Origin of the sequence: Streptomyces sp. NPDC088725 (assembly GCF_044751305.1) — a bacterium.
In the GTDB taxonomy this organism is placed as follows: domain Bacteria; phylum Actinomycetota; class Actinomycetes; order Streptomycetales; family Streptomycetaceae; genus Streptomyces.
In genome coordinates this window covers 167,195-270,947 of sequence record NZ_JBIVLO010000005.1, presented here as the reverse complement: position 1 = coordinate 270,947, position 103,753 = coordinate 167,195, and the positions used below count along the sequence as shown (strand labels likewise).

97 protein-coding genes and 4 pseudogenes (1 of these 101 only partly in view) are annotated in these 103,753 nt (G+C 71.0%); 49 read left to right on the top strand and 52 right to left on the bottom strand.

Annotation, left to right across the window (positions count from 1 at the left end; genetic code table 11):
* Positions 1–230 precede the first annotated feature (230 nt).
* Positions 231–827 (bottom strand): GNAT family N-acetyltransferase, encoded by a 597-nt coding sequence (locus ACIP6N_RS14610; RefSeq protein ID WP_401815636.1) that lies wholly within the window; start codon positions 825–827, stop codon positions 231–233.
* Positions 828–963: 136 nt separating this feature from the next.
* Here ACIP6N_RS14610 and ACIP6N_RS14605 point away from each other — a divergent pair, with 136 nt between their 5' ends.
* Positions 964–2,118 (top strand): flavin-containing monooxygenase, encoded by a 1,155-nt coding sequence (locus ACIP6N_RS14605; RefSeq protein WP_401815634.1) that lies wholly within the window; start codon positions 964–966, stop codon positions 2,116–2,118.
* An 11-nt stretch (positions 2,119–2,129) separates the two neighbouring features.
* Here ACIP6N_RS14605 and ACIP6N_RS14600 read toward each other — a convergent pair whose 3' ends face one another.
* Both ACIP6N_RS14600 and ACIP6N_RS14595 read right to left on the bottom strand, forming a co-directional pair.
* Entirely contained in the window at positions 2,130–2,651 is a 522-nt protein-coding gene (locus ACIP6N_RS14600) for an SRPBCC family protein (protein ID WP_401815632.1), read from the bottom strand.
* A gap of 22 nt (positions 2,652–2,673) precedes the next feature.
* Positions 2,674–3,996, bottom strand: coding sequence for an MFS transporter (locus ACIP6N_RS14595; RefSeq protein WP_401815630.1), 1,323 nt, complete (start codon positions 3,994–3,996; stop codon positions 2,674–2,676).
* Between the two features lie 187 nt (positions 3,997–4,183).
* On the opposite strand from ACIP6N_RS14595, the gene ACIP6N_RS14590 reads away from it, so the two are divergent.
* Entirely contained in the window at positions 4,184–5,170 is a 987-nt protein-coding gene (locus ACIP6N_RS14590) for a GlxA family transcriptional regulator (protein WP_401815629.1), read from the top strand.
* On the opposite strand, the gene ACIP6N_RS14585 is transcribed toward ACIP6N_RS14590, so the two are convergent.
* From ACIP6N_RS14585 to ACIP6N_RS14575, 3 genes are all read right to left on the bottom strand, one after another.
* Positions 5,134–5,691 carry an ATP-binding protein gene (locus tag ACIP6N_RS14585; RefSeq protein ID WP_401815627.1) on the bottom strand — a complete coding sequence of 186 codons (558 nt, stop codon included), beginning with the start codon at positions 5,689–5,691 and terminating at the stop codon, positions 5,134–5,136. The two genes, ACIP6N_RS14590 and ACIP6N_RS14585, sit on opposite strands and share 37 nt — an antisense overlap.
* Before the next feature lie 527 nt (positions 5,692–6,218).
* Positions 6,219–6,743 carry an EF-hand domain-containing protein gene (locus ACIP6N_RS14580; protein WP_401815625.1) on the bottom strand — a complete coding sequence of 175 codons (525 nt, stop codon included), beginning with the start codon at positions 6,741–6,743 and terminating at the stop codon, positions 6,219–6,221.
* 58 nt (positions 6,744–6,801) lie between these two features.
* Positions 6,802–7,176 carry an STAS domain-containing protein gene (locus tag ACIP6N_RS14575; protein WP_401815623.1) on the bottom strand — a complete coding sequence of 125 codons (375 nt, stop codon included), beginning with the start codon at positions 7,174–7,176 and terminating at the stop codon, positions 6,802–6,804.
* A 255-nt stretch (positions 7,177–7,431) separates the two neighbouring features.
* Here ACIP6N_RS14575 and ACIP6N_RS14570 point away from each other — a divergent pair, with 255 nt between their 5' ends.
* The 3 genes from ACIP6N_RS14570 to ACIP6N_RS14560 all read left to right on the top strand — a co-directional run bounded on the left by ACIP6N_RS14570 (position 7,432) and on the right by ACIP6N_RS14560 (position 10,466).
* The gene (locus tag ACIP6N_RS14570) at positions 7,432–8,022 is read left to right on the top strand and encodes a sigma-70 family RNA polymerase sigma factor (protein ID WP_401815621.1); all 591 of its coding nucleotides are present in this window, start codon (positions 7,432–7,434) and stop codon (positions 8,020–8,022) included.
* Positions 8,019–9,644, top strand: coding sequence for a maleylpyruvate isomerase N-terminal domain-containing protein (locus ACIP6N_RS14565; RefSeq protein WP_401815619.1), 1,626 nt, complete (start codon positions 8,019–8,021; stop codon positions 9,642–9,644). Before ACIP6N_RS14570 ends, ACIP6N_RS14565 begins: the two co-directional genes overlap by 4 nt.
* A 246-nt stretch (positions 9,645–9,890) precedes the next feature.
* Complete coding sequence (locus tag ACIP6N_RS14560; RefSeq protein ID WP_401816207.1) at positions 9,891–10,466, top strand: DinB family protein; 576 nt, start codon at positions 9,891–9,893, stop codon at positions 10,464–10,466.
* A 22-nt stretch (positions 10,467–10,488) separates the two neighbouring features.
* Here ACIP6N_RS14560 and purU read toward each other — a convergent pair whose 3' ends face one another.
* Both purU and ACIP6N_RS14550 read right to left on the bottom strand, forming a co-directional pair.
* On the bottom strand, positions 10,489–11,364 hold the full coding sequence (gene purU, locus ACIP6N_RS14555) for a formyltetrahydrofolate deformylase (protein WP_401815618.1): 876 nt from the start codon (positions 11,362–11,364) through the stop codon (positions 10,489–10,491).
* 25 nt (positions 11,365–11,389) lie between these two features.
* Entirely contained in the window at positions 11,390–11,836 is a 447-nt protein-coding gene (locus ACIP6N_RS14550) for a hypothetical protein (RefSeq protein ID WP_401816205.1), read from the bottom strand.
* A 174-nt stretch (positions 11,837–12,010) separates the two neighbouring features.
* Between ACIP6N_RS14550 and ACIP6N_RS14545 the strand changes: the two genes are divergently transcribed.
* On the top strand, positions 12,011–13,324 hold the full coding sequence (locus ACIP6N_RS14545; protein WP_401815616.1) for an ABC transporter substrate-binding protein: 1,314 nt from the start codon (positions 12,011–12,013) through the stop codon (positions 13,322–13,324).
* Between the two features lie 124 nt (positions 13,325–13,448).
* Here ACIP6N_RS14545 and ACIP6N_RS14540 read toward each other — a convergent pair whose 3' ends face one another.
* Together ACIP6N_RS14540 and ACIP6N_RS14535 are read right to left on the bottom strand one after the other, a co-directional pair.
* On the bottom strand, positions 13,449–15,086 hold the full coding sequence (locus ACIP6N_RS14540; RefSeq protein WP_401815614.1) for a hypothetical protein: 1,638 nt from the start codon (positions 15,084–15,086) through the stop codon (positions 13,449–13,451).
* Positions 15,087–15,347: 261 nt separating this feature from the next.
* Positions 15,348–16,733, bottom strand: a complete 1,386-nt coding sequence (locus ACIP6N_RS14535; protein WP_401815613.1) for a transcriptional regulator — start codon at positions 16,731–16,733, stop codon at positions 15,348–15,350.
* Positions 16,734–17,050: 317 nt separating this feature from the next.
* Here ACIP6N_RS14535 and ACIP6N_RS14530 point away from each other — a divergent pair, with 317 nt between their 5' ends.
* From ACIP6N_RS14530 to ACIP6N_RS14520, 3 genes are all read left to right on the top strand, one after another.
* On the top strand, positions 17,051–17,737 hold the full coding sequence (locus ACIP6N_RS14530; protein WP_401815611.1) for a bifunctional DNA primase/polymerase: 687 nt from the start codon (positions 17,051–17,053) through the stop codon (positions 17,735–17,737).
* Positions 17,738–17,908: 171 nt separating this feature from the next.
* A complete protein-coding gene (locus ACIP6N_RS14525; RefSeq protein WP_401816203.1) occupies positions 17,909–18,724 on the top strand; it encodes an ABC transporter ATP-binding protein in 816 nt (271 codons plus the stop codon).
* Positions 18,721–20,310 carry a transporter gene (locus ACIP6N_RS14520; protein ID WP_401815610.1) on the top strand — a complete coding sequence of 530 codons (1,590 nt, stop codon included), beginning with the start codon at positions 18,721–18,723 and terminating at the stop codon, positions 20,308–20,310. Before ACIP6N_RS14525 ends, ACIP6N_RS14520 begins: the two co-directional genes overlap by 4 nt.
* 701 nt (positions 20,311–21,011) lie before the next feature.
* Here the strand turns inward: ACIP6N_RS14520 and ACIP6N_RS14515 are convergent.
* Positions 21,012–21,866, bottom strand: a complete 855-nt coding sequence (locus ACIP6N_RS14515; protein ID WP_401815608.1) for an alpha/beta fold hydrolase — start codon at positions 21,864–21,866, stop codon at positions 21,012–21,014.
* Positions 21,867–22,281: 415 nt separating this feature from the next.
* On the bottom strand, positions 22,282–22,974 hold the full coding sequence (locus ACIP6N_RS14510) for a metal-dependent transcriptional regulator (RefSeq protein ID WP_401815607.1): 693 nt from the start codon (positions 22,972–22,974) through the stop codon (positions 22,282–22,284).
* Between the two features lie 223 nt (positions 22,975–23,197).
* Here ACIP6N_RS14510 and ACIP6N_RS14505 point away from each other — a divergent pair, with 223 nt between their 5' ends.
* The 3 genes from ACIP6N_RS14505 to ACIP6N_RS14495 all read left to right on the top strand — a co-directional run bounded on the left by ACIP6N_RS14505 (position 23,198) and on the right by ACIP6N_RS14495 (position 26,438).
* Positions 23,198–23,953 (top strand): SIS domain-containing protein, encoded by a 756-nt coding sequence (locus ACIP6N_RS14505; protein WP_401815606.1) that lies wholly within the window; start codon positions 23,198–23,200, stop codon positions 23,951–23,953.
* 282 nt (positions 23,954–24,235) lie between these two features.
* A complete protein-coding gene (locus ACIP6N_RS14500; RefSeq protein ID WP_401815604.1) occupies positions 24,236–24,817 on the top strand; it encodes a carbonic anhydrase in 582 nt (193 codons plus the stop codon).
* Between the two features lie 73 nt (positions 24,818–24,890).
* Positions 24,891–26,438, top strand: a complete 1,548-nt coding sequence (locus tag ACIP6N_RS14495) for a SulP family inorganic anion transporter (RefSeq protein ID WP_401815603.1) — start codon at positions 24,891–24,893, stop codon at positions 26,436–26,438.
* Positions 26,439–26,885: 447 nt separating this feature from the next.
* Here the strand turns inward: ACIP6N_RS14495 and ACIP6N_RS14490 are convergent, their stop codons facing one another.
* Together ACIP6N_RS14490 and pdxH are read right to left on the bottom strand one after the other, a co-directional pair.
* On the bottom strand, positions 26,886–28,442 hold the full coding sequence (locus ACIP6N_RS14490; RefSeq protein ID WP_401815602.1) for a PAS domain-containing protein: 1,557 nt from the start codon (positions 28,440–28,442) through the stop codon (positions 26,886–26,888).
* 470 nt (positions 28,443–28,912) lie between these two features.
* A complete protein-coding gene (gene pdxH, locus ACIP6N_RS14485) occupies positions 28,913–29,575 on the bottom strand; it encodes a pyridoxamine 5'-phosphate oxidase (protein WP_401815601.1) in 663 nt (220 codons plus the stop codon).
* 302 nt (positions 29,576–29,877) lie between these two features.
* Between pdxH and ACIP6N_RS14480 the strand changes: the two genes are divergently transcribed.
* A complete protein-coding gene (locus tag ACIP6N_RS14480) occupies positions 29,878–30,978 on the top strand; it encodes a citrate synthase 2 (RefSeq protein ID WP_401815600.1) in 1,101 nt (366 codons plus the stop codon).
* 75 nt (positions 30,979–31,053) lie between these two features.
* On the opposite strand, the gene ACIP6N_RS14475 is transcribed toward ACIP6N_RS14480, so the two are convergent.
* The 4 genes from ACIP6N_RS14475 to ACIP6N_RS14460 all read right to left on the bottom strand — a co-directional run bounded on the left by ACIP6N_RS14475 (position 31,054) and on the right by ACIP6N_RS14460 (position 37,892).
* Positions 31,054–31,827, bottom strand: coding sequence for an enoyl-CoA hydratase family protein (locus ACIP6N_RS14475; protein WP_401815598.1), 774 nt, complete (start codon positions 31,825–31,827; stop codon positions 31,054–31,056).
* Positions 31,828–31,860: 33 nt separating this feature from the next.
* Complete coding sequence (locus ACIP6N_RS14470; protein ID WP_401815596.1) at positions 31,861–33,438, bottom strand: AMP-binding protein; 1,578 nt, start codon at positions 33,436–33,438, stop codon at positions 31,861–31,863.
* A 272-nt stretch (positions 33,439–33,710) separates the two neighbouring features.
* Positions 33,711–34,712 (bottom strand): EamA family transporter, encoded by a 1,002-nt coding sequence (locus ACIP6N_RS14465; protein ID WP_401815594.1) that lies wholly within the window; start codon positions 34,710–34,712, stop codon positions 33,711–33,713.
* Positions 34,713–34,940: 228 nt separating this feature from the next.
* The gene (locus tag ACIP6N_RS14460; RefSeq protein WP_401815592.1) at positions 34,941–37,892 is read right to left on the bottom strand and encodes an FAD-binding and (Fe-S)-binding domain-containing protein; all 2,952 of its coding nucleotides are present in this window, start codon (positions 37,890–37,892) and stop codon (positions 34,941–34,943) included.
* A gap of 168 nt (positions 37,893–38,060) precedes the next feature.
* On the opposite strand from ACIP6N_RS14460, the gene ACIP6N_RS14455 reads away from it, so the two are divergent.
* The 7 genes from ACIP6N_RS14455 to serC all read left to right on the top strand — a co-directional run bounded on the left by ACIP6N_RS14455 (position 38,061) and on the right by serC (position 44,896).
* Positions 38,061–39,560 carry an ATP-binding protein gene (locus ACIP6N_RS14455; RefSeq protein ID WP_401815591.1) on the top strand — a complete coding sequence of 500 codons (1,500 nt, stop codon included), beginning with the start codon at positions 38,061–38,063 and terminating at the stop codon, positions 39,558–39,560.
* Positions 39,557–39,991, top strand: a complete 435-nt coding sequence (locus ACIP6N_RS14450) for a roadblock/LC7 domain-containing protein (RefSeq protein ID WP_401815589.1) — start codon at positions 39,557–39,559, stop codon at positions 39,989–39,991. The genes ACIP6N_RS14455 and ACIP6N_RS14450 overlap by 4 nt, the downstream gene beginning before the upstream one ends.
* On the top strand, positions 39,988–40,374 hold the full coding sequence (locus ACIP6N_RS14445) for a DUF742 domain-containing protein (RefSeq protein WP_401815588.1): 387 nt from the start codon (positions 39,988–39,990) through the stop codon (positions 40,372–40,374). Before ACIP6N_RS14450 ends, ACIP6N_RS14445 begins: the two co-directional genes overlap by 4 nt.
* Complete coding sequence (locus ACIP6N_RS14440) at positions 40,355–41,074, top strand: GTP-binding protein (RefSeq protein ID WP_401815587.1); 720 nt, start codon at positions 40,355–40,357, stop codon at positions 41,072–41,074. The genes ACIP6N_RS14445 and ACIP6N_RS14440 overlap by 20 nt, the downstream gene beginning before the upstream one ends.
* A 146-nt stretch (positions 41,075–41,220) precedes the next feature.
* A complete protein-coding gene (locus ACIP6N_RS14435) occupies positions 41,221–42,411 on the top strand; it encodes a cytochrome P450 (RefSeq protein ID WP_401816201.1) in 1,191 nt (396 codons plus the stop codon).
* Positions 42,408–43,676 carry a cytochrome P450 gene (locus ACIP6N_RS14430; RefSeq protein ID WP_401815585.1) on the top strand — a complete coding sequence of 423 codons (1,269 nt, stop codon included), beginning with the start codon at positions 42,408–42,410 and terminating at the stop codon, positions 43,674–43,676. Before ACIP6N_RS14435 ends, ACIP6N_RS14430 begins: the two co-directional genes overlap by 4 nt.
* A 101-nt stretch (positions 43,677–43,777) precedes the next feature.
* Positions 43,778–44,896 (top strand): phosphoserine transaminase, encoded by a 1,119-nt coding sequence (gene serC, locus ACIP6N_RS14425; protein WP_401815584.1) that lies wholly within the window; start codon positions 43,778–43,780, stop codon positions 44,894–44,896.
* A gap of 68 nt (positions 44,897–44,964) precedes the next feature.
* Here the strand turns inward: serC and ACIP6N_RS14420 are convergent, their stop codons facing one another.
* A complete protein-coding gene (locus tag ACIP6N_RS14420) occupies positions 44,965–45,594 on the bottom strand; it encodes a tetratricopeptide repeat protein (protein ID WP_401816199.1) in 630 nt (209 codons plus the stop codon).
* Positions 45,488–46,393: an AAA family ATPase gene (locus tag ACIP6N_RS14415; RefSeq protein WP_401815582.1), complete on the bottom strand. Its 906-nt coding sequence runs from the start codon at positions 46,391–46,393 to the stop codon at positions 45,488–45,490. The genes ACIP6N_RS14420 and ACIP6N_RS14415 overlap by 107 nt, the downstream gene beginning before the upstream one ends.
* A gap of 93 nt (positions 46,394–46,486) precedes the next feature.
* On the opposite strand from ACIP6N_RS14415, the gene ACIP6N_RS14410 reads away from it, so the two are divergent.
* Together ACIP6N_RS14410 and ACIP6N_RS14405 are read left to right on the top strand one after the other, a co-directional pair.
* Positions 46,487–47,104, top strand: a complete 618-nt coding sequence (locus tag ACIP6N_RS14410) for a hypothetical protein (RefSeq protein WP_401815580.1) — start codon at positions 46,487–46,489, stop codon at positions 47,102–47,104.
* Between the two features lie 249 nt (positions 47,105–47,353).
* The gene (locus ACIP6N_RS14405) at positions 47,354–48,997 is read left to right on the top strand and encodes a TauD/TfdA family dioxygenase (RefSeq protein WP_401815578.1); all 1,644 of its coding nucleotides are present in this window, start codon (positions 47,354–47,356) and stop codon (positions 48,995–48,997) included.
* 325 nt (positions 48,998–49,322) lie between these two features.
* Here the strand turns inward: ACIP6N_RS14405 and ACIP6N_RS14400 are convergent.
* The 3 genes and pseudogenes from ACIP6N_RS14400 to ACIP6N_RS14390 all read right to left on the bottom strand — a co-directional run.
* A pseudogene (locus tag ACIP6N_RS14400) lies at positions 49,323–49,530 on the bottom strand (RHS repeat-associated core domain-containing protein); the annotation flags it as partial.
* Between the two features lie 236 nt (positions 49,531–49,766).
* Complete coding sequence (locus ACIP6N_RS14395) at positions 49,767–50,552, bottom strand: GntR family transcriptional regulator (RefSeq protein ID WP_401815577.1); 786 nt, start codon at positions 50,550–50,552, stop codon at positions 49,767–49,769.
* Positions 50,553–50,673: 121 nt separating this feature from the next.
* Entirely contained in the window at positions 50,674–50,991 is a 318-nt protein-coding gene (locus tag ACIP6N_RS14390; RefSeq protein WP_401815576.1) for a winged helix-turn-helix transcriptional regulator, read from the bottom strand.
* Between the two features lie 166 nt (positions 50,992–51,157).
* On the opposite strand from ACIP6N_RS14390, the gene ACIP6N_RS14385 reads away from it, so the two are divergent.
* The gene (locus tag ACIP6N_RS14385; RefSeq protein ID WP_401815574.1) at positions 51,158–51,937 is read left to right on the top strand and encodes an SDR family oxidoreductase; all 780 of its coding nucleotides are present in this window, start codon (positions 51,158–51,160) and stop codon (positions 51,935–51,937) included.
* A 15-nt stretch (positions 51,938–51,952) separates the two neighbouring features.
* Here ACIP6N_RS14385 and ACIP6N_RS14380 read toward each other — a convergent pair whose 3' ends face one another.
* The 8 genes from ACIP6N_RS14380 to ACIP6N_RS14345 all read right to left on the bottom strand — a co-directional run bounded on the left by ACIP6N_RS14380 (position 51,953) and on the right by ACIP6N_RS14345 (position 57,426).
* Positions 51,953–52,429: a hypothetical protein gene (locus ACIP6N_RS14380; RefSeq protein ID WP_401815572.1), complete on the bottom strand. Its 477-nt coding sequence runs from the start codon at positions 52,427–52,429 to the stop codon at positions 51,953–51,955.
* Positions 52,430–52,577: 148 nt separating this feature from the next.
* The gene (locus ACIP6N_RS14375; RefSeq protein WP_401815570.1) at positions 52,578–53,054 is read right to left on the bottom strand and encodes a hypothetical protein; all 477 of its coding nucleotides are present in this window, start codon (positions 53,052–53,054) and stop codon (positions 52,578–52,580) included.
* A 169-nt stretch (positions 53,055–53,223) separates the two neighbouring features.
* A complete protein-coding gene (locus ACIP6N_RS14370; protein ID WP_401815568.1) occupies positions 53,224–53,739 on the bottom strand; it encodes a hypothetical protein in 516 nt (171 codons plus the stop codon).
* Between the two features lie 425 nt (positions 53,740–54,164).
* Entirely contained in the window at positions 54,165–55,220 is a 1,056-nt protein-coding gene (locus tag ACIP6N_RS14365) for a threonine/serine dehydratase (RefSeq protein WP_401815566.1), read from the bottom strand.
* Positions 55,221–55,435: 215 nt separating this feature from the next.
* Positions 55,436–55,834 carry a type II toxin-antitoxin system VapC family toxin gene (locus tag ACIP6N_RS14360; protein WP_401815564.1) on the bottom strand — a complete coding sequence of 133 codons (399 nt, stop codon included), beginning with the start codon at positions 55,832–55,834 and terminating at the stop codon, positions 55,436–55,438.
* Positions 55,834–56,112, bottom strand: coding sequence for a hypothetical protein (locus tag ACIP6N_RS14355; protein ID WP_401815563.1), 279 nt, complete (start codon positions 56,110–56,112; stop codon positions 55,834–55,836). The genes ACIP6N_RS14360 and ACIP6N_RS14355 overlap by 1 nt, the downstream gene beginning before the upstream one ends.
* 214 nt (positions 56,113–56,326) lie before the next feature.
* Complete coding sequence (locus ACIP6N_RS14350; RefSeq protein WP_401815561.1) at positions 56,327–56,653, bottom strand: hypothetical protein; 327 nt, start codon at positions 56,651–56,653, stop codon at positions 56,327–56,329.
* Positions 56,641–57,426 carry a hypothetical protein gene (locus tag ACIP6N_RS14345; RefSeq protein ID WP_401815559.1) on the bottom strand — a complete coding sequence of 262 codons (786 nt, stop codon included), beginning with the start codon at positions 57,424–57,426 and terminating at the stop codon, positions 56,641–56,643. The genes ACIP6N_RS14350 and ACIP6N_RS14345 overlap by 13 nt, the downstream gene beginning before the upstream one ends.
* A 471-nt stretch (positions 57,427–57,897) precedes the next feature.
* Here ACIP6N_RS14345 and ACIP6N_RS14340 point away from each other — a divergent pair, with 471 nt between their 5' ends.
* Positions 57,898–58,881: a YihY/virulence factor BrkB family protein gene (locus ACIP6N_RS14340; protein ID WP_401815557.1), complete on the top strand. Its 984-nt coding sequence runs from the start codon at positions 57,898–57,900 to the stop codon at positions 58,879–58,881.
* 351 nt (positions 58,882–59,232) lie between these two features.
* Here the strand turns inward: ACIP6N_RS14340 and ACIP6N_RS14335 are convergent, their stop codons facing one another.
* Entirely contained in the window at positions 59,233–59,481 is a 249-nt protein-coding gene (locus tag ACIP6N_RS14335) for a hypothetical protein (RefSeq protein WP_401815555.1), read from the bottom strand.
* Positions 59,478–59,795 (bottom strand): hypothetical protein, encoded by a 318-nt coding sequence (locus ACIP6N_RS14330; RefSeq protein WP_401815553.1) that lies wholly within the window; start codon positions 59,793–59,795, stop codon positions 59,478–59,480. Before ACIP6N_RS14330 ends, ACIP6N_RS14335 begins: the two co-directional genes overlap by 4 nt.
* Before the next feature lie 296 nt (positions 59,796–60,091).
* On the opposite strand from ACIP6N_RS14330, the gene ACIP6N_RS14325 reads away from it, so the two are divergent.
* The 4 genes from ACIP6N_RS14325 to ACIP6N_RS14310 all read left to right on the top strand — a co-directional run bounded on the left by ACIP6N_RS14325 (position 60,092) and on the right by ACIP6N_RS14310 (position 61,890).
* Complete coding sequence (locus tag ACIP6N_RS14325; RefSeq protein ID WP_401815551.1) at positions 60,092–60,931, top strand: Scr1 family TA system antitoxin-like transcriptional regulator; 840 nt, start codon at positions 60,092–60,094, stop codon at positions 60,929–60,931.
* The gene (locus tag ACIP6N_RS14320; protein WP_401815550.1) at positions 60,928–61,143 is read left to right on the top strand and encodes a DUF397 domain-containing protein; all 216 of its coding nucleotides are present in this window, start codon (positions 60,928–60,930) and stop codon (positions 61,141–61,143) included. The genes ACIP6N_RS14325 and ACIP6N_RS14320 overlap by 4 nt, the downstream gene beginning before the upstream one ends.
* Before the next feature lie 16 nt (positions 61,144–61,159).
* Positions 61,160–61,375, top strand: a complete 216-nt coding sequence (locus tag ACIP6N_RS14315; protein WP_401815549.1) for a DUF397 domain-containing protein — start codon at positions 61,160–61,162, stop codon at positions 61,373–61,375.
* 101 nt (positions 61,376–61,476) lie between these two features.
* Positions 61,477–61,890, top strand: a complete 414-nt coding sequence (locus ACIP6N_RS14310) for a nitroreductase/quinone reductase family protein (protein WP_401815548.1) — start codon at positions 61,477–61,479, stop codon at positions 61,888–61,890.
* A 29-nt stretch (positions 61,891–61,919) separates the two neighbouring features.
* Here the strand turns inward: ACIP6N_RS14310 and ACIP6N_RS14305 are convergent, their stop codons facing one another.
* From ACIP6N_RS14305 to ACIP6N_RS14290, 4 genes are all read right to left on the bottom strand, one after another.
* On the bottom strand, positions 61,920–62,993 hold the full coding sequence (locus tag ACIP6N_RS14305) for a WD40 repeat domain-containing protein (RefSeq protein ID WP_401815546.1): 1,074 nt from the start codon (positions 62,991–62,993) through the stop codon (positions 61,920–61,922).
* Positions 62,994–63,044: 51 nt separating this feature from the next.
* A complete protein-coding gene (locus tag ACIP6N_RS14300; protein ID WP_401815545.1) occupies positions 63,045–64,307 on the bottom strand; it encodes a cytochrome P450 in 1,263 nt (420 codons plus the stop codon).
* A 134-nt stretch (positions 64,308–64,441) separates the two neighbouring features.
* Entirely contained in the window at positions 64,442–64,699 is a 258-nt protein-coding gene (locus tag ACIP6N_RS14295; RefSeq protein ID WP_401816197.1) for a ferredoxin, read from the bottom strand.
* Positions 64,700–64,704: 5 nt separating this feature from the next.
* Positions 64,705–65,898 carry a cytochrome P450 gene (locus ACIP6N_RS14290; RefSeq protein WP_401815544.1) on the bottom strand — a complete coding sequence of 398 codons (1,194 nt, stop codon included), beginning with the start codon at positions 65,896–65,898 and terminating at the stop codon, positions 64,705–64,707.
* Between the two features lie 148 nt (positions 65,899–66,046).
* On the opposite strand from ACIP6N_RS14290, the gene ACIP6N_RS14285 reads away from it, so the two are divergent.
* From ACIP6N_RS14285 to ACIP6N_RS14275, 3 genes are read left to right on the top strand one after another with little or no spacing between them, the layout of a single operon-like run.
* Positions 66,047–66,664 (top strand): TetR family transcriptional regulator, encoded by a 618-nt coding sequence (locus tag ACIP6N_RS14285; protein WP_401815542.1) that lies wholly within the window; start codon positions 66,047–66,049, stop codon positions 66,662–66,664.
* Positions 66,665–66,695: 31 nt separating this feature from the next.
* A complete protein-coding gene (locus tag ACIP6N_RS14280) occupies positions 66,696–67,289 on the top strand; it encodes a GNAT family N-acetyltransferase (RefSeq protein ID WP_401815540.1) in 594 nt (197 codons plus the stop codon).
* A gap of 8 nt (positions 67,290–67,297) precedes the next feature.
* Positions 67,298–67,696: a VOC family protein gene (locus ACIP6N_RS14275; protein ID WP_401816195.1), complete on the top strand. Its 399-nt coding sequence runs from the start codon at positions 67,298–67,300 to the stop codon at positions 67,694–67,696.
* On the opposite strand, the pseudogene ACIP6N_RS14270 reads toward ACIP6N_RS14275, so the two are convergent.
* A pseudogene (locus tag ACIP6N_RS14270) lies at positions 67,632–67,908 on the bottom strand (cytochrome P450); the annotation flags it as partial. The gene ACIP6N_RS14275 and the pseudogene ACIP6N_RS14270 overlap by 65 nt on opposite strands.
* Positions 67,909–68,034: 126 nt before the next feature.
* Positions 68,035–68,727, bottom strand: coding sequence for a DUF4386 domain-containing protein (locus tag ACIP6N_RS14265; protein WP_401815539.1), 693 nt, complete (start codon positions 68,725–68,727; stop codon positions 68,035–68,037).
* Positions 68,728–68,809: 82 nt separating this feature from the next.
* Between ACIP6N_RS14265 and ACIP6N_RS14260 the strand changes: the two genes are divergently transcribed.
* The 3 genes from ACIP6N_RS14260 (at position 68,810) to ACIP6N_RS14250 (ending at position 71,573) form a co-directional block, all read left to right on the top strand.
* The gene (locus ACIP6N_RS14260; protein WP_401816193.1) at positions 68,810–69,319 is read left to right on the top strand and encodes a MarR family winged helix-turn-helix transcriptional regulator; all 510 of its coding nucleotides are present in this window, start codon (positions 68,810–68,812) and stop codon (positions 69,317–69,319) included.
* A gap of 148 nt (positions 69,320–69,467) precedes the next feature.
* Positions 69,468–70,466, top strand: a complete 999-nt coding sequence (gene pip / locus ACIP6N_RS14255) for a prolyl aminopeptidase (protein ID WP_401815537.1) — start codon at positions 69,468–69,470, stop codon at positions 70,464–70,466.
* 120 nt (positions 70,467–70,586) lie between these two features.
* A complete protein-coding gene (locus tag ACIP6N_RS14250) occupies positions 70,587–71,573 on the top strand; it encodes an aldo/keto reductase (RefSeq protein WP_401815536.1) in 987 nt (328 codons plus the stop codon).
* 209 nt (positions 71,574–71,782) lie between these two features.
* Here the strand turns inward: ACIP6N_RS14250 and thpR are convergent, their stop codons facing one another.
* Positions 71,783–72,382, bottom strand: coding sequence for an RNA 2',3'-cyclic phosphodiesterase (gene thpR / locus ACIP6N_RS14245; RefSeq protein ID WP_401815534.1), 600 nt, complete (start codon positions 72,380–72,382; stop codon positions 71,783–71,785).
* Between the two features lie 105 nt (positions 72,383–72,487).
* On the opposite strand from thpR, the pseudogene ACIP6N_RS14240 reads away from it, so the two are divergent.
* Positions 72,488–73,086: pseudogene (locus ACIP6N_RS14240) on the top strand (Uma2 family endonuclease).
* A gap of 86 nt (positions 73,087–73,172) precedes the next feature.
* On the opposite strand, the gene ACIP6N_RS14235 reads toward ACIP6N_RS14240, so the two are convergent.
* Together ACIP6N_RS14235 and ACIP6N_RS14230 are read right to left on the bottom strand one after the other, a co-directional pair.
* Positions 73,173–74,726, bottom strand: a complete 1,554-nt coding sequence (locus ACIP6N_RS14235; RefSeq protein WP_401815533.1) for an MFS transporter — start codon at positions 74,724–74,726, stop codon at positions 73,173–73,175.
* Between the two features lie 29 nt (positions 74,727–74,755).
* Complete coding sequence (locus ACIP6N_RS14230; protein ID WP_401815531.1) at positions 74,756–75,196, bottom strand: MarR family winged helix-turn-helix transcriptional regulator; 441 nt, start codon at positions 75,194–75,196, stop codon at positions 74,756–74,758.
* A 186-nt stretch (positions 75,197–75,382) separates the two neighbouring features.
* Here ACIP6N_RS14230 and ACIP6N_RS14225 point away from each other — a divergent pair, with 186 nt between their 5' ends.
* Positions 75,383–75,565 (top strand): toxin-antitoxin system HicB family antitoxin, encoded by a 183-nt coding sequence (locus tag ACIP6N_RS14225; RefSeq protein WP_401815530.1) that lies wholly within the window; start codon positions 75,383–75,385, stop codon positions 75,563–75,565.
* A gap of 84 nt (positions 75,566–75,649) precedes the next feature.
* On the opposite strand, the gene ACIP6N_RS14220 is transcribed toward ACIP6N_RS14225, so the two are convergent.
* The gene (locus ACIP6N_RS14220) at positions 75,650–77,053 is read right to left on the bottom strand and encodes an NCS2 family permease (protein WP_401815528.1); all 1,404 of its coding nucleotides are present in this window, start codon (positions 77,051–77,053) and stop codon (positions 75,650–75,652) included.
* Between the two features lie 240 nt (positions 77,054–77,293).
* Between ACIP6N_RS14220 and ACIP6N_RS14215 the strand changes: the two genes are divergently transcribed.
* Positions 77,294–77,656 (top strand): DUF2530 domain-containing protein, encoded by a 363-nt coding sequence (locus tag ACIP6N_RS14215; protein ID WP_401815527.1) that lies wholly within the window; start codon positions 77,294–77,296, stop codon positions 77,654–77,656.
* Between the two features lie 147 nt (positions 77,657–77,803).
* Positions 77,804–80,245, top strand: a complete 2,442-nt coding sequence (locus ACIP6N_RS14210; protein ID WP_401815526.1) for an HAD-IC family P-type ATPase — start codon at positions 77,804–77,806, stop codon at positions 80,243–80,245.
* A gap of 78 nt (positions 80,246–80,323) precedes the next feature.
* On the opposite strand, the pseudogene ACIP6N_RS14205 reads toward ACIP6N_RS14210, so the two are convergent.
* From ACIP6N_RS14205 to ACIP6N_RS14195, 3 genes and pseudogenes are all read right to left on the bottom strand, one after another.
* A pseudogene (locus ACIP6N_RS14205) lies at positions 80,324–80,416 on the bottom strand (Uma2 family endonuclease); the annotation flags it as partial.
* 165 nt (positions 80,417–80,581) lie between these two features.
* Positions 80,582–83,725, bottom strand: a complete 3,144-nt coding sequence (locus ACIP6N_RS14200) for a sacsin N-terminal ATP-binding-like domain-containing protein (protein WP_401815524.1) — start codon at positions 83,723–83,725, stop codon at positions 80,582–80,584.
* 422 nt (positions 83,726–84,147) lie between these two features.
* The gene (locus tag ACIP6N_RS14195; protein WP_401815522.1) at positions 84,148–85,113 is read right to left on the bottom strand and encodes a DUF3027 domain-containing protein; all 966 of its coding nucleotides are present in this window, start codon (positions 85,111–85,113) and stop codon (positions 84,148–84,150) included.
* A 395-nt stretch (positions 85,114–85,508) separates the two neighbouring features.
* Between ACIP6N_RS14195 and ACIP6N_RS14190 the strand changes: the two genes are divergently transcribed.
* From ACIP6N_RS14190 to ACIP6N_RS14175, 4 genes are all read left to right on the top strand, one after another.
* Positions 85,509–86,876 (top strand): MFS transporter, encoded by a 1,368-nt coding sequence (locus tag ACIP6N_RS14190; RefSeq protein WP_401815521.1) that lies wholly within the window; start codon positions 85,509–85,511, stop codon positions 86,874–86,876.
* A gap of 10 nt (positions 86,877–86,886) precedes the next feature.
* A complete protein-coding gene (locus ACIP6N_RS14185) occupies positions 86,887–87,378 on the top strand; it encodes a DUF2771 domain-containing protein (protein ID WP_401815519.1) in 492 nt (163 codons plus the stop codon).
* Positions 87,379–87,467: 89 nt separating this feature from the next.
* Positions 87,468–88,223, top strand: coding sequence for a futalosine hydrolase (locus ACIP6N_RS14180; protein WP_401815517.1), 756 nt, complete (start codon positions 87,468–87,470; stop codon positions 88,221–88,223).
* Positions 88,224–88,312: 89 nt separating this feature from the next.
* Positions 88,313–89,140 carry a 1,4-dihydroxy-6-naphthoate synthase gene (locus tag ACIP6N_RS14175; protein ID WP_401816190.1) on the top strand — a complete coding sequence of 276 codons (828 nt, stop codon included), beginning with the start codon at positions 88,313–88,315 and terminating at the stop codon, positions 89,138–89,140.
* Between the two features lie 40 nt (positions 89,141–89,180).
* Here the strand turns inward: ACIP6N_RS14175 and ACIP6N_RS14170 are convergent, their stop codons facing one another.
* On the bottom strand, positions 89,181–89,564 hold the full coding sequence (locus ACIP6N_RS14170; RefSeq protein ID WP_401815515.1) for a cold-shock protein: 384 nt from the start codon (positions 89,562–89,564) through the stop codon (positions 89,181–89,183).
* Positions 89,565–89,904: 340 nt separating this feature from the next.
* On the opposite strand from ACIP6N_RS14170, the gene ACIP6N_RS14165 reads away from it, so the two are divergent.
* Entirely contained in the window at positions 89,905–90,186 is a 282-nt protein-coding gene (locus tag ACIP6N_RS14165) for a hypothetical protein (protein WP_401816188.1), read from the top strand.
* On the opposite strand, the gene ACIP6N_RS14160 is transcribed toward ACIP6N_RS14165, so the two are convergent.
* Positions 90,150–90,869, bottom strand: coding sequence for an HAD family hydrolase (locus tag ACIP6N_RS14160; RefSeq protein ID WP_401815514.1), 720 nt, complete (start codon positions 90,867–90,869; stop codon positions 90,150–90,152). The two genes, ACIP6N_RS14165 and ACIP6N_RS14160, sit on opposite strands and share 37 nt — an antisense overlap.
* Before the next feature lie 157 nt (positions 90,870–91,026).
* Here ACIP6N_RS14160 and ACIP6N_RS14155 point away from each other — a divergent pair, with 157 nt between their 5' ends.
* From ACIP6N_RS14155 to ACIP6N_RS14145, 3 genes are read left to right on the top strand one after another with little or no spacing between them, the layout of a single operon-like run.
* Positions 91,027–92,103, top strand: a complete 1,077-nt coding sequence (locus ACIP6N_RS14155) for a FecCD family ABC transporter permease (RefSeq protein ID WP_401815512.1) — start codon at positions 91,027–91,029, stop codon at positions 92,101–92,103.
* On the top strand, positions 92,100–93,194 hold the full coding sequence (locus ACIP6N_RS14150) for a FecCD family ABC transporter permease (RefSeq protein ID WP_401815510.1): 1,095 nt from the start codon (positions 92,100–92,102) through the stop codon (positions 93,192–93,194). Before ACIP6N_RS14155 ends, ACIP6N_RS14150 begins: the two co-directional genes overlap by 4 nt.
* Positions 93,194–94,036, top strand: coding sequence for an ABC transporter ATP-binding protein (locus tag ACIP6N_RS14145; RefSeq protein ID WP_401815508.1), 843 nt, complete (start codon positions 93,194–93,196; stop codon positions 94,034–94,036). The genes ACIP6N_RS14150 and ACIP6N_RS14145 overlap by 1 nt, the downstream gene beginning before the upstream one ends.
* Before the next feature lie 457 nt (positions 94,037–94,493).
* Here ACIP6N_RS14145 and ACIP6N_RS14140 read toward each other — a convergent pair whose 3' ends face one another.
* Complete coding sequence (locus ACIP6N_RS14140) at positions 94,494–95,570, bottom strand: hypothetical protein (protein ID WP_401815507.1); 1,077 nt, start codon at positions 95,568–95,570, stop codon at positions 94,494–94,496.
* 174 nt (positions 95,571–95,744) lie between these two features.
* On the opposite strand from ACIP6N_RS14140, the gene ACIP6N_RS14135 reads away from it, so the two are divergent.
* Positions 95,745–98,297, top strand: a complete 2,553-nt coding sequence (locus ACIP6N_RS14135; protein WP_401815506.1) for a helicase-associated domain-containing protein — start codon at positions 95,745–95,747, stop codon at positions 98,295–98,297.
* Positions 98,298–98,335: 38 nt separating this feature from the next.
* Here the strand turns inward: ACIP6N_RS14135 and ACIP6N_RS14130 are convergent, their stop codons facing one another.
* Positions 98,336–98,986, bottom strand: a complete 651-nt coding sequence (locus ACIP6N_RS14130) for a VanZ family protein (protein ID WP_401815505.1) — start codon at positions 98,984–98,986, stop codon at positions 98,336–98,338.
* Positions 98,987–99,151: 165 nt separating this feature from the next.
* On the opposite strand from ACIP6N_RS14130, the gene ACIP6N_RS14125 reads away from it, so the two are divergent.
* Positions 99,152–100,795 carry a DNA repair helicase XPB gene (locus ACIP6N_RS14125; protein ID WP_401815503.1) on the top strand — a complete coding sequence of 548 codons (1,644 nt, stop codon included), beginning with the start codon at positions 99,152–99,154 and terminating at the stop codon, positions 100,793–100,795.
* 47 nt (positions 100,796–100,842) lie between these two features.
* Here ACIP6N_RS14125 and ACIP6N_RS14120 read toward each other — a convergent pair whose 3' ends face one another.
* Positions 100,843–101,013 carry a hypothetical protein gene (locus tag ACIP6N_RS14120; protein WP_401815502.1) on the bottom strand — a complete coding sequence of 57 codons (171 nt, stop codon included), beginning with the start codon at positions 101,011–101,013 and terminating at the stop codon, positions 100,843–100,845.
* A 379-nt stretch (positions 101,014–101,392) separates the two neighbouring features.
* Here ACIP6N_RS14120 and ACIP6N_RS14115 point away from each other — a divergent pair, with 379 nt between their 5' ends.
* On the top strand, positions 101,393–103,495 hold the full coding sequence (locus ACIP6N_RS14115; RefSeq protein ID WP_401815500.1) for a HelD family protein: 2,103 nt from the start codon (positions 101,393–101,395) through the stop codon (positions 103,493–103,495).
* 157 nt (positions 103,496–103,652) lie between these two features.
* Here the strand turns inward: ACIP6N_RS14115 and ACIP6N_RS14110 are convergent, their stop codons facing one another.
* Positions 103,653–103,753: the end of a copper homeostasis protein CutC gene (locus tag ACIP6N_RS14110; protein ID WP_401815498.1), read on the bottom strand. Its footprint extends 604 nt past the window's final position; the window shows 101 of its 705 coding nt (coding positions 605–705); its start codon lies beyond the right edge, outside the window; it ends in the stop codon at positions 103,653–103,655.

Sequence of the window (103,753 nt, the reverse complement as noted above, 5' to 3'; positions counted from 1 at the left end):
GCTCCGGTGGCTGGCGGGCCCTGCGGCCCACTTCCACCTGCGGACGAGCGGTCGCTCCGGTGGCTGGTGGGTTTCACGGCCCGCTTCCGCCTGCGGACGAGCGGTCGCTCCGGTGGCTGGCGGGCCCTGCGGCCCACTTCCACCTGCGGACGAGCGGTCGCTCCGGTGGCTGGTGGGTTTCACGGCCCGCTTCCGCCTGCGGGCCGACCGTGTCTGGGCGTCTGCGGGCCTCAGTTGCTTGCCACTCCCGTGGGTGGTGGGTCCGTGGCGAGGCGGGCGTGGAGGTGTACGTCTCGGAAGGCGTCCTGGTGGCCTGCCTCGAACATGCCGTCCCGCAAGGTGCCTTCGGGGAGGTAGCCGCAGCGTTCGGCGATCCGGCACGAGGCGACGTGGTCGAGGGCGTGGCCCAGGTCGATGCGGTGCAGGCCCGCTTGTTCGAAGGCCCAGCGGGTGCAGAGTTCCAGGGCGCGGCGGGCGACCCCGCGGCCGCGGGCCTCCGGCAGTACCCAATAGCCCACGCGTGCGTGACGCAGGCGCAGATCGAGCAGGCCGAGTCCCACGTGCCCGACGACGGTGCCGTCCTCGGTGACGCAGAAGTGCGCCTTGTCGCCGCGCTGCCATCCTTCCGCGCGCGACCGGATGGCCTGCGCGGCTTCGGCCTCGGTCGTGACGTGGACCAACGGGGTGTTCCAGCGCAGGAATTCGGGGTCGGTGGAGCCGCGCACCATGGCGGTCAGGTCGCCCGAGTCGTCCGCGCGCCAGGCGCGCAGGCGCAGGCCGTAGCCGCACAGGTCGTCCGGTTGCGGCGGGAGGGAGAGGTCGGTCATGCGCTCATTGAACTGGGCGCATCCTCGTCTGAACACCGCGGTGAGGAAAAGCGCTCCGGGAGCGTGACCGATTCGCAACCGAATTCCCGTCTTGACCGAGACCCAACAAGTGGCGTGGCGATTACGCTGAGTTCTCGTGCCCAGCGACAACACCCCCACGAACGACCGTCCCGTGTACGTGATCGGCGGCGGCCCCGCAGGGCTCGCCGTGGCGGCCGTACTCCGCGAACGGGGCGTACGCGCCGTCATATTGGAGAAGTACCCCACGGTCGGGGCTTCTTGGCGGCGCCACTACGACCAGCTCCATCTGCACACGACCCGCCGCAAGTCCGCTCTTCCGGGACTCGCGATGCCGCGTTCCTTCGGGCGCTGGGTGTCCCGTGACAACGTGGTCCGCTACCTGGAGAAGTACGCGGAATTCCATGAGTTGGAGACGGTCACCGGCGTGGAGGTCACCTCCGTCGAGCGCACGGCCGACGGCTCGGGCTGGCTGCTGCGTGCGACCGGCGGCCGTCAACTGACCGGCCGCGCGGTCGTGGTGGCCACCGGCCACAACCACACGCCGCGTACGCCGTCCTGGCCGGGCGTCGACACGTTCGGCGGTGAGGTGCTGCACGCGAGCGAGTACCGCAACGCCGGTCCGTACAAGGGCAAGGACGTCCTGGTCGTCGGCGCGGGCAACACGGGCGCGGAGATCGCCGTGGACCTCGCGGAGGGCGGCGCCTCGCGGGTGCGCCTCGCGATCCGCACCGTCCCGCACATCGTGCGGCGCTCCACGCTCGGCTGGTCCGCGCAGTCGACGGGCATCCTCGTACGCCACCTGCCGACCCGGCTGGTCGACAAGGCGGCCGCGCTGATGGCCAGGGCGGCCACGCCCGACCTGGCGGAGAGCGGCCTGCCGCGCCCCGACACGGGTCTCTACTCCCGGGTGCGCGAGGGCGCGATCCCCGTACAGGACGTGGGTCTGCTCAAGGCCGTGCGGGACGGGACCGTGGAGCCGGTGCCGGCGGTCGAGTCCTTCGAGGACAACAAGATCGTGCTTGCGGGCGGCGAGCGGATCGGCGCAGACGTGGTGATCGCGGCGACCGGCTACAGCCGTTCCCTGGAAGGCCTGTTGGGCGACCTCGCCGCCGATGTGCTCGACGAGCGGGGCCGCCCGGTGGTGCACGGCGGTCGTACGCCGAAGAAGGCTCCCGGGCTCTACTTCACGGGCTTCACGAACCCGATCAGCGGGATGTTCCGCGAGATGGCGAAGGACGCGCACCGTATAGGCAGGGCGCTGTCGCGCTGACGTTCAGCTCCTCACGTACTCCGGATGTCGCGGACCATCGCCTCGACGGTCCGCGACATGTTGTCCCGCAGCTGGTCCAGCCGCCCGCGCACGATCGCCGTGGCCTCGTCCGGGTTCGAGCGCACGGCCTTGCGCAGGCCGCTGTCGCCCGGTCCGTGCGCGAACGACTGGCGTACCAGCGTCTGTTCGGGACCAGGGGCAGGCAGCAGGTCGTAGTGCCAGGCGGCGAACCAGTCGTCGGTCCCGGGGTCGTGCAGGTAGACCTTCCAGCCGAACGAGCGCGTCGGCTCCGCCGCGGTCACCAGACACTCGACGTGGGTGATGAGCCCGTCGGGGAATTCGTTCCGTGCCGTGAACCGCGCGCCCGGCACGGGCCCGCTCCAGCCGTCGTGCCAGCGCGCGTACGCGCACTCCGGGCTCCACTCGCCGATCCGCTCCAGATCGGTGATCGCCGCCCAGAGCTTGTCCGCCGGTACGTCGACGAGCAGTTCGACCTCGGCGCGGGCATCGGTGACTCCGTCTTTATCACTCATGCCCCGGTAGACCGGTCCCGCGTCACAAAGTCATCGGTGCCCGCCGCCTGATCACCAGCGCCATCAGCGCCGCCATCGCGCACAGCGCGCCCGAGGCGTACCAGACCACGTCGTACGAGCCGAAGACGTCCCGGACCACCCCTCCCACGAACGCGACCGCCGCCGCGCCCACTTGGTGGGAGGCGAAGACCCAGCCGAAGACGATCGGGCTGTCCTCGCCGTAGTACTCGCGGCACAGCGCGATCGTCGGCGGAACGGTGGCGACCCAGTCGAGGCCGTAGAAGACGATGAAGAACAGCATCGGCGGATGGACGCTCGGCGCGAGCAGCACCGGCAGGAAGATCAGCGAGACACCGCGCAGCGCGTAGTAGACCGCGAGCAGCCGCCGGGCGTCGAAGCGGTCGGTGAACCAGCCGGAGGCGACGGTTCCCACCACGTCGAAGAAGCCGATCACCGCGAGCAGCGAGGCGGCGGCCGTGATGGGCATGCCGTGGTCGTGGGCCGCCGGTACGAAGTGGGTTTTGACCAGGCCGTTGGTGGAGGCTCCGCAGATCGCGAACGTACCGGCGAGCAGCCAGAAGGGACCGGTGCGCGCAGCCGAGAGAAGCACCGTCAGCGCGCGCCTGGCCGCCCCCGTCACCGGTGCCGGCTTGGGCTTCAACTCCTCTGCCCCGTAAGCCGGGAGGCCCACGTCCGCCGGGTGGTCGCGCATCAGCAGCCAGACGAACGGGACCACCGTCAGCGCGGCGAGACCGACCGTGACCGAGGCGGGGCGCCAGCCGTGGTGCTCCACCAGCCCGGACAGCAGCGGCAGGAAGATGAGCTGGCCGGAGGCGCCCGCCGCCGTCAGGATGCCGGTGACCAGACCGCGCCGCGCGACGAACCAGCGGTTGGTGACGGTCGCGGCGAGGGCCAGCGCCATCGAGCCACTGCCGAGGCCGACCAACACGCCCCAGTACAGGACGAGTTGCCAGGACGCCGTCATGAATACGGTCAGTACGGCGCCGACGGCTATCAGCGTGAGCGCGACGGCGACCACGCGGCGGATGCCGAACCGGTCCATCAGCGCCGCGGCGAACGGCGCGGTCAGCCCGTACAGCGCCAGGTTGACCGAGACCGCGAAGCCGATCGTGCCGCGCGACCAGTCGAACTCGGCGTGCAACGGGTCGATCAGCAGTCCGGGCAGCGAGGCGAAGGCGGCGGCGCCGACGATCGTCACGAACGTGACGATCGCGACGAACCACGCCCGGTGGATACGCCCGGGCGCGCGCCGCCGCGGAGTGCGCGGCGTGCGGGGGCGCTGGGCAGCGGAGAGATCGGTTGTCTGGGTCACACCAGCCAGCATCGGCGGGCGCGGCGCTCCATACGAGTGGCCGGAAGGCCAGCATTCACTATGATCGGGCCAGCGCGGTGATGTTCCCGGGGGTCACGGTCTCCGTCGTGATCGCCGCGCCTTCATGGCGCAGGCCGGTACCGTCTCGTCGGCCCTCGGCCTCCCGCTTCACCGGGGCACCGGAACTGGAGTGAAGACCATGCGGAAAGAGCACCCGCACCGTGTCGTCGTACTCGCCCTCGACGGCGTGATCCCCTTCGAACTCGGCATACCCCAGCGGATCTTCGGCCGCCCCCGGGATCCCGCCGGTGAGCCGCTGTACGACGTGATCACCTGCACGGCCACTGAGCCGGGGCCGGTGCGCACCGACGCCGACTTCGCGATCCTCGTCGAGCACGGCCCGGAAGCGCTCGCCACCGCCGACACCGTGATCGTGCCCTCCTCGTACGCACTCGGCCCCGTCCGCTCCGAGGGCCGGCTCACGGACGAACTGGCCGCCGCCTTCTCCCGGATACGGACCGGCGCGCGCCTGGTCTCCATCTGCACCGGCAGTTACGTACTGGCCGCGGCCGGTCTTCTGGACGGCCGGCCCGCCACCACCCACTGGTCCTCCGCGGCGCACTTCCAGGCGCTGTTCCCGCGGGTCGATGTCGACGCCGACGTGCTGTTCATCGACGACGGCGACGTGCTGACCTCGGCCGGGGTGGCCGCCGGGATCGACCTCTGCCTGCACATCCTGCGCCGCGACCACGGCACCGCCGTCGCCAACGACGTGGCACGCCATACGGTCGTCCCGCCCCATCGTGACGGGGGTCAGGCGCAGTACATCGAACGGCCGCTCCCCGAGACGCAGTTGGCGACCACGAGCGCCGCGCGCAGCTGGGCCCTCGGGCGCCTGCACGAACCGATCCAGCTCCGCGACCTGGCGGACCAGGAGGCCATGTCCGTACGGACGTTCACCCGCCGGTTCCGGGAGGAGGTCGGGATCAGTCCCGGACGGTGGCTGACGCACCAGCGGGTCGAACGGGCCCGACAGCTCCTGGAGTCGACGGACCTGCCGGTCGACCGGGTGGCGCGCGACGCCGGGTTCGGCACGGCGCAGTCGATGCGCCAGCACCTTCAGTCCGTACTCGGCGTGTCGCCGACGGTCTACCGGCGTACGTTCCGCGCCGGGGCCGAGGGGTGACGGCGGCAGAAGGTGTCCACGAGCTGTGTGCGGACACACGCGCGTGACTCGTGCGCCGGGGTCGCTCCCGGCACGGAAGCCGATCCGGACGCCGAGGCCGTCGCCGACTTCGGCGCCGGCGCGCACCGGTCCACCTCGCACCAGATCCGCTTGCCCGCGCCCTCCGGCTGCCAGCCCCACCGGTCGGCCAGCCCTTCGACCAGCTCCAGACCGCGCCCGTTGGTCTCCGCGTCCCGCGCCTGGCGCGGTTTCGGCGGGCGCGTACTGGCGTCCGCGACCTCGACCCGTACCGTGCCCGCCTCGGCCTCGCCCGAGCCGAAGAGCATCCGGAGCACGGCGGGAGCACCCGTGTGCACCACGGCGTTGGTCACCAGCTCGGAGATGAGCAGGATCAGCGTCTCGGCGACCGGCTCGCCATCCTGTATGCCCGAACCGGCCAGCCGCGAACGGGCCCACCGGCGGGCGCGCCCCACTTCCGCGGGGTCCGCACCGACGTTCAGTTGAACTTGAAGCACCTGCACCGCTCACACCATCCGAACCGGCGGGCACATCGCCTCGCACCTCGACAGGGACCCCGGCGGGGTCACGGAACGTGATTCCCTTACGAGACAGCATGATTGACGTACAGTCACCGCCACAAGCGCTTCCGGCATATTCCAGCGCGGGGGCGCGTACGTGCCGCATACTGTGCGACGCGCGCCGCGGAGACCCGAACATGGGCGCTTCTCACACCTTTGTCCCGTACGAGCGGGACGCGTTCGGACTCCCGGGGCCACCGCACCGGCAGCTCCATGACCTTCGCATCTCACGACATCTCGCACATGACGGAGCGTACCGGAGTCGTCGCACGACTCCGGCCCGTGACGGCCTGTCCTGAGGACACAACCCGGTATCGACCCGGGGACCGCCCGTTCGCCACACTCCGTGACCCTCCGAAGGGTCAGGGCCAAGGCTTCTCGGGCACCCGCAACATCCGTGTCACAGGCACCAGTTGTCCGGTCTGAGCGCTTCTCCGTCGTCCGGTCGAAGCGCTACCTCCGTTGTCCGGTCAGGGTGCTTCTTGCGGTTCGGGGGTGACGTAGTACGCCGCGAACGCGGTCAGGATCTCTTCCTCGGAGATCATTCCGTCGCCGTCGCCGTCCAGCAGCCCGGCCGCCCGGGTCGCCACCTCAGGGTCCGTACCGAGCACCCGCAGGGCGCGTTCGGCCGCCGCCGTGGTCACACCGCCGCCGTCCTCACCCGCGATGCCGATCACCGCGTGCAGGAACGGCCTCGCGATCTCCGCGAACCGCTGGGGACTGTCACGCAGCCGCTTCGCCGCGCCCGTGATGAATTCCTGCCTGCTGACCCGCTGGTCGCCGTCCACGTCGGCGATGCCCGCCATGCCCTGCCAGAACGCCTCGGCTCCGCTGTAGAGCGCCTGCCCCTTGTCGGAGCGTGCCGTGGTGCCGAATTCGGCGAGCAGCGCCGCCGCCGCACCGCTGAAGTCCTCGCGGTCGATATAGCCGTTGCCGTCCTGATCGAAGGCCGCGAACCGGGATGCGATCTTGCCCTCGTACTCTGCACTGTCCATGTCGGGAGGGTACGACGATGCGGCGCCGCCGTGTGCCCGGTCGAACCGGATACGCGTGCTAAGCGGACAGCGGCCGGCAGGCTTCGTCAACGGCCGTGGGGACATCGGGATAGATCTCGAACAGACGGCGCACACCGAGAGCGGCGAGTACGCGGTTGACGTGCGAGCCCTCCTCGGCTCCGCCCGCCGGCAGGATGAGGTGCAGCCGGCCCTGGCAGGAACGCAGCAGGCGGCGCGCGGCGATCAGCACACCGACCCCGCTGGAGTCGCAGAAGAACACTCCGGAGAGGTCGAGCACCAGCTCGCGGTGGCCGGCCGCGACCGCGTCATGGACCCGCTGGCGCACCTCGGGCGAGGTCATGATGTCCAGTTCACCCGTGATGCACAGGACGGTCCACGAACCGTCCTCGGCCTCGTCCACCTTGAGCGTCACTCGTCTCGGCCTTCCCTCGTGCCGTTCTGAAGGCGACCGGAAAGTCGCCCTCCCTCTTCGCCGCTGCCCGACCGCCCCCGCGCGAAACGCATGGAGAGAACGGTCACGTCTTCCTCACCATACGGACTCTTTACCGTGACGTACTCCACAACATGACTGGCCGGCGCGGGGGCGCACTTGGCGCAAAGGGGCGTGCGTTGACGGGACAGCCCACTACATTCGAGTCAGGCACAGGGCGACAAGGGTGGGGTGCGCATGAGAGAAGACACTCCGCTTCGCTGGGACCGCAGGATGCAGCAGCGGCTCGCGCGGGGCGAGTCGGCCGCGCTCGGTGAGCTGTACGACCGCTACGCGTCGCTGGTGCACAGCATCGCCAACCGCGTCTTCGAGAACGACGCCGCCGCGGACCGCACCACCCGCGAGGTCTTCGGCCACATCTGGGAACACCCCGAGGAGTACGACCCCGCGCAGGGCACGATGCGGGCCTGGGTGGCGAAGCTCACCGGGCTCCATGCCGTACGGCGGTTCCGCGAGGCCGAGGCGGCGGCGTACGCGGCGGACGGCGCGGGTACCGAGGAGGAGGCGCGGGAGCTGGAGCGGAAGGTGCGCAGAGCCTCGGCGGTGGCGCGCGCCGACTACATCGTCACGTCCATGCCGGCCCCGCTGCGCGCCGCCCTCCAACTGGCGTACCACGACCGCCGCGACTACCGGCAGGCTGCGGAGGACCTGGGCGTCACGGAGGACGAGGCCCGCCGGAGGCTCCGTCTGGGCCTGCAACTGCTGGCTACGGCCAACACCCAAGCGCTGGAGGGCTCTTCGCCGTCCGGAAGTGGACGGTCCGTATGACAGGCCCGTCCGACGGCGGTGGCGGGGGCGGCGCGGAGGACCGGTCGGGCCGGCCGCGCGGCTTCCCTCTCATACCGGCTCCGAGGCCGGCCGGGGACGACATGGATCCGCCGCCGCACCTCGACCGGCTGCCGGAGCCGCACCCGCGCGACGCGCAGGACACGGAGGAACGGGGCGGGGCGGCGGCCCCCGAGTGGCCGGGCGATCCGGACGAGCCTCATGGGGCGGGTGAGTTGGAGGTGCCCGACGAGTGGGTCGGTACCGATGAGCGGGACGGGGCCGGCGAGTTGGACGCGCCGAGCGACGGGCCTGCCTGCTCCGATGTGCCTGCCTGGTCCGATGAGCCGGACGCGCCGGACGACGGGCCGGACGCGCCGGACTCTCCGGACGGTCCCGGCGCGCGGCCGGACGACCACTACCCCGCCGACCGGGCCGTCGAGACCTCCGGGCCCGCCGCCATGCGGCCGCGACCGCTCGCGTACGGCCCCTGGGCGGATGCCGGACACGTACCGCCCGCGCCGTTACCGCCCTCGCACAAGGTGCTCAAGTCGCTCCTCGGCGCCTGGGCGCTCGCGGCCTGCTCCGCCGAGGAGTCCGTGTTCGTCGAGGACCACCTCACCGAGTGCGCGCCCTGCGCGGAGGAGGCCCAGCGGCTGCGCGACGCCGTCGGGCTGCTGCACGCCGACCACACCCTGGACCTCGATCCGCTGCTGCGCTCGCGGGTGCTCGACAACTGCCTCAGCCGCAGGCCCGCCCGCATCGCCGTACCCGAGTGGGCGAACCCGTACGACGCGGAGACGGCGCGGCTCGACGCGCTGCTGCGCGACATGGGCGACGCGGAGTGGCACACGCCGGTACGGCTCAAGTGGTTCGAGAACGAGAAGATGACCTCGCGCAAGACCACGGTCGCCGGGGTCGTCGGGCATCTGATGATCGTCGACGGCCTGGTCTCGGCAGCGCTCGGCCTGGACGATCCGCTCGGCGCACAGGCCCCGGCCGGGCCGGCCGGACGTACGGAGAGCTTCTGGCGCGCGGCGGCCCTGCCGGCGACCGGAACCGTTCGTGAACCCTGGCGCGAGCAGAGCCACACCCTCGTCCGCACGGTCTCGTTCGCGAGCCCCAGTACGGCCGAACTGCCCGTTTCCTACGGAGGTTTCGCCCTGCCGCTGCGCCACGCGCTGCTGGACCGGGCCTTCGAGTGCTGGATCCACGGCGCGGACATCGCGAAGGCGGTGCACTACCCGTACCGCCCGCCGGCCAGCGCCCATCTGCACCAGATGATCGACCTGGCCGCGCAGACACTGCCGTCGGCTCTCGCGGGGCGCCGTCAGGCCGGACTGGCCGCACCGGTACGCGAACCGGTGGAACCGGGCCGGCCCGGCCGGTCGCTGCGGCTGGAGATCGAGGGACCTGGCGGCGGCGACTGGTACATCGCGCTCGACGACCCGGCGGCGGCCGGTTCCCCCGACCGGGCCGTGGCCCAATTGGCACTGGACGGAGTGGAGTTCTGCCAGCTGGTGGCGGGGCACGTCTCGCCGGAGGACGCGGTGGCCGGGCAGGACGGCGACCGCGAGGCGATCAGGGACGTGCTGTTCGCGGCGGCGGCGATGAGCCGCCTCTGATGTCCTCCCGCCGACCTCAACTCCGTTGCCCCGCACGGCCGCCGGTCGCCGGGCCGGCCGTCGTGTCGATCACCCCGTCGATCGTGACCGCCGCTGGGACCCCCGGCATGACTCCACGGTCACCGAGTGGCGGACAGAACCCGGCCGCCACTCCTGCCACTGTTGGCCGCATGCCCGTCCGGGTACCCGGTCCTGATCCCGGACAGCAAGAACGAGGACGACAACGACCGAAAGGCCCCGATCACCATGCCCGCCACCACCCCGTCCTCACCCCTCGATCCCGAGCGGGCCGACCTGCTCGACGCGCTCGCGGCCGCGCGATCCGCCCTGACCAACGCGGCACGCGGGCTCGGCGACGAGCAGGCCGGCGAGCGTCCGACCGTCAGCGAGCTGAGCCTGGGCGGGCTGATCAAGCACGTCGCGTCCATCGAGGAGGGCTGGCTGCGTTTCGCCGTCGACGGCCCGTCCGCCCTGAACTACGACCTGCCCAGCGGCGTGACCTGGGCCGATCTCGGGGCCGGTACCGCGCGCGAGGTCCCGCAGTGGGCGATCGACCGCCAGAACGACTTCCGGATGCTGCCCGGCGAGACGCTGGCGGGGATCCTCGCGCGCTACGAGCAGGTCGCCGCCAGGAGCGCGGAGATCATCGCCTCCGTACCCGACCTGTCGGCCACACACCCGCTCCCGGAGGCCCCCTGGCACAAGCAGGGAGAGGTACGCAGCGTGCGCCGGGTGCTCACGCACGTCATCGCCGAGACGGCGCAGCACGCCGGACACGCGGACATCCTGCGCGAGTCGATCGACGGCCGGAAGGCGACCTGAGCCGCGCCGCCCGGCGCCGGTGTCAGGCGAAGACCACGGTGCGGTGTCCGTTGAGCAGGATGCGGTGCTCCGCGTGCCATTTGACCGCACGCGCCAGCGCCCGGCACTCCACGTCCCGGCCGATCGCGACGAGTTGGTCCGGCGTGACCTCGTGGCCGACGCGCTCGACCTCCTGCTCGATGATCGGGCCCTCGTCGAGTTCGGCCGTCACGTAATGGGCCGTCGCGCCGATCAGCTTCACCCCGCGCGCGTGCGCCTGGTGGTACGGCCTCGCGCCCTTGAAGCTCGGCAGGAACGAGTGGTGGATATTGATGATCCTGCCGTTCAGCTGCTTGCACAGGTCGTCGGAGACCACCTGCATGTAGCGCGCGAGCACCACCAGATCGACGCGCTCGGCCCGGACCAGTTCCAGCAACCGCGCCTCCGCCGCCGCCTTCGTGTCCTTCGTCACCGGGATGTGGTGGAAGGGGACACCGTACGAGGCGGTCAGCTCGGCGAAGTCCTTGTGGTTCGAGACGACCGCCGCGATGTCCACCGGCAGCGCGCCGATCCTGGAGCGGAAGAGCAGATCGTTCAGGCAGTGGCCGAACTTGCTGACCATCAGCACGACCCGCATCCGCTCCTCGGCGCGGTGCAGCTCCCAGTCCATCGCGAAGGCGTCACCGACGGCCGTGAAGCTCGCGCGCAGCTTCTCCACCGTGACGGGCCGCTCCGCGGAGAAGTGCACCCGCATGAAGAACAGACCTGTGTCTCGGTCGCCGAACTGCTGACTGTCCTCGATATTGCAGCCGGTGATGAACAGATAACTGGACACCGCGTGCACGATGCCCTGTTTGTCCGGGCAGGACAGCGTGAGGACGTACTGCTCGGACGAGGCGTCGGGCGCGGCTGTGTTCATGACCCCAGAGGATCCCACACCACGTTCACGCCGTACGCGTCATGATGCGCAGCACATCCAGCGAGCGCGGCACCTCGTCCGGGTCGTCCCCGTCGCTCGCCGCCATCCGTACGTGCGCCTCGCGGGCGGCCCGTACGGCCTCCGGCCAGCCGTGATGCTCCAGATAGGCGGAAACGGGGGCGTCCGCGCCGACCTGGTGCATGATGCGCAGCACCCGCAGGACGGCCACGTCGACGAGAGCGGCCTCGCCGGAGTCCCTGAATATCGTGCCGACGTATTTCTCGGCGGACCAATTGTCCAGCCAGGTGTCCTCGACCAGCCGGTACACGGCGTCGGTGACATCGCCGTACCCCTCGCGGCCGGCGAGCCAGTACTCCTGGTGGAAGACGGGATCGGAAAGCATGTGCAGCGCCGAGCGCACATTGCTGCGCCAGCGCCACCACGGCATGTCGTTGAGCGGCATGCCGCCCATGGTGGGGGAGCGACGGGCACGACGGGAAGAGTTCTCGGAACCTTGCTGCACGGTGATTGATCGTACGGTCTCACCGCGAGTGCGGCTCGGGCCCCCTGCAATTCACCTTGCCGTCACACTCGGTTACAAGGCGCCGAGTCCGTTGTTACCCGAAGGACGGCAGTGTGTGTGGCTATGACTGGTTGGCGACACGCCCCCTCAGATCTTGTCCGGTCGGTCTTCCGGACTGCCACCGTCCGCGCCCTGTGCGCGACCACCGCCGGAGTCGCGCTGGTCAGCGGCTGCGGTGTCGTCCCCGGCGGCCCGGGACACGGCAAGGACACCGTCACGGTCATGACGTGGGCGCCGGTCGGCACGAGCTCCACGAACATGCCGGGCACCCCCGCCATGGCCAAGGCGTTCGCCGGCTGGGTCAACGCCACCGGCGGCCTGGGCGGCCACAAGCTGCGCGTCCTGACCTGCAACGAGCACAACACCCCCGGTGGCGCCGCGACCTGCGCGCGTGAGGCGGTCAAGGCGGACGTGGACGCGGTCGTCGGCTCGTACAGCCAGTACGGCCAGCAGTTCATCGCGCCGCTGGAGGCCGCGGCCATCCCGTACCTGGGCGGTTTCGGTATCTCCGACGAGGAGTTCAGCTCTTTCGTCTCGTATCCGGTGAACGGCGGCCAGGCGGCGCTGCTCGCGGGCAACGGCAGGCAGCTCGCCCACAGTTGCGAGCGGACCGCGCTGGTACGGCCGGACACCATCGGCGGCGACGACTTCCCCGACCTGCTCGACTCCGGCCTCGCGCAGGGCCACCGGCGGCCGACCGCCGACATCCGGGCACCCGAGAACGCGACCGACTACACCAAACAGGCCGAGGAGGCGCGCGAGCACGTTGCGGGCGCCGAGGGCATCGGCTGCGTCGCGGCCCACCTCAAGGACCGCACCGAGACCTTCTTCGACTCCTACCGGCGACTGCCCGAGAACCCCGGCGCCCCCGCCGGCGGCGACATCAGGATCTCCTCGGTGGTCGGCAGCGTCGACCAGCCCCTCATCGACCGCACGGGCGGCAAGGGCGGCCCCTTCGAGGGCGCGTACATCACCGGCTGGTACCCGGAGTCCGGCGACCCCGCGTGGCAGCCGATGCGCAAGGTGATCGACACCTACGCCTTCGCCGACAACGACATCGATCCGGCGAGCCCGGGCGTGCAGACCACCTGGATCGCGTACACCGCCCTCAAGCAGATCATCGAGTCGGTCAACGACGACGAGATCACCGCCGGCAAGATCACGGACACGCTCGACCGGGGCGTCACCGTGAACACGGGCGGCCTGACACCGCCCCTGCGCTGGCGCTACGAGGACATGCTGGGCGCGCCGGGCTTCCCGCGCATCGTCAACCGGGACGTGACGTTCCAGGTGGTGCGCGGCGGCCGCCTGGTGGCGCAGACCAAGGGATTCACGGACGTGGGCGCCACCTTGGGGAACAGCGCCACCAAGTCCTGACCGCAAGGCGCCGCCGGAGCGCGGCGCGTCGCGCGGCAGAGTGCCCTCAGGGTGGTTCCTGGGGGCACTCCGCCGTTCCGGCAACGTGGTCGAGCGGCCCGTGACGGTGGTCCGGCTCGGGCCGCTACAACTGCTGGGAAGACCTCTCCGTCAGCTCGTACTTCGTGGCGATGCCGTTCCACAGCTTCGACGCCTTGTTCTTCGCCGCCGTGGCGTCGCCGCTCGCCTTGTCGCCTTCCGCGGCCGCCTTGGTTCTGCGCGGGTGACCGCCCTTGCAGACCTTGCCGCTCTTGGCCTGCTTGGCCCACTGGGCGTAGTGGTCGTCCGCGGAGGCGGAAGCCTGCCAGGCTTCCGTGAGCGACGACGACAGCTCCGCGCTGTCGGGCAGCTTGTCGAGGGTCAGGTCCTTCAGCCGGCTGACCAGGTCCCTGCGCTGCTCGGCCGCGTCGTGCAGATCGCTCGCCGCCTTGTCCAGGTTGTCGCACGACTTGATGCTGTTGACCGCGCCGATGACGGCGGCACGGCTGTTGTTGCTGTCCTCCAGCAACTTGTCGAGCGATACGGCCTGCGGCTTCGCCGGATCCTCACCGGGCTGCGCGGACGGCTGTGCTCCCGGCGAACTCTCCGACGCCACCGGCGCGCTGTCGTCCTCCTTGTCGCCGCCGCCGCTCATGAGCGCGCCCGCACCGAGCCCGATGGCGGCGATGGCGACGACGCCGAGCACGATCACCGGGGCACGGGACGACTTGCGGCGCCCGGCGCTCCGGCCCTGCGGGTCCTGCCCGTGCGGGTCGTACGCGGCCTGCCGCTGCTGGTGGGGGGCGGGGGGCCGCTGACCGTACGGGGGCGAGGGAGGCGGCTGGAACGCGGGCATCTGCTGCGTGGAGCCGGCGCCCTGGTCGCTCTGGCCCGGACTGCTGGGGCGGAAGAGATTGTCGAACTCGGGCGGCGGCTGGCGCTCCTCGGAGGTCTCCTGCCGCATCGCGTACTGGTTGTCCTGAGCCCCTGACGGGCCCTCGTGCGCGGGGACGGGCGCGATGTACTGCGTCGCGTCCGCGTCGGATCCCTGGCCCGGCCCGGTCCGACCTGGCCCGCCGTGGCCCGCCCCGCCGTGGAACTGGTAGGCGTCCGCGCCGTGTTCGGGCGGGAGCATGCCGGGTCCCGGGCCGCCGGGTACGGGGGCTATGTACTGCGTCGCGTCCGCGTCGCCCATGGCGGGCGGCATCCCCGTTCCGGGCACGGGCGGCAGGTACTGCGTCGCGTCCGCGCTGCCCGGCGCCTGCGACTCCGCGGGCAGCGGCAACGAGTGGGGCTGGGAGGGCGGTTCGACGGCGGCCGGCTGCCCGCCGTGGTACCCCTGCGGGTAGCCGTACGAACCGCCTCCGCCGTACTGGGCGCCGTCGCCGTACTGGCCGCTCTGGCCGTACTGCGCGCCCTCGCCGTACTGGCCGCTCTCGCCGTACTGGCCGCTCTCGCCGTACCGCGCGCCGTCACCGTACGAGGGAAGCTCCGGCGCGCTGTACGGCTGCGGCGCGCCATGCCGACCGCCTCCGTGCCGCCCCGACTGTCCCTGCTCGGAGCCCTGTTGGCCGCCTTCCGGGCCCCAGGGCTGCCCCCACGACTGACCGCCGGACGGCCCGGCAGGTTCCGGCGCGGAGCCGGGAATCCAGGGCTCGCTGCCGTCGCCGGGCAGCACGACGCCTTCATGCGCGGGCCGAGCGGCGGGGTGCTGCGGCTCATCCCCTTGTCCGCTGTGCGTCACCAGGACTCCTACGTGTGGAACGTGTGGACCATCGGAATCGTCGGTTCACGCTACCGGGTGAATCCCGGCCTCTGCCACGCACGTCGCCCCAGTGACACCAAGCCTCCTCAAGGCGCTGTTATTGAGCACGAGTCAGCCCCGGCCGCCGCACCCCCGGCCGCACCCCCTCGGGCACCCTCCTGTCACACCTCCCGGCATACGTCCCCGCGCACTTCAGCGCCCGCGCCGGCGCCCACCTCAGCGCCCAGGTCGGTGCGCTGCTCAGGCCGCCGCCTGGAGATCCAGCCGCGCGGTGAACTCCCGTACCGCGGGCTCGTTCTCGTACGGTTCGAGCCGGTGTTGCAGATCGTCCAGATACTCCGCCCCGCGGCTGGAACGCAGCGTGCCCAGCAGCTCTGTCGCGCGCGTGCCCGTCCGGCACGCCTCTTCCACCTCGCGCTGCTGGATCTGGGCCGAGGCGAGCAGGACGAGTCCGATCGCACGGCGCCTGACCCGGGACTCCGGATGACCCTCCAGCGAGGCCGTGGCATGCCGGGCCGCCGCTTCCGGTTCGCCGAGGTCGCGGTAACAGTGCGCCAACTCGTCGGACAGATAGGCATGGTCGAAATGCGCGATCCAGTCCGGGTCGTCACCGCTCGTGTCCCCCGCATGCTCCAGGGCGGTGAGCGCGCGGCCCGCGACCGCCTGGCAGGCATGGAGGTCACCCATCAGCGCATGGCCGCGCGCCTCCGCCGCGTAGAACATGGCCTGCGCGCGCAGGGTCGCGAAGCCGCGCGCCCCCTCCTGCGCCGCCCGCGCCAACTGGGCGATCTCCCGCGGGTTTCCGAGCTGCGCGGCGAGATGGCTCATGGACGCGGCCAGTACGTAACCGCCGTAGCCGCGGTCCCCCGACGCCTGGGCGAGCCGCAGCGCCTGGATGTAGTACCGCTGGGCGAGGCCCGGCTGTCCCGTGTCGATGGCCATGTACCCGGCCAGCTCCGTGAGCCGCGCGACCGCGCCGAAGAGCGCGCGGCCGACCGATTCGCGGTACGCCCCCGAAAGCAGGCCCGACACCACGCTGTTCAGATAATGGACGAGCACCGGTCTGACATGGCCGCTGCCGAAGCGGTGGTCGAGGTCGGTGAGCGCCTGCGTCATCGCGCGTACCGCCGCGACGTCCGACTCCCCCACCCGGGCGCCCGTGGTCCGTGCGACCGTGCCGTCCGCGCCCGTGATCAGCCAGTCCCTGCTGGGCTCCACGAGCGCCGAGGACGCGACCGTCGAGCCCGAGAGGAAGTCCCGGCGGCCGACATCGCTCCGCCACAGCTCACAGACCTGCTCTATCGCGCCGAGGACGGTGGGCGAGAACTGGAGCCCGACGCCCGAGGCCAGATTCTTCCCGTTCGCCATCCCCGTTTCGTCGATCGTGACCGTACGGCCGAGCTTGCGGCCCAGCGCCTCGGCGATGATGCCCGGGGCGCGACCGCGCGGCTGCTGCCCGCGCAGCCAGCGTGCTACGGACGTCTTGTCGTAACGGAGGTCGAGCCCGCGCTCGGACCCCACCATGTTGACCCGTCGGGCCAGGCCGGCGTTCGAACACCCGGCTTCCTGGATGAGCGCTTGGAGCCGTTCGTTCGGCTGGCGCGCGACGAGAGGTCTGGCTGCCATGAATACCCCCTGGTGTCGCAGTGATCAGCTCTTCGATCACTGCCCGGCACAGATCGAGAGAATGCGTGTGTTCGGCGATGTCGTAGATTTTCGATAGACCTCGGGAAACATGATCACTTTCAATCATGAAACACCCCCAAGAAGCCCATATGTGGTCAGAGGGAGGCTCGTTCGCCGCCCCCGCCCTTGGCTACCCGCCCACCGGCCCGCTCCTTCCCGCGCGCCCCCGCCCATGCCTCCATGCGCCCGCAAACGGAATCGGTGCTCCGGGGGGCGCGGCGCCCGGCCGCCCGTAACCCGCGGTGGCGGCGGGAGTTGTGCTGTGCGTGGAAGAGACCATCGGAGTCACGGGCGCCGCACAGATCCCGAAGCAGCGGGGCGACCTGCTGCTGGACAGCGCGGTGCGGTACGCGGAAGAGCGCCACTGGGACGTGTTCCCCGGCACCTGGCTGGAGGCGGCCGAAGGTACGGAAATGTGCTCATGCGGCCAGTCCGACTGCGCCCTCCCGGGGGCGCACGCCGCACGCGCCGACTGGGCGGCACAGGCCACGGGGAGCGCAGCAGGGGCGCGCAGGCTGTGGTCGAAGCACCCCAAGGCCTCCGTACTGCTGCCGACGGGGCGCACGTTCGACGCCCTCGACGTAGCGGAGTCGGCCGGCTTCCTGGCCCTCGCCAGGATGGAACGCATGAGGCTCGCCATCGGTCCCGTCACCTGCACCCCGGACCGGCGGATGCTGTTCTTCGTCCTGCCCGGCGCCGCGCAGAAGGTGGGTGACCTCGTGCGGAGGCTGGGCTGGTCGCCCGAGTCGATCGACCTGATCACACGCGGCGAGGGCCATTACGTCGCCGCCCCGCCGACCCGCGTCGGCGGCTGCGGCGCCGTGCAGTGGGCCCGCAGGCCGACCGTCGCGAACCGCTGGCTGCCCGACGTCGAAGAGCTGATCAGCCCGCTGACCTACGCCTGCGGCCAGGAAGCTGCCGCTCGCCGGGCCCGCCGGGCCTGAACCCCGCCCTGGCCGGGGCCCGTTGCGAAACCGCCGGAAACCCCGTCCCCGCTGTCCGTGCCTCGGCCTAGGGTGGTGCCCCTGTAGGCCGATAGGGGCAGCACTGAAAGGCGGCGGGCCATGCCGGACCAGGCGCGGAATGAGACACCGGCCGGAGAGACACCGGCCAAGATGACACCGGCCGAGGAGACACCGGCCGGGCGCGGCGTCACGGGGACGGCGGCGCCCGCCGTCCGCGTCGAAGGGCTGTGGAAGCGCTTCGGCGAGCAGATCGCCGTCGCCGGCATCGATCTGGAACTGCCCGCAGGCCAGTTCGTGGGCCTGGTCGGGCCGAACGGCGCGGGCAAGACCACGACCCTCTCCATGGTCACCGGCCTGCTGCGGCCCGACCAGGGGCGCGTGGAGGTCGCGGGACACGACGTCTGGCGCGACCCCGCCGGAGTCAAAGCGCGGATCGGTGTCCTGCCCGAAGGACTGCGGCTCTTCGAACGGCTCTCCGGGCGCGAACTCCTCGGCTACACCGGCCGCCTGCGCGGCCTGCCCGGCGCCGAGGTCGACCAGCGGGCCACGCAGCTCCTCGACGTACTGGGTCTCGCCGGCGCGCAGCACAAACTGGTCGTCGACTACTCCACCGGTATGCGCAAGAAGATCGGCCTCGCCGCGGCCCTGCTGCACAACCCCGAAGTCCTTTTCCTGGACGAGCCGTTCGAAGGGGTCGACCCGGTCTCCGCCCAGACCATCCGCGGTGTCCTGGAGCGCTACACCGGCTCGGGCGCGACCGTCGTCTTCTCCAGCCATGTGATGGAGCTGGTCGAGTCGCTGTGCGACTGGGTCGCCGTGATGGCCGGGGGCCGCGTCCGCGCACAGGGCACTCTCGCGCAGGTGCGCGGCGACGCGCCGTCCCTCCAGAGCGCCTTCCTCGAACTCGTCGGCGCGCAGGGGCGCGACACCGGCGCATCCCTGAACTGGCTGGGCGGCGCCCGGTGAACACAGCCGCGCTCACCTCCGTCTTCGTACGGCTGAAGCTCTCGCTCCTGCGCAACGGACTGCGGCAGTCGTCGGGCAGGACCGCCGTGTACGTCGTGTCGGCCGTGGTCTCCATACTCCTCGCGGCCCTGCTGCTCCTCGGGCTGATCCTGCTGCGCGGCACCGATCACGCGGCCTCGCTGCTCGTGCTGCTGATCGCCGTACTCGCGGTGGGCTGGGCGTTCATGCCGCTGTTCTTCCCCGGCGGCGACGAGACGCTGGACCCCACCCGGCTCGTGATGCTCCCGCTGCGGCCGCGCCCGCTGGTCGTCGCGCTGCTCGTGGCGTCCCTGGTCGGCATCGGGCCGGTGTTCACGCTCTGCGTGATCGTCGGCGCGGCGGTCGCGGTGGCGCACGGCGCGGCGGGCGTGGTCCTCGCGGTCCTCGCCGTCCCGCTGGCCCTCACGCTCTGCCTGGCCCTGGCGCGGGCCGTCGCGACGGCCAACGTCCGGCTGCTGACCTCCCGCAAGGGCCGCGACCTCGCCGTACTGAGCGGCCTGGTGATCGCCGTGGGCGCCCAGGTCGTCAACCTCGGCGCGCAGCGCCTCAACAGCGCGGGCGGCCTCTCCGCGCTGGACCCGGCGGGGAACGTCGTACGGTGGCTGCCACCCGCCTCCGCGATCGGCGCGGTGTCGTCGGCGAGCGAGGGCGCGTACGGGCGGGCCGCCGTCCAACTGCTGCTCTCCGCCGCCGCGCTGGCCGCTCTGCTGTACGCCTGGCAGCGCATGCTGGTGAAGCTGATGACCGCCCCGGACGGCTCGACGCTGGCCGCGTCCGGGCCCACCCGCAAGGAGTCGTCCCAGGGCCTGAGCCGACTGCTGCCCGAGGGACGCACGGGCACGGTGATGCAGCGCAGCCTGCGGTACGTGTGGCGCGACCCGAAGACGAAGGCGGCGTGGGTGACGTCACTGGCCGTCGGCCTGATCCTGCCGCTGCTCAACGCGATCCAGGGGTCGGGCTCGATCTACTTCGCGTGCTTCGCCGCAGGCCTGCTCGGCGTCCAGATGTACAACCAGTTCGGCCAGGACACGTCGGCGTTCTGGATGGTCGCCCTGACGATCTCCTCGCCGCGCGACGCCTACCTGGAACTGCGCGCGCGGGCGTTCGCGCTGCTCGTGGTCACCTTGCCGTACGCGACCCTCGTCACGCTCCTCACGGCGGCCGTGCTGCACGACTGGCACGCGCTGCCCGAAACGCTCGGGCTCTCCTTCGCCCTGCTGGGCGCGATGCTGGCGGTGGGCGCGGTGGCGTCGGCGCGGTTCCCGTACTCGGTCCCGCAGACCGGCAACAAGAACGTGGCCCCGGGGCAGACGGGCCTGGCCCTGATCTCCATGTTCGGCGGCATGTTCGGCGCGGCGGTGCTGTGCGCGCCGGTGCTGGCGCTGACGCTCTGGCTCCACCTGTCGGGGGCGGCGAGCGCGACGTGGGTGCTGCTGCCGTTGGGCGCCGCGTACGGGGCGCTGATCACGTGGGCGGGGCTGCGGGTGGCGGCGCCGCGGGTTGCCTCGCGGCTGCCGGAGATCTTGGTGGCGGTCAGCAGGGGGTGACGTGTCGCCGTCCGGCGGGGGCGGCTGTCCGGCGGGGGCGGGGGGGCTGTTGTGCGTGGCGGTCGTCGCCGGGTTCCGTACGGGTCGCCGTCCGGCGTGGGGGGGGTTCGGTGGCGCGGGGTCGCCGTCCGGCGCGCGGTCGCCGTCCGGCGCGCGGTCGCCGTCCGGCGCGGGGTCGCCGTCCGGCGCGGGGCGGGGGTGTTGTGCGTTGCGGTTGCGCTGTCCGGCGCGCGGTCGCCGTCCGGCGCGGGGCGGGGGTGTTGTGCGTTGCGGTTGCGCTGTCCGGCGCGGGGTCGCCGTCCGGCGCGGGCGGCTGGGTGCGGTCGGTCGGGTTCCGCGCGGGTCGTCGTTCGCCGGGGTGTCGGGGTCGCTGTTGGTGCCGGGTTCCGTGCAGGGGAAGTGTCCGCCACTGCATGATTTACGGCGTGTACAGGCACAGTGGACACCGGGCCCGCGGTGTCCACGCCGCAAAGTCACGCTTTACGTTCTGGACACCACCCCTCCACGGCCCCCTTCCCACTGCGGGCCACCGTCGCTCCGGTGACTGGCGGGCCCCACGGCCCACTTCCACCCGCGGGCCAGCGGTCGCTCGGGTGACGAGCAGGGCCACGGCCTCCTTCCACCTGCGGGGCAGCCGTTCCTTCGTGCCCCAACCGCGCGAACGGAATGGGTCAGCTCCCCGATGTGCACCGGAGGGCGTCCTAGCGGGTCAGGACGCCGTTCAGGAACGGTTCCACCGCTGCTCGCCAGGCTTCTGGGCGGGCGTAGTGGGCCAGGTGGCCGGCGTCTTCTACTTCGGCGTATTCGCCGCGTGGGAGTACGCGGACCATCTCCTGGGCCTCCGCCCTGCCCAGTTCGCCGTCGAGTCCGCGTACGACGAGCGTGGGGCACTGGACCTGGGCCAGTTCTTCCCAGTGCGCGTCGTACACCCACGTCTCGCGCGTCTTGAGCATCTGGCGGCGGGAGAAGACCGCGCGCCAGCCGTCCTCGCGCTGTTCCATGACCTCGGCGAAGAAGTCGCCGCGCGCCGGGGTGGGGCGTTCCAGCCAGGCGTCCTCCTCGCTGAACCACTTCCGTACCGCGTCGAGCGTCGGGAAGGGGACCGGCCAGGTGCGGAACCAGTCTTCCCACTCCCGCTGGGACGCCGCGCCCAGCGCGGACGCGCGCATGTCGCAGATGATCAGGGCACGTACGAGGTCGGGACGTTTGGCCGCGAGCTGCCAGGCTGTCAGCGCGCCCATCGCGTGGCCGACGAGGGTGACGGGGCCGAGGGTGAGCTGTTCGATCGCCGCTTCCGCGTCGGACACGTACGCCTCGCGGACGAAGGGGCCGTCGGACGGCTTGCCGCTGCTGCCGTGGCCGCGCTGGTCGAGTGCGACCGCGCGGTGCCGCTCGGCGAGCCAGCGGCCGGTGGGGGCCCAGTGCGAGGCGCGGCCCATGAGGCCGTGCAGCAGCAGGACGCCGGTGGCGTCCTCACGCCGCTCGGGCGGGCCGGTGAACTCCCAGGCAGCGAGGCTCACGCCGTCGGCTCCGGTCACATCTGTGCGCTGCTCCATGCGTCCTGGCACCCCCTTCGGTCCTGATGGTCTGGTCCGAGCTTCTTGATCGCAGACTATCGAACTCCTATTCGAAAAAGTGCTTCTGCCACGTAACACCGCTCGTTCGAGTGACAGTCCTCAAGGATTGACGCCCGCAGCCCAGGGGAGATCTTTCTGCGGGAGGCGGACCGCTCGGGGATGACGGTCCGCGGGTGCCGACCCCGGGAGCTCGGGGCTCCGGGTCGGTACTGGGGGAGGACAGGCTTCGGCGCCGGGAGGCGCCGAAGCCGTCTCCTCGCATCACGACCGACACCGGGCGCATCACCCAGCTCCCTCCCCAGCGGCATATGCGTACGCCTCAAGGACAGCCTGGCATGCGATTCGTCCGGCCGCTGCCATTCCGCCCCATTTTCCGGGGCGGTGAGTCAGTTCGTCAGCGCTTGGCGACGAACACGTGCGACGCCACCTCTGCCCCCAGCTCCGCCGCCTCGCCGCTGCTGCCCACGAGGACGCCGCCCGGGGATTCCGTGACGCTCACCACAGAGCCGGGCTGCACGCCCGCGCGGCGCAGCGTGTACATCAGCTGGGCGTCGGTCTGGATCGGCTCGCCGATCCGGCGTACGACCACGGTCTTGCCCTCGGCGCCCGGGTCGAGCTCGGCCAGACTGACCATGCCCGCGTCGAGGAACGGATCGGCGCCCGCCTTCTCGCCCAGCTCCTCCAGGCCCGGGATCGGGTTCCCGTACGGCGACTCCGTCGGGTGGCGCAGCAGTTCGAGCACGCGCAGCTCCACCGCCTCGCTCATCACATGCTCCCAGCGGCACGCCTCGGCGTGCACCTGTTCCCACTCCAGGCCGATCACATCGACCAGCAGGCACTCCGCGAGCCGGTGCTTGCGCATGACGCGCGTCGCGAGCCTGCGCCCTTCGTCGGTCAGGTCAAGATGCCGGTCCCCCGCGACCTGGACCAGACCGTCGCGCTCCATGCGCGCCACGGTCTGACTGACCGTGGGGCCACTCTGGTCGAGGCGTTCGGCGATCCGGGCACGCATCGGAACCACACCTTCCTCTTCCAGTTCGAGGATGGTGCGGAGATACATCTCCGTCGTGTCGATCAGTCCGGACATTACGTCCCCTCGATAAATCGTGCGCTGGCCCTGACCCCAATTCTGACGCATCCCGCAGACAACCGTGCCGCGCCGGAGGGAGCGGAGGCGACGGGAGCGCGAACGCGGAGGGAAGTGTATTGACAGAGCAATGGTCCAGACCTCAACGTGATCGGCTACACGGGCATTCCCGCGTCCCGCACCCCCCACGTGCGCCACCGTCCCCCTGGAAAGGGTCTCCGCGATGAGCGAGAGCAAGCTGGCCGGTCAGTTCTTCGATGCGGCGATCCACCTGCTCCAGCGCGTACGGGACGAGGAGACCGCGAGCATCACGGCGGCGGGCGCCGCGATCGCCGACACCGTGGTCTCGGGCGGGCGGCTCTTCGCCTTCGGCGCCGGCCACTCCTCGCTGGCCGCGCAGGACGTCGTCTACCGGGCCGGTGGTCTCGCGCTGATGAACATGCTCGCCGTACCGGGCATGGTCGGCGTCGATGTCAGACCGGCCACACTCGGCTCCGCGCTGGAGCGGGTGGAGGGTCTGGCGAGCACGGTGCTGGACTGCTCCCCGCTCGCGGCCGGGGACGTACTGATCGTGATCTCCCTCTCCGGGCGCAACACGCTGCCGGTCGAGATGGCACGGCACGCGCGGGAGCGCGGCGTGAAGGTCATCGGCGTGACGTCCGTGGCGTACGCGGCGGGCACGACGCCGCGGAACGCGTCGGGCACCTTCCTCAAGGACCACTGCGACATCGTCCTGGACAGCAAGATCGCGATCGGGGACGCGGAGCTGACGGCGGACGGCATCGAGGCGCCGTTCGCGCCCGCCTCCACCGTCGTCACCAGCTCGCTGATGCAGGCCACGATGGCCGCCGCCGCGGAACAGCTGGTGAAGCGCGGCATCGAGCCGCCACTGCTGCGTTCCGGCAATGTCGACGGCGGGACCGAGTGGAACGCCCGCGTGATGAGCGAGTACGGCGACCGGATCTTCTACCAGCACTGAGCACCCATCGGCGCACGAGACAGAACGACTCGAACGCGCCACCGAAAAACGGACACAGACGCCAAGGCCTGTGGGTATGCACCCGCAGGCCTTTACTGTGCGTATACATCGGGCTACTACTTTGCGTCATCCGCCGACTACTTGGCGAAATATTGATCTTTCGCCCGAAGGTAATGATCAGGCAAAGTGGGAGACGTTCGGATGTCCTCACATCCACGCACCCCCATTGCCCCGACCACACCGCGCCCCGGCCAAGACCCCGGGTGCAGGAGGCAGGCCATCATGAAGTCACTCATCGACCACGCCCGTTCCTTCTCCCTGCAGGTGGCGGAACGCCCCGAGGAATTCCGAGAACTCGCGGCGGGACAGGCGCCCCAGGCGCTGTTCATCACCTGCTCGGACTCACGCGTCATTCCCTCCCTCATCACGGGCGCCCGCCCGGGTGAGCTTTTCGAACTCCGCACGGCGGGCAACATCGTCCCCCGACACGACGCGGACCGGCCCAGCGGCGAGGCCGCCACCATCGAGTACGCGCTGCGCGTGCTCGGCGTCCGCGACATCGTCGTGTGCGGGCATTCGCACTGCGGCGCGGTGGGCGCCCTGGTGCGCGGTGACGATCTGTCAGCAGTCCCCACCGTGCGGGGCTGGCTGGATCTCGTCTCCACGCCACCCCTCTCCCACGGCCTCGCGGCCGCCGTGCGGCACCACGCCGTGACCCAGCTCGACACGCTTCGCGGGTATCCGGCCGTGCGCGAGCGCCTCGCCGAGGGCTCCCTCTCCCTGCACGCCTGGTACTACGAAGTGGACACCGGCGCGATCAGCGCCCACCGGCCAGGATCCGGCGGGAAGTTCGGACCGCTGTGACGGCGGCTCCGGCGGCACAGGCCGCTCCCCACTCCCCGTCCGCACGCGGACCGCACAGCGAGGACTCGCGACCGTGCCCAGTCTCCTGAAACATCCACCCTCAGTGCTGCGGCGTGACGTGCTCGCGTCCTTCGTCGTCTTCCTGGTCGCCCTCCCCCTGTGCGTGGGGGTGGCGGTCGCCTCCGGTGTCCCGGCCGAACTGGGCCTGATCACCGGCATCGTCGGCGGGCTCGTCGCCGGCTGCCTGCCAGGGTCGTCCCTCCAGGTCAGCGGCCCTGCGGCCGGGCTGACCGTGCTGGTCTACGAGGCGGTGCGGGAGTTCGGCGTCACCGCGCTCGGCGCCATCGTCCTCATCGCCGGCCTGCTGCAACTCGCCCTCGGAGCGCTCGGCTTCGGCCGCTGGTTCCGGGCCATATCCGTCGCCGTGGTCGGGGGCATGCTGGCCGGGATAGGCCTCGTGCTCGTCCTCGGCCAGGTCTACGCCATGGCCGACACCCCGGCGCCGGGTGACGGCCTCGGCAAGATCGCCGGGCTGCCGGAGCTGGCGGGCGGCATCACCTCGGGCGGGGCGCCCCTGACCGCGTTCCTCATCGGCGCGGGAACGGTCGCCGTCCTCGTGCTGTGGCCGAAGCTCCCCGCCCGAATACGCGCGGTTCCGGGCCCGTTGGCCGCTGTGGCCCTCGCCACCGGGACGGTGATCCTGGCGGATCTGCCCGTCGCCAGGGTCGAGGTGCACGGCCTGTTCGCCTCCGTACAGCCGCCGGGCACCGGCGGTTTCGCCCAGCTGGGCAGCCTGTCGGCGATCGGCACCGTGCTCGCCTTCACGCTGATCGCCTCCGCCGAGAGCCTGTTCAGCGCCGCCGCTGTGGACCGTATGCACGACGGACCCCGCACCGACTACAACAAGGAGCTGATGGCACAAGGCGTGGGCAACACGGTCTGCGGGGCGCTCGGCGCCCTGCCGATGACCGCGGTCATCGTGCGCAGCGCCGCCAACGTCCAGGCGGGGGCGCGCACCTCGCTCTCCCGGGTCCTGCACGGCCTGTGGCTGCTGCTGTTCGCCGCGCTGCTGCCGGCCGCGATCGGCGTCATACCGGTGGCGGCGCTCGCGGGCGTCCTCGTCCACGCCGGCTGCAAGCTGGTTCCGGTCAAGGAGCTGGTCCCGCTCTGGCGGGAGCACCGGGGCGAGGCGGTGATCCTCGCCGTCACGACGGGGGCGGTGGTCGTCACCAACCTCTTCGAGGGGGTGCTCCTCGGGCTGCTGCTCGCGGTGGTCAAGACAGCGTGGGAGACCTCCCACATCCAGGTGGACGTCCATGAACTGACCGGCGGCAGACTGATCGTGACCGTCACGGGCAACGCGACGTTCCTGCGGCTGCCACCGGTCATGGAACGGCTGGAGGTGCTGCCTCAGGACCGGCCCATCGAACTGGACCTGTCCGGGCTTCGCCACCTCGACCACGCGTGCCGGATCGCCCTGGAGAACTGGGCGCTGCGCCACAACGACCCGGAGACCGAGCCGGTACGGCTGCTGCCTCCGGCGCCGGCCGCCTCACTGCCCGCGACCCGCAAGCCGCCGGAAGCGCCGGAGCCCGACCGGGACAGGACACCACCCCCGTAACCGGGCACCGCGCCGGGTGGTGGCATCCGCCGCCCGGCGTCGCGGGCCGCCCCGCCGCATCGCGCGGGTTCGCGGTCCGTGGTCACGCGGTGGCGTGGGCTCGGGGTCCCGTGGGCTCGCGGTCCCGTGGTCGCTCACGGTCCCGGGTCGGGGTCCCGTTCCCGGGCTGGGGTCCCGTGGTCGCGCGGGTCGCATCCCGTGGTCGCGGTCCCGGGGGCTCCGTCCCGGGGTCCCGGAGTCCCGGGACCGGGGTCCCGGGGCCCCGGGGTCCCGGAGTTCCGCGGTCCTGGGGGCGCCAGTCCCGGGGTCCCGGGGTCCCGGAGTCCAGGGGTTCCGGAGTCCAGGGGTTCCGGGATCTCGGTCTCGGGGTCCCGGAGTCCTGCGGTCCCGGCGTCTCGGTCCCCGTGGGCTCGCGGTCCCGGGGTCCCGGGGTCCCCGTGAGGGGACCTACTCCGTCAGCGCCCGGGAGAGGTCCAGGCAGGCCGCCATGCGGCTCGTCACGTCCTCGGCGTACACCGCGTCCTGCCGCTCGAACCCGGCCCGGCCGGCTCCCCGCAGGAACGTCACCACGCCCAGCGACCTGCCCCGGCACCGCAGCACGGTGCACAGCGCGTGCACCGCGTCCGGCGGCCACTGCCGGGAGACCGCCCAGGTCGGGGACGGCGCGGCGCTGCCGGGCCCGGCGGGCGGCGCGCTCGCGCGGACGGCCCCGATCCGGTCCATCGCCTGGAACGCCGGATGCCCCTCCCGGTACCGGACGGGAATACCACCCGTCACCACCGGCATGCTCGGTCCGGACTCGCCGGACGGTGTCGCCGCCGCCCGTACGAGCCGTACCGGTGCCTCGGGGCGCGAGGGACCCGAAGACGAGGACCCCTGAGGGGAGAACTGGGAGGAGGAGAGCTGGGAAGAAGGCCGGGACGCGGAATCCGGGAGGCCGTCCTTACCCGCGCCGTCTCCGGACGGCGTGCCCGGCCGCTCCGGTACCACCAGATCGATCAGCGCGTGGTCCGCGAAGCCCGCCAGCGCGAAGTCCAGGTGGACCGTCGCCGCCTCCATCGGGTCCTCGCACTCCGCCGCCGCCCGGCCCGCGCGGTGCAGCTGGCTGGAGCGGAACCGCAGCCGGTGTGCCTCCTGCGTGGCCAGCTTCGCGTCCGTGACGTCCGTGAACAGCCAGGCGACACCCAGCGGCACCGGCTCCTCGGCGAGCGGCGAGGACAGCCGCAGGAACCCGCTGCGCCAGCAGCGCCGCCGCTCGCCGTCCGCCGTACGGACGCTCACCCACAGCTCGGCGAGCGCCTGTGGCGCACCGTCCGCGAGCACGTGGTGGAACGCGGCCTCGATCTCCTCGACGCCCTGCACCACCAGCTCCCCCAGCGGCCGCCCCAGCACCGCCGTGCGCCCGGCTCCCAGCGCCCGCGCCGCGTGCCCGTTGACGACGGTCGGCCGCAGATCGACGTCGACGAGGACCACGCCCCACGACGCGTCCTGGAACAGCGCCTCGCTCAGCGCGATGCACCGTTCCAGATCGATCTGCGCGTGCACCTCGCTGAAGGCGCAGTACACACCGGCGGGCTTCCCGTCCGTCCCTGGCACCCCGGCCGACTGGGTCCGTACGAGCACCCTGCCGCCGTCCTTGCGCAGCAGTGCGAACTCGTGGACCTGCCGCCCCGGCGCGTCCATCGCGGACATCAGCCGTGCCTGGACCTCGTCCGCGTCGGCGGTCCGCACGGCCCATCCGGCGAAGCCCGGACGCCCCACGGCCTCCTCCGCCGTCCATCCGAGGATGCGCTCGGCCTCGCGGTTCCAGTGGGTTATCGCGCCGTGCGCGTCGAAGGCGCAGAGCGCCGCGTCCATCCCGTCGAGCAGCGCGGCGAGCAGGTCGGCCCCGGGGCCGTCCCGCGCCGGTTCCACGTCCGCGGCGGACTCCGGTTCGGCCGGCTCCGGCGCGGCCGGCTCGTCCGGCCCCGCCGTGCTGGTGGTCTTACTCCGAGAAGTACTCATGCTGGCACCCCCTGCAGGGACGTCTCCGCCTGTGCTGACGCGCGTCCACCTGTGCTGATGCACATCACATCATTCAACTCGAACGTGACTCAGCACACACAAGGATCCCCGAAATCCTCTCGGACAACAATCTTTGCCCGGCCGCGATATTCGCTTGCGCGGACGCCGGGGTCGTTCCTAACGTGTGAGGTACACGAGAAGGGAGGTGGTTTGACGAATGTATGCAAACCGGACGCGTGAGGTGACTGCGGGCTGACGCCCGTTTGTCGCACTCTTTTGTGCGGTGCCGGCAGCGCCGGCCAATCCCAAGCAGTTACCGCCCCGCGGACTCGCCGGTACGTCCGGCCGGCTCCTCTTCGGAGGAACCCGAGTCCGCGGGGTACTGCGTTGTACGGGCACAGTGACGCGGCCCCCGAGACGAGGCCGAGCCACTGGGACGCGACACTCGTGAGCCCGCCGCGGTCAGGGGGCTACGGGCAGAGCCGTTCCACCCGCCAGTCGTTTCCCTCCCGCACGTACCGCAGCCGGTCGTGCAGCCTGTTCTCATGGCCCTGCCAGAATTCGACCGTCTCCGGAGTCACCAGGTAGCCGCCCCACCGCGGCGGCACCGGCACCTGCTCGCCCTCCGGATAGCGCGCCGCCAGTTGCCCGTACCGCTCCAGCAGCTCCTCGCGGGTGCCGATCGGCGTGGACTGGTCGCTCGCCCAGGCACCCAGCTGGGAGCCGTGCGGCCGGGTGCGGAAGTACGCGGCCGTCTCGTCGCGGCCGACCCTGGCCGCCGTACCCGTGACGATGACCTGGCGGCCCAGCGCGTGCCAGGGAAAGAGCAGCGACACGTACGGATCGGCGCCGATCTCACGGCCCTTGCGGGACGAGTAATTCGTGAAGAAGACGAAGCCGCGGACGTCGTAGCGCTTCAGCAGGACCGTTCGCGAGGACGGGCGGCCGTCGGGGGTGGCGGTCGAGACCACCATCGCGTTCGGCTCGTGCAGACGGCAGGACGTGACGTCCTCGAACCAGCGGCCGAACTGATCCATGGGGGCGGGCGCGAGATCCGTCTCCAGAAGCGGAGTGGAGCGGTACTGCTCGCGCATGGCGGCGGGATCCGATGTCTCGTGAGGCACGTGGGCCATCCTGCCGTAGGAGCCAGTTTGCCCGACCCGGGGTGCCGCCAATCCTGGCCGGATGAAGGAGGGCAGTGTGCCAGTTGTCACCCTTCCCCCCGTCCTGTGCCCTTCCTCCGGCAGGGGATATCGTTCCTGCCTCGCCGGTGCTCGTCCGGCCCGCGAGGGCCCTCCGCACGCCCGCACACCGGTGCGCGACCGCACCACGTCCACCGCGCCACGCACACCCGCACCACGCACACCCGTCGCACAACCGCACCACGTGCACCCGCACACGCCCGCATCGCGTACACCTCAGAAGGAGCTGCCTGATGTCCGACTTCGTACCCGGACTCGAAGGAGTCGTCGCGTTCGAGACGGAGATCGCCGAACCGGACAAGGAGGGCGGCTCCCTCCGCTACCGGGGCGTCGACATTGAAGACCTGGTGGGGAAGGTGTCGTTCGGGAACGTGTGGGGGCTGCTGGTCGACGGGGCGTTCAACCCCGGTCTGCCCGCCGCCGAGCCCTTCCCCATCCCCATCCACTCCGGTGACGTCCGGGTCGACGTGCAGTCCGCGCTCGCCATGCTCGCGCCCGTATGGGGCCTGAAACCGCTCCTGGACATCGACGAGGCCACCGCACGCGACAACCTGGCGCGCGCGGCCGTCATGGCGCTGTCGTACGTCGCGCAGTCGGCGCGCGGGCAGGGCCGGCCGATGGTCCCGCAGCGGGAGATCGACAACGCGCAGTCGGTCGTGGAGCGCTTCATGATCCGCTGGCGCGGCGAGCCCGACCCGAAGCACGTCAAGGCCGTCGACGCGTACTGGACGTCGGCCGCCGAGCACGGCATGAACGCGTCGACGTTCACCGCCCGGGTCATCGCCTCCACGGGCGCGGACGTGGCGGCGGCGCTGTCCGGCGCGGTCGGCGCCATGTCGGGACCGCTGCACGGCGGCGCGCCCTCGCGCGTCCTCGGCATGATCGAGGAGATCGAGCGCACCGGCGACGCGACCGCGTACGTGAAGAAGGCCCTGGACAAGGGCGAGCGGCTGATGGGCTTCGGGCACCGTGTCTACCGCGCGGAGGACCCGCGGGCGCGAGTGCTGCGGCGTACCGCGCGGGAGCTGGCCGCGCCGAGGTTCGAGGTCGCGGAGGCGCTGGAGAAGGCGGCGCTGGAGGAGCTGCACGCGCGCAGGCCCGACCGGGTGCTCGCGACGAACGTGGAGTTCTGGGCGGCGATCATGCTGGACTTCGCGGAGGTCCCGGCGCACATGTTCACGTCGATGTTCACCTGCGCCCGTACGGCGGGCTGGTCGGCGCACATCCTGGAGCAGAAGCGCACGGGCCGTCTCGTGCGTCCGTCGGCGCGTTACGTGGGACCGGGGACGCGCGACCCGCGTGAAGTCGAGGGGTACGGCGAGATCGCGGAGTAGGTCCGCGCTCACCGGCGGCGCCGCACCCGCGTACAACACGGGTGCGGCGCACGTCAGTTCACAGCCACGTGGGCATCACAGCACCCACGAGGCGTCCCTGCCTTCGAGGAACGCCGCGATGCCCTCGCGCGCCTGCATCGTGGTGAAGAGCGAGGCGGAGCGCTGGACGACGTCCTCCCCGTACTCGTCGAAGGCCTTCAGTACGTCGACGTTGAGCAGCTTCTTGGACTCGGCGAGCCCCTGCGGCGAGGCGCGGCGCAGTCCGTCGAGTACGGAGGCGAGCGCGGCGTCCACGTCCTGGGCCGCCTCGGTGATCAGCCCGGCGGCGGCCGCCGCGCGTGCGTCGAAGCACTCGCCCGTCAGGTAGTAACGGGCGGCCGCGCGCGGTTCGACGCGTGGCAGGAGCGGCAGCGAGATGACCGCGGGCGCGACGCCGATCCGTACCTCCGTGAACGCGAAGTCGGCCGTCGCGCGGTCCGCGATCGCCAGGTCGCAGGAGCCGAGCAGGCCCAGCCCGCCGGCCCTGACATGACCGGTGACGCGCGCGACGACCGGCTTGGGCAGCTCGATGATCTGCCGCATCAGTCCGATGAACGTGTACGGGTTGGCCGGTGCCTTGAGGTCGGCGCCCGCGCTGAAGGTGCTGCCGGTGTGGGTGAGGACCACGGCCCGTACGGACGGGTCGGTGGCGCAGTCGGTGAGGGCCGCGCCGAGCGCGCCGACGAGCCGCGCCGAGAGGGCGTTGCGGTTCGCCGGCGAGTCCAGGGTCAGGGTGGTGACGCCCCGCTCGTGTGCGGCCGTGACCAGCGGCCCGGATCCGGTCGCTCGGCTGGTTGAGGCTTGAGTCACCGTGTTCTCCCTTTCGCTGTGCCTCAGTTCACGTCAACCACGACGCTCGCGCAGTTCGCGCCTGAGGATCTTGCCGGTGGCGGCGCGTGGCACACCGCCGATGAACGCGACCCGGCGGACCTTCTTGTGCGGGGCGACGCGTTCGGCGACATACGCCATCACGTCGGCCTCCGTCAGGGCCTGCGCACCGGACCGGCGAACAATGTATGCCTTCGGGACCTCGTTCCCGTCCTCGTCGTCCACACCGATCACCGCGGCGTCCGCGACGGACTCGTGCGTGAGGAGGACGGCTTCCAGTTCGGACGGGGCGATCCGGGAGCCCTTGTACCTGATCAGCGCCTCGACGCGGTCGGTCACGAAGAGCCAGCCGTCGCCGTCGACATGTCCCGCGTCGCCGGTGTGCAGCCAGCCCTCCGCGTCGATCGTCGCGGCGGTCGCGCCGGGCCTGTTGAGGTAGCCCTTCATCAGCTGCGGACCGCGGACGAGTATCTCGCCGTCTGCGCCGCCGCCCGCGTCCTCGCTCCCGCCGCCGAGCGCGGCGATCCGCAGCTCGGTGCCCGGCAGCAGCTTGCCGACGGCGCCCGGCGGCGGGTTCGGGGCGGCCGGCGGTACGACGTGGGTGGCGGACGACAGCTCCGTCATGCCGTACGCCTGCCGCAGGGGCGGCACCCCGAGCCGCCGCGCGCAGGCGGCGGCGAGCCGCGCGTCGAGCGGGCCCTCCGCGCTCAGGACGTACTCCAGCGAGGAGAGGTCGTACCGCTCGACGGAGGGGTGCCTGGCCAGCGCGAGGACGATCGGCGGAGTCACGTACAGGCCGCTGACGCGGTACTTGTCGATCGCCCAGAGGAACTGCTCGAGTTCGAAGCGCGGCAGTACGACGACGGTGGCGCCCTGGCGCAGGGGCGCGTTCATCAGGGCGGTGAGCCCGTAGGCACGGAAGAACGGCTGCGCCGCGAGGACACGGTGGCCCGGCCCGACGGGCGTGAGCGGTTCGAGCTGCGCGAGGTTGGTGGCGATCGCGCGGTGGGTGAGCATGACGCCCTTGGCGGCGCCGGTGGTGCCGGAGGAGTACGGCAGTAACGCGATGTCCTCGCCGGGGTCGACGGGGACGGCGGTCCGGGGCGCGGTCGACAAGGACATGTCGAGGATGGACCGGTGGCCGTACGCCCGGTCGCAGACGAAGATCTCCTTGACCCCGCCGACCAGCTCGGCGGATCTTCGGGCCACGTTGAGCAGCGCCGACGCGGTCACGATCCAGCGGGCGCCGGAGTCGCGCAGCCGGTCCGCCAACTCCTCCGCCGTGCAGAGCGGATCAATAGTGGTGACGGCCGCTCCGGCGCGGGTGGCGGCGTGGAGGACCGCCGGATACGCGACGTTGTTCGGGCTGTGCAGGGCGAGGACGTCGCCCTTGCGTATCCCGGCTTCGGTGAACGCGGCGGCGATGCGCCGGTGGTAGTCGTCGAGTTGGGCGTACGTGACGGTCGTACCGTTCCTGCCGTCGACAAGGGCGACGAGGTCGCCGAACCCGGCCGCCCGGCCGAGCACGGCCTCGTGGATGGGCTGATCGACGGCCGGGACTTCGGCGTACTCGCTCTGGAAGACGAAAACCATGACGACCCCTGACCTCTCCGCCGCGCTTGAGCGCGATGTGGAGGGCCAGAATCGCCCGCGTCAGGGCGACTTGGGGAGACCTGGGGACGAGTGGGATGCGCGGTCGGGGATCTTTCACGTGCGGCGACGGGGACCGGGGCCGGCGCGTGCGGGCGCGGGTGGGCGGGTGGAGGAACGGGCGACGCGGCAGGCGGGCGCGGTCGGACGCGCAGAAGAACGGGTAACGCGGCAGGCGGGCGCGGGCAAGCGGCACGTGGAGGAGGGGTCGGGCGCTACTTCCTCCCCGGCCGCCACGCACGGCTCCGCGGCCGGGGCGTCCCTCCGGCGGGCCGCCGTCCGATCTGCGTCCGTACGGCTCCCATGCTCGCCACGATGACGAACGCGATCGCGAGCGAGTCGGTGAAGGAGAGCGCCTGGTGCAGCAGGAGGAATCCGGCCGCCGCCGCGATGGCGGGCTCCAGGCTCATCAGCACCGCGAAGGTCGAGGCGGGCAGCCGCCGCAGGGCCAGCAGTTCCAGCGTGTACGGCAGGACGGACGACATCACCGCGACCGCGAGGCCGAGACCGAGGGTCGAGGGCACGAGCAGCTTCGACCCGGACTCCATGATCCCCAGCGGCAGGGCCAGCACGGCGCCGAAGACCATCGCGAGCGCCAGCCCGTCGGCCTGCGGGAATCGCCGGCCGGTACGCGCGCTGAAGATGATGTATCCGGCCCACATCACCCCGGCCGTGAGCCCGAAGACCGTACCGACCGGATCGAGCCGGTCGAACGTCCCGCCGTTGAGCAGCACGACCCCGGCGAGCGCGAGCACGGCCCACAGGACGTTGATCAGCTTGCGGGAGACGATGACGGAGAGCGCGAGCGGACCGAGGACTTCGAGGGTGACGGCGGCGCCGAGCGGGATGCGGTCGGCGGCCTGGTAGAACGTGCAGTTCATGGCGGCCAGGACGGCGCCGAAGGTGAGGACGGTCACCCAGTCGGACCGCGAGTACCCACGGACGCTCGGCCGGCACACGACCAGCATCACGACGGCTGCGAGCGCGAGCCGCAGCGATACGACGCCGAGGGCACCGGCCCGGGGCATGAGCATGACGGCGACGGCGGCACCGAACTGCACGGAGAGCCCGCCGGCCACCACAAGAGCGAGCGGCCCGAGGGCCCCCTTGCCCCGCCCGTCCCCGGCGGTGCTGACGGCGTCAGCGGCTCCGACGGCCCCGACCGTCTCGGACGGTACGACGGCGGCGGCAGCGCCAGCGGTACGCGGCTCTTCCACCGACGACCTCCTGCTAGTTCGTTTCGTAGTTCATTGCAGTGGACTCAAAGATCTAACATAGTGCACCACGATGCACGGAACCCCACCAGCACGTTACGGCCCATTCCGGGCTGCGGCGAACTGTTCGCGGGGACCGGTCACCGCGGGGCGAGCGGGTGCGGGTGCGGACCCGAACCGGGTCCGCACCCGCCCAGGCCCCCTATCCTTCCCGCACCCGCCCAGGCCCCCCTACCCTTCCCGCGGCCCCTCCCCCAGCCCCTCCGCCAGCACTTCCGCCAAGTGGCGCGCCGTGTGCCCCTCCAGTTGTTCCAGCTGCGTGCGGCAGGAGAAACCGTCCGCCAGCAGTTCCGTGTCTTCCTTCATCGCCCTTACCGACGGCAGCAGTTGGTCCTCCGCGCACGCCACCGATACCTCGTAGTGGCCCTTCTCGAAGCCGAAGTTGCCCGCCAGGCCACAGCAGCCGCCGCTCAGTTCGCCCACCAGCCCTGCCCGTTCGCGCAAGCGGCGCTCCGCCTTGTCGCCCAGTACCGCGTGCTGGTGGCAGTGCGTCTGGCCCGCGATCGGGCGGTCCAGCTTCGGCGGTTGCCAGTCCGGGGCGTACTCCTCCAGGGCCTGGGCGAACGTCCGTACCGCCGCCGCCAGTCGGGCCGCGCGCGGGTCGTCGCCGAGCAGTTCCGGCAGGTCCGTGGTGAGGGCTGCCGCGCAGCTCGGTTCCAGGACGACGACCGGCAGCCCCTCGTCCAGCAGTGGTTCCATCCGGTCCAGCGTGCGGCGCATCACCGCACGCGCACGGTCGAGCTGGCCCGTCGAGACGTACGTCAGGCCGCAGCACACCCGCCCGCGCCGGTCCTCCGGCGGCACGACGACGCCGAGCCCCGCCGCCTCCATCACCCGTACCGCCGCCTGCCCCACCGCCGGGGAGAGGTGTTCGGTGAAGGTGTCGGGCCACAGCACCACACTCCTGCCCGCCGTGCCGGCGCCCCCGGCAGCCCCCCGCCCCCGGCGCAGCCACCACCGTCCGAACCGCTCCGCCGCCAGCTTCGGGATCGCCCGTTCCGGCGCGATGCCGCCCGCCCGTTTCGCCAGCGCCGCCAGCGGCCCTACGCCCGCCACCGCGTTCAGCACGCGCGCGAAAGGCGCCGCGAGCCGCAGCCACAGCGGCAGCCCGCCCATCGCGTAGTGGGCCGCCGGGCGCAGCCGTCCCTTGTAGTGGTGGTGCAGGAACTCCGCCTTGTACGTGGCCATGTCGACGCCCACCGGGCAGTCGCTGCGGCAGCCCTTGCACGACAGGCACAGGTCGAGCGCGTCCCGTACCTCCGCCGAACGCCAGCCGTCGGTGATCACGGCCTCCGGCTCGCCCGCCGTGCCGGCCCTGCCGCCCGCGGTGGCGTCACCCGCCAGCATCTCGTGCAGCAGCCGCGCCCGCCCGCGCGTCGAGTGCTGTTCCTCGCCCGTCGCGCGGAACGACGGGCACATCACGCCCGCGCCCTCATTCGGCCCCGCCACCCGGCACTTCGCGACGCCCACGCACCGCCGCACCGCCGCCGAGAAGTCCCCGCCGCCGGGTCCGCCGTCGTGCGGGTAGCCGAACTCGACGTCGACGGGCTTGCGCGGCAGCACCGCGAAGCGCAGGTCCTGGTCCAGCTTCGCGGGCCTGGCCAGCACGCCCGGGTTCATACCGCCCGCCGGGTCCCAGATGTCCTTGAACTGCCCGAAGAGACCGACCAGTTCGTCCCCGTACATCTTCGGCAGCAGCTCCGCCCGCGCCATTCCGTCGCCGTGCTCGCCCGACAGCGATCCGCCGTGTGCGACGACGAGTTCGGCGGTGTCCTCGGAGAAGCGGCGGAAGCGCCGTACGCCGTCCTCGCTGGAGAGGTCGAAGTCGATACGGACGTGGATGCAGCCGTCGCCGAAGTGCCCGTACGGCGTGCCGCGCAGGCCGTGTTCCGCCAACAGCCCCCGGAATTCGCGGAGATACGTGCCCAGCCTGGCCGGCGGCACCGCGCAGTCCTCCCAGCCGGGCCAGGCCTCGCTGCCGTCGGGCATCCTCGTCGCGGTCCCGGACGCGTCCTCGCGTACCCGCCACAGCGCCCGCTGGCCCGCCGGGTCGTCCACCACCGTGCCGGCCAGACCGTCGGCGGCCCGCATGATCTCCTCCGCGCGGGCGCGCGCCTCCGCCGTCGTCGCGCCGCCGGTCTCCACGAACAGCCAGGCGCCGCCGCGCGGAAGGTCGTGCCCCTCGCCCACCAGGTCCTCCGCCATGCCCTCGACGGTCAGCGGCCCGTACGGGAGCAGCCCGGCCGCGGCCTCGGCCGCCGCGCTCTCGTCGGGGTAGCCGATGACGGCGAGCGCACGGGCCGCGGGCGCCTCCACCAGCCGCACGGTCGCTTCCGTGACGATGCCGAGCGTGCCCTCGCTGCCGCAGAAGGCGCGGGCGAGGTCGACGCCTGCCTCGGGGAGCAGCGCGTCGAGCGCGTACCCCGAGATGAGCCTCGGCAGCCCGGCGGGGAAGCCGGTGCGCAGCAGGGCGAGGTTGCTGTCGACGAGTTCGCGCAGTCCGGCGGGGGCACCGAGAACAGCTCCTGACGCGCCGCCGGAAACGCTGTCCCACCCCTGTCCCAGGCGCAGTTCGGGCCCGCCGCCGTACCGCGCCACGGACAGCTGCCGCACGTTGTCGGCCGTCGTCCCCCATGCCACCGAGTGCGAGCCGCACGAGTTGTTGCCGATCATCCCGCCGAGCGTGCAGCGGTTGTGCGTCGACGGGTCGGGTCCGAACGTCAGTCCGTGCTGCCGTACGGTGTCGCGCAGGTCGTCCAGTACGACGCCGGGCTGGACCACCGCCGTGCGCGCCCGCGTGTCCACCGAGAGGATCGACCGCATATGACGGGTGAGATCGAAGACCACGCCCACGCCGGTCGCCTGTCCCGCGATCGAGGTCCCTGCGCCGCGCGCGAGCACCGGCGCCCCGTGCTCCCGGCACACCTCCAGGGCCGCGGCCACGTCCGCCGCGTCGCGTGGCGCGAAAACGCCTGCCGGCACCCTCCGGTAGTTGGACGCGTCCATGGTCGTCAGGGCGCGCGCCGCCGCCCCGAAATCGACCTCACCTCGCACGACCGCCTTGAGCGCCTGCTCGAGCGCCGGTGCCGCCGTGTCCCGCTGCTCATTCCGGTTCTCAGCCATGAGTCCAGCATCACCCCTGCACCCACTGTTCAAAAGAAAGCGAACAGGAAGGTCCCAAAGAGATCGTCAGACCTCCTATAGTGTCGACAGTTTGGTTCAGCAAACAACAAATCCTTGCGTGTCTGAACCTCCCCCCACTCGTCCACCAGGTAGCCTAGGTAGCCGAATTTGCGTCTCTCAATCCGGCCGACAGTCACGGCCCTGCTGATATCGACCGCAGTCAGTGGTCTCCTGTGCGTCTGGGCGGTGTCCGCCGCGCCCTCGTCGATACGCACGCCGCTGGCCTGGTGTTCCGGGGCCGCCGCCGTACTGCTGGTCGCGGCCGTCACCGTCGCCGCCCGCGCCCTGGGGGCCGGCAGAGAGCTACGTCGTCACAACGCGGCCCTCGCCGAGCAGGCGGAGAAACTCTCCGCCGACATGCGCCGCGCCGCGGAGGACGTACGGATCGCCCGCACCGAGGCGCAGCGCGCAGGTGAGGCGGCGGCGCTCGCCAACACACTCCGCGCCTCCGCTTCCGCCACCGGCGCCAACATCGCCGGGCGGATCCAGGCCATCGTCACCGGCATGCTCGCCGACCTGCGTGACATGGAGAACCGCTACGGGGACGAGAACATCCTCAGCGATCTGCTGCAGCTCGACCACCGCACCGCCCAGGCGGGCCGGCTCGCCGACTCCGTCGCCGTACTGACCGGCGCGCGCTCGGGCAGACGCTGGGCGAAGCCCATCGTGATGGAGTCGATCCTGCGGGGCGCGATGGGCCGGATCAGTGGTTACCAGCGCGTGCGGATCCACTCGACGAGCACCATCGCGGTCGCGGGCCACGCGGCCGAAGGTGTCATGCACGCACTCGCCGAACTCCTCGACAACGCCGCCAACTTCTCGCCTCTCACCGCGGAAGTGCATGTGTACGTCGAGGAGGTCCCGGCCGGGGTCGTCATCACCGTCGAGGACAGCGGCCTGGTGATGAGCGACGTCCAGCTCCGCCGCGCCGAGCAGGCCGTGACCTCGGACGTGAAGGGCCTGGCCGCCGTCCACGGGTCCAGGCTCGGGCTCTCGGTCGTCGGACGCCTCGCGCGCAAGCACGGTCTCACCGTCTCCTTCCGGCCGTCCGCACGCGGTGGCACCGGCGCGCTGCTGATGCTGCCGCGTGAGCTGCTCACGCGGGACGGCGTGGGCGCCCCGGCCCAGCCGCTGCCCCGGGCCCACCCGGCCGAGAGGGCGAAACCCCCCGTGGCGGCCGCCCCGGCCTCCGTATCCGAAGCACCCGAACCCGAACCGGAGCCCGTGCGCGCACCCGAGACAGCAACCGCAGCCCCGACGGCGACCGCACCCGCACCGGATGCCGGGCCCGGGACGGCCGCCGCACACCGGTCCGCGGACGAGTCCGCCGCGCCCGGCGGTGCAGAGGATGTCGAAATCGGCGAAAGCGGCCTCCCGTTGCGCCGTCGTGGCCGTACCCTCGCCGCCGCGAGGCGTCGCACCGTCGAAAACGGGAAGGAAGCCGGGGCGAACACCCGTTCCACATCCCCGAATACGCCCTCGACCACAGCTCCGACCTCCTCTGATTCCACCACGCAGGCCACTCGATTCGGCGACTTCCTCAAGGCCGTACGAGCCCCTTCGCCGCAGCAGGCCGACACCACACCCCCGGAGGGCAACTCCCGATGACTGCCACTTCCACCGCCGCCACCGACGAGAAGCTGAACTGGCTGCTGGAGAATCTGCTCCAGCGCACGCCCGGCGCCCGCCACGCGCTCGTGCTCTCCCGGGACGGCCTCAAGTTGTGCCGTACGCCTGAACTCACCGTCGACCAGGCCGATCAGCTCGCCGCCATCGCCGCCGGTATACAGAGCCTGGCGCACGGCGCCTCCGTCGAGTTCGGCAACGGCGACGGGGGCGTACGGTCCGCCATGGCCGAGTTCTACGGCGGCGTGCTGCTGATCATCGAGGCGGGGAACGGCGCGCATCTCGCGGTCGTCTCCGACGAGGACTCCGACGTCGGCATGGTCGGCCACAACATGAGCGAACTGGTCGAGCAGCTCGGCGAACACCTCAACGCGCCCCCGCGCGCGACCGAAGACGGCGACGTACCCGTATGAGCCGGCCGGGCAGGTCGGGCCGCCCGGCCCGGCCGGGCCGGGACGACAACCCCGATCGCCTGTACACCCTCACGGGAGGGCGCAGCCGGTCCGATTCGGGCACATTCGACCTGGTGACACTGATCATCGCCGAGTGCGATCCGACTCCGGGGATGCAGTCGGAGCACGCCAGGATCCTGGAGATGTGCGCCCTCCCCACCGCCGTCGTGGAGATCGCTGCCGAGCTGAAGCTGCCCGGCAGCATCGTACGGATCATGCTCGGCGACCTCCTCGACACCGGTCGGATCAGCGCCCGCCATCCCCGTACGGCGGCCCGTGCGGCGGACCACCTTCCCGATCCCACCATCCTGGAGCAGGTGCTCGTTGGACTCCGTAACCTCTGAACGGCAGGCCGGCCCCCAGGCCGGCGGCGGCAGCTCGGCCGTCCCGAGCCCCGGCCCGTCCAGCGACAGCCTCTCCTCCGGCAGAACGTCCCTCGCCAGCACCGCGGACAACGGCCTGAAGATCGTCATCGTCGGCGGGTTCGGTGTCGGCAAGACGACCATGGTCCGTTCCGTCAGCGAGATCCGTCCCCTCAACACCGAGGAGACGATGACCCAGGCCGGCGAGGGCATCGACGAACTCGGCGGTCTGGAGGGCGTCCGTACGAAGAACGCGACGACCGTCGCCTTCGACTTCGGCCGGATCTCCCTCGACGAGCACGCGGTGCTCTACCTGTTCGGCGCGCCGGGCCAGGAGCGGTTCTGGTTCCTCTGGGACCGGCTCTTCTCCGGCACGCTCGGCGCGGTCGTCCTGGTCGACACCCGGCGCCTGTCCGACTCCTGGTACGCCATCGACCGGTTGGAGCACCACGGCACGCCCTTCATCGTGGCGTGCAACGACTTCGGCGGTCCCGTCCACACCGAGCAGCAGATCCGTGAGGCGCTCGACCTCTCGGACGACGTGCCCATGGTGGAGTGCGACGCGCGGGACCGCTCGTCCAGCAAGTACGTACTGATCACGCTTGTCGAGCACCTGCACTCCCTCTCCTCGTCCGCGCGGCGGGAAGCGGAAGCAGAATCGCCCCCGGAGACCGCACCATGACCCTCCCCACCGAAGAGTCGAACGCCGCCGCGCCGGAGGCCGCACCTGCGGCAACACCTGCTGCGACGCCCGCCTCCGCTCCTCCGCCCGGCTGCCCCGCGCACAGGGCCGGCTCGGTGCCGCGCCCCGTGCCCGGCGCGATCGAGATGAGCGGACCGACCTTCCAGATCGATCCCCACCGGCACTACCGGGAGATGCGGCGCGACCACGGGCCCGTGGTCCCCGTGGTCCTCGACGGCGGCGTCCCGGCCTGGCTGGTCATCGGCTACCGCGAACTGCACCAGGTCACCAGCGAGCCCGAGCTGTACAGCCGCATCTCGGACGGCTGGAACCAGTGGGAACTGATCCCCGACGACTGGCCGCTGCTGCCGATGGTCGCCCACGGCAAACCCTCGATCCTCAATACCGTGGGAGACCGGCACCGCGAGCGCGTCACGATGATCAACACAGCGCTGGAGAGGGTCGATCCCTTCCTGCTCAAACAGGACGCCGAAGAGGTCGCCGACGCGCTGATCGACGACTTCTGCACCCGGGGCGAAGCGGAGATCGTCTCCCAGTACGCGCTGCTCCTGCCGATCTCCGTCCTCTCGAAGCTCTTCGGGTTCAGTGACGAGCAGGTCAACGAGGTGGTCGATACGCACAAAAAAGTGATCGACGACGCCATGGAGAGTTTCCTCAAGGCCGTCCGGTCGGTTCACGAACTGGTGGCCAGGAAGGCGGAAGAACCGGGCCCGGACGTCGCCTCCCGGATGCTGGAGAACACCAGCGGCTTCACCGACGTGGAGATCATCAACGACCTGCTCGTGATGATGGCCGCCGGCCACCAGCCGATCGCCGACTGGATCAGCAGCTCGGTCCGGCTCACTCTCACCGACGAGCGGTTCGCCGCGTCCCTGTCCGGCGGCAGGCACTACGTCGCCGAGGCCATGAACGAAGTCCTCTGGGAAGACACCCCGACCCAAAACGTCGCCGGCCGCTGGGCCACCCGCGACACCCGCCTCGGAAACCACGACATCAGGTCCGGCGACCTGCTGATCCTCAGCTACGCCGGCGCCAACTTCGACCCGCAGGTACGTACGGACAGCTCCACGCTCACCGGCGGCAACAGCGCGTTCTTCTCCTTCGGCCACGGCGAACACCGCTGCCCGTTCCCGGCCCAGGAGATCGCCGAGGTCATCGCGCGTACCGGTATCGAGGTGCTGCTCGACCGCCTCCCGGACATCGATCTCGCTGTGTCGGCCGAGGAGTTGGTCAGGCGCCCCTCGCCGTGGTTCTGCGGGCTGGATAGACTGCCGGTGCGCTTCACACCAACGCCGGTCGTCGGAGGCACGAGTTGACCTGTCCGCACGCGAACAGACCCGTCCCACACGACTCGTACGGGCAGGTCCCGTCCGGCCCGATCGTCCTCGACCCCCTCGTCACGGACCTGGCCGCCGAGACCGCCGCGCTGCGCGCCGCCGGTCCGCTCGCCCGGGTCGAACTGCCGGGCGGCGTACCGTGCTACGCGGTCACCCACCATGCCGAGGCCCGTCAACTCCTCACCGATGCACGGCTGGTGAAGGACATCAATGTCTGGGGCGCCTGGCAGCGCGGCGAAGTGCCCCTGGACTGGCCGCTGATCGGTCTCGCCAACCCGGGCCGTTCCATGCTGACGGCCGACGGCCCGGAGCACCGGCGGCTGCGCTCACTGGTCGCGCAGGCGCTCACGGTCCGCCGGGTGGAGCGGCTGCGCACCCGTATCGAGGAGTTGACGACCGGCCTGCTGGACCGGCTGGCCGAGCACGATCCGGCCGAACCGGTCGACCTGAAGGCGGAGTTCGCGTATCTCCTGCCGATGAGCGTCATCAGCGAGCTGATGGGCGTCGACTCCGCCGACCATCCCTGGCTGAAGTCCCAATACGAGAAGTTCTTCTCCACCCAGACCCCGCGGGACGAGGTCGGGAAGATGATCGCCGACCTCAAGACGTTCTTCGCGGGGATCGTCGAGGACAAGCGGGCGAACCCGGGCAACGACCTGACCAGCGCGATGATCGAGGCGTCCGAGGACGGCGACCGCCTCACCCCCGACGAGATCGCGCAAACCCTCCAGCTGATGGTCACGGCCGGTCATGAGACGACGATCAGCCTGATCGTCAACGCGGTACGGGCCCTGGCGACGCATCCCGGGCAGCGTGAGCTGCTGCGCGACGGCACGATCACGTGGCAGGACGTGATCGAGGAGACCCTGCGCTGGTCCACCCCCACCTCGCACGTGCTGGTCCGTTTCGCCACCGAGGACATCGCGGTCGGCGACACCGTCCTCCCGGAGGGTGAGGCGCTGATCGTCTCCTTCGCCGCGATCGGCCGCGACGAGACGCAGCACGGCCCGACGGCCGACACCTTCGACGCGACGCGCACCCCGAACCGCCACATCTCCTTCGGCCACGGCCCCCACGTCTGTCCGGGCGCGGCCCTCTCCCGGCTGGAGGCGGAGGTGGCCCTGCCCGCGCTGTTCGCGCGCTTCCCCGATCTGGCACTGGCGGTCCCGGACGCGGAACTGCGCAACAAGCCGGTCGTCACGCAGAACGACCTGTACGACCTGCCGGTACGCCTGGGCGGCTGACCCCCGCCGCTTGAGCACCCCCGGGTCGACTGTCACCCGCGGGACGTCTCATCCGACGGACACGGTTCCACCGGGTTTCATGAACAGCTAGGCTCCGAACCGTGGCCGATATCCAGATTCCTGCTGACATCAAGCCCGCGGACGGCCGTTTCGGCGCGGGCCCCTCCAAGGTACGTACGGAGGCGGTGGACGCACTTGCCGCCACCGGTACGTCTCTCCTCGGTACGTCTCACCGCCAGGCCCCGGTCAAGAACCTCGTCGGCGCCGTACGCGACGGAGTACGGGACCTCTTCCAGCTCCCCGAGGGCTACGAGGTGATCCTGGGCAACGGCGGCTCCACCGCCTTCTGGGACATCGCGACCCACGGGCTGATCGAGAACAAGTCGCAGCACCTCTCCTTCGGTGAGTTCTCGTCCAAGTTCGCCAAGGCGTCCAAGCTCGCGCCGTGGCTGGCCGAGCCGACCGTGATCGCCACCGACCCGGGCTCGCACCCGGTCCCGGAGGCCGAGGCGGGCGTCGACGTCTACGCCCTCACCCACAACGAGACCTCCACGGGCGTCGCGGCCCCGGTCAACCGCATCGCGGGCGCCGACGCGGACTCGCTGGTCCTGGTCGACGCGACTTCCGGCGCGGGCGGCCTGCCGGTCGACATCGCCGAGACCGACGTCTACTACTTCGCCCCGCAGAAGTCCTTCGCCTCCGACGGCGGCCTGTGGATCGGCATCTTCTCCCCGGCCGCCCTGGAGCGCGCGGCGCGCATCCACGGATCCGGGCGCCACGTACCGGAGTTCTTCTCGCTGCCGACGGCGATCGACAACTCGCTGAAGAACCAGACGTACAACACCCCGGCACTGTCCACGCTGTTCCTGCTCAACGAACAGCTCACCTGGCTCAACACCCAGGGCGGCCTCGACTGGTCGGTACGCCGTACCGCCACCTCCGCCGCCAACCTGTACGGCTGGGCGGACGCCTCCAAGTACGCGACCCCGTTCGTCACCGACCCGGCGAAGCGCTCGCAGGTCATCGGCACGATCGACTTCGCGGACGAGATCGACGCCACGGCCGTCGCCAAGGCACTGCGCGCCAACGGCATCGTGGACACGGAGCCGTACCGCAAACTGGGCCGCAACCAGCTGCGCGTGGCGATGTTCCCGGCGATCGACCCGGCCGACGTCCAGGCCCTGACCGCCTGCGTCGACTACGTGATCGAACACCTCTGACAGCCTCTGCTGCCTCCGTCCGGCCCCGGCGCGCTCCACGCGCCGGGGCCGGACGGCGTTCCGGGGCCTCAGGCGGGTGGTGGCGGTGTCGCTGCCTTCGCCCGGAGGTCGTGGAGGAACTCCCGGCTCACGGCCGTGAAGTGGTGATCGAGTCCGAGATCACGTTCACGGCCCTCCACCACAGCGGTCATCAGCTCGATCGCCGACGTCACATCGCCGAGTGAGGCGCGGGTCTGGGCGTACAGATGCTGAGCTGAGAGCGTGATCGGGTAATCAGGCCCATACCGGCTCCGGTACTCGTCCAGCACCAGCAGTGCTTCCGCGTCGGCTTCCGTGAAGCGTCCCAACTCCCGCATCAAACGAACGCGGTTGTGCCGCGCCCCCAAGGTGATGGTGTGCTCGGGTCCGAGGATCCGCTCGCATTCCTGTGGCAGGGAAAGCAACGTGTGGTCCGCCTCGGAAGCCAGTTCGGCAGGGGACAGATGTACCAGCAAGCCGGCACGGGAGCGCAGAGTCAATGGGTGCGTGGCACCGAGCACTCGCCGCCGGCCGGCCACGGTCAACCTGAGCAGTGCGACCGCCTCTTGGTGCCTACCCAGATTGTGCAAGGTGAGCTGGAGACCGTGGGAGCTGTCCAGCGTGTCCGGATCCTCTTCCCCGAACAGCCCCTCCTGAACGGCGCGCACACTGCGGAGCAGAGCCTCGGCCTCGATATACCGGCCGAGCCTGAACAGCGCCCGGTGCGGCGTCCTCGCGCGGCAGCACTCCGATGTAGTGCAGATCGGCGCCCGGCCACCACCGCGCGGCCGCCTGGCGGGTGGTGACCAGGACAATGCCGCGCGGGCTGGTGCGCAGCCAGCTCCCGTCCCGGAGAATGGCGGGGTCGTCGGCATTGTCGAGGACCAGCACCCAGGGCCGGTCGGATCGGTCGAGATAGTCCCAGACCAGGTCGGCGGGCGGGCGGAATCCGCCGCGCGCGGCCGCGAGTTCACCCTCACCGGCGCCTCGGTCGGCCGCCACGGCGAGCATCCCGGACCGCAGGCTCGCGCGGTCGGAGGCGTTCACCCACAGGCCGTGGTGACCGCCGGAGGTAGTGGCGTACTGGAAGAACCCGTGGGCCACCGCGGTCTTGCCGCAGCCACCCATGCCGTGAAGCACGTAGACCTGCCCCCGGTCGGCCGACGCGACAGCCTCGCGCAGGCGCGCCATCACCTCCGAGCGGTCGCGCAACACCGAGGGCGCCCGGCCGACCGTCGGAAGACGTACGGAGTCGGGGCTCCGCCACGCGTCGTCGGCCGCGCTTCCGTGGTGGTGGTGCTCGGTGATGTGCTGGTCGCCGGACGCCTGGTAGGGTTCGACGTCCTCTACAAGCGCGGGGAAAAGTTCTCCGGCTTCTTCGACCGGGAAATCGCCCCGCTGCCCCCGCCCCGGCTCGGCTGACTCCCCCGCGACTTCCAGCAGGGTCCGACCAGTCGGCGGGACCTCGCGGCCGCACACCTTCCTGTCCCTGCCGTGGCGGCCCGCCCTGCCGCACCAAGAGCGTCGGCAGCACCAACAGCGTTGTCAGAGGCACCTATTAGGTTCTGTCGCATGAGTTCTTCTTTGAGCGTCTACCTGCTCGACGTGGCTGCTACACGCGCCCTGGTCGGATCCCGTGATGCCCAGTTGCTCCAGGTCATCCGCGAGAGCTTCGGAGACGAACTGGCCTTCGACGACGACTATTTCAGCCACGAGATCGAGCGAGGCGCTCCCACCGCGTACGAGGCTCTGCGGGCAGTCGTCGAAGGCGGGCCCTTCAGCGACGACGAAGGGCATGCCTTCCAGTACGGCTACGCATACCGGCGACTGTGTTCGCTCACCGGCTCGTTCCTGGACAACGACTGTTTCACACCGCACCGGGGCGGCTGGCTGTCAGAGGCCGGCCAGGGGATGAAGGCCCTCGGTATCACCGCCGTGTCCGTCGAAGACTTCGAGTTCGGCCATCTGCCCACTCTGCCGTACACGTACACCCCGGGCTGCGGCGAGTGGACGCCCGATCGCATAGCCCAGGCGCTGGCGGAGTTCGAGGCCACCAAGCGGGCGATCGACGCGTCCGGGCAGGCCCCACCGCTGGAGCCCTATGTAGTGGATGCCGTCATGCAGTGCCTCGGCTGGATGCGGCACGCGGCGGCGCGACCCGGGTTCGGTGTCATCGGCTTCCGCTCCTGAGAGTCGGGAACGGCCCCACCTCGGATGCCCGTCGCCGCGCCGCAGGGTAGGCGAGGGCCCGGCGGGCGTAGCCGCGAGTGGTGCGCCGGAGCCCGGAAGGGCGGACACCACGGGGCCGACTCGGCGCGACGGGCACCGGCCACCCCGGTTGCCCCATTCATCGACACGCAAGCCGGACGTCACCCCTCCCTCATCTGCGACTGAGACCTTCGACCCGGAAAGTTAGCTATACAACTCAGGGAGAGCGCGATGCCTCAGTCACTGTCCGTCGAGAACATGCCGCTCATGTGGCTGCGGGACAACTGCCCCTGCCCCCGTTGCCAGGATCCGCGCAACGGTCAGAAGCTGTTCCAGATCACCGAGCTGCCCGCCGACCTCGCGCTCGGCGAGGTCCGGGAGACCGCCGACGGGGTCGAGGTCGACTGGGCGCCCGACGGCCACCGGTCCGCGTACTCCGCGCGGTGGCTCGCCGCCAACCGGCCCGGCGCCGGGGGCGAGGGCTCCGGGGACCGGCGCACGGAGACCGGCAAGACGCTGTGGGCCGCCGCCGACCTGAACGGCCGCCTGGTCGAGCCGAGTTGGGAGAATTACGTGAGCGATCCGGCCGTCAAGGCGCGGGCGCTGGAGTCGGTCCTCGGGCTCGGGTTCGTCCTGCTGCGTGACGTACCGGGCCGCGAGGGCCAGGTGCTGGAGGTCGCGGAGACCTTCGGCTACGTCCGCGAGACCAACTACGGCAAGCTCTTCGACGTACGCGTCGAGCCGGACCCCAACAACCTGGCCTTCACCGGCGCGCGGATCACCCCGCACACGGACAACCCGTACCGCGACCCGGTTCCCACTCTCCAGCTGCTGCACTGCCTGACCAACGCGGCGGTCGGTGGCGACTCCGGGCTGGTGGACGGGTTCAAGGCCGCCGCGCTGCTGCGCGAGGAGGCCCCGGAGGCGTTCGCGGTGCTGACGCGCACGCCGGTGCCGTTCCGCTTCAGCGACTCCCGCACCGTGCTGGAGGCCGACCGGCCGCTGATCGACGTGGACGGCCTCGGCCGGATCCGCGAGGTGCGCTTCAACAACCGTTCGATCTCCACGCTGCGGCTGCCCGCCACCGAACTGGACGCCTTCTACCGCGCCTACCGGACCTTCGCCGAAATCACTCTGCGCCCCGAACTCCAGCTGGACTTCCGCCTTTCGCCCGGCGACTGCCTGATCTTCGACAACGTCCGGCTGCTGCACGCCCGTACCGCCTTCGAGGAGAGCGGCGCCCGTCACCTCCAGGGCGCCTACGCGGACATCGACGCGCTGGCCGGTACGTTGGCCGTACTGCGCCGCGAACGGGCCGCCGCAGGAGAGGGGTTCATCGACGAACTCGCCGAACTCTTCGCGGGTGAGGGCGCGGGCGCGTACCTGGGCGAGGAGGTGACGATGGCCGAGCACATGCTCCAGGCAGCGGCACGGGCCGAAGAGGCGGGAGCACCCGACGCGTTGATCGCGGCCGCACTGCTGCACGACCTCGGGCACTTCGAAGGCCCGGTCAGCGGTGAGGAGTTGATGACCGGCACCGACAACCGGCACAGCCACACCGGCGCGGACCGGTTGACCGAGTGGTTCGGTCCCGAAGTCACCGAACCGATCCGGCTGCACGTGGCGGCCAAGCGCTACCTGTGCGCGGTCGAGCCGGAATACTTCGGCCGGCTCTCCGAGGCCTCCGTGTACACGCTCAAGGTGCAGGGCGGTCCGATGTCCCCGGCCGAGGTGACCGCGTACGAGGCCAACCCGTACTCGGCGGACGGCGTCGCGGTGCGCCGCTGGGACGACGAGGGCAAGGACCCGAAGGCCTCGGCCCCCGACTTCGCACACTTCCGGCCGCTGCTCGCGTCCCTGCTGCGGGCGGCCTGAGCGGGCGGCGCGAGCGGGCTGCGGGTCTCCGGTGCGGGGCGGGCGCCGGGCGTCCGGGGCGGGGCGGACGCCGGGGCGCCCGGTCTGCTCTCCGTGCGGGGCTCCTGCCGCACCCGCCAGCCGGGGTTGAGTGGGAGGCGGGAGGCGGGACGCGGGAGAACAGAACCTGATGCTCACCCACACGACGGCCCCGAGGACGCGACAGCAGCGCGTCCCGTCCACGGCCTCCCATCTCGCCCACCACCTGCGCAACCGGCGACCGAGTCCGCGCATCCCCCACCAGGTCACTCACACGCCGTCAACGAGCATGAATCCAAAGCGTTTCGATGGGGTCGGCTGTGCAGTACTCGTAGGCCGTTGGCGTTGCCGCCGGGTACCGGGTCGGTGGTGAGGAAGCGGCCGGTGGTGGGGTTGTAGGGGCGGACGCCCATGAGGGTGAGGCCGGTGGGGGTTTCGGTGGAGCGTTGTTTGGCGCCGAGCCATCCGTAGCGTGTGCGGGTGGTGTCGGGGAGGGGGTTGCCGTATTCGTCGTTCTGAGTGTGAAGAGGAGTTATACCCCACCAAGGTTGCCAAGATCGGACGGCTGAGTGTGATATCCGGCCATGGCCTGATCTAGTTGCTTGTGCGGTGGTCACCTTCAGCGATCCGTGCGGGGTCGGCAAACGGTGGTGGACTGGTGATTTCCTTCGGGGTCGGACCTGCTGCGAACGATCTGGGCCGGTCGTTCACTGCTGACGGTGGTCCGGACGCGGGCGCAGGACGCGCCGCGTCAGCCCTCGTCCGCCGGGCCCCGGGCCAGCGAGCCGGACGCGGCCGAGCTGTGGGCGGTGAAGGCCACGGTGTCCGGGAGGTACCGGTCCTCGGACCATTCGATCGGCGTGCCTGCCGGATCCGTGCCGACCCGCCGCTCACGCAGCAGCGCGTCGCCGGTCCGGCAGCCGAGCAGACGCGCGTCCTCCGCGTCGGCCCGGCACAGGTCGATGGTGTGCTGGACGTCCGCGAACAGCACACCCCGCTCCTCCAGCGCCACGGTGTACGACACCGTGTCCGGCGGCAGTTCGACGACCAACTCGCCGACGGCCGGGGGATATACGGTCCGCTCCACCATCGCGGGGCGCCCCGACAGCGTGCGCAGCCGACGCACCCGGCAGACGTCGGCGCCCTCCGGCAGGCGCAGCCGCGTGCGCTCGGTCTCGTCGGCCGGTCCGGTGTCGACGGCGACGATCCGGCCGCCGGGCTCCTCGTCCATCGAGCGCGCCCAGCGGGTGAAGCTGAGCAGTTCGCCGAAGCTCTGCGGCCGGGACGTACCGATCACGACCCGCCGGGTGCCGCGCCGCGAGGCGACCAGTCCTTCGGAGCGCAGGAGGGCCATCGCCTGGCGGACCGTGCCCCGCGAGACGCCGTACTCCTCGGCAAGCTCGCCCTCGGCCGGCAGCCGCCCGCCGGACCCGTACCGTCCCTCGCCGATCTGCCGGCCCAGGTCCGCCGCCACCTTCCGGTACAGCGCCTGGCCCTTCGCCGCGCGTTCTCCTGCCCCGGCCGCGCCGTCCGTCACCGCGTCTTTCCCCGTCCTGCCCTGCCGCGGCCTGGTCTCGGCCGTTCGGCGGATATGTCCTGACCAGGGAGCCTAACCGGGTTCGCGGTACTCCCAGCACCCCGTCGCCGGACCGCGCCGTTCAGCTGTCGCGCCCGGAGCCCGCGTGACGCTCGCCCCATACGCGCAGCTCGGTGAGGACGGGGAAGAGGTCCCGGCCGGTGTCCGTGACCAGGTACTCGTCACGCGGCGGGCGGTCGGAGTACTGGCGGCGCTCGATGATCCCCGCCTCTTCCAGTTCGCGCAGCCGCAGCGCGAGGGTCTCGCGCGGGGCGCCGGTGTTGGCCTGGATGTCCTTGAACCGGTGGACGCCGAAGGCCAGCTCACGGACCACGAGCAGACTCCAGCGCTTCCCCACGACCTCCAGCGCGTCGGCTATGGGGCAGTCCCGGGGGGTCACCGGCCAGTCGATTCGTATTTCTGACTCACCCTGCTACGGTAACGCGTGCCGGTGGATTCGAAAATCGAACCAACCCCCAGACGTTTCCCCCTCGACGTAAGCCGGGCGATCGGCGAGCGACGCGCGCGCCACCGCTTCCGCCGCACCACCCAGTCAGGAGACCGACATGTCGTCCGTGCTCATCACCGGCGCTTCCCGGGGTATCGGCCGGGCCACCGCGATCGAACTCGCCGCGCGCGGCCACCGGGTCATCGCCACCGCCCGCCGCCCCGAAGACCTCGCCGACCTCCCCGTCGATCAGCGCCTGCGCCTCGACGTCACCGATCAGGAGAGCGTCGACGCCGCCCTCCGCGACGCCGGAGAGGTCGACGTACTCGTCAGCAACGCCGGCGCGACGGTCCGCGGCCCCATGGAGAACGTGCCCGTCTCCGAAGTCGAAGCACTCTTCCAGCTCAACACCCTCGGCCCGCTGCGAGTGGTGCAGGGCCTGCTGCCCACGATGCGCGAACGCGGCGCGGGCCGAATGGTGTTCGTCTCCAGCGTTCAGGGACGGCTCGTGGTGCCGATCATCGGCCCCTACTCCGCCAGCAAGTGGGCGCTGGAGGCGTTCGCCGAGACACTGGCCGTCGAGGCGGGCCACTTCGGCGTCAAGGTGAGCATCCTCCAGCCGGGCGCCGTCTCCTCCGGCGGCGCCGAGCGCGCCAAGTCCTTCTTCGCGGAGAACGATCCCTACGCTCCCCTGCTCCAGCAATTCGCGGCTCTGCGCGGCACGTCCATCTTCGAGACCATCACCCCGGAGGACGTGGCCACCGCGGTCGCCGACACGATCGAACAGCCCGATCCCCCGCTGCGCGTCCCGGTGGGCGCGCCCGCCAGAACCGCCCTGGAAGCGCGTAAGACGGCACCGGAGGAAGCCCCCTTCGTACCGGTCACGCTCGACTGGTAGCCGCGCGGGCGGCACTCAACTCGGCTGCTCTCCGACGAAGTTGCTTCTCGCACGGACTTCGGAGTGGAGAGCGGCGAAGACGGCGAGAACGACGCCGACCACCACCAGCCCCAGCACGGCGGGGTTGACGAAGTCCGGTAAGGCTGCGGCATACGAACCACCGTCCGTGACACGGCAGTTCAGGTGCAGCGGCAGGTAGGAAACATCGACGCCGACGATGTGCGCCGCCTGCGCCGAAGGCACTGCGGCCTTGCACGCCTGGTCCGTCATCGTCTCGTCCCGCACGAGATGCAGGGCGCCCCAGACGTACACCAGAACCGCCGCCGCGACGGCGATCGCGGCCCCCGCGCGCAGGCGGACACCAAGGTCCGAGCGCCGGATGCCGTGCCGGGCCAGCACGGTGCAGCCGTACACGGCCAGCGCCACCGCGACGGCGAGGCCGACGAGGACGATCAGCAGGACCGCGACTGCGTTGGACTGGTCATGGCTCATGAGATCTCACTCGTCTCCGACATCCAGTCTCCTGTGTTGGTGTAGATGGGGGTGCCGGGGTCCGCGGGCAGGCCGTGAACCTTAGGCGCGCCGGGCGTGCACCTCAGGGCGTGCGTGATGGGCAGCACGCGGATGTCGGAGCGTCACGTCAGTGGAAGTCTCCGAACGGATAGATGTCCTTGACCACCGTCAGGCTGACCCTCAGGCTGTCCGGACTACTCGTGGATCCCGACGCCGTGATGTCCGCCTGAGCCGGCCACGTAGTGCCCGGGAAGACGTTGGCGGCCTTCTCGGTCACCGAAAGTGGGGACCTCTGATCGCCGCCTGACACCGTGACGGTGACGGTGTATGCGACGCGCTGGTCACCGGCGTTGTGCATGGTGAGCGGTACGTAGAGCCGTCCCGACTCCAGGCGTGGTGCGTACGCGACGACTTCACCGCCCTCCGCCGTGGCCGTGGTTTTCCCGAAGCCGTAGTCCCCGGGCTCAGGAATCCCGGTGTTTTTCGGGCCGACGGGATCCCCGCTGGGAGCCGCCGCCGCACGCTGGGCGGCGGCCTCGCGTGCTGCCTTGCTGAGGCCGCCGTCAGTGCCCGACGGGTCGGGAGTCGTCGATTCAGCAGGCATCTCCTGCTGCCCGGCGGCGGTTGCCAACCGCGGTGTGGATGAACTGTCGGTGTGCTGCGCTCCCTGGTTGCCACAGCCCGTCAAGGCAAGGGCCGCCAGGGAAAGAGGCGTTGCCAGCATCGCCGCCGACAGGAAGCGTGCGGAGACCGGGCCTCTGCCGGACCGTTTCTCAGCCACAGGGGAACACGTATTCCGACTTGTAGTCGATGTACAAGCTGCTGGAGCTCGACCCCATCTTCGCGGTCACGGGCGCACAGGCGAAGCTGGAGACGTACACCGGACCGGCGTAGGAGCTGAAGTTCCCGGAATCCGTATCGCAGTTGGTCCCGAGCGCCTGGCACACGCTCAGGTACATGTACTGCGCCTTCCCGGCGTTGTTGTCCAGGATCGCGCAGCCCTTCCCGCCGTTCTCGTAGGCGAAGAGGGTTCCCCACCGCATGCTCGGGTCCGTACCGAGAGGCAGCGGAATTCCCTTACTCAGCGTGTATCCGGCTCCGCACACGGTGGCCGCGGCCGCTGCGGCCGCAGGATCGTCCTGGACGAGGGCTCGGGTGGTCGAGTCGGCCTTCGCCGAAACCCGGACGGCAGGCTGGTCAACGGCCACCGCCTCTGGCGCGGCCACCACAGCGGTGGCCAGCATCGCGGCGGCGGTGACGGCACGCAGAATTGTTCTGGATGTCAGCATGTGTGGTGCGTACTCCCCCGTGGGACAACAAGTGGATCTGCAACGAGTCGTGAGCGGCCCCCGCCGCCCTCGCTACAGACTTCTGAACGGACTTCTGATCCGCCGATGGCGGCACGATCTGCTTCAAGGCGCGCAGCGTTAGAAACGAGGCACACACGAAGAGTCGGTCGAATCGTCTGGATCGCGAACGTCAACGTAGCGGCGGCGCCGATCTTTCAGGAAGGCTTTAAAGGGGCCTCATCTGCGCATGGCTAAAAACCGCTGCTAACCGGAACCCATGATCGCGTCATGATGCGACCAAGAAGCTCAATGGAATTCGTCTTCGGCAGGAGAAGCGGAGCAGAGCACGCTCATAGAGAACGGCCAGATGCGGATACCTGACAATCCCCAAACGCGTCCTGGGCCGTCCGCGCCGCCGCCGCGGGTCAGTTCGGTTCGGTGGGAGAGGTCAGGTCGCTGGGGTCGGTGTTGGCACCGCACAGGATGACGGCGATCTTCTCCCCGTCGGCCGGACGGTAGTGCCGGCTCAGCGTGCCAGGGCCTGGCTGTACGTCGTGGTCGGTGGTGCGACGGGGCGACGAGGCGAGGGCGGCGAGTGCCGTGGCGGCGCCGTGTTCGACGGCGATACGGCGGTGGTCCCACAGCGCCCGGCGTGCGGCGGCGATCTCATCGTCCGGGACGAGCACGGAGTGCACGCGCTCGTGCTGCGCGGCGGTGAGCGCCATGCGCGAGGCCCGGCGAGCGCCGAGGGAGTCGGAGGCGATCGAGTCGACCGTGACGTCCACAGGGTGCCCGGCCTCGACGGCCGCGTTGAGCGCGCGGCAGTTCTCGGGCTCGACGGCGACGGTCCGCACGCCATGGTGCTGGGCGGCGGTGGCGACACCGGCGAACAGTCCGCCTCCGCCGACCGCGACGACGACCGTGTCGAGGCCGGGGATCTGCTGCCGGATCTCCTCAAGCAGCGTGCCGGCCCCGGCGGCGATCAGTGGGTTGTCGTAGGCGTGCGAGGCGAGCGCGCCGGTCGCGCTGACGAACTCCTCGCAGGCGGCGAGAGCTTCGGCGTACTCGTCACCGACCAGCCGTACGTCGGCCCCGTACGAACGCAGCTTGGCGACCTTCACCGCAGGAGCCGTCGCGGGCAGGAACACGGTCGCGGTCACACCCTCCTGACGAGCGGCCCAGGCACACGCGAGCCCGGCGTTGCCGCCGGAGGCGATGGTGACGCCCGCTTCGGGCAGGGTCCCGGCGTCGCGGTGAGCCTGCAGGAAGTTCTGCGCGCCGCGCGCCTTGAAGCTGCCGGTGTGCTGCATGTACTCCAGAGCGACCCACACCTCGCAGGGTCGGGACGCACGCTCGTCCAGCGGGTCACGGTAGGCGGTACGAATGGCACCGGAATCGAGCGGCGCCACGGTAACGGGCCGAATCCGCCCGGCGATCCGGTCCGCGGCGGCTTTGACGTCACCGTAGGTCAGTTCGCGCACGTGCTGCTCCTACCAAGAGAGGGCCATGACCAGCCAACCAGCCTACCGAGGGCGCTGAACGCGAGAAAGAACTCGGGCCGCCGCTGTGCGGGGCTGGGCCGGACGGCGTGGAAGCGCGCGGGATTGAACAGGGAGTATCTCCGACGGTGCCGTGCTGGCATCCCTCGACGGTGACCGGCTAAGCGTGAAGGCGCCTGATGCCGGACTCGCAGCGCTCAGACCTTGATGATGCGGATCCGATCGCCACACAACATGGACAGGTCCTCGGGATCCGAGGTGAGTACCACCACCGGCGGCTGGGCCCGCAGAGCCGTGGCTGCCACAACGGCATCGATGGCGTATTTGTGCCCATGCAGGCCTGCATCGGCAAGCAGCGTCATCGCCGATCTTCCGATCTCGTCGCTGACAGGTTCGACGGTGATCCGGGAAATGGCCCACTTGAATCGGGGGACGTTCACGCGCTGATGATGTGCCTCGATGAGAGTGAGGATGCTGGCCACCACCCGCATGTCCTCCTCCTCTGCCCCACGGATCACGGCCATGACCTGCCGGTCACTGGCCACGACCTTGGACAGCCCCTCACTGTCCAGCACCAGCGTCCCCGACTGGCCCATCAGGCCGCGTTCCCGACACTGTCCGCGTCCCCTCGCAGCAGCGCCCGCGCCGCATCGACCTCGGCACGGCTGAAGGAGCCGTGCTCGGCTTCATGCTCGGCGGTCAGCTCGGCAAGGTTGTCCTGCTCGATCTGCCGCTGCACCGCCGCGTCCACATACGCGGAAAACCCCCGTTTGCCGACGCGGGCGCGCACAGCGGCGATGTTGCCTGCGTGGAGGCTGACGGAGACGTTGGCGGTGGGGCCTTCGCCCACGGCGTAGGTGCTGTCGTCGCTCATGCCACCAATCTAATACATGAAATATTAGTTGGCGCCAAGCCTTGGATCCGAATCGCACATTCAGTGGAATCTGCCAACGGGGGCTCCCCCTATCGCCCCGGAACAGAGCACAGGCGCGGCTCACAGGACTGCACAGCAGAACCCTCACCTCGGTCAAGGACGATGCCGACCGCCGCGACCATCGCGCCGGACCTGAGCCTCCACCTGTACACCGTTACCTTCTGCGCGCAGAGCGCTTCGAGCTGGCGGAAAAAGCATTCGCTCGATTGCGGTGGCGCTTGTGCTTGTACGCGTCCATCCGGCGCTTGTGGTCCGCCGTGAACGCGTCGCGCGCCGCCTTCTCGCCCGACGTGAACGCCGTGTCGACCTTCTTGTCCAGGCCCGACAGCGTCGCCTCGACGTCCTTCTTCGTGCCGTCGTGGACTTTCTGGAGCTTCGCCGTGACCTCGGCGCGCTTCTTCTCGTCCTTGCTCTTGGTGTCGCCCTTGCCGCCGTCCACCTGTTTGCCGGCCGCGCCACGGGTCGCGGTCAGGGCCGCCATCGCCTGCGTGCCCGACGCCGCCGCGTGGGCCTTCGCCTCGGAGAGCTGCTGGTTTTCCGCCGCCCTGCCCTTGGCCGCGCCTTCGCCGCGTCCGCCTCCGCCGTCTTCTTCGCGGACAGCGCCTGGTTGAACTCGGGCTCGTTGCCCTTCGCCAGCTGGTCCTCGGTGACGTCCGCGTCCGCCGTCGCCTGGTCGTTCTGCTTCGGGCCCTGCGAGAAGTCGGTCACCGCCGCGGGCTGCTTCTCCGGGATCGCGTCGGCGGCGGACGGAGCGCCCGGATTGGCCGGAGGATGGTCCGGCGTCATGGGCGTGACCTGTTTGTCCTTGGCCGCCGACGTGTCCGGCGGGGCCTTGGTCGCGGTGTCGATGTCCTTGGCCGAGGACTCCTTGCCGTCGGTGACCTTGCCGTCGACCTCCGCCTTGACCCGCTCCGCCTTGCCGGACTTGGAGAACTTGTCGACCTCGTCGAGGTTCTTCGGCGCCTGCGCGTCGATCGCCTTGTTCACCGCGCCGATGAACGCCGCTTTGTCGAACGTGCCGGGCTTCGCCGCGTTCATCTTCTCGGCGTTCGCCGCCTTGCCCTGGGTTTCCTTGTCGTCCGGCGGCGCGACCGCCGCGTCCTGCGACGCCTTCGCCTCACTCGTCGCGGGCACGTGGACAGCGATGTGGGTCTTCTTCGCCGCCACATCGGCCTTGACCTTGCGGAAACCGGGCGCCTGAGCCGGCGACGGCTTCACCGGTGCGGTGTAGCGCTGGGCCACCAGACGGGACACCGCCGCGTTGCCCGCCGCGCCCTGGAGGCGTTGGACGCTCTGCCGACTCAGGCGGCGGATCTGCGGGACGGGGGCGAGTGTGCGATCAGGGGACGGCGAACTGTGTTGAGTGGAAACGGCGGTTGGTGAGTGGTGCGATCGGTCGCTGTCGGGGGACTTCTCCGGCGCGGCCTTCACCGCATCACCCCCGTCGCCCGTTCACCCGGCCTCGGCGCCCGACATACGTTTCCTGTCATGCGGATCGCTCAAGGTCGTGTTCTGCTGGCTTTCAGTAGGAGGACGTACGTGTCGGGCGACTCCTGCGGCCGCGCAGGCCCCACCGCCCGTCCGCAGCTGCGCTTGCCTGAAGGGCGTACCCGGCTGGGACGCCTGCCCACGGCCCAATCGTCACAGCATGTTGACCGGCCCATGACACGGGCAACGCTCCGAGGCGTGCGGACGGGGGCCCTATTCGCTCAGGAGGCGAAAGCGATGGAAGAGGACAAGCCAGACGGTGGCGGCTCCACCGCTGAGGGAGCGCGAGCGCGAGGAAGCGGGAAAGCGCCCGAGAAACCGTCGGATCTGCCCAAGGGCTCCTCGCGCGGGATATTGAAACGCACGATCAAGGAGTACAAGGCCGACAACCTGGCCGACGGGGCGGCGGCACTCACCTACTACGGGGTACTCGCGATCTTTCCCGCACTGCTGGCTCTCGTCTCGATCGTGGGACTCCTGGGCAAGTCGACCGCCAAGTCGCTGACCAGCAACATCACCAGCGTCGCGCCCGGGGCGGTCCGCAGCATCCTGACCGGCATCGTGGCTCAGGTGCAGAACAGCGGCGGCAAGGCGGTGATCGCCCTGATCATCGGTGTGGTGATCGCGCTGTGGTCCGCGTCGGGCTACGTGGCGGCCTTCATGCGGGCTGCCAACACTGTCTACGACATCGGCGAAGGGCGTCCCGTCTGGAAGGCCCTGCCCACCCGGTTCGCGATCACCGTCTTCGTCGTCATCATGCTCGCCGCGATATCGGTGGGCATCGTCTTCACCGGCGGGCTGGCCCGCAAGACAGGCAGTGTGCTGGGCTTGGGCGACACCGCGGTCACCGTCTGGAACTACGCCAAATGGCCCGTCATGGTCATTCTGTTCGCGTTGGTCGTCGCCGTGTTGCACTGGGCGGCCCCGAACGTCAAGCACGGCTTCGCCTGGGTCACCCGCGGCAGCTTGCTGACCATCGTGATCTGGCTCGTCGCGTCCGCCCTCTTCGCCGTGTACGTCGCGAACTTCAGCAGCTACAACAAGACCTACGGCACCTTCGCCGCGATCATCATCTTCCTCATCTGGCTCTGGATCTCCAACATCGCCCTGCTGCTGGGACTGGAATTCAGTGCGGAATCCGAGCGTGCCCGCGCTCTCCAAGCCGGTCACCCTTCCGGCCAGGAGCCCTACGTCGAGCCTCGCGACAGCCGCAATCTCTGACGGCCCGCTCGCAGCGGTGTTGTCTGCGGTTCGCCGTCGGTCCGGAGAGCGCCCAGGCCCGCTGCCCTGCGGTGCCGACGGTGGCCGGCCCGCACCCCGTTCGCGCCATTTCCGAGTCGGCCCCGCCAGGCACATCGGCGACGCGCCTGGCGACAGGGTCAGTCGTTTGAGACGATTCCGAAGGGGCTACGCAGCTCCTTCGGTAGCGGCCGGTCAGGGCAAGGCCCCGCTCTCGCGCCCCGAAGGGCCGTTGTGATTTCGCTGGTAAGCGGACCGTCCTGAGGCCGACCGCACCGGCGGGCCCATCTCCCGAGCCCGAAACCCCCGCCCGCGAGGAACCGCGGAGCACCGCTATCGCGTTTCGCCCGGGAGGCCCTTGTGGCGCAGGCGGTGGAGGGCGGCGATCGCTTGGAGTTGGCGGTGTTCGTACGGGGTGCCCTGGCGTACGGAGGCCCAACGGCTCTGCCACGTAAGCCCGGTGGGGCGTGACAGGTGCACCAGCGGTCCGACGAAGTCGTCCACCACGCCCACCATGTCGTACGAACGGTCGTAGACCACCATCCCCACGCACAGTCCGGCAGGGCCGGGCCGGGGCTTCACAGCCGGTCCTGTCTGCTCAGCCGGTTACGTTCGGCCAGGCGCGCGCTCAGCGCCTCTGCGGCGGACTGCGGTTTCGGGTCCGGGTCCGGGGCGGGGGCCGACTGCGGTTTCGGGCCCGAGCCCGGGTCCGGCGCCTGTTTCGCGTCCGGACACTTCTCGCTTCCGCACTCGCACGGTGGCCACCGCAGCGCCGACCCCGGCACCAGGTCCGCGCCGTCCGCGCCCGGCGCGTCCTTCGGAACGATGAGCACACCGTTCCGGCCGAACTTCTCCGTCAGCCGCGCCAGCGACCGCCGCGCCTCGCTCCTGCTCATTCCGCCAACCCTTTCAACCCGCGAAGTACCCGCGCCAACAGTTCCTCGGTGACCGGCATGTAGCGCCCGGGCGCCACGGCAGGCGCTATGCGGAGCAGTCCCCAGCCGTGGACCGTGACCCCACGCCCGGCCATGCCGCCCGGCACCGTTGTTTCGAGGACTCGTTCGCACATTCGAGGGCTGCGCCTTCCGTCATCGGTTGATCACCGTCTGTGCATCAAGCATCGGCTTTCGCGGCTACGCTTAATAGAGCTGGGGGGTTTCCAACGCCGCTGGAAAGTCAAGGGGTTGAACATATGAGCGAGCCCGCAACCAAGCACTTTCAGCCGGAGGAACCGCGCGACGGTCTGGCTTACTTCGGATCTGAGGTGCGGTTCGCTCGGCAGCACAAGGGCGCGACACAGCTGGAGCTGGCCGAGGCGACGACGTACAAGACGCCGTACGTCTCCAAGGTCGAGAACGGGCAACAGCTGGGGTCGGAGCTGTTCGCCGAGCGATGTGATCTGTTCTTCGCCACGTCAGGCTATTTCGCACGGCTGCGGCGACGGGTGAGTCGACGCGGCTATCCAGACTGGTTTGAGCCGTACGTGAGGCTCGAACAGCGCGCCTCAATGATCCTCGCCTACAGCTCCAACCTCATCATGGGCATACTGCAAACAGAGGCCTACGCACACGCGGTCTTCCGGCGCGGTCACCCGCGCGACGAGCTGGACGTGACCGCCGAGAAGGTTGCTCGCCGGTTGCGGCGACGCCAAGTGCTGGAAGGTGAGAAACCTCCCCTGCTGTGGGTCGTCCTGGATGAGTCGTGCCTACGGCGCATGGTGGGAAGCCCAGCCGTGATGGCCGCGCAGACGGCTCACCTGATCAAGGAAGCGGAGTCGCCGCACATCACCATCCAGGTGCTGCCGTTCGGGTCGGGCGCCCCCTCGTCCAACACGGCGTTCATCCTGCTCAGGTTCGATGAGGACGAGCCGGACATCCTCTACCTGGAGAACCCCATTTCTGGTCAAGTCATCGACTCCGCAGGGACTGTGGCGGATATGAATGTGGCCTACGATCGGCTACGCGCCGACGCTCTCTCTCCGGAAGCGTCATTGGACCTGATGCGTAAGGTGATGGAGGAATGGAATCCATGAGTCAACCCGAGATCTCGCGCGCAGAGTGGGTCAAGTCGAGTTACAGCGGTTCCAACGAGGGTGAGTGCGTCGAGTTCAGCCGCACCTTCGCCGCCACCGGCGTCATCCCCGTACGCGACAGCAAGCTCCCCACCGGCCCCATCCTGACCCTCACCCCGGCCGCCTGGGCCGGACTCGTCACCTTCGCCGCCGACCACGCCGACGAGCGATAGGGCGCGGGCAGAACCTATGAGCGCGCTCAGCGTCGACCGCGCAGTGTGGGAGAAGTCCAGCTACTCCAGCGGTGACGGCGGCCAGTGCGTCGAGTTCAGCCGCTCGCTCGCCGCCACCGGCATCGTCCCCGTACGCGACAGCAAGCTCCCCACCGGCCCCATCCTGACCCTTACCCCGGCCGCCTGGGCCGGACTCGTCGCCCTCGCCGCCGGCCAGGCCGACGAGCGATAGGGCGCCCCAGAGTCGCCCCGTCCGTCCCGCCTCGCGGACGGCCGGGGCGACTGCCATGTTGCGGCGGTTGCAATGTCCGAGGTGCGTCTTAGCATGGCGTTATGAGCGATAAGGACCAGATCATCGCGGAATTCCGGGAAAATGGCGGGGTCGTCGGCGGTCACTTCGAGGGCAAGCACCTGCTGCTGCTCCACACCCTCGGCAAGGCCACGGGCCGGGAGTACGTCAACCCGCTCGTGTACGCGACCGAGGACGCCACCTTCATCGTGAGCGCGTCCAACAGAGGGGCGGAGAAGGAACCGTTGCTCGTGGCAAACGTCGAGGCCGCCGACGAGGTGACCATCGAGGTCGCCGAGCGCACGCTCAAGGCCAAGCCGACCGTGTGGCGCGACGGGCCAGAGCGGGATCGGCTGTACTCGGTGCTGACGGAGTACTGGCCCGAATTCCACGAGTACGAGAAGCACACGGACCGCACGTTCCCGGTGATCCAGTTGGACGCCATCGACACCCACTGAGGCGCCGGGGACGCAGGTGCGGCCCGGGGTCACTTCTTCTTGCGCACGCCCTTGAAGCCGAAGAACAGCACCGCCGCGCCCAGCAGCACCAACGCGCCCAGCGACATGCTGCCCTTGTCCGGGCCGTCGTCCGCGCCGGAGCCGCCCGAACTGCCGTTGCCGCCGGTCCCGTTGCCCGCCGTGCTCCCGTCGCCGCTTCCGCCGGACATCGAACCCCCCTTGCCGTCCGATGAGTTGTCGCTTCCGGCGGGCCGATCCACGTTCACCCGCTTCACATCGCTCTGCGCGCCCTCCGAGCCGAACATCAGCGCGCTGCCGTCCGCCGTGTACGTGACCGACTCGGCCTGGCCCTGAAACGGCGCGCTCACCGCGAAGTCCGCGCCCAGCCGGCCGTTCTTCCACGCGTAGCCGCGCGCGCTGAAGTACGAGCGCAGGACGAGCTGACCGCCGTCCGGCGAGAACGCGCCGTCCGTCACCCACGGGACCTCGCCGATGCGCCGGAAGATGTTCGTGCCGCTCACGCTGAGCGTCGCGGGGCCCTCGTACAGGCCGCCGCCCTTCTCGTTCTTCGAGGCGATGTACACCCTGCCGGTCTTGGGGTGGACCATCAGCGACTCGGCGTTGCGCGGGCCGTCCGCGTACTTCACGACGTACTGCGTCGCCCGCACCGTCGCGTCCCGGAGCTGCTTGGGCTCGGGGAAGCGGTAGATCCAGACGTGGTCCCAGGCTCCGTCGAAGTTGTCGCCGATGTCGCCGACGTACAGGTCACCGTCCGGCCCGAGGGATATCGCCTCCACATCGCGCGGTTCGCCGATGCCGCTCATGGTGATCGTCGCGACGGTCTCGCCGGTCCTGGAGTCCACGGCGAAGACGTACGGGCCGTCGTCGCTGTCGTTGTGCGTCCAATAGATGCCCGGGTGGATACGGCTGGCGGCCAGGCCGCTGGACTCGGTGATGCGCGGGTCCTTGATGGTGAAGCTCTGGTCGGGCTTGCCGCCGTCGGCCGCCGCCTCGGCCACGGCGGCGGGCGAGGCGAGCGCGAGCAGGACGGCCGCGAGGATGCCGTAGAGCCGCGGACCAGGGTGACACGGGAGCGGACGCATGCCCCTAAGCCTGCCATCCGGCCGCGCGGCACGCGGGCCGGTCCTTCAGGGTCACACCTCGACGCGTAGCTCGCGCGGGCCTCTGATCACGTATCCCGGATTCCACTCGGGCTCCGCGGTCAGTCGCAGTCCGGGCGCGCGGCGCAGCAACGCACCGAAGGAGGCGGCCAGTTCGAGCCGGGCCAGCGGTGCGCCCAGGCAGTAGTGGATGCCCGCGCCGAAGGTGAGGTGTGCGTTGTCCGTGCGTGCCAGATCGAGGGTGTCGGGGTGCTCGAAGCGGGCCGGGTCGCGGTTGGCGGAGCCGAAGAGGAGGGCCACCTCGCTGCCGCGCGGGATGACCGTACCGCCGACCTCGATGTCGTCCAGGACCCAGCGCTCGAACATCTGGAGCGGAGTGTCGAAGCGCATCAACTCCTCGACTGCGGTGGTCAGGAGCGTCTCGCGCTCGGCGCGCAGGGTGGCGAGCTGTTCGGGGTGGCGGAAGAGGGTCAGCCAGCCGTTGGAGGTCGTGTTGACGGTGGCTTCGTGGCCGGCGTTGAGCAGCAGCACGCAGGTGGAGATCATTTCCTGCTCGGTCAGCCGCTGGTCCTCCTCGTCGTGCGCGCTTATCAGCGCGCTGATCAGGTCGTCGCCGAGGGCGCCGCGCCGTTCCGCAATCAGCCCGCGCAGATAGGCGGAGAACTCCTCCGACGCCCGCACCGCCCGTCGCGCCGTCTCCTCGCCGGGGTTCAGCTCGAACATCCCGACGATCGCCGACGACCACGGCCGCAGCAGCGCGCGGTCCGCCTCCGGGACGCCCAGCATCTCGGCGATCACGGCAACAGGCAGCGGCTCGGCCACCTCCGCGACCAGGTCACCGCCTCCGGCCGCGACGAAACGTGCGGCCAGCTCCTCCGCGAGCCGGGTGACGGTGGGAGCCAGCCGCTCGACGGTACGGGGCGTGAACGCCATGGAGATCAGCCGGCGGATCCGGGTGTGGTCGGGGGCCTCCAGGTCGAGCAGGCCGTTGCCGTTGAGCGTGTGGAACGGCTCGTGCTCGGGCGGCGGCGCCTGGCGGCCGAACTCCTCGTGGCTGAAGCGGTGCAGGTACGTGCGGCCGAGGCGGCGGTCGCGCAGGAGCGTGCTCACATCGGCGTGGTGCGGGATGAGCCACTGGTCGGAGCGCGCGAAATACAGCGCGCGGCCCTGGGCGCGCAGCTCGGCGTAGGCCGGGTACGGGTCGGCCACGAAGGCGGGCCGCCACGGGTCGAAGGAGGCGGCGGAGGGGACCGGCGTGGACGGGAGCGGCGTGGAGGGCACGGGCGCGGGGCTCATGGAAGCGAGGTTAACGGGCGCCGGAGGCTGTGCGCAGGTACGGGGCATGGGGCGGGCGTACGTACGGGGCGTACGCCCGCCCCGCGCCCCACCGGTCGGGTGCGCCGGCCGGTGGGACGTGGGTCGGGCGGGCCTCAGGGGCGCGGCCCGACCACCGTTCCCGAGGACGTGTCCGTCACGGTGATGGCGGTCATGGGACAGGAGTCGGCGGCGTCGAGCAGCACCTCCGACGGTTCGGCCTCGGCCTGGCCCGGCACGACGTTCGCCGTGGCGCTTTCGAGCGCGAAGCGCTGGGGCGCGAGGGCGGCGCACATGCCGGAGCCGATGCAGGCGCTGTCGTCCACTTCGAGGTGCCAGGTCGTACCGGCGGGGCCGGTGGTTTCGGCGGTCATCTCGTTCACCACCCGACGATCATCTTGCGCGGGGCCCGGACGAGCATCTGTTCTTTCCACTCGACGTCCCCGGCGATGTGCAGCTCGGGCATCTTCGTCACCAGCGCGTGCAGCGCCTCGTGGAGTTCGAGCCTGGCCAGCTGCGCGCCCAGGCAGTGGTGCACGCCGTGGCCGAAGCCGAGATGCTGGTTGCTGGTGCGGTCGAGGCGTACCTCGTTCGGCGCGTCGAAGCGGCGCGGGTCGCGGTTGGCGGCGCCGGTGGCGACGAGCACGGGCTCGCCCTTGCGGATGAGCACGCCGCCGACCTCGATGTCCTCGGTGGCGTAACGGGCGAACCCGCCGCCCACGCCCAGCGGGACGAACCGCATCAGCTCCTCGACCGCACTGGGGACCAGCTCGGGTTCGGCGACCAACCTGGCCCATTCCTCGGGGTGTTCGAGCAGGACGTGGACGAAGTTGGGGATCTGCGAGGCGGTGGTCTCGTGTCCGGCGACGAGGATGGTGACGCACAGGTTGACGAGTTCGGGCTCGGTGAGCCTGTCCTTGACGTCCCTGGCCTCGATCAGCGCCGACATCAGGTCGTCTTCCGGCTGTGCGCGGCGTACGGCGATGTGCTCCGCGATGTACGCGCGCAGGGCCTCGATACCGGCCTGCTGCTCCTCGACGGTGAGCGATGTCGTGGAGAGCAGCGCGTCGCTCCACACCCGGAACTTGGGCCGGTCGGCGGCCGGTACGCCGAGGAGTTCGCAGATGACGGCGACCGGGAGCGGCAGCGCGAACTCCTCGACCAGGTCGGCCGTTCCACCCCGCTCGATCAGCCCGTCGAGCAGATCCCCGGTCAACTGCCGGACCCACGGGCGCAGTCCCTCCACCTGGTGCTTGGTGAAGGCGCGGGAGACCAGCGTGCGCAGCCGCGTGTGGTGCGGCGGGTCCATGGTGAGGATGCTCTCCCGGGTGGGAGCCGGGCCGCGGCGGGGTTCGTCCCTCTTCAGCCCCTCGGCGCGCGAGAAGCGCATATCGCCGAGCACGAACCGGACGTCGTCGTACCGCGTGGCCAGCCAGGCGGGCTCACCGTACGGGAGTTGGACGCGGATCAGCCCTTCGGCGTCCTGCGCGGCGGTGTACGCCTCGTGCACACCGAGGCCGGACTGATCGTTGAACGGATAGGCGACGGGGGCGGGGGGTGTGGTGCTCGTCAAGGTAACTCCCACTCAACTCATGTGTGTGGTTGGCACTTTGGGACCAGCAGGCATGCAAGCAGGCGCTTACAACGCTAGGCAAGCCCTCAGCCTCGGTCAATACGGCCGACGGCGGAGGCGGGCGCTACGGTGTGCGCGGGAGGGAAACATGGCCGAAATCCGACAGCCCGGACAACCCGAACAGCCCCAACTGGCCCAAGTGCCACGGGAGCCACGGCGTCGCGACGCGGTGGCGACCCGGCAGGCGCTGCTCGACGCCGCCACGGACCTTTTCGCCGAGCGGGGCTTCGCCCGCACCACCGTGCGGGACATCGCGGAGCGGGCCGGGGCCAACCAGTCGCTGATCTTCCGCTACTTCGGCTCGAAAGCAGCCGTATTCGAGGCGGTAGCGGCGCGTGAGGGGCGTGAACAGCTCGACTGCACGCCCATGGAGAAGCTGCTCGACTCGACGCTCCGCACCATGCTCAAGGACGAGCCGGGACAGCGCCGCGACCACACGACGGTGACCTTCCTGCGCTCCCTCGGCAGCGAGGGCCCCGCGGCCGCCATCGCCGAGCAACTGGGCACCGACTACACCAAAGCGCTCGCCACCCTCACCGACGCGCCCGACGCGACGCTGCGCGCGCAGCTGGTCCTGGCGTGGCTGGTCGGGATCGGTCTCGTCCGCGATGTGAGCCGGATGGAACCGCTGGCGGAGGCGGCGGCGGACGAGGTCTGCGCGCTGGTCCTGGAGGCGGCCAGGACGCTTCTGGAGCGTACGGAGTGATACCCGGCGCGAGTGACAACGAGAGGGAGCCATGGCGACTCTGCACGCGGACGCGACCGACTCCGCGCCCGCCCTGCTGCTGCGCCCGTGGGAGCCGCGGGACCTCGACGCGCTGATAGAGGTGTACCGCGACCCGGTGCTGCGCCAGTGGACCCAGCTGCACGTGACGGACCGGGACGACGGCGCGCGGTGGCTGGAGGAGCAGTGGCGGGGCTGGGCGGCGGGGACGCGGCTCAGTTTCGCGGTGTTCGAGCCCGCGGAGGAACCGGCGGCGGGGCTGACCGAGGGCGGGCTGCCCACGAGCCGACTGGTGGCGAACGTCGCGATCAAGCGGCCCGATCCGACCGAGCCGACGGCAGAAGTCGGCTACTGGACGGCCGCCGCCCGCGGCCGGGGCGTGGCGCCGCGCGCGCTGGAAGCGCTCACGGCGTGGGCGTTCCGGACGCTCGACGGCAGCGGCCCCGACGTCGGTCTCGACCACCTGGAGCTGCTGCATCAGGTGGACAACACCGCTTCGTGCCGGGTCGCGGAGAAGAGCGGTTACGACTTCGAGGCGATACTGCCCGCGTACCCGCCGTCGTACCCCCTTGACGGCCACCTCCACATCAGAAGGAATCCCCGATGACCACGCCGGTGACCGCCCGCCGAGTCGTCCCGAACGTCCGCACCACCGCCACCGGCATGCGGCGCAGCGCGGAGTTCTACGGACTGCTGGGCTTCCAGGAGGTCATGAACCTCGGCTGGATCACCACCCTGGCCTCCCCCACCGCCCCGGAGGCCACCCAAGTCTCCTTCCTGACACACGACTTGACCGCGCCCGTCGTGCCCGATGTGAGCGTGGAGGTGGACGACGTGGACACGGCGTACGCGGCCGTGCTGGAGAGCGGCGCGGAGATCGTGTACCCGCTGCGGGACGAGGAGTGGGGCGTACGCCGCTTCTTCGTGCGCGATCCGGCCGGCCGTGTGGTCAACGTACTGGGCCATCACCGGCCGGCAGGCCCCAGCGCACCGGAAGCGCCGTCAGCCCCCTGAGCATGACGCTCGGGCGCCAGGCGAGTGAGTCCGGATCGGCGGCGAGTGCGATGTCCGGGATCGCGGGACGCGGCGGCCAGCGAGAGCAGGACCGAGTCACCTGCGGGAACGCGGACGCCGCCGATCTCCAGCGGCTCCGACGCGAAGCGGAAAGCGGCGGCGGCGACCGGTCCGTCGTAGCGGAGCACTTCCCCGACGGCCTGCGCGCGGAGGCGGCGCGGCCACTGCCCGAACCCTCACTGAGCGGCGCCCAACTGATCGACGCACTGGGCGAGTTGGGGAGCCGGTAGACCCTCGCGCGGGAGGTGGCGGCGCGGGAGGTGGCGGCGCTGCGGCCCCTACTCGTGACGTGAGGCACGGGTGCGCGGCAGCAGAGCGGCCACGAACACCAGCCAGACGACACCGCCGAAGCGCGCGACCGGCAGCAGGTAGCTGAAGCCGGAAGCCAGCAGGGTGAGCGTGGAGAGCATCCCGGCAGCGGCGAGCACCAGTCCTGTCCAGGTCACCGCACGCGGCAGCAGCCCTGTGAGCAGGCCCGACACGGATATCCCGGCGATGAGCAGCGCGAACATCACCGCGTAGGCAGGGCCGCCGGACAGGAACGACAGGTCGGCCAGCACCCGGGCCAGCGCGGGACCGGAGTCCGCGGGAAGGCGGCCACCGGCCCAGGCGAACATCGCGCTGAAGGTCAGCGCGGCGGCGGCCAGGACTCCGCCGACGAGGGTGATCGCGGAGCCCGGCGCGGTGATGCCCAGCGCCCGCAGCCGCCGGTAGAGCACGGCCGCCGTCACCGCCAGAGGCACCGCGGAGCCGAACAGCAGGAAGGCACCCGCCTTGATCTCGGTGCCGTGCGTCCGTGCGTGATGCAGAACCGCGAGACCCGAGGCGTCCGGGTGCGGGGTGGACCGGTTGACGACGACGGAGACGACCGTCAGAACGGCGAAGGCCAGGACGGGGGCCAGGAGCGGCGGGCCGGACTGCGGTCGGCGCGCGGCGCCCGCGGAACGTTGCGGGGCGGGGGCAGCGGTCATGACTTCTCCTCGATCAGCGATTACGCAAGATAATGATTACAAGTTGGAACGATTGTCAAGCAGCTATGATGTCGCCGTGAGCATGAATCGTGAGGACGGGAAGAAGTCCGGGCACCAGGGCGGCGCCGCCTTCCTGCTGGCTCAGCTCGGAGCACACGCGACCAAGCTGTTCGCGGACCGGATCGCCGGTCTCGACCTGACTCCCCCACAGGCGGGACTGCTGCGCCTGCTGGCCAGGAACCCCGGTTACAGCCAGCGCCAACTCGCTGACGACCTCGGGATGCCGCCCAGTCGTTTCGTCCCGTTCGCCGACCGGCTGGAGGAACGCGGGCTGATCGAGCGCCGCAAGAATCCCAGCGACCGGCGCCTGCACGCACTGCACCTGACCGAACAGGGCGAGAGACTGCTGACCGAGCTGCACAAGGCGGGCGCCGCTCACGAACAGCAGGTCTGCCAGGCGCTCTCCCCGGAGGAGCACCGGCAACTGACCGCGCTGCTCCGGCGCATGGCCGAGCAGCACCAGCTCACCCCGGGGGTGCATCCCGGCTACCGGTCGATCCGGTCAGAACGGCCCGAACGGGGTGAGGCGTAGCCGTCGGCGGACCGGCCTGCCGTGGAAGCCGGCTCCGGCCGTGTCCGGGACGGTCCGGCACGCCGTAAAGCGGGAGAAACGGCGTTGTCGTCCGTGTAGGGTCCCGCAACGCCCAGCCAACACGCCTCACTTGCCGCCCGGAGGACCCGTGGTCCAGCCCGCCGCCGAACCTGCCGTGCCTCGCGATGTGTACCCGCCCGTCGAGCCCTGCGACCACGGCATGCTCGACGTCGGCGACGGCAACCTCGTGTACTGGGAGACCTGCGGAAACCCCGAGGGCAAGCCCGCCCTCGTCGTCCACGGCGGCCCCGGCTCCGGCTGCGACCCCGGCATGCGGCGGTACTTCGCCCCCGAGCGCTACCGCACCGTCCTCTTCGACCAGCGCAACTGTGGCCGCAGCACCCCGCACGCGAGCGACCCGGCCGCCGACATGCGCCACAACACCACCGACCACCTGATCGCCGACATGGAGAAGCTGCGCGTCCAACTCGGCATCGAAAGATGGCTGTTGTACGGCGGTTCCTGGGGCTCGACGCTGATCCTCGCGTACGCGGAGCGGTACCCGGAGCGGGTGTCGGAGATCGTCATCCCGTCGGTCACCATGACCCGCCGTTCCGAGATCGACTGGTTGTACCGAGGCGCCGGGCAGTTCTTCCCCGAGGCGTGGGAACGCTTCCGCGACGGCGTCCCGGAAGCCGAACGCGGCGACGGCCTCCCGGAGCTCCTCGCCGCCTACGCCCGGCTGACGGAGAGCCCCGACCCCGCCGTGCGGGAGCGGGCCACGACCGACTGGTGCGCGTGGGAGGACGCCGTACTCTCCCAGGAGCCGAACGGCTCCGCCCACCCGTACGGCGACCGTCCCTCGGCCGCCCGTCAGGCCTTTGTCAGGATCTGCGCGCACTACTTCTCGCAGGGCGCCTGGCTGGAGGAAGGGGCGCTGCTGCGCGACGCGGGACGGCTGGCGGGCATCCCCGGCGTACTGATCCACGGCCGTTTCGACCTCGGCGGCCCGCTGATCACCGCCTGGGAACTGGCCCGCGCCTGGCCCGACGCCCGCCTGGTGATCGCCGAGGACGCGGGCCACAAGGGCAGTCCGACCGTACGCACGGAGGTGCTGAACGCGCTCGACGCGTTCGCGCGGCGCTGACGACGACCCGGATGTCCAGGGTCCGGATCTCGGTCCCTGACCACACGTCCGGGCCGCATCCTGCTCCGACCGCCGCACACGGGCTTGCCTTGAGCGCACTCGAACGCGTTGGCTTATGCCATGAAATACACGCAGCTCGGACGCACCGGCCTCAAGGTCAGCCGACTCGTCCTCGGGACGATGAACTTCGGTCCCCTGACCAACGAGGCCGACAGTCACACCATCATGGACGCCGCGCTCGACGCGGGCATCAATTTCTTCGACACCGCCAATGTCTACGGCTGGGGCGAGAACAAGGGCCGCACCGAGGAGATCGTCGGCACCTGGTTCGCCAAGGGCGGCGAGCGGCGCGACAAGGTCGTGCTCGCCACCAAGGTCTACGGCAACATGGCCGGCGACGGCGACCCGTGGCCGAACCACGACAAGCTCTCCGCGCTGAACATCCGCCGTGCCGTCGACGCCAGCCTCAAGCGGCTCCAGACGGACTACATCGACCTGTACCAGTTCCACCACATCGACCGCGTCACGCCGGTCGAGGAGATCTGGCAGGCGATCGACACCCTCATCGCGCAGGGCAAGATCCTCTACGCGGGCTCGTCCAACTTCCCCGGCTGGAAGATCGCCCAGACCAACGAGACGGCCCGCCGCCTCGGCTCGTACGGCCTGGTCAGCGAGCAGTGCCTGTACAACCTGGCCGAGCGCCGCGCCGAGATGGAGGTCATCCCGGCCGCGCAGGAGTACGGGCTCGGCGTCATCCCGTGGTCGCCGCTCAACGGTGGCCTGCTCGGCGGCGCGATCCGCAAGGAGCGCGAGGGCTCGGGCGGCGGCGGGCGTTCCGGCGGCCGGCTCGCCGACACGGCGATCCGCGCGCAGATCCAGTCGTACGAGGACCTGCTCGACAAGCACGGCCTTGAGCCGGGCGAAGTCGCGCTGGCCTGGCTGCTCACCCGTCCCGGTGTGACAGGACCGATCACCGGACCGCGCACGATCGAACAGCTGGAGTCCGCGCTGCGCGCGGTCGAGCTGGAGCTGTCGGACGAGGTCCTGGCCGGTCTGGAAGAGATCTTCCCTGGCACGGGCCCCACGCCGGAGGCCTTCGCCTGGTGAGGTGACGTACCGCGCGGCCGTCCCGGCCTGAGTGTCCGGGGTGCCTCGGCTCCTGGCCGAGCGCCCCGGACACTCGGCGAAAAGCCCGGCAGGACAGGGCGGCAGATCAGCGACTAGCCGACCGCGGCCGCCACTGCCACGACGAGAAACATCAGCACAAGCACACCGGCCATGATCCGGTTCCGGGTTTTGGGGTCCACACGTCGAGGTTAACGGTCCGAAACGGCGTGAACGTGCCTGGGGCCGCCCAGCGGGGCGCGCGCGATCACCTCGTAACGCGGCTGCCGGGACGGAACGCCGTTCACCGGCGGGTTGCTGCGCACGAGTGCGAGATCGGTCACCTCCCACTCCGTTCCGGCGAAGTCTTCGAGCGCTTTGACGTACGGACTCAGATCCATCCGCGCACGGCCGGTGACCCGGGCGAGCGTGAGGTGCGCCTGATACGGGTGGTGCTGGTCCAGCTTGACCCCGGCCCTCCGTACGGTGGCGTTGACGCGCTCCGCGAAGATCCGCAGCTCGTCCACCCCGCCGGCGGCACCCGCCCACAGCGCCGTACCGGCGAACTGCCCGGCGCCCTGGATGCGGAGAGGGAACGTCTCGGTCCGGTGCGCCGCCTGTTCCAGCAGCTCGGTCAGCTCGGGCAGCAGCGCTTCCTCGACCTCACCCATGAAGGCGAGCGTGAAGTGCCACCCGTCCCGCTCGGTCCAGCGCAGATCGGTGGAACCGGCCCGCAGCCCCTCGACGGCTCGGTTCAGTTCGTCCGAGGATTGATCGGGCGGCAATACGGCGGCGAACATTCTCATGGTCATACAGCTGAGTCTCCCTCAGATCCCCGGCCTGACCAGGTAACCGTGCGTATCGTTGTACCGCGCGGTTGCCGTCATAGACACGGCAGCGGGGAGGAGCGCGCCACGATGACCGTCGTAGAGACCGACAGGATCGACATGGCCGACGAGAGCGACACGAACGACGAGCTGACTCTTGACTCGATGTTCGATTGGCTGGAGCAGTCGCCCGCCCCCGAGGGTTACAAGACCGAGATCGTCGGGGGAAACGTCTTCATGGCACCGCAGCGGGACACCCGCTGGGCCATCATCCGACGCGTTGTGCGCGCGCTGGAGGACACCTTCGGCATGAACGTGCTGGTCATGTCGGACGTGCGGATCGACTTTCCAGGACACCTGAACGGATTCGCGCCCGACGTGGCGAAGCTGCGTACCGGCGCCACCAAGAACGCGCGCGGTCTGTGGCGGTACCAGGACCTGGAGTTCGTGACCGAGGTGATCTCCACATCCACCTCCGCCAACGACTACGGCCCGAAGAAGGCCGCATACGCGGCGGCGTCCCGGCCTACCTGGTCGTGAACCCGTACACCGGCAGATCCCACCTCTCCACCGAGCCGAAGGGCGGGGAGTACACCGTCGACCGGATGATCCCTTTCGGTGAGGAGGTCGACCTCACGGGCGGCGGCCTGGGCCTCGTCCTCACGACCGACGAGTTCCCGAGAGACTGACCCCTTCACGTACATCGGCCCCGGTCCGGCGCTTCCGCCGGGCCAGGGCCCACAGGTCCGTTCCCGCGCCGCAGCGCGCCCGAGCGCTACGCGGCTGTCGCGAGCTGTGCCTCCCGCGGCTCACGCGGCACGAACTCCATCAGCGGCTCGCCTCTGCGCAGTCCTATCCTCAGCCGTACGCCGACCACCCTGGTCAGCACCAGGCCGATGACCGCCGCCGCGACCAGCGACACCGCGCCTCCCGCGGCGAAGCCGATGCGCGCGCCGAAGGTGTCCGTGACCCAGCCGAGCAGCGGGCCGCCGATCGGCGTGCCGCCGACGAACACCATCATGTAGAGGCTCATCACCCGGCCGCGCATGGCCGGTTCCGCGCCCATCTGGACGCTGGTGTTGGCGCTGATGTTGGTCGTCAGGCCCAGCATGCCGATGGGCAGGAGCAGCAGCGAGAACAGCCAGACGTACGGGGAGACCGACACCAGGATCTCCAGCAGCCCGAAGCCCATCGCCGCGATGATCAGCAGCCGCAGCCGGGTGGAGCGGCGCCGGGCCGCGAGCAGGGCGCCGGCCAGGGAGCCGGCCGCCATCAGGATGTTGAAGACGGAGTAGAGCCCCGCGCCGCCGTGGTAGATCCCGTTCGCGAAGGCCGTCAGCCAGATCGGGAAGTTGAAGCCGAACGTGCCGATGAACCCGACCAGCACGATCGGACCGATCAGTTCGGGCTTGCCGCGTACGTACCGCAGCCCTTCCCTGAGCTGGCCCTTGCCGCGCGGAACCGTCACCGACTTCTGCAGCTCGCCGGAGCGCATCAGCAGCAGTCCCGTGAGCGGTGCGAGGAACGACAGGCCGTTGAGCAGGAACGCGTAGCCGCTGCCGACCGACGTGATGAGGATGCCCGCGACGGCGGGGCCGATGAGGCGGGCGGTCTGGAAGTTGGCCGAGTTGAGGCTCACGGCGTTCCGCAGCTGGTCAGGGCCGACCATCTCGGAGACGAAGGACTGCCGGGCCGGGTTGTCGACGACCGTCACCATGCCGACGAGGAAGGCGACCAGATAGACGTGCCAGACCTGGACGTGTCCGGAGAGTGTGAGTACGGCGAGCGAGAGGCCGCAGAGGCCCATGAGCCCCTGGCTGACCAGCAGGAGCTGGCGCTTGGGGTAACGGTCGGCGATGACGCCGCCGTACAGGCCGAAGAGCAGCATGGGCAGAAACTGGAGGGCCGTCGTGATACCGACGGCCGCCGAGGAGCCGGTGAGGCTGAGTACCAGCCAGTCCTGGGTGACGCGGGACATCCACGTACCGATGTTGGAGACGACGGCACCCGTCGCGAACAGCCGGTAGTTGCGGATCTTCAGCGACGAGAACGTCCCGCCGCCGGCCTTGCGAAGCTTGGTGTTGTTGGTGCTGTTGGTGTCGTCGAGCTTGTCGGTACTGCTGGTGTCCTCGGTCTTGCTCGTCTTGCTGAGCTTGTCGGCGCTGCCTGCCGTGACGAGCTTGTCGGTGCCGGGCAGTCCGTCGGTGCTGGCGGTGTTCGCGGTGTTGTGGGTCTTGTTCGTCGTGCCGGTTATGCCTGTCTTGCTGGTGTCGCTGTCGTGGGCGGATTTCGGTGCGGGGGCGGAGTCTGCTCCGGGTCCCGAACTCAACGTTGGTTCGCCTCCTTACGGCGCGCGAATTACAGTTGTGCGAGCTTTTCCAGTACGGGGGCGGCAGCGCGCAGCTTCTCCCACTCGTCCTCATCCAGGCCCTCGGCGAGGGACATCAGCCAGACGTTGCGCTTGCGGCGGCTCTTTTCGAGCATCGCCTCGGCCTGCGCTGTCTGACTGACCACCTTCTGCCGACGGTCGTCGGGGTGCGGCTCGAGCCCGACCAGGCCCTTCGCCTCCAGCAGCGCCACGATGCGGGTCATCGACGGCGGCTGGACGTGCTCCTTGCGGGCCAGCTCACCCGGGGTGGACGAGCCACAGCGGGCGAGGGTGGCGAGCACCGACATCTCGGTGGGGCTCAGCGATTCGTCGACACGCTGGTGCTTCAGACGCCGGCCCAGCCGCATGACGGCGGAGCGAAGAGAGTTCACGGCGGCGTCGTTCTCGTCACCGTGGGACAGGTCAGGCATGTATTTAGCGTAACTCATTACTCATGCTAAATACACCGGACCGCCCGGGACGCGGGGAGGCCGTGCGGGACAAGGGGAGAAGCGCCCGCGAGAGCACCAGCAGGACCGCCGCATTCTCACTCGTACGAGTGAGAATGCTCCGGAAAGCCACGCAGAGGGCCGCGCCCTCCCACGACGCTGTCCGGTATGGCATCGACAGTGCTCAGCCTGCGGATAGACGGCGAGCTGCACGACCGGCTCAGGCAGCATGCCGCCAGACGCGGCATGAGCGTGCAGGACTACGTGATCCGGACGCTCGTGCGGGACGACTTCGACGAGCGGTTCCAGGTGGCGGTGGACGAGACGGAGAAGTTCTACGGCGCACGGTAGACCCGGCAGCAGCCCCGGTCGCACCGAACGGCTGGGCCTCGTGCGTACGGCCGGCGCGAGGCCCAGCCGTACGCGCATCCGGTGTTACGTGAGGCCCAGCGCCGGCATCGCGTAGTAGAAGACGAACACCGCCGAGACGAGGTACATCGCCACCGGCACCTCGCGCCCGCGCCCCGCGACCAGCCGCAGCACGCTGAAGGCGATGAAGCCGACGCCGATGCCGTTCGTGATCGAGTAGGTGAACGGCATCGTCACCATCGCCAGGAAGGCCGGCACGGCGATCGTGTAGTCGCTCCAGTCGATGTCCCGGACGGAGCCCGCGAGAATCATGAAGCCGACCGCGACCAGCGCGGGCGTCGCGGCCTGGGACGGGACCATCGTGGCGAGCGGAGTGAGGAACAGCGCCGCGCCGAAGAGCGCACCGGTCACCACGGACGCCAGACCGGTCCTGGCCCCCTCGCCGACACCGGCCGTGGACTCCACGAAGCAGGTGGTGGCGGAGGACGACGACGCGCCGCCGGCCGCCACGGCGATGCCGTCGACGAAGAGCACGCGGTTGATCCCGGGGAGGTTGCCGTCCTGGTCCGTCAGCTTGGCCTCGTCGCCGATGCCGAGGATCGTGCCCATCGCGTCGAAGAAGCAGGACAGCAGCACGGTGAAGACGAAGAGGCTGCCGGTGAGGATGCCGACGTGATGGAAGCCACCGAAGAGGCTGAAGTGACCTATGAGCCCGAAGTCGGGGGTCGCGACCGGGTTGCCGGGCCACTTCGGTGTCGTCAGGCCCCAGCTCGGCACGTCGGCGACCGCTTCGATGATCATCGCCAGGACCGTCATCGCCACGATGGAGATCAGGATCGCGCCCGACACCTTCCGCACGATCAGCGCGAGCGTGAGCAGCACGCCGACCGCGAAGACCAGGACGGGCCAGCCGAGGAGGTGCCCGTCCGCGCCGAGCTGGAGCGGCACGGTGGTGTGGGCCGCGTCCGGGATGCGGGAGACGAAGCCGGAGTCGACCAGACCGATCAGCAGGATGAAGAGACCGATGCCGATGGCTATGCCCTTGCGCAGCCCGATCGGCACGGCGTTCATCACGCGCTCCCGCAGGCCCGTCGCCACCAGCAGCATCACCACGAGCCCGGCGAGGACGACCATGCCCATCGCGTCGGGCCAGCTCATCCTCGGGGCGAGCTGGAGGGCGACGACGGTGTTCACGCCGAGGCCGGCCGCCAGCGCGATCGGCACATTGCCGATGACGCCCATGAGCAGCGTCGTGAAGGCGGCGGTCACCACGGTGGCGGTGACCAGCTGGCCGCTGTTGAGCTGGTGCCCGTACATGTCCTTCGCGCTGCCGAGGATGATCGGATTCAGCACGATGATGTAGGCCATCGCGAAGAAGGTGGCGAAGCCGCCGCGCACCTCACGGGCGACCGAGGAGCCGCGCTCCGAGATCTTGAAGTAGCGGTCAAGGCTGGTGGCCGAGGGGGACATGCGAAACCTCAGACGTCGAACGTGAGACGGGCGGGAAGCGACATTCGGCCAATTCAGCATGAGAGCGAACAAAACCAGCCAGTCAGAAAAACTGTTTCAGTATGAACAGATGATGCTCAGATTGCTATCTCCGCGCGTAGATCCCTGTGCTGACCGCGTTCGGTGCACCCTCCTCCCCGGTCGCCGGCTTCGGCCCGCACCGGCGCAAGGGCGCCCATACCCCCCGCCTAGACTGAGCCCATGACCCCCAGGACCGGTTCCCTGACGAGATCCCCGCAGCGCGAGGCCCCCGAGCCCCTCGAGGGGCCGGTCGTCGGCACCATCGTGGGCGGCACCATCCTCTGGTTCGTCCTCTTCCTCGTTCAGCTGCCCTTCTACGGCTGGTACAAGGACCACGGCCACCTGTGGTGGGTCTGGACCTGCCTGGCCGGCGGCGGGCTCGGACTCTTCGGCATCTGGTACGTGCGGGGACGGGACGCGGCGATCAAGCGGGCCGCAGCCGCGAAGCAGGCCGAACAGGCGGGCGAGGAGCCGGGGCAGCAGCCCGGACAGACCGGCACGGCGGGCGGAATCGGCGAGATGGGCAGCACGCCGTCGGCCTGACCGGCCCGCACCGCCCGGACGGCCCGCGCCACCCGGCCGACCCACACCGACGGACGGCGCGCGCCCGGCGGGCGGCCCCCGTCACGTCTGACCGCGCTGCGCGCGCCTGACCCTCCGGGCCGCACGACCGGCCGTACGGTCGGAACCATGACAGAGCGGTCGAACACGGACACCGGCGGTCCCATCGACGCGACCCGCGCCGCCGGTCTGAGCGCCGCGGAGGTGGCCGAGCGGGTCGCCCGCGGCGAGGTCAACGACGTCCCCGTACGGAGCAGCCGCTCCACCGGCGAGATCGCCCGCGGCAACATCCTGACCCGCTTCAACGCGATCATCGGCCTGCTCTGGGCGATCATGCTCTTCGTCGCGCCGCTCCAGGACAGCCTCTTCGGCTATGTCATCCTCGCCAACACCGGCATCGGCATCATCCAGGAACTGCGCGCCAAGAAGACCCTGGACGGCCTCGCGGTCATCGGCGAGGCCAGACCGGTCGTACGGCGCGACGGGGTGGCCGCCCCGGTCTCCACCTCCGAGATCGTCCTCGGCGACCTGATCGAACTGGGGCCGGGCGACAAGATCGTGGTCGACGGCGAGACCGTCGAGGGCGAGAGCCTGGAAGTGGACGAGTCCCTGCTCACCGGCGAGGCCGACTCCGTACTGAAGCGCCCCGGCGACGCCCTGATGTCCGGCAGCTTCGTGGTGGCGGGCAGCGGCGCGTTCCAGGCGACGCGGGTGGGACGCGAGGCGTACGCGGCGCAGCTCGCGGAGGAGGCGTCGCGCTTCACGCTGGTCGACTCCGAGCTGCGGAACGGCATCAGCACCATCCTCAAATACGTGACGTGGATGATGATCCCGACCGCGCTGGGCCTGATCCTCAGCCAGCTCGTCGTCAAGGAGCACAACTTCAAGGACGCGCTGGCCAGGACCGTCGGCGGGATCGTGCCGATGATCCCCGAGGGCCTGGTATTACTCACGTCGGTGGCCTTCGCGATCGGTGTCATCCGGCTCGGCCGCAAGCAGTGCCTGGTGCAGGAGCTGCCGGCGATCGAGGGGCTCGCGCGGGTGGACGTGGTGTGCCTGGACAAGACGGGGACGCTGACGGAAGGCGGGATGGACGTCAGCGAGCTGCGGCCGCTGGCGGGCGCGAACGAGGCGTACGTACGGAAGGTGCTGGCCGAGATCGGCAGGTCGGACCCGCGTCCGAACCCGAGTCTGCGGGCGATCATCGACGCGTATCAGGAACCCGGCACCGGCGCCCGCCGTGCCGTCGCGGGTGATCCCGGCCCCGCCGAGAGGGACGACGACTGGCGCTGTACGGAGGCGCTGCCCTTCTCCTCGGCCCGCAAGTACAGCGGCGCCGCGTTCACCGAGAGCGGCGGAGCGTCCTCCCGCTGGCTGCTGGGCGCCCCGGACGTCCTGCTGCCGGAAGGCGATCCGACGCTCGGCGAGATCGACCACCTCAATGAGGAGGGCCTGCGCGTACTGCTGCTCGCGCGGGTGAGCACCGATCTCACCGCTCCCGACGCGGCGTCCGGGGCGCGGCCCACGGCGCTCGTCGTCCTGGAGCAGCGGCTGCGGCCCGACGCGGCGGAGACGCTCGCGTACTTCGCCGACCAGAGCGTCGCCGCCAAGGTCATCTCCGGCGACAACGCGGTCTCGGTCGGCGCGGTCGCCGCGAAGCTGGGCCTCCCCGGGGCCGACCGTACCGTGGACGCGCGACGGCTCCCCGCCGACCGGGCCCAGATGGCGCAAGCGCTGGAGAACGGTTCCGTCTTCGGCCGCGTCACCCCGCAGCAGAAACGTGACATGGTCGCGGCACTCCAGTCGCACGGCCATACGGTCGCGATGACCGGCGACGGCGTGAACGACGTCCTGGCGCTGAAGGACGCGGACATCGGCGTCGCGATGGGCTCCGGCTCCGAGGCGACCCGGGCCGTCGCCCAGATCGTCCTGCTCAACAACAGCTTCGCGACGCTGCCTTCGGTGGTGGCCGAGGGCCGCAGGGTCATCGGCAACATCACGCGGGTGGCGACGCTCTTCCTGACGAAGACGGTCTACTCGGTGCTGCTCGCGGTGCTGGTGGCGTGCTTCCAGGTGGAGTACCCGTTCCTGCCCAGGCACTTGACGCTGCTGTCGACGCTGACGATCGGCGTCCCGGCCTTCTTCCTCGCCCTGGCGCCCAACAACGAACGCGCGCGGCGGCACTTCGTGCACCGGGTGATGCGCTACTCGATCCCGAGCGGTGTCATCGCGGGAGGCACGACGTTCGTCACGTACATGCTGGCGCGCGGGTACTACACGGGCCCGGACAGACTGGCCGCCGAGACGAGCGCGGCGACGCTGACGCTGTTCCTCGTCTCGATCTGGGTCCTGGCCATCATCGCCCGCCCGTACACCTGGTGGCGCCTCACGCTGGTCCTGGCGATGGGCGGCGCGTTCGTGGTCGTCCTGGTGGTGCCCTGGCTCCAGCGCTTCTTCGCCCTGAAACTGGTGGGCACCACCCTCCCGTGGACGGCGGTCGCGATCTCGGCGATCGGCGCGGTGCTGCTGGAACTGGCCTGGCGCTGGGTGGACCACCGGCCCCGGCTGTGACGGCCGGGGCACACTCGGTGCAGACCTACCGCTCGGCGTCCTTCCCCGTGTAGCGAGGGAAGACGCCGGTGTCGATCAGCGCGGATCGACGATGAGGTAGTGCGCGATCCCCATGGCCGGGCAGTCGCGCATCTTCGCGACGTAGTCGTTGTCGGGACTGGACGGCGGGACGGTCAGGAGGTCCGCACAGCGGCGCAGATGCCCATAGACAGCCCCACTCAAGCCTCCACGACAGAGCGACTGCGCCCGCGACGCGGCCTTCGCGGTGGGCCGGGGCGGCGCCGCACCAGCCGACCCGCCGCGTCCCGCCGTACGCGACCCGGGCAGTGGTCCGCGCTAGGACACGTCGAACCAGCGGTCCCGGGCCAGTTCGTCCGTCCGGGACGGGTCTTCCAGGAGCGCCGCCACCTCGAAGCGGCGTGGCCACTGGCCGGCTGCCCAGGCGAGGCCCGCCGCCACGCCTTCCAGCGTGGAGGCGTGCACGGTGCCGTCCGGGGTCCGGCGCCAGGTGAGTTCTGTGCCGCCGGCGGTCAGTTCCTCGTGTTCCACGTAGGTCTGCGGGGTGGCCGCGCCCAGCAGGGTGCGTACCGGCTCCGGGACGGTGTGTTCCTCGCCGTCCGTCGTGACGTCCGCGGCGACGACCTCGCTCAGCCGCCGTACCTGAAGCAGCTCCGCCAGCTCAGCGGCGCGCGCGGGAGCCACCGGCAGCAGGGCGAGTCCGGCCGCGAGCGGGAGCAGGTCCGGCGCGTCGGCGATCACCGCGTCCGCCGCGTCCACGACCCGCACCTCGCCGTCGACCACCGCCCGCAGTTCGTCGGGCAGGGTCACCTGATCGGGGTCGAGGTCGGCGAGCGCGGAGTACAGCGCGTGCAGCTGCGGCGCGCTGACCGGACGCGCCGGTTCGGCGAGGCGGCCCAGCAGCTCCGCAGCGCCGCCCGGCTCTTCGAGCAGCGCGTCGACCGACGTCCTTACCCCCAGGGCCCGCAGGACCTGCGCGTCCTCGAAGCCCGTCGCGTCCACGGAGTCGTACAGCCCCGCGAGCAGCGGATCGCCGCCCGCCGAGCGCAGACCCGCAGGACGCCGGCCGTCGAGCACCGGATGGTCGCGCAGCCACCAGGCGGTGTACGAACGCACGCTCTCCGTCGTGCCGGTGGGCAGCAGTACCCGTACGGGCGAGGTCAGCGCCTCGCGCAGCGGCGGCTGGGCGAGCAGCGCGAGCGCCTGCGGCCACGCGTCGTCGTCCACGAGGTCGAGATCCCGTACGGCCACGATCTCCGTGGCGACCGGCGGTACGGGCGTCTCGGGGAGGCGGTCGAGTACGTCCTCGCACCAGACGTCGACCGCGTCCAGCAGACCGGCGTCGTCCGGCTCGGCGAAGTCGCCTTCCCGGGGATCCAGTTCGTCGGGGTCGAGGACGACGTCGCCCGCGCGCACGAGCGCGAAGTTCGCGAGGACCCCGCACGCGGCGAGCGGCTGCTCCCCCCAGCGTTCCGCCAATCCCGCGTCGCAGAGCGCCAGTTCGTCCTCGCGCATGACGGAGGCGAACGGGCTTCCCGGCAGCACGAGTTCGCCTGCGGGCGACAGCTCGCCGTCCTCGTCCGTCAGAGCGAGCGCCCCGAGCCACGGCTCGTCGCCGGCCTCAAGGCCCGCGTCCCGTACGAGTGTCAGGACGGTTTCTGCCAGCTCCTCCGCGTCCAGGCTGTCCGCGTCCTCGTCCCAGATGTCGCCCACGTCGAGGGAGGACGCGACAGCGGCCCGTACCTGCGGGGTGGTCAGCACGGCGCGCGGAGTGGCGGGCAGTGCGCCCAGCTTCTCCAGGAGGGAGTGCGCGGCGTCGGGATGCGCGACCTTCAGCCCGAGCCTGGCCAGATCGGCCGGCGCCTCCGTGCCGGGCAGGGGCAGCAGCACGTGCCGGGGCCCGATCGTCGTACGCCCGTCGGCCAGCGGTACGGGAAGCCCGGACAGCCGGTCGGGGTCGACGCCCGCCAGCGACTCGTACAACTCCCGCCACCACAGCGGCGATCGCTCGGCGCCCGCGATCCGCTCGATGGCGTCACCGAGCGGCAGGCGGCCGACTCCCAGCGTGCGCAGCTCCGTTCGCCGTTCGAACCCGGCGGGCAGCAGCGTCGGCAGCACCTCGGCCAGCACCCGTACGGTGTCGGCGCCCGCGCCCTCCACCACCTCGGCCTCGAACGGCCGCAGGGCCGTCAGCTCCTCGCTGGGCGCGGCGGGCGCGAGGAACGCGACGCGCGGCAGCAGCCGCAGAATCGCGGCCCTCAACTGCCCGTCCAGCTCGCCCTTGCCGAGCGGTCCCGGCACGAGGTCGATGGTGCCGGTGGAGACGGGCTCCCAGCCGCCGAGCAGTTCGGCGTACGCCTCGGCGGCCTGGACGACGAGGAAGTCGGTCAGCGGGCCGGGCGCGGGGTGGCGGCGGGTGGTGTCGAGCGGGAGCGAGGCGATCAACAGGGCGGGGACGCCCAGGGGTTCGTCGGTGGGGGTCGGCGCGTGGACGACGGGCTCGGTACGCGGTCCGGCGGGCGCGCCCTCGCTGTCCACGGCGACGGCCCAGGTGACGGACCAGTGCGGACGCAGCCGCTCCTCGACGGGCCGCCCTTCGAGCAGCGCGGACGCGGTCGCCCCGCTGCGGCTGACGACCCGCCAGCGGTGGATGTCACCGCCGTTCGCGCTGTCGTCGATATGGACGTAGGGGCCGTCCGCGGACCGCCTCAGCACGCGCTCCCCGTCGGACGTCCCGACCACGATCTCGGCGAGGCCGGGCAGGGTGAGCAGGAGTGCGTCATCGATGGCGGCGAGCAGCCGCTCGACGAGATCGAGCGCGGTGCCGTCGCGCAGCGGAAGGATGACGACGGTGTCGTACCCGTCGGGAGCGGTGCCCTCGGCGGGCAGCGGCAGACGCAGGAGCGGTACGTGACCGTCGCGGCGGCGAAGCTCGTCGGCGAGGCCGGTGCCCTCGGCGGTCTGTTCAGTCACCTCCTGGGCTGTCTGCCGGGCCAGCTCGCGGGCCTCGGCGAGCGACCAGCGCACGCCGCCGTGGCGCCCGATGACGGCGGGCTCGTCGCTGACGGCGAGCACGGCGGCGAACCCGACGCCGAAGCGGCCGACCGCGGTGTCGTGGTCCTCGCGCTTGGCGGAGGCGCGGAGGGTGGAAAGGGACTCGACGCCCGCGGCATCGAGGGAGGCGCCGGTATTTGCGGCGACGAGGACGGCGGGACCGTCGGCGGTGCCCGGCCGCAGGTCCAGCCGGAACCTCCCGGGCACCCCTGCACGGCCGGCGGCGTCCGCCGCGTTCTGGGCCAGCTCCACGACGAGGCGGTCACGGTAGCCGCCGAGGGCGAGATCCTCCTCGGCGTTGGCATCCTCCCGGAACCGGGCGGGACTGGCGCCCCACGCGTCAAGCACTCCACGCCGCAGCCGCGCCGTTCCGAACGGGTCGGCCCCCTCGGTCGTCGTGACGCTCACGCTGTGACTCCGCTCTGTCCGCTTACCGCTTGCCGATGTCCGCCGGGTGGTACCACCCGGCGGCGGGTGCCCGCCGGCGCCGCTGCTGCCTGCCGGTGCCGGTGGCCGCCATCTGGTGGGTGCCGGCCGCTGGTACCTGTGCGGCCCGAAGGTACCGCGCCGAACTGACAGCGCTCGCGGCGAGTCGGCTTAGCGCGGGACCGGCGGCTGACGCGGACGCCGGTGGCACGTTCTGGTCACTGCGGGGTGGACGGGTGATCACAGAAGGTGGAAGTGGCTGGTCAGAAGGTGGAGGTGGATGAGCGCGGAAGATGGCGGTGCGCGCCGAGCCGGCCTCCACGCCCCCGCTCACAGCTGCGCGCCCCACAAGGGCGGCCCACCCGGCCGGCCGGGCCCGTCAGCCACCCCTCAGCCCCTCACCCTCAGGAGTGGCCCAGGTCCTCCGAAGCCCCGTCGCCGTCTCCGTCCACCGGAACCGAGCCGCTGTCGCTCGACGGGCGCAACGGGAACGCGTCCGAGCCCAGTGAGTCCAGTACGTGCGGGGCCGGGCGCGTGGGCGTCGGCATGACCGCCGCTTCCGAGTGGCCTCCGCAGCCGTAGGCCAGCGAGACGACCCGGCCGTCCGCCGGGGAGAACTCGTTCGCGCAGACGCCGAACGCCTGCCGCAGCGAGCCCGCCAGCGGCACCAGGAATCCGCAGGAGACACAGGGTGCGGGCGCCGCCTGCGCCATCGGGGTCTTCGCGCCGAAGGATTCGTCCCAGCGGTCGGCCGCCACATGCAGGCCGTACCTGGACAGCACCCGGGCGCGCCGCATGCCCAGTTCCTCCGCGACCGACGCGATCGTGCCCCGTACCGGCGGGGGCGCCGTGCCGGTGGTCGCTGCCTGTGCGCCCGCCCCGGCATCCGTCAGTTCCGCGTCCTCCGCCTCGACGAGGTCCGCGAGGTTCTGCGGGGTGAGGACCTCGGGCACCACGGAGTTCGGCGGTGGCGTGTCCTCGCCGGTGTAGCCGGGCTCCAGGCGCAGGTCCTCGGCCTCGGTCGGGAGCAGGTCGCCGGGGCCCATGTCGCCGGGGCGCAGCCGTTCGCTCCACGGCACCCATTCGGGGGCCAGCAGGGAGTCGGGGCCCGGCAGCAGCACTGTTTCGTCCAGCGTGACGACCTTCGCGCGCGACGCGCGGGTGACCGTCACCGCCCAGCGCCAGCCGCGGTAGCCCAGCTCCTTGCACTCGAAGAAATGCGTGACGACACGCTCGCCGTCAGCCACCGCTGAGACATGCTCCCCGACCACACCGGGCGCGGCCGCCTCCTCGGCAGCCGCGCGGGCGAGGTCTACCGCCTCGGCGCACAGACGGTCAGGGGTTCGGCTTCGCGTCGTCGCAGCACTCACAGGTCTCGCTTCTCTCCTACGCCGTCTCACGGGTGCGCCGGCCGATCAGCGATGTACGAGCCGAGGGCGGAGCGGACCAGGGGGCCGCATCAACGTCCACGCCCGACCACTTCCCGGGCACACCTATCGTTATCCATTCTGCGGGATGACGAAGAGGCGCGCGGCCGAGAACAACCGCCGGTGGCGCGCTACGCACGCTACCCCCTCTGCCGCCCGCCGCCCACCTGCACGCCGCCTTTCCCGCTCTTCGGACAACACCGCAACGTGGCCGTGACCCGCGGAGAGGCCGTCAGGCGCGGAGCGCGGAGATCATCAGACTCCCGACATGACACCGTCACGCCCCTGTCACGCGCGTGTTCGGTTCGCTTCCCGGAACCGTGGGGCACTATGACGGGGTGGCAGCCGTAAGGTCGTCCGACTCCGCCGGCCCGCTCCGCAAGACGGGGCGGGTGATCGGTCATGCCCTGCGGACGCCGTTCACCGGTACGGCGAAAGGCATCCGCAAAGCCACCAGCGCGCACGGCGCGGGCGAGTCGGGCCTCGCCAAGCTGATCGAGCTGCACGCCGTCAACGGCGCGGGTGACGTCATGATCACCGTCGCTCTCGCCTCGACGGTCTTCTTCTCCGTTCCCACCGACGAGGCACGCGGCCGGGTCGCCCTCTACCTCGCCGTCACGATGGCGCCCTTCACGATCCTGGCGCCGGTCATCGGCCCTCTCCTCGACCGGCTCCCGCACGGCCGGCGCGCCGCCATGGCCGTCGCCATGTTCACCCGGGCGGTTCTCGCGATCGCCATGTCGGGCGCGGTGGCCACGGGCGGTCTTGAGCTGTATCCCGCCGCGCTCGGCGTGCTCGTCGCGTCGAAGGCGTACGGCGTCGTACGGAGCGCGGTCGTGCCCCGCCTTCTGCCGCCGGGCTTCCCGCTGGTGCGGGCGAATTCACGGGTGACGCTCGCCGGGCTGCTCGCCACGGGCGTGGCGGCTCCGATCGGCGCGGGGCTCCACCGCGTCGGTTCGCCCTGGCCGCTCTACGGCGCGTGCGTGATCTTCCTGGGCGGTACGGTCCTGGCGTTCCTGATGCCGTCCAAGGTCGACTCCGCCCGGGGCGAGCGCAAGGCCCATCTGCTCGCGCACGGGCAGGCGAAGCGGCCCAGTCTCCGTACGGTCGGGCCCTCGGTGCTGCACGGCCTGGAGGCGAACGCGACGCACCGCGCGCTCTCCGGTTTCCTGATCTTCTTCCTGGCCTTCCTGCTGCGTGAACATCCGGTCGCCGGACAGAGCGCCGCCATCTCCCTGGGCATCGTCGGCGTCTCGGCCGGGGCGGGCAACGCCCTGGGCACCGCCGTGGGCGCCTGGCTCAGATCGCGCGGCCCCGAGCTGATCATCGCGACGATGCTGGGCATCGCGCTCACCGCGGCGGTCCTCGCCGCGCTGTTCTTCGGCGGACTGCTGGTGGCCGTGCTGTGCGCGGTCGCGGGCCTCACGCAGGCGCTGTCGAAGCTGTCCCTGGACGCCGTGATCCAGCGTGACGTACCCGAGCAGGTGCGGACGTCCGCCTTCGCCCGTTCCGAGACCGTGCTCCAGATGGCCTGGGTGGTGGGCGGTGCGATCGGCATCTCACTGCCGCTCAACGGCGTGCTCGGCATGTCGGTGGCCGCGGGCCTCGTCGCGATCGGCGCGGTGGCGGCCGTACGAGGGCTGCTGAGGGCGGCCGGACGCGGCTCGCCGCCACCCCCTCGCGGATTGCACCCGGTCGACCGATAGCCTTCCGACCATGACCGTTGCGTTCTTCCCTGGTAGGGCCCGTCGGGCCGGCGTCGTCCTCGGTGCTGTCTCCGCCGGACTCCTCGTGCTCTCCGCCTGTGACAAGCCGACGCCGCTGGCGACCGTGACGGTCGGTTCCGACTCCGTCAACACCGAGGCCGCCTGCTACAACGACGGCAAGCCGCTCAAGGACTCCGACGCCCAGCCCTGCCTGAACAAGAAGGCGACGAAGACCATCAAGTCCGCTTCGGACGACACCGTGCGGATCGGTGTCGACCCGGAACTCGCGGACCACGGCTGGGCGATCTTCCTCGACGGCAGGCCGATCGACCCGGACCTGACGAAGAGCACGTACCGCTCCGAGGACGGCGGGCTCTTCTTCGCGCCGAACCAGACGACCGGTCAGCCGGCCCCGGCGAAGCAGCAGCTCAGCATCCTTCAGGTCGACGGCCAGAAGCTCGCGGGCGTCTGGAACTTCACCCTCGAGAAGAAGGATTCCTGACCCCGGTGCGCACTCCGGTCCGCGACTCCGGTTCCCGGCTCTGATTCCCGACTCCGATTCCCGACACTGATCCCCGGGGAGGCTCCGCCATGCGTGTGCTCGTAGTGACGGCGGTGGCGGCGGAGGCGGACTCCGTCGGTGCCGGTCTCAGCCGGTTCGCGGGCGGTGGTCCGCGGGAGATGACGGGCGGGTACGAGCTGCGCAGCCACGCCCAGTACATGCCCCGGATCTCGTCCGTGCAGATACCGGTGGTGGACGTACTGGCGGGCGGCGTGGGCCCGGCGGCCGTGGCGGCCGCCACGGCCACGGCGCTGGCGACCTCTCCGTACGACCCGCCGTACGACCTGGTGATCTCGGCCGGGATCGGCGGCGGCTTCGCGCCGCACGCGCCTCTCGGTTCGCTCGTCGTCGCGGACACGATCATCGCCGCGGATCTGGGTGCCGGCTCCCCGGACGGGTACGTGCCGGTCGACGAGCTGGGATTCGGCCGTACGGTGCACCGGCCGCCGGCCGCGCTGACGGCGCGGATCATGAAGGTCCTGGGCGCCGGAGACGCGGAACACCCCGTCGTGTCCGCGCCCGTCCTCACCGTCTCGACCGTGACCGGCACGGCCGAGCGGACTGCCGAGCTGGTGGCACGTCACCCGCGCGCCGCCGCCGAGGGGATGGAAGGTTTCGGGGTCGCGGAAGCGGCGGCCGCGCACTCCATCCCGTTCGCCGAGATCCGCGCGATCTCCAACGCGGTGGGCCCGCGCGACCGGGCGGCCTGGCGGATCGACCGGGCACTGGACTCGCTGCGGTACGCGTTCACGCTGCTCACACCTGTCTTCGAGGAGCCGACATGACCACACAGCCACAGCCCGCCGCGTCGGCCGCCCCGGCCCCGTCGGCTTCGGAGACCACGTCGGCCTCCGCGTCCTCCCGGGCATTGCGGATGGCTTTCTCGCCGTGCCCGAACGACACGTTCGTCTTCGAGGCGTGGGCCCACGGCCGGGTGCCCGGCGCGCCCGCCCTCGCTGTCACCTTCGCGGACATCGACATCACCAACGGCATGGCGGAACGCGGCGAACTCGACGTACTGAAGGTCTCGTACGCCGTGCTGCCCTGGGTCCTGGAGGAGTACGCGCTCCTGCCCTGCGGCGGCGCGCTGGGCCGGGGCAACGGCCCGCTGGTCCTGACGAAGGAACCCGGCGTCGACCTCACGGGCAGGACCGTCGCCGTACCGAGCGAGCGCTCCACCGCGTACCTGCTCTTCCGGCTGTGGGCGGCGGACGTCGTCCCCGGCGGGGTGGGCGAGGTCGTCGTCATGCCCTTCAACGAGATCATGCCCGCGGTGCGCGACGGCCAGGTCGACGCGGGACTCGTCATCCACGAAGCGCGCTTCACCTACCGGGACTACGGGCTGCACTCCCTGGCCGACATGGGCGCGCACTGGGAGTCCACGACGGGCCTGCCGATCCCGCTCGGCGCGATCATCGCCAAGCGCTCGCTGGGCGCCGAGACCCTCCGGGCCCTGGCCGAGACCGTACGTACGTCGGTCCGGATGGCCTGGGACGCCCCGGAGGTCTCGCGGCCCTACGTCCTGGAGCACTCCCAGGAGATGGACCCGTCGGTGGCCGACCAGCACATCGACCTGTACGTCAACGACTTCACCGCGGACCTGGGCGAGGACGGTTACGCGGCGATCCGCGGTCTCCTCACCCGCGCGGCGACAGAGGGCCTGGTGCCGCCGCTGCCGGCGGACGCGCTGACGTTTCCCTGAGATCTTCCGCCCCGGCCTGTTCGCCGGCGCCCGGTCGGGGTCAGACGTCCAGCTGGTCCGCCACCGCCCTGAGCAGGCCCGCGATCTTCGCGCCATGGGCCTTGTCGGGGTAGCGGCCGCGCTCCAGCATCGGGGAGATGTTCTCCAGCAGGGTCGTCAGGTCCTGGACGATCGAGGCGAGTTCGTCGGGCTTGCGGCGCTGGCCGACCGCTACCGAGGGCGCCGGGTCGAGGACGGTCACCGAGAGCGCCTGGTCGCCCCGTTGACCCGCGACAACGCCGAAGTCCACCCGCTGGCCCGGCTTGAGCACGTCGACTCCGTCAGGGAGCACCGACGAGTGGACGAAGACGTCGCCGCCGTCGTCACGAGAAAGAAAGCCGAAGCCCTTCTCACTGTTGAACCACTTGACCTTGCCGGTAGGCACGTCTGTCCTCGTCCTCGTACTCGTTGGGGCGCTGGCGCGCGTGAAAACGGCTCTGGAGAGCACTACAGCGGGTCCTCCGACCCGCCGATTCCAAGGCTAATGGCCCGTCGGCTGGTGACAAGACGTTGCCGAACGGTTCCTGTCCGCAGGGAACTACCCTGGTGGGGTGACTGCTACTCCTGCACCCAGCGCGCCGGACCCGGCGACGAAGACGACACCGAAGACGGCCACGACCGCGGCTCCGGACACCGCGACGGACGCGTTGACGAACGCGGTAACGCGCGCTCCGTCGGACACGGCGTCAGGCCGGGCCGCCGGCGAGGCCGGTCCCGGTGACGGGCTGATCCGTATCGGCGCGATCGTCTTCATCGTCGGCGCCGTGGCGACGCTGGTGACGGTGGCGCCGCTGTTCCTCGGCACGCACCCGTTCCCGTCCGTCGCGTACGCGGTCTGCATGCTGATGGGCGTCGGATTCGTCATCGCCGCCGCTGGTCTGCTGCGTACGATCGGCGCGCAGCGGCGCCGGGCCCGGCAGGCGCTCGACGCCCGTCAGGCCCGCGCGGCCGATCAGACTCTTCAGGCTCATCAGGCCGGTTCGGAAGCCTCTTCCCCGGTGGCGTAGGCCCGCAGCCACGCCGGGAACGCCGTCAGGTCCCGCAGGATCACATCGGCCCCCGCCGCCCGCAGCTCGTCCTCGTCGCAGGGCCCGGTCGGTACGGCGACGGAGAGGGCGCCCGCCGTACGCGCGCCGCGCACATCGCCGGTGTGGTCGCCCACGTACACCGACGCGCCGTGCTCGCGCAGCGCCTCGCCCTTGGCCTCCGCCCACAGCCAGCCGATGACCGCGTCGGGCTCGATGCCGAGGTGGGTGAGGTGCAGCTTCGCGTTCGGCTCGTGCTTGGCCGTGACGACGATCGCCCGGCCGCCCAGCTCCTGGACCGCCTTGACGGCTTCCCGGGCGCCCGGCATCGGCAACGTCGGCTCGATCGCGAATGCGGGATAGATCTCCCGGTAACGGTCGGCCATTTCCGCTATGCGGTCTTCGGGAAACCAGTGCGCCAGCTCCAGATCGAGCGGTGGCCCGAGCCGGGTGACGGCCAGGTCCGCGTCGATCCTGACCCCGGTCTCGGCGGAAAGCGCCGTGTAGGCGGCGTGGATACCGGGCCGGGAGTCGATCAGCGTCATGTCCAGGTCGAAGCCGACGGTCGGCGCGCGGCGAGCGGAAACCGGCCCCGGAAGGGGCGTTGAGGCGGGTGCTGAGGCGTGGGCGGGGCGCGGGGCGTTGAGGGATGGCATGGAGCCCATTGTGCCCAGGTGTGCCCAGCCCTGGGCGGCTCGGTCCCGGTGCGGTCCGGGTGCTTAGACTGAACCCGGCTTAGCCAAGCCTAACCAAGCTTGCCGAGGTCCGGCCGGGCCCCGGCCGTCTTCCACTGTTCGCCACCATCCGTTCTGATTGGTTCTGATGCCAGCCGCCGCCCCGCCGAGCCCCAGCGCGCCGGCCTCCAGCGCGCCGCCACCGCCTCCGCCGCACCGCGCCAGGCGCGCCCTGGCCGTCAGGCGCGTCGGGTGGACGGCCGCCGCCGTGGTGGCCGTCCTGCTCGCGGTCCTGCTGAGTCTCGCGGTCGGGGCGCGCGCCATCGCGCCGTCCGCCGTGTTCGACGCGGTGTTCCAGGGCGGGCGCAGCCCCGACGCCGAGGTCGTACGCCAACTCCGCGTGCCGCGCACGCTGATCGGGCTGATGGTCGGCGGGGCGCTGGCCCTCGCGGGCACCGTGCTGCAGGGCATCACGCGCAACCCGATCGCCGACCCGGGCATCCTCGGCATCAGCCAGGGCTCGTCGGTCGGCGTGGTCCTGGCCATCTCGCTCTTCGGCGTGCACACCCTGTCCGGTTACGTGTGGTTCGCCTTCGCGGGCGCCGCCGTCGCGTCCGTGGCGGTGTACGCCATCGCGTCCAGCGGGCGCGGTGGCGCCACGCCCGTCAAACTCGCCCTCGGCGGGGCCGCGATCAACGCCCTGCTGGTGTCGGTGACGCAGGGCCTGCTGACGACCAGTGCGTCGACGCTGGAAGAGTTCCGCTTCTGGCAGGTCGGTTCCGTCGCGGGACGCGATTCGGACGTGGTGGGCCAGGTCTGGCCGTTCCTGCTGATCGGCGGGGTGCTCGTGGTGGCCGTGGCGCGCGGCCTCGACGCGCTGGCACTGGGCGAGGACGTGGCGAAGGGCCTCGGGCAGAACGTCGCGGCCGTACGCATCGTGGGCGGCATCGGCGCGACGCTGCTCACCGGGGCGGGCGTGGCGGCGGCGGGTCCGATCGCGTTCGTCGGTCTCGCCGTACCGCACATCGCGCGCGCGATCGTCGGCACGGACCACCGCTGGGTGCTGCCGATGGCCGCGCTGATCGGGCCGGTCATGCTGCTCGTCTCGGACGTCGTCGGGCGGATCGTCTTCCCGCCGGGCGAGGTGCCCGCGGGTGTGATCACGGCGCTGCTCGGGGTGCCGTTCCTGGTCGCTCTCGTACGCAGGAAGGCGGTATCGGCATGACGACGCCATCCGCGCCCGCCATACGGCCGGTCCCGGGCGTCCGGCCGGCCGGCTACACGCGCATACGGGCCGGGCGCGGCTCCTTCCTGATCCACCGGCGCGCGGCGGTGGTCGCGGGCTCGCTCGCGGTGCTGCTCGCGCTGGTGTGTGTCGCCTACCTCAGCATCGGCGAGAGCTTCGTACCGCCGTCGGAAGTCCTGAAGGTGATCTTCGGGCAGCCGTCGTCGGACCAACTCGTCGTCGGCACGCTCCGCCTGCCGCGCATGGTGCTGGGGGTGCTCGTCGGTGTCGCGTTCGGGATCGCGGGCGGGCTGATCCAGACCGTCGCGCGCAACCCGCTCGCCAGCCCGGACATCATCGGCGTCAGCCAGGGCGCGGGCGCGCTCACGGTGGGGGCGATGACGTTCGGCGTCACCTCGTACACCACGCTGCCGTACCTCTCGGTCCTGGGCGGTGTCGCCGCGGCCGCGCTGGTGTACGTCTTCGCGTGGCGCGGCGGGCTCCAGGCGACGCGCTTCGTCCTCATCGGGATCGGCTTCGCGATCGCGCTGCGGTCCATCACCACGCTGTTCATGACGAAGGGCGACGTGCTCGTCGCGCAGCAGGCCCAGGTCTGGATGACGGGCTCGCTCAACGGCCGCGGCTACGACGAGGCGATGCCGCTGCTGCTCGTGCTGATCGTGCTGCTGCCCGGCGTGCTGTGGGCTGCGTACGCGCAGCGCACGGTGTCGATGGACGACGACACCGCGACGGCGCTGGGGGTGCGGCTGGGCCGCGTACGGCTCGGGCTCGTCCTGCTCGGTGTCGTGCTCGCGTCGGTCGCGACGGGCGCGGCGGGCCCGGTCGACTTCGTGGCGCTGCTCGCGCCGCAGATCGCCCGGCGTATGACCCGTACCGCGCAGATCCCCCTGCTGTGCTCGGCGCTGATGGGCGCGGTGATCGTCGTACTGGGCGACCTGCTGGCCCGTGTGCTGCTCTCGCCCACGGAACTGCCGGTGGGCGTACTGACGGCGGCGGTGGGCGCGCCGTATCTGATCTGGCTGCTCGTCAAGGGGCACAGCATCCGTAGCCGTACCGCTGGAGGTAAGTGATGGGCAGCAGGCTCACCGCTCGTGAACTGACGCTCGCGTACGAAGAACGCACGGTCGTGCACGACCTCGACCTGGCCGTTCCGGACGGGCGGGTGACGGTGATCGTCGGCCCGAACGCCTGCGGGAAATCCACCACGCTGCGCGCGCTGGGACGGCTGCTGAAGCCCCGCACGGGGTCGGTGCTGCTGGACGGCGAGGAACTGGCGAAGATCCCGACACGGCAGATCGCCCGGTCGATCGGCCTGCTGCCGCAGTCCCCGGTGTCGCCGGAGGCGATCACGGTCGCGGACCTGGTCTCACGCGGCCGCCAGCCGCACCAGCACTGGTGGCAGCAGTGGTCGGACGAGGACGAACGCGCGGTCACGGCCGCGATGGAACGTACGGACGTGACGGCACTCGCCGACCGCTCGGTGGACGAACTGTCGGGCGGCCAGCGCCAGCGGGTCTGGATCGCGATGGCGCTGGCGCAGGAAACGGACCTGCTGCTGCTCGACGAACCGACGACATTCCTGGACATCGCCCACCAGGTGGAAGTCCTGGACCTGGTACGCCGCCTGAACCACGAGCAGGGCCGCACGGTGGTGATCGTGCTGCACGACCTCAACCAGGCGGCGCGGTACGCGGACCACCTGGTGGCGATGAAGGAGGGCCGCATCGTCGCGGAGGGCAGCCCGGCGGAGGTGGTGACGGCGGAGCTGGTGCGCGAGGTCTTCGGCCTGGAGTCGGTGGTGATCCCGGACCCGGTGACGGGCTCACCGCTGGTCATCCCGGGAGCGCCGTACCGGGCGGGGGTGGATTCCGGCGCGGGTGTGGATGCCGGCGCGGTGGGTGGGGCGCGGTAGTCGGGGCGGGACGGTGGTCGGAGGTTCGGCGGGCGGGTTCGCTGCCTGCGGGTTTGCCCCGGGCCGGCGGGTTTGTTCGGGCCGGGGGGTTGATCCGGGCCGCGGGGTTGTTCGGGCCCGGGGGTTGTTCGGGCCCGGGGGTTGTTCGGGCCGCGGGCTTGCCACGGACCACGGGCTGACCCGGGCCGCGGGCTGACCCGGGCTCCGGGGTTGTTCGGGGGGCTCCGGGGTTGTTCGGGCCCGGGGGTTGTTCGGGCCGCGGGGTTGACCCGGGCTGCGGGCTGACCCGGGCTGCGGGAGTTCAGGCCCGGGGGTTGTTCGGGCCGCGGGCTGACCCGGGCCGCGGGCTGGCCCGGGCTCCGGGGTTGTTCGGGCCCGGGAGGGTTGTTGACGCCGCAGCGCCCCGCCGCGCCTTCTCGCCCGCTCGCCTACCTCCTGTTCCCTGCCCGCGCGTTCCCTACGCCCGTCGCCGCGAGCGCCATACCAGGTACAGCGCCGAGGCCACCGCTGCCGTGCGGACCACTACCGGCCAGGTCTCCTGGAGCGCGGCCGCCATGCCGTCCTGCGGGATCGGGTCGCCCCAGCGGTTGTTCATGCGGCCCCAGAGCCACACCAGGCCGCCCGCGACCGACACGCCCGGGAGGCCGAAGACCGCCAGCTTGGCTTCGGTGCGCGACAGCTTGCGGGAGGCGTACGCGAAGAGCCAGCCACCGCCCAGGGCCAGCCATGAGCCCAGGAGCGCGCCGACCACCAGCAGCGCCGCCGCCAGCAACAGGAACGGGTTCGTCAGGCCGCCCGCGCGGCCTTCCCCGCCGCGGCGGCGCAGCCGGGGCCGCCAGCGGCGGCCCGACGCCTTCTCCAAGCCTGCGGGGCCGCCCCCGGACCCCCCACCGGGGAGCCCGCCCGGGTTGCGCCCTGTCCCGTCCGCCGGTGCGGCTTCGTCCTCAGGCCCGTCCTCCGTGGGCGACTTGAGCATGTCGGGGATCTCCAGCCCGCCCACGAACCCCGGCACGCCCAGCGATCCGCCCATCGGGCCCGCCTGGACCCGCCACCAGTCGGGGTCGTTGTCGAGCCCTGCCCCGGACCCGGACCCGGACAGACCGTCAAGCCCCGACGGCCCCGCAGGTCCGCCGAGTCCCGTGAATCCTGCCGGCCCCGCCGATCCCGCCGGCTGCTCCGGGCCCCGCTGTCCGGGGACCTCCGCTCCGGCCGCCTGCTTCCGCAGCCGCGACCCCGTGCCCCAACCCGTCCGCTGCTCCGGTACCGCCGGGCCCTGGGGTTCCGGTGCCGCCTGGGGCCGGACGGCGTTCGTCGACGCCGTCCTCACCAGCACCTCCGGGTCGCCCATCCGCCCCAGGATGCGCCGCACGACCGCCGGACTGTCCCCGCCGAACTTCCCGCGCTGCTGGTCGATCTCGTTGCGCAGCGTGGACACCAGCTTCATCCGCTCGCCGGACGGCAGCTGTTGCTGCTGGGCCACGTCCCCGACGCGGCTCAGATAGTCGTAGACGAGTTGATCGCTCTCGATCCCCACACAGACCTCCCAACACCGTCGCGGCACCTTGCTCGCGATGGTGTCGGAGTCATCCTCGTACGTCCAGTACGAACCTCCCGTACGCCCCCGGTGGAGCCCCGACGCGGACCTTCCTACCCCGAGGACACCCCGAGGACGCGGGCGGGACGCTCCACAGGGGCTACCTTGGGGCGGATGGGGAGCAGCGAGCCCGAGCAGGAGGCGCACGTGTCACAAGGAACCGGCGGTACGCCACCTACACCGCCGCGCACCCTCGCGGAGGCTCTCCGCACGCAGGGAGACGATTCACTCGCCGCCCTGCTGCGTGCGCGCCCCGACCTCCTCTCCCCCGTTCCGAACGACCTTTCCCAGCTCGCGACCCGCGCGGGCACCCGTGCCTCCGTCGTACGGGCGCTGGAACGCCTGGACCGGTTCACGCTCCAGACCGCGGAAGCGCTGGCCGTCGCTCCCGAGCCCGCGCCGTACGACGCCCTGCGCGCGCTTCTGACCGGGGACGAGGGCGACGAACAGGTCGAGGCGGCGCTCCGCGTCGCCGTCCGCACCCTGCGCGACCAGGCGCTGATCTGGGGTGGCGACGACCGGCTGCGGCTGGTGCGCACCGCCCGCGAAATCCTCGCGCCCTCCCCCACCCACCCCTCGCCGACCGGCCTCGGTCCCACCGTCGCGGAGGCGACCACCGGCATGTCGCCGGGGCGGCTCCAGGAGATCCTGACCGCCGCTCAGTTGCCCTCGACCCATGACCCGGTCTCCGCCGTCGCCTCGCTCACCGCGCTCTTCACCGACCGCACGCGCATGGCGGCGCTGCTCGACACCGCCCCGGTGGAGGCACTTTCGGTCCTGGACCGGCTGGTGTGGGGTCCGCCGTACGGGGAAGTCACGTCCAGCCCCACGCCCCCGGTGCAGTGGCTGCGCGACCGCGGGCTGCTGCTGCCCGCCTCCACGCGTACGGTCGTGCTCCCGCGCGAAGTGGCGCTGCATCTGCGCGCCGGGCGCGCGCACCGGGTGACGGAGCCCGTGCCGCCCGCCGTCACACCCCGCGCGGAGTACGGCGCCCCGGTGGTGGACCGTACGGCCGCGGGGCAGGCCTTCACCGCGCTCGGCACCATCGAGGAACTGGCCAAGGACTGGAACGAGGGCGGCCCGAACGTCCTGCGCGCGGGCGGGCTTTCCGTACGCGATCTCAAGCGCACGGCCGCCGCCCTGGACGTCACCGAGTCCGTCGCCGCCTTCTGGGTCGAACTCGCCTACGCGGCCGGGCTGCTCGCGGCGGACGGCGAACCGGACGAGCGGTACGCGCCGACCCCCGCCTACGACGACTGGCAGGAGCTGCCCGACCCCGAGAAGTGGGCCCGCCTGGCCACCGCCTGGCTGACCGCCACCCGTACGTCCGGCCTCGTCGGCAGCCAGGACGCCAAGGGCCGTACGCTCGCGGCGCTCGGCCCCGATCTGGACCGCGGTCCCGCCCCGGAGGTACGTCAGCGGGTCCTCGCCCTGCTCGCGACGCTCCCCGAAGGTGCCTCGCCCGACCCGGACTCACTGCTCGCCAGGCTCCGCTGGGAACGCCCCCTGCGCGGCACCGCGCAGGCCGGGAAATCCCAGGATCTGCGCGCACGTCTCGCGTCCTGGACGCTGACGGAGGCGGAGATGCTGGGGCTCACCGGCCGGGGCGCGCTCTCGTCCCAGGGCCGCGCGCTGCTGGTGCCCGCGCCGTACGCCCCGGACGGGAACGTCACCACCGCCACCGAGCTCAGCGCCGCCGGTCTGCGCGCCGCGCAGACTCTGGCGCCGCTGCTGCCCGAACCGCTGGACCACGTGCTCCTCCAGGCGGACCTCACCGCCGTCGCCCCCGGACCGCTGCTGCGGCCGCTCGCCGAACTGCTCTCGGTCGCCGCGGAGATCGAGTCGAAGGGCGGGGCGACCGTCTACCGGTTCACACCCGGGTCCGTACGGCGCGCGCTCGACGCCGGTCAGTCCGCCTCCGACCTGCACTCCTTCCTGAAGGCACACAGCCGTACGCCGGTACCGCAGCCGCTCGCCTACCTCATCGACGACGTGGCCCGCAGGCACGGTCATCTGCGGGTGGGCGCGGCCTCCGCGTACGTACGCTGCGACGACGAGGCCCTGCTCGGCGAGATCCTGGCCGACAAGCGGTCGCAGGGGCTGCTGCTGCGCCGTATCGCGCCGAGTGTCCTGGCCTCCCAGGCCGACCCGGCGGCGCTGCTCGAAGGACTGCGTTCGATGGGGCTGGCGCCCGCCGCGGAATCGGCCGAGGGGGACGTCCTGCTCACCCGCGCCCTCGCCCACCGCGCCCCGGCCCGTACGGCGCCGAAGCCGGTCCCCGAGGGGCCGCCGGCGCCGGACGCGACGCTGCTGGGCGCGGCGGTACGGGCGATCCGGGCAGGGGACATGGCCGCCACGGTCGTCCACAAGACGGTGTCCGATCCGGCGGGGGCGGGGGTGTCCCGGCCTGCCCCGTCCGGGAGCGGTGAGCTGCCCCGTACGTCGGCCGCGGAAACTCTCGCGACCGTGCAGGCGGCCGCGATGACGGGCTCGGCCCTGTGGATCGGTTACGTCAACGCGGAGGGCGCCGCCAGTCAGCGCGTCATCGCACCCGTGCGGGTGGAGGGCGGCTTCGTGACGGCGTACGACCACACGGCGGACGAGGTCCGTACGTATCCGCTGCACCGCATCACCGGGGTCGCCGAACTGGCCGACGACCCGGCATGATGCCGGGCACCCCGCGCGGTGCCCGGCGGAACGACGGATCAGCGGCTTCGTTTGATGCGCAGCCTCTCGGACCAGGACGACGGTTCGCCCGCCGGCTTGCGGGCCGAAGCCGAGGCGCCCACAGGCTCCTTGGTCAGCTTCGCCGGCTTGGCCTTCGGCTTGGACCCGGCCCTCGGCTTCGAGGCGGTCTTCGTCGCCGTTCCGCCCGCTGTCCGGGCGGCCGCCTTGGGGGACGCCTCCTGGGGAGGCCTCTGCTCCTTGGCGGCGGGGACCCGCGGCACGGCCAGCGCGTGGTACCTGCGGCCGATCCACCATCCCAGCAGCAGGTACGCGATCAGCGCGCCACTGGTGTTCAGGATCACGTCGTCCACGTCGAAGGCACGGCCCTCGATCACCGCCCCCTGCACCAGCTCCACCAGCACCATGACGACGGCGGTCAGCGTCACGACGCGGATCATGCGCCATTTGCGTGCCATGAGTACCGGAAGGAGCAGCCCGAAGGGCGCTCCCATGACCAAGTTGCCCAAGACCTGCTTGCAGGCGGCGAGGAAGGTGTAATCCTCGGCGTACTGACGCAGCGAGTGCCCCGGTTGGATGTTGGAGCCCGCGATGTCCGAGGACGCCGGGGACGGTGTCAGGGTGAGTTCGGCCAGGACGGCCGCGAAGGCCACCATGGCGACAAATGCCATGACAAGGATCATCACTCTTAATACGGTTCGGCCCCAAGAAACTTTCGCCGGGGCGGCGCTCCCGGGCTCGGACCTTTCCGTTTCAGCGCTCATAGCACCTTGGTGCCCCCGGACCGGCTCGACATGCGCGACACTGGACGTTTGGCATACGGAAAGGGCGCAGCTGTGAATGGACCTCTCATCGTCCAGAGCGACAAGACGTTGCTGCTCGAAGTCGACCACGAGCAGGCTGATGCCTGCCGCCGCGCCATCGCGCCCTTCGCCGAACTGGAGCGCGCGCCCGAACACATCCACACCTACCGCTTGACCCCCCTCGGTCTGTGGAACGCCCGCGCGGCCGGGCACGACGCCGAGCAGGTGGTCGACGCGCTCGTGGAGTACTCGCGGTATCCCGTGCCGCACGCCCTTCTGGTCGATGTCGCGGAGACGATGGCCCGTTACGGCCGTCTCACCCTTTCCAAGCACCCCACCCACGGTCTTGTCCTGACCAGCACCGACCGGCCGGTGCTGGAGGAGATCCTGCGGTCCAAGAAGATCGCGCCGCTCGTCGGAGCCCGTCTCGACCCCGACACCGTCGCCGTCCATCCCTCCGAGCGCGGCCAGATCAAGCAGACGCTGCTGAAACTGGGCTGGCCGGCCGAGGACCTCGCCGGGTACGTCGACGGTGAGGCCCACACGATCGATCTCGACGAGTCGGGCTGGGCGCTGCGCCCGTACCAGAAGCAGGCCGTCGAGAACTTCTGGCACGGCGGCTCCGGCGTGGTCGTGCTGCCCTGCGGTGCGGGCAAGACGCTGGTCGGCGCCGGAGCCATGGCGCAGGCCAAGGCGACGACGCTGATCCTGGTCACCAACACCGTCTCGGCCAGGCAGTGGAAGCACGAGCTGGTGAAGCGCACCTCGCTGACCGAGGACGAGATCGGCGAGTACAGCGGTACGAAGAAGGAGATCCGCCCGGTCACCATCGCCACGTACCAGGTACTGACGACCCGGCGGAAGGGCGTCTACCAGCACCTGGAGCTGTTCGACTCCCGCGACTGGGGGCTGATCCTGTACGACGAGGTGCACCTGCTGCCCGCGCCCGTCTTCAAGTTCACGGCGGACCTCCAGGCCCGTCGACGGCTCGGGCTCACGGCGACGCTCGTGCGGGAGGACGGCCGCGAGTCCGACGTCTTCTCGCTCATCGGCCCCAAGCGCTTCGACGCTCCGTGGAAGGAGATCGAGGCGCAGGGCTACATCGCGCCCGCCGACTGCGTCGAGGTACGGGTGAACCTGACCGACAGCGAACGGCTCGCGTACGCGACCGCCGAGACCGAGGAGAAGTACCGCTTCTGCGCGACGACCGCGACCAAGCGGAAGGTGACGGAAGCGCTCGTACGCAGGCACAAGGGCGAGCAGACACTCGTCATCGGCCAGTACATCGACCAGCTGGACGAACTGGGCGAGCATCTGGGCGCGCCGGTCATCAAGGGCGAGACGAGCAACGCGCAGCGCGAGAAGCTGTTCGACTCGTTCCGGCAGGGTGAGATCTCGGTGCTGGTGGTGTCGAAGGTCGCGAACTTCTCGATCGACCTGCCGGAGGCCACGGTGGCGATCCAGGTGTCCGGCACGTTCGGGTCGCGGCAGGAGGAGGCGCAGCGCCTCGGGCGGGTTCTGCGGCCGAAGGCGGACGGTCACGAGGCGCGCTTCTACTCCGTCGTCGCGCGCGACACGATCGACCAGGACTTCGCGGCGCACCGGCAGCGGTTCCTGGCGGAGCAGGGATACGCGTACCGGATCGTGGACGCGGACGAGCTGCTTGCGGGGAACTGAGCGCCCCGGCGCACGGCAGTCGGTGACGTACGGCGCCGGCTGCCGGGTCAGCCGCGCTTGTCGCTTGCCTCTTCCGTGTACTCCCCGAGAACGGCCACGCTGAACGCGGCGGTCACGAAGACCTTGATCACGCGCAGTGCGTTGCCGACCCGGTGGGCGGGGTGGTGGGGCGCGGTGCCGGTCGCGCCGTGGGGCGGGGGAAATATCGCTGTGGTCATGTCTCCATGGTGGATTCCGGACTTCGCCGGCACATCGGTCCAGGGACTGAACCTGGAGATCCACTCCGTACAACTTTCGGCATACCGGATCCCCTGGAGGACGGATTGCCACGACGAGCGCTCGCGGGACAGTCTGGACGCCCCCGGTGGCCTTGGAGCGAGCCCCGTCGGCGCCGAAATCCGTTCGCCCGGGACGCCTGCGGCTGAATAGAATCTCCCACCTTGCCCGCGCTCCTCGACGAGCGCCGCCGACCGGACGGAAACCGGCCGGCTGCCATGACGTGATCCACGCCGCCAGGAACACCGCCGGCCCCCTCGTTCGCCACGACGGGCCCGCGGCCCTCCGGCGTGCGGACAGCCACAGCCCGGAGGCAACACCGTGCCCGCGCACGCCCCTGAACCAGATACGACGCCGGCGCCGGCGCCCGCCGCCGACTCCCTTTCCGACCCCCTCGAACGGGAGCGCGCCCATCTCAGCGCCTCGCGCGCCGCGCTGCGCGCCATGCGTGAGGACGTCCAGTCGCTCGACATCCGCGACGTCACCGCGAACTGGGTCAACGCCGCCGTCCTCGGCGCCCAGATCGAGGACCGGATCAAGGCGCTCGCCGACCTGTCCCACACTCCGCTCTTCTTCGGACGCCTCGATTACCTGCACAGGGTCGGGGAGGAGGAGGCCGAGGGCGCGGAGGGCGACCGTTTCTACATCGGCCGGCGGCACGTCCACGACGCGGCCGGTGATCCGATGGTCATCGACTGGCGCGCGCCCGTCTCCCAGCCGTTCTACCGGGCCTCCAAGAAGGACCCGCTGGATGTCGGACTGCGCCGCCGCTTCGGCTACACGGCGGGCGACCTCACCGCGTACGAGGACGAGCACCTGTCCGACCCGACGGAGAGCGTGCGGAGCAGCAAGCTGCTCCAGTCGGAGATCGAACGTCCGCGTGTCGGCCCCATGCGTGACATCGTCGCGACGATCCAGCCGGAGCAGGACGAGATCGTACGGTCGGGGCTCGGCGGCACGGTGTGCGTGCAGGGCGGCCCCGGAACGGGGAAGACGGCTGTCGGCCTGCACCGGGTCGCGTACCTCCTCTACGCGCACCGCGACCGGCTGGCCCGTACGGGCACGCTCGTGATCGGGCCGAACGCGTCCTTCCTCCACTACATCGAGCAGGTACTGCCCGCGCTCGGCGAGCTGGAGGTCAAGCAGGCCACGGTCGACACCCTGGTCGGCGCGGCGGTGGAAGTACGCGGGACGGACGCGGCGCCCGCCGCTGTGGTCAAGGGTGACGCGCGGATGGCGGAAGTGCTCCGGCGCGCCCTGCGCTCGCACGTGACGCCGCCGACCGAGCCCGTGGTGGTCGTGCGCGGTTCGCGGCGGTGGCGGGTGCCTGCGTACGAACTCGAAGAGCTTGTGGGGCAGTTGCTTGATCGGGACATGCGCTACGGCGCGGCCCACGAAGCCCTGCCGCAGCGCATCGCGCACGCCGTGCTCGTACGGATGGAGGAGGCGGGCGAGGCTCCGGATGACCGTGTGCAGGACTCCGTGGCGCGCAACCCCGCGGTCAAGGCGGCCGTCAAGGCGATCTGGCCGGCGGTCGATCCGGCGAAGCTGGTGCTGCGGCTGCTGTCGGACGCGGAGTTTCTGGCGGAGCACGCGGAGGGGGTGCTGACGGAAGAGGAACAACGGACCATCCTTTGGGTGAGGCCGGCACGGAGCGTGCGGTCGGTGAAGTGGAGCGCGGCGGACGCGGTGCTGATCGACGAGGCGAGCGATCTGATCGCCCGTACTCATTCGCTGGGCCATGTGGTGCTGGACGAGGCGCAGGATCTGTCGCCGATGCAGTACCGGGCGGTGGGACGGCGGTGCTCGACAGGTTCGGCGACGGTGCTGGGCGATCTGGCCCAGGGAACGACGCCGTGGGCGACGGCGAGTTGGGCGGAGGCGCTGCGGCATCTGGGCAAGTCGGACGCGGTGGTGGAGGAACTGACGGCCGGGTTCCGCGTGCCGCGTGAGGTGATCGCGTATGCCTCCCGGCTGCTTCCCGCGATCTCGCCGGGGCTCGCGGAGGTGGAGTCGGTGCGGGAGTCACCGGGGTCGCTGTCCGTACGTCATGTCCCTGATGACGTGGACGCCGCCGTGGTCGCGGCATGTGTGGAGTCCCTTGCCCACGAGGGCTCCACGGGCCTGATCGCGGCGGACGCGCGGATCCCCGATCTGGCCCGCGCGCTGGACGCCGCAGGACTCACGTATCTCTCCCCGGGCGAGGAGACCACGGCGGAGTCCCGGTTGACGTTGGTCCCGGCCTCACTGGCGAAGGGGCTGGAGTACGACTACGTCGTACTGGACGAACCGGCGGCAGTGGTGGCGGGCGAGCCGGACGAACGGACCGGGCTGCGGCGGCTGTACGTGGCCCTGACCCGTGCGGTGTCGGGACTGATCGTGCTGCACTCGCTTCCGGTACCAGAAGCGCTGGAGCCGGCGTAGGGGGCGGGCAGGGAGGCTTCCGCGCCCGGTTCCGGAGCGGGGAGGACCGGGGCCGGGCAAGGCGGGGCCGGGAGCGACGCGGGGACGGGGGCAGGGCGGGGACGGACACGGTCTGATCGGGTAAGGCCGGGCAGAGCCGGCGGGGAACCGGACGTGCTCACATGTCGAGCGCTTCGCGCCACTCCCGCACCGCCTCCTCCGACACCGGCTCCCCCCAGCCCGCCGGGCGCGCCGCCCCACCGATGTGGAACGCGTCGA

What these genes read in the sequence shown, in the direction of transcription:
- ACIP6N_RS14610 (WP_401815636.1), bottom strand. Translation starts at nt 827, where the DNA reads ATGACCGACCTCTCCCTCCCGCCGCAACCGGACGACCTGTGCGGCTAC.
- ACIP6N_RS14600 (WP_401815632.1), bottom strand. Translation starts at nt 2,651, where the DNA reads ATGAGTGATAAAGACGGAGTCACCGATGCCCGCGCCGAGGTCGAACTG.
- ACIP6N_RS14595 (WP_401815630.1), bottom strand. Translation starts at nt 3,996, where the DNA reads ATGCTGGCTGGTGTGACCCAGACAACCGATCTCTCCGCTGCCCAGCGC.
- ACIP6N_RS14590 (WP_401815629.1), top strand. Translation starts at nt 4,184, where the DNA reads ATGCGGAAAGAGCACCCGCACCGTGTCGTCGTACTCGCCCTCGACGGC.
- ACIP6N_RS14580 (WP_401815625.1), bottom strand. Translation starts at nt 6,743, where the DNA reads ATGGACAGTGCAGAGTACGAGGGCAAGATCGCATCCCGGTTCGCGGCC.
- ACIP6N_RS14570 (WP_401815621.1), top strand. Translation starts at nt 7,432, where the DNA reads ATGAGAGAAGACACTCCGCTTCGCTGGGACCGCAGGATGCAGCAGCGG.
- ACIP6N_RS14565 (WP_401815619.1), top strand. Translation starts at nt 8,019, where the DNA reads ATGACAGGCCCGTCCGACGGCGGTGGCGGGGGCGGCGCGGAGGACCGG.
- ACIP6N_RS14560 (WP_401816207.1), top strand. Translation starts at nt 9,891, where the DNA reads ATGCCCGCCACCACCCCGTCCTCACCCCTCGATCCCGAGCGGGCCGAC.
- purU (WP_401815618.1), bottom strand. Translation starts at nt 11,364, where the DNA reads ATGAACACAGCCGCGCCCGACGCCTCGTCCGAGCAGTACGTCCTCACG.
- ACIP6N_RS14550 (WP_401816205.1), bottom strand. Translation starts at nt 11,836, where the DNA reads ATGGGCGGCATGCCGCTCAACGACATGCCGTGGTGGCGCTGGCGCAGC.
- ACIP6N_RS14545 (WP_401815616.1), top strand. Translation starts at nt 12,011, where the DNA reads ATGACTGGTTGGCGACACGCCCCCTCAGATCTTGTCCGGTCGGTCTTC.
- ACIP6N_RS14535 (WP_401815613.1), bottom strand. Translation starts at nt 16,733, where the DNA reads ATGGCAGCCAGACCTCTCGTCGCGCGCCAGCCGAACGAACGGCTCCAA.
- ACIP6N_RS14525 (WP_401816203.1), top strand. Translation starts at nt 17,909, where the DNA reads ATGACACCGGCCGAGGAGACACCGGCCGGGCGCGGCGTCACGGGGACG.
- ACIP6N_RS14515 (WP_401815608.1), bottom strand. Translation starts at nt 21,866, where the DNA reads ATGGAGCAGCGCACAGATGTGACCGGAGCCGACGGCGTGAGCCTCGCT.
- ACIP6N_RS14510 (WP_401815607.1), bottom strand. Translation starts at nt 22,974, where the DNA reads ATGTCCGGACTGATCGACACGACGGAGATGTATCTCCGCACCATCCTC.
- ACIP6N_RS14505 (WP_401815606.1), top strand. Translation starts at nt 23,198, where the DNA reads ATGAGCGAGAGCAAGCTGGCCGGTCAGTTCTTCGATGCGGCGATCCAC.
- ACIP6N_RS14500 (WP_401815604.1), top strand. Translation starts at nt 24,236, where the DNA reads ATGAAGTCACTCATCGACCACGCCCGTTCCTTCTCCCTGCAGGTGGCG.
- ACIP6N_RS14490 (WP_401815602.1), bottom strand. Translation starts at nt 28,442, where the DNA reads ATGAGTACTTCTCGGAGTAAGACCACCAGCACGGCGGGGCCGGACGAG.
- pdxH (WP_401815601.1), bottom strand. Translation starts at nt 29,575, where the DNA reads ATGGCCCACGTGCCTCACGAGACATCGGATCCCGCCGCCATGCGCGAG.
- ACIP6N_RS14480 (WP_401815600.1), top strand. Translation starts at nt 29,878, where the DNA reads ATGTCCGACTTCGTACCCGGACTCGAAGGAGTCGTCGCGTTCGAGACG.
- ACIP6N_RS14470 (WP_401815596.1), bottom strand. Translation starts at nt 33,438, where the DNA reads ATGGTTTTCGTCTTCCAGAGCGAGTACGCCGAAGTCCCGGCCGTCGAT.
- ACIP6N_RS14460 (WP_401815592.1), bottom strand. Translation starts at nt 37,892, where the DNA reads ATGGCTGAGAACCGGAATGAGCAGCGGGACACGGCGGCACCGGCGCTC.
- ACIP6N_RS14450 (WP_401815589.1), top strand. Translation starts at nt 39,557, where the DNA reads ATGACTGCCACTTCCACCGCCGCCACCGACGAGAAGCTGAACTGGCTG.
- ACIP6N_RS14445 (WP_401815588.1), top strand. Translation starts at nt 39,988, where the DNA reads ATGAGCCGGCCGGGCAGGTCGGGCCGCCCGGCCCGGCCGGGCCGGGAC.
- ACIP6N_RS14435 (WP_401816201.1), top strand. Translation starts at nt 41,221, where the DNA reads ATGAGCGGACCGACCTTCCAGATCGATCCCCACCGGCACTACCGGGAG.
- ACIP6N_RS14410 (WP_401815580.1), top strand. Translation starts at nt 46,487, where the DNA reads ATGAGTTCTTCTTTGAGCGTCTACCTGCTCGACGTGGCTGCTACACGC.
- ACIP6N_RS14405 (WP_401815578.1), top strand. Translation starts at nt 47,354, where the DNA reads ATGCCTCAGTCACTGTCCGTCGAGAACATGCCGCTCATGTGGCTGCGG.
- ACIP6N_RS14385 (WP_401815574.1), top strand. Translation starts at nt 51,158, where the DNA reads ATGTCGTCCGTGCTCATCACCGGCGCTTCCCGGGGTATCGGCCGGGCC.
- ACIP6N_RS14380 (WP_401815572.1), bottom strand. Translation starts at nt 52,429, where the DNA reads ATGAGCCATGACCAGTCCAACGCAGTCGCGGTCCTGCTGATCGTCCTC.
- ACIP6N_RS14375 (WP_401815570.1), bottom strand. Translation starts at nt 53,054, where the DNA reads ATGCCTGCTGAATCGACGACTCCCGACCCGTCGGGCACTGACGGCGGC.
- ACIP6N_RS14370 (WP_401815568.1), bottom strand. Translation starts at nt 53,739, where the DNA reads ATGCTGACATCCAGAACAATTCTGCGTGCCGTCACCGCCGCCGCGATG.
- ACIP6N_RS14360 (WP_401815564.1), bottom strand. Translation starts at nt 55,834, where the DNA reads ATGGGCCAGTCGGGGACGCTGGTGCTGGACAGTGAGGGGCTGTCCAAG.
- ACIP6N_RS14355 (WP_401815563.1), bottom strand. Translation starts at nt 56,112, where the DNA reads ATGAGCGACGACAGCACCTACGCCGTGGGCGAAGGCCCCACCGCCAAC.
- ACIP6N_RS14350 (WP_401815561.1), bottom strand. Translation starts at nt 56,653, where the DNA reads ATGGCGGCCCTGACCGCGACCCGTGGCGCGGCCGGCAAACAGGTGGAC.
- ACIP6N_RS14340 (WP_401815557.1), top strand. Translation starts at nt 57,898, where the DNA reads ATGGAAGAGGACAAGCCAGACGGTGGCGGCTCCACCGCTGAGGGAGCG.
- ACIP6N_RS14330 (WP_401815553.1), bottom strand. Translation starts at nt 59,795, where the DNA reads ATGAGCAGGAGCGAGGCGCGGCGGTCGCTGGCGCGGCTGACGGAGAAG.
- ACIP6N_RS14325 (WP_401815551.1), top strand. Translation starts at nt 60,092, where the DNA reads ATGAGCGAGCCCGCAACCAAGCACTTTCAGCCGGAGGAACCGCGCGAC.
- ACIP6N_RS14320 (WP_401815550.1), top strand. Translation starts at nt 60,928, where the DNA reads ATGAGTCAACCCGAGATCTCGCGCGCAGAGTGGGTCAAGTCGAGTTAC.
- ACIP6N_RS14315 (WP_401815549.1), top strand. Translation starts at nt 61,160, where the DNA reads ATGAGCGCGCTCAGCGTCGACCGCGCAGTGTGGGAGAAGTCCAGCTAC.
- ACIP6N_RS14310 (WP_401815548.1), top strand. Translation starts at nt 61,477, where the DNA reads ATGAGCGATAAGGACCAGATCATCGCGGAATTCCGGGAAAATGGCGGG.
- ACIP6N_RS14305 (WP_401815546.1), bottom strand. Translation starts at nt 62,993, where the DNA reads ATGCGTCCGCTCCCGTGTCACCCTGGTCCGCGGCTCTACGGCATCCTC.
- ACIP6N_RS14300 (WP_401815545.1), bottom strand. Translation starts at nt 64,307, where the DNA reads ATGAGCCCCGCGCCCGTGCCCTCCACGCCGCTCCCGTCCACGCCGGTC.
- ACIP6N_RS14295 (WP_401816197.1), bottom strand. Translation starts at nt 64,699, where the DNA reads ATGACCGCCGAAACCACCGGCCCCGCCGGTACGACCTGGCACCTCGAA.
- ACIP6N_RS14285 (WP_401815542.1), top strand. Translation starts at nt 66,047, where the DNA reads ATGGCCGAAATCCGACAGCCCGGACAACCCGAACAGCCCCAACTGGCC.
- ACIP6N_RS14280 (WP_401815540.1), top strand. Translation starts at nt 66,696, where the DNA reads ATGGCGACTCTGCACGCGGACGCGACCGACTCCGCGCCCGCCCTGCTG.
- ACIP6N_RS14265 (WP_401815539.1), bottom strand. Translation starts at nt 68,727, where the DNA reads ATGACCGCTGCCCCCGCCCCGCAACGTTCCGCGGGCGCCGCGCGCCGA.
- ACIP6N_RS14260 (WP_401816193.1), top strand. Translation starts at nt 68,810, where the DNA reads ATGAATCGTGAGGACGGGAAGAAGTCCGGGCACCAGGGCGGCGCCGCC.
- ACIP6N_RS14250 (WP_401815536.1), top strand. Translation starts at nt 70,587, where the DNA reads ATGAAATACACGCAGCTCGGACGCACCGGCCTCAAGGTCAGCCGACTC.
- thpR (WP_401815534.1), bottom strand. Translation starts at nt 72,382, where the DNA reads ATGACCATGAGAATGTTCGCCGCCGTATTGCCGCCCGATCAATCCTCG.
- ACIP6N_RS14230 (WP_401815531.1), bottom strand. Translation starts at nt 75,196, where the DNA reads ATGCCTGACCTGTCCCACGGTGACGAGAACGACGCCGCCGTGAACTCT.
- ACIP6N_RS14225 (WP_401815530.1), top strand. Translation starts at nt 75,383, where the DNA reads ATGGCATCGACAGTGCTCAGCCTGCGGATAGACGGCGAGCTGCACGAC.
- ACIP6N_RS14220 (WP_401815528.1), bottom strand. Translation starts at nt 77,053, where the DNA reads ATGTCCCCCTCGGCCACCAGCCTTGACCGCTACTTCAAGATCTCGGAG.
- ACIP6N_RS14215 (WP_401815527.1), top strand. Translation starts at nt 77,294, where the DNA reads ATGACCCCCAGGACCGGTTCCCTGACGAGATCCCCGCAGCGCGAGGCC.
- ACIP6N_RS14210 (WP_401815526.1), top strand. Translation starts at nt 77,804, where the DNA reads ATGACAGAGCGGTCGAACACGGACACCGGCGGTCCCATCGACGCGACC.
- ACIP6N_RS14185 (WP_401815519.1), top strand. Translation starts at nt 86,887, where the DNA reads ATGACCGTTGCGTTCTTCCCTGGTAGGGCCCGTCGGGCCGGCGTCGTC.
- ACIP6N_RS14180 (WP_401815517.1), top strand. Translation starts at nt 87,468, where the DNA reads ATGCGTGTGCTCGTAGTGACGGCGGTGGCGGCGGAGGCGGACTCCGTC.
- ACIP6N_RS14175 (WP_401816190.1), top strand. Translation starts at nt 88,313, where the DNA reads ATGGCTTTCTCGCCGTGCCCGAACGACACGTTCGTCTTCGAGGCGTGG.
- ACIP6N_RS14160 (WP_401815514.1), bottom strand. Translation starts at nt 90,869, where the DNA reads ATGGGCTCCATGCCATCCCTCAACGCCCCGCGCCCCGCCCACGCCTCA.
- ACIP6N_RS14155 (WP_401815512.1), top strand. Translation starts at nt 91,027, where the DNA reads ATGCCAGCCGCCGCCCCGCCGAGCCCCAGCGCGCCGGCCTCCAGCGCG.
- ACIP6N_RS14150 (WP_401815510.1), top strand. Translation starts at nt 92,100, where the DNA reads ATGACGACGCCATCCGCGCCCGCCATACGGCCGGTCCCGGGCGTCCGG.
- ACIP6N_RS14145 (WP_401815508.1), top strand. Translation starts at nt 93,194, where the DNA reads ATGGGCAGCAGGCTCACCGCTCGTGAACTGACGCTCGCGTACGAAGAA.
- ACIP6N_RS14135 (WP_401815506.1), top strand. Translation starts at nt 95,745, where the DNA reads ATGGGGAGCAGCGAGCCCGAGCAGGAGGCGCACGTGTCACAAGGAACC.
- ACIP6N_RS14130 (WP_401815505.1), bottom strand. Translation starts at nt 98,986, where the DNA reads ATGGCATTTGTCGCCATGGTGGCCTTCGCGGCCGTCCTGGCCGAACTC.
- ACIP6N_RS14120 (WP_401815502.1), bottom strand. Translation starts at nt 101,013, where the DNA reads ATGACCACAGCGATATTTCCCCCGCCCCACGGCGCGACCGGCACCGCG.